Origin of the sequence: Streptomyces sp. NBC_01571, from assembly GCF_026339875.1 — a bacterium.
Lineage (GTDB): Bacteria > Actinomycetota > Actinomycetes > Streptomycetales > Streptomycetaceae > Streptomyces.
In genome coordinates, this window is the sequence record NZ_JAPEPZ010000001.1 from 3370930 (window position 1) to 3485050 (window position 114121).

The following is a 114121-nucleotide window of genomic DNA, read 5'->3' on the forward strand; positions in this document are numbered from 1 at the left end:
GCCGACGCGCTGGCCCTGCGGCCGGGACTGGCCGGGGACTGGACGTCGGCGCTGGCCGCGTTCGAATCCGATGCGTACGTCAACCGGCTCGGGCTCGCCGTCCGCGCCGACCGGCTGGCCACGCTGACGTCGACGCTGGCGGGGATCGGGGCGCCGTTGCACGCCTGGTACGGCGTGCGGGTGTTCACGGACGGCGCGCCGGACGGGGCACCCGTCCCCGAGGACGTGGAGAGTCTGCTGGCCGCGGAGGAGCGGGCCGGGCGGACCGATCCCTACCGTCAGGTGGCGGCGCTGCTGCACCTGTGCGGGGTACGGGGCTGAGGGCACGGGCGGGTCGCCGGAGCCGTTTCCGGTGGCCCCGGCGACCTCTACCGGCCTACTCGGGCTCGGCGTGCAGGCTCATCGGCCCGTAGATCTGCGTGCTGTCCTCGAAGAGGAACACCTGGTCGGCGCCGCCCGCCAGGAGGTCCTTCCACACCTCGCCGATCCAGGACTCCGCGTCCCCCTGCGTGGTGAACTCCTCGGGCTCCACCGCGGGTTGGACCTCTGTCCCGTCGGACTTCTCGAACCGCCACGTCCATGCCGCCATGTACGCCTCCCAGGTATGAGCACACTGCACAGCGGGAGCCCGACAAGATCCGGCTCCCGTCCGAAGCCTAGCCGGGCGCGCAAGACCTGCGGGGACACGGAAAAATCATCCCCGTGGAACTGACTCTGCTCGGCACCGGCGCCCCTGAGGGCCTGCCCCGCCCCGACTGCCCCTGCTCCTCCTGCGCGACCGCGCTCGGCGAGGACGCGCGGGCGGCCACCGCCCTGCTCGTGGACGGCACGCTGCTGCTCGACCTGACGCCCGGCGCGGCGTTCGCGGCCGCGCGCGCCGGGCACACGCTCGGCGGGGTACGGCAGGTGCTGCTCTCGCATCCGCACGACGGGCCCGCCGTCGAGGTGCCCGCGGGACTGCCGCAGCCCGTGCGGGTTCCGGACGGCAGCGAGTTGACCCTGCTGACCGGGCACCGGGTACGGGCGGTGCCGATGGACGCGCCGGGCACGGGATACGCGGTGACCGGCCCGGACGGACAGCGGCTGCTCTATCTGCCGCCGGGCGCGGCCCCCGCCGGACTCGACGACGACGGCGGCTCGTACGCGATGGTGGCGGCGGACGTGGTGGGACGGCCGGACGCGCTGGCGAAGCTGCGGGCGGTGGGCGCCGTCGGACCCACCACGGACGTGATCGCGGTGCACCTCGACCACGATGTGCCCCCGGGGCCCGAACTGCGGCGACGGCTCGCGGCGGCGGGTGCCCGCGCGGTGCCGGACGGGACGACGCTGGACGTGGGCGTGTACGAGGACGTACCGGACGTGCCGCGGCGCACCCTGGTGCTCGGCGGTGCGCGCTCCGGAAAGTCCGTCGAGGCCGAACGGCGGCTGGAGTCCTTCCCGAACGTGCTGTACGTGGCGACGGGCGGCACCCGGGGCGGGGACAACGAGTGGGCTTCCCGGGTGAGCGCGCACCGCGAGCGGCGCCCCGCCTCCTGGCGGACCACCGAGACCTGCGACCTGGTGCCGCTGCTGGCGGAGGAGGGCCCGCCGCTCCTCGTCGACTGTCTCTCGCTGTGGCTGACGGACGCGATGGACTCCGTGAACGCCTGGGACGACGCGGAGTGGGCCGGCGGCGGCGAACGCGCGCTGCGCGCCCGGGTCGAGGAGCTCACCGCCGCTGTCCGCGGCACCCGCCGCACCCTGGTGGCCGTCTCCAACGAGGTCGGCTCCGGCATCGTCCCGGCCACCGCCTCCGGCCGCCGCTACCGCGACGAACTCGGGCGTCTGAACGCGGGGTTCGGCGCGGAGTGCGAGCACCTGCTGCTGGTGGTGGCGGGGCAGGCGCTGGTCCTGCGGGGCTGATCCCCGTCCCGGTCCCGGCTCAGGCCGCTCTGCGGGCGATGATCCGGTACGCGTTCGAGAAGCGGGTGCGCCGGAGGAGGGGGGCGAAGGCGTGGTCCAGGGCGGAGGCCGAGGCGAGCAGCGGGGCCGACGCCCCGGTCAGGACGGTGTGCAGACGGCGCTGCAGCGAGGTCGGCGGCGCCGGGCGCCAGGGGGCGTCGAGGTCGGGCAGGACCCGCCCGAGGGCGAGCGCGAGGGCGCCCGCGAGGTCGTACGGGATGTGCGGTTCGCGGCGGTCCGTCGTGACGATCTCGCAGCCCAGGGACTCCAGTTCGCCCAGCAGGTTGGGCAGCGGCATGAGGTGGAGGTGGCGGGGCTGGCCGTAGGACACCCACCACTTGCCCAGCAGCGCGCCGAACGCGCAGTCGGGGTGGGGGACTTCGACGAGGAGGTGGCCGCCGGGCCGCAGGGCCACCAGGGCGGCGCGCAGTTCCTCGCGCGGGTCGGGGGTGTGCTCCAGATGGTGGAACATGCTGACGACGTCGTAGCGGGCGCGCAGCCGGGCGGTGATCCGGGGGTCGCCGAGCCGGCCGCGATGGGCCTCCTCGACCCGTCCGGCCGCCCTCGCCTTCTCGACGCGGCGGGTGGGGTCGAGTCCGTCGAAGGAGGTGTACGGGTGTACCTCCTTGGCGGCGGCCGGGAAGTACCCGTGCCCGGTGCCGACGTCGAGCCAGCTCTCCGGTTCGGCGTACGGCAGCAGCGCGCGGGCGGCGGCGCGGTGCCGGCCGCTGCTGCCGCGGGCGCCGAGGAGCCGGTCGGTGAGGCTGTCGAGCGTCTCGTGGAAGTCCCGCTGGTAGAAGGCCAGGCCCTCCGCGGTGAGCCGGGGGTTCTGGAAGGCGTGGGCGCAGTCCCCGCACTCGTCGACGACGAATGTGCCGGGCTTGCGCTGGACGAGGTCCGGCGTGCGCAGCCGGTTCGAACCGCACCAGGGGCAGTCATCCCGGCGCGGCTCGTGGAACCGGTCGGTGCCCCGGGCGAGTTCGGCCGCGTAGGCGGCGCGGTGGTCGGCGGTCGGGGGCGGTGTGGGGGGCATGGGCGCTCCTGGGAGGGGCGGCGGGGCGACTGGCCGGACATACGACAATTCGACACAAACGGTACGTATCGGATGGCGTTCCGGGGCGCAACGACGTGGCGCGGACGTGTTCGATCGCTGCCGGTACTGTTCGGCGAATGAGCTCGCTTAATCTCGACGACTTCACCGATCTGATCGAGCGCCCCGACGGAGGGGTGCGCCGCGACGCCGAGGCGCGCCGGGAGCGCCAGATCGTGCCGCCCGGGGCACTGGGCCGCCTCGACGACCTGGGTGAGTGGCTGGCGGCGGCGCAGGGCTCGGTGCCCGTGCGGCCGATCGAGCGTCCACGCGTGGTGCTGTTCGCGGGCGACCACGGGATCGCCGGACTCGGTGTGTCCGCGCGGCCCGCGGGCACCGCCGACCAGCTGGTGCGGGCGGTGCTGGAGGGCGCGAGCCCGGCCGCGGTACTGGCGCGCCGGCTCGGTGTCCCCGTACGCGTGGTCGACATGGCGCTGGACTGCGACCCCGCGGAGCTGCCCGCCGAGGTCGTACGGCACCGGGTGCGGCGTGGTTCGGGGCGCATCGACGTCGAGGACGCGCTGAGCGCGGAGGAGGCCGAGGCCGCGTTCCGGGCGGGGGTCGCCGTCGCGGACGAGGAGGCGGACTCGGGTACGGACCTGGTGGTGCTCGGGGATGTGAGCGTCGGCGGGACCACCGCGGCGGCCGTGCTGGTCGCGGCGCTGTGCGGGACCGACGCGTCCGTCGTCACCGGGCGGGGCGGGCGGGCCATCGACGACCTCGCGTGGATGCGCAAGTGCGCAGCCGTGCGGGACGCGTTGCGGCGGGCGCGGCCGGTGCTAGGGGATCAGCTGCAGCTGCTGGCGGTGGTCGGCGGGGCGGATCTCGCCGCGATGACCGGGTTCTTGCTGCAGAGCGCGGTGCGGAAGATGCCGGTCGTGCTCGACGGGGTGGTCTCGGCGGCGTGCGCCCTCGTCGGGCAGCGGGTCGCCTTCCGGGCGCCGGACTGGTGGCTGGCCGGGCAGATGAGCGGGGAGCCGGCCCAGGCGAAGGCGCTGGACCGGATGGCGCTCGAACCGCTGCTGGACCACGGGGTCACGGTTGGCGAGGGCGCGGGAGCGCTGCTGGCCCTCCCCCTCGTCCAGTCCGCGGCCGCGCTCGCCGCGGAGCTTCCCGTGACGCCCGAACCCACCCCCGACCCGGAGACCGGGCCCGAGTCCTCTGACGAGCAGTAACCACCGAGGGCCCGCACACCGGCAGGAGCGCCCCCGCAGGGGCGCGGGGAACTCCACCCGACCGCGGACCGGACGACTCCGCCCACCGAACGCGCCTCTTCAGGAGCGCGGGGAACTGCGCGACCGGCCCCCACCGACCGCCGGCCGGACAACTCCGCCCACCCGCGCCCCTCCAGGGGCGCGGGGAATTGCGCGGTCGACCCCACCGACCGCCGGCCGAGCGCCCTCCGGCAGCAGACGCCACCTTCCAGGGGCGCGGGGAACTGCGCGACCGGCCCCCACCCATCCGCAGCAACGCCCCGCCCCGCACCACCCACACCGCCCTTCCCCCGCGCGGAGCACACCGCCCCATATCATCGCGCATTATGGGAGATGCCCGAATTGCCGCCGAGCAGGAGCGGCCCCCGGCCCGTCAGGGCGAAGGGGACCGCAGGTCCACCGGGGCCTCACGCAGAGCCGCCGGTTTCACCGTCTGGTACCTGCGAGCGGTCACGTTCATCAACTTCCTGAGCGCCGCTTGGCTGACGCTCGGCCAGGACGTGCGGCGCCACAACACCGAGAACCTCTTCACCCCGTACCTGCTGACGGCAGGATTCGCCTCGGGCGTGTTCACGATGTTCCTCGCCATCACCATGCGCCGGCGCAAGCGGGCCGCGTGGATCCTGAACTTCGTCCTCGGCGGGCTCTTCCTGCTGCTGTTCGCCGTCGCGATGGCGTTCCCGGAGATCCGCCGGTACGCCCAGAACTGGATCTCGCTCGCGCTGACGGCGGTGTTCGTCGCGTCCCTCGTCGTGGGCCGCCGCGAGTTCTACGCGAAGGGCGACCGCTCGAACCCGAAGCTCGCCGCGGCCGTCGCCACCGGCGGTCTGCTCGTCTGCTCGCTGCTCGCCGCACTGCTGGTGACGGTCACCAACAGCGCGCACGACGCGTCCCGTTCCACCTTCTCGGAACGCTGGCGCTACGGCGCCCTGCGGCTGGTCTCGGTCGCCGCCAACGACTCCCGCTTCCACGGCCTGGAGATCGCCAACTGGGTCAACGTCGCCATCAACGTGCTCAGCACCCTCCTGGTCCTCTCGGTCTTCTACGCGGCCTTCCGGTCCCGCCGCGCCGTCGACCCGCTCACCGAGGACGACGAGAAGCGGCTGCGGGTCCTGCTCGAGAAGAACGGCGACCGGGACTCGCTCGGTTACTTCGCGCTGCGCCGGGAGAAGAGCGTGGTCTGGTCGCCGACCGGGAAGGCCGCGGTGGCGTACCGGGTCGTCGGCGGGGTCTCGCTGGCCTCCGGCGACCCCCTGGGCGATCCGGAGGCGTGGCCCGGCGCCATCGATCCGTGGCTCGCCGAGGCCCGCGCGCACGGCTGGATCCCGGCGGTCATGGGCGCGAGCGAGGAGGCCGGGACCATCTACTCCCGGCACGGCCTCGACGCCCTGGAGCTGGGCGACGAAGCCATCGTGGAGACCGCCGAGTTCACGCTCGAGGGACGGGCCATGCGTACCGTCCGGCAGGCCTACAACCGTGTGAAGCGGGCCGGGTACCGGGTGCGCATCCGACGCCACGACGACATCCCGGCCGACGAGATGGCGTACCTGCTGGAGCGCGCCGACGACTGGCGCGACGGGGCCACCGAACGCGGGTTCAGCATGGCCCTGGGACGGCTCGGCGACCCCGACGACGGACAGTGCGTCATGCTCGAATGCACCGACGGGGAGGGCGAGTTGAGGGCGCTGCTGTCCTTCGTTCCGTGGGGCCCGCGAGGGCTCTCGCTCGACCTCATGCGGCGTGACCGCGACTCCGAGAACGGGCTGATGGAGTTCATGGTGATCGAACTGCTGCGCCGCGCACGGGACATCGGGATCACCCAGGTCTCGCTCAATTTCGCCATGTTCCGTTCCGTCTTCGAGCGTGGCGCGCGACTGGGCGCGGGACCGGTGCTGCGACTGTGGCGCTCCCTGCTCAGTTTCTTCTCGCGCTGGTGGCAGATCGAGTCGCTCTACCGTGCCAACGCCAAGTACCGGCCGATCTGGGAGCCCCGGTTCCTGCTCTTCGAGAAGAGCGCGGACCTGCTGCGCATCGGTGTCGCGTCCGCCCGCGCGGAAGGGTTCCTGGAGGCTCCGGGACTGCCGAAGTGGCTGCACCGCAAGCACCTCGAGTCGCATAGATGAACACGCTCGCCCGCCTGGCCCGCGCGGAATGGGGACTGCTGTTCGTCACCGTGCGCAGGGACCTGGAGGCAAGGCGCCTGCGAGCGATCCCCGTGACCCTCGCGGCCGTCCTCCTGACGGCTGTCCTGCAGTTCGCGCAGAACCAGTCCTGGGGCTACCGATTCGTCCAGGACATCGGCTCCGTACGGGCCGACGAACCGCTCGGGCTCGCTCTGCTGCGCACTCCGCTCTCCCTCTTCGTACCGGCCCTGGACCTGCCGGTGTGGGGGGCGCTGATCCAGATCCTCGTGGTGTTCGGGATCGCCGAGATCTGCCTGGGCTGGTGGCGGATGCTCGTCATCGCGTACGCCGCCACCCTGGCCGGCACGCTCTACGCGCGTATCGCGGTCATGCTCGGCCCGGACCACCCGCTGGGGCTGCCCGCGACGGACGCGCGGATCGTGGACACCGGACCCTCCGCAGCTGTGGTCGGTCTCGCCGTCTTCGTGGCCTGGCGCTACCGCGCGTACGCGACGGCGGCGGTGGTGATCGCGTCGATGGCCGTCGAGGTGACGGTCAAGGGGAACCTCGCGGGCCGGGAGCACATCGCGGCGCTCGCCGCGGCCCTCGTGCTCTGCGGGATCTCCGCGCTGCGCCGCCGACGCCGCCGGCGTCACCGGCGCCCGGGCGGCAGCCGGGCGGGCAACGGATCCGGTTTCCCGCCGATCAGGTCCTGAAGTCTGCGACGCGGGCCCGCCCAGCGACGGTCGTGGTGGTAGGCGCGCAGCATCGACCTCGCCCGGGCGCGCGGCCGTCCGCGGTAGAAGCGCCTGGCCCACGGTGAGGAGGGCCGGGCCAGCCGGAGCGCTCCGATCAGGGCGACGAACGGGACGATCACGCCGAAGATCGCCATCCGGGCCTTGCCCTTGCCGAGGGCGAGCAGGGCGAAGAGGAAGTTCACGGCGACGCTGAGGATGACGCCACCGCGGTCCTGCACTTCCTGCTGGCTCAGGTCGTTGACGCCGAACGGCAGGAACCCGCCGAGCACGAGCCCGACCAGGGCCGCCGTGATCAGCACGACCTCGACGCTCTTGCGGCCCTCGTCCGTCCAGTACACGTCGTCCAGGTGCAGGATCAGCGCGAACTCGTCCAGCACGAGCCCCGCGCCCATCCCGAACACCACGGCGAACGCGGAGGCGCCGAAACCCGGCCGGGCGCTGGCCACCGCGCCGAAGCCGCCGACCACGGTCAGGACGACACCGGGGACCACGTGATGGATGTGCAGTCCGCCCGCCTTCACGTTGCCGAACGGCCCCTTGCCCGCGCGGATGAGCCGGACGATGACACGGGTGATCACAAAGGTCAGCACGAAGGAGCCGAGCGCCAGCAACAGCGGCAGTTTTCCCGGCTCGATGATGTTCCGGTGCAACCAATGACCCATATCGGGCACTTTATCCATGCCTTTTGTCCCCGGCCGCCGCACCCGCCCGCCGCCCTCCCGGGTAACCTGCGCCGATGTCCCCGACCCCTGCCTCCCACGGCCTGCGCTTCGCCTTCGGCACCCTGACCGTGCTCCCCGTCGAGGTGACCCGCTGGGACCGCGAGACGGCGCGCGCCGGAATGCTGTGCGCCCCCGTGGCCGGACTGGTCGTCGGGGCGGGCGCGGCCCTGGCGGGCGTGGCCCTGCTCGCGATGGGGGCGGGCCCGCTGCTCGCCGCCGTCGCCACCGCCGCCGTACCGGCGGCGCTCACCCGCGGTCTCCACCTCGACGGGCTCGCCGACACGGCGGACGGCCTCGGCAGCGGCAAGCCCGCGCAGGACGCGCTGCGCGTCATGAAGCAGTCCGACATCGGCCCGTTCGGCGTGATCACGCTGCTCTTCGTGCTGCTCGCCCAGGTGGCCGCACTCTTCCAGGCCTACGCGTCCTCGTGGGACCGGGGCGCGCTCGCGGCCGTCGTCTCGGCGACCGCGGCCCGGCTCGCCCTCACCCTGGCCGCGCGCACCGGGGTGCACCCGGCCCGCCCCGAGGGGCTGGGCGCGGCGGTCGCGGGGACGGTGCCGGTGCGCGCCGCCCTGCTGGTGGCGCTCGCGGTCGTCGCCGCGGCGGCCGGCGCGGGCGCGCTGCTGGGGACGTACGACCTGGTCCGCGCCGCGGTCGCGGTGGCGGGCGCCTGCGCGGCAGCCGAACTGCTGCTGCGCCACTGCACGCGCCGCTTCGGCGGCATCACGGGCGACGTCTTCGGCGGCCTCGCCGAGACGGCGGCGACCACGGCCCTGGTCGTGTTTGCCCTCGGCTGACCGGCGGTCACGGGGCCGCTCCCGGCCCGTCTTCGACGGCCACTGAGCCGAAGTCCCGGTCCGGCCGGGGGATTTGACCGGGTTCGCCAGGTGCCGCTCGCGGGGGGCGCCTGAAGGCCGGGGGCGCTTTCGCCGGGCGGGTTCCAGGGCGCGTGGCGAGGTGCCCGCGGACGATCCCCCACCGCTGTCGGCGCCGCCCGGCGCGGGCGGCCGTCGCCGGCTCGCGGGGCCCCTTTGCCCCGGGCGTGTCCGTCGGCATCAGGTGGACGACCGGTGAAGTTAGTGTGGAGCCGCACGCGACGCATGGGCCAAAAGCCTCCACCTGCACACCGGATCACCGGGGCGGAGGAGCGGCGGGCGGCCACCGCGCCACGGAAGGGTGAACACCCCACGACGCAGGGGCGGTCTCCCCCGCGTAGGCTCTTGTCGATTGCCCTCCCGGCCCTACCGCAGGCACCTCTCCGCTGCCAGATCAAGGATCGATGCCGGGCCCGGTCGACCCACCCAGATCGGCCACTGAACTCAATGGAAGCGAGAATTCACCACCGTGACTGCTCTGACTCTCAGCACCGCCGCAGCGTCCGGCCTGCGGGCCGACGCGATCGTCGTCGGTGTAGCCAAGGGCGCCAAGGGCCCGGTCCTCGCACCGGGCGCCGAGGCCGTGGACAAGGGGTATGACGGCACGCTCGCCGCCATCCTGGAGACCCTCGGCGCGTCCGGCGGCGAGGGCGAGGTGACGAAGCTGCCCGCGCCGTCCGGCTTCAAGGCACCCGTCGTGGTGGCCGTCGGCCTGGGAGCGGTCCCGGACAAGGACGAGGCGTTCGGCGCCGAGGCGCTCCGCCGTGCCGCCGGTGTCGCCGCCCGCGCGCTCGCCGGTGCCAAGAAGGCCGTCCTCGCCCTGCCGATCACGGACGCCGCCGACGTGGGCGCCCTCGCGGAGGGCGCGGTGCTCGGCGCGTACGCCTTCGACGCGTACAAGGAGACCGGCAGGTCCGGCAGCGCCGCCAAGAACGGCAAGGCCCCGCTCGTCGAGGTCGCGCTGCTCGGCGGCAAGCCCCGTGACGCGGCGCACAAGGCGGCGCTCGCGCGCGCCACCGCCGTGACCGAGGAGCTGAACCGCGCCCGCGACCTCGTCAACACCCCGCCGAACGACCTCACCCCCGAGGCCTTCGCCGCCGTCGCCACCGCCGCCGGCAAGGAGCACGGCATCAAGGTGCAGGTGCTCGACGAGAAGGCCCTCGAAAAGGGCGGCTACGGCGGCATCCTGGGCGTCGGCGCGGGCTCGGCCGCCGCTCCCCGCCTGGTGAAGCTCTCGTACACCAGCCCCAAGGCGGCCAAGCACCTCGCCTTCGTCGGCAAGGGCATCACCTACGACTCGGGCGGCATCTCCCTCAAGCCCGCCGGGCACAACGAGACGATGAAGTGCGACATGAGCGGTGCGGCGGCGGTCTTCGCCGCCGTGGTCGCCGCCGCGCGTCTCGGCCTGCAGGTCAACGTCACCGGCTGGCTGGCGCTCGCCGAGAACATGCCGTCCGGCTCCGCCACCCGCCCCGGTGACGTGCTGCGCATGTACAGCGGCAAGACCGTCGAGGTCCTCAACACGGACGCCGAGGGCCGCCTCGTCCTCGCCGACGCGCTGTGGAAGGCGTCCGAGGAGAAGCCGGACGCGATCATCGACGTGGCGACGCTGACCGGCGCGATGGTGCTGGCCCTCGGCAACCGCACGTTCGGTGTCATGGCCAACGACGACGCGTTCCGCGCCTCGGTCGTGGAGGCCGCAGAGGAGGTCGGCGAGGAGTCCTGGCCGATGCCGCTGCCGGAGCACCTGCGCAAGGGCATGGACTCCCCCACCGCCGACATCGCGAACATGGGCGAGCGGATGGGCGGCGGCCTGGTCGCCGGCCTGTTCCTGAAGGAGTTCGTCGGCGAGGGCATCACCTGGGCGCACCTGGACATCGCCGGGCCCGCGTTCAACGAGTCGGGGCCGTTCGGCTACACGCCGAAGGGCGGTACGGGGTCGGCGGTGCGGACGCTGGTGCGTCTCGCCGAGCTGACCGCGGCGGGCGACCTCGGTTAAATCCGCTCCGCGGCCACGGGTGATCCGCGGCCACCCGGCAGGGCCCCGCGCCCCTGCCGGGTGCTCCACGGCCCCGGGCGACGTGTCGCCCGGGGCCGTTTTGTCCGCAGGAAACAGGACAGTGGGACGTCTCACACACCGGCCCGGCGTCTCGAACGCCCCCGACAAGTGCGAAGATGGGTTCTCGGCAGGACAGGGCCCGAACCACAGGGCCGAAGAAGAGCGGCCGGACACCAGCCGCCGACCGGTCACTGGAGACCGGCGTGGCGCACATGCATGGAGGACGTGACGTGGCGAACGACGCCAGCACCGTTTTCGACCTAGTGATCCTCGGCGGTGGTAGCGGCGGTTACGCCGCGGCCCTGCGCGGAGCGCAGCTGGGCCTGGACGTCGCCCTGATCGAGAAGGACAAGGTCGGCGGTACCTGCCTGCACCGGGGGTGCATCCCCACCAAGGCCCTGCTGCACGCGGGCGAGATCGCCGACCAGGCCCGCGAGAGCGAGCAGTTCGGTGTGAAGGCCACCTTCGAGGGCATCGACGTCCCGGCCGTCCACAAGTACAAGGACGAGGTCATCACCGGCCTGTACAAGGGCCTGCAGGGACTCATCGCCTCCCGCAAGGTGACGTACATCGAGGGAGAGGGCCGCCTGTCCTCCCCCACCTCCGTCGACGTCAACGGCCAGCGTGTCCAGGGCCGTCACGTCCTGTTGGCGACCGGCTCCGTGCCGAAGTCGCTGCCGGGCCTGGAGATCGACGGCAACCGCATCATCTCGTCCGACCACGCGCTGGTCCTGGACCGTGTCCCGCAGTCCGCGATCGTGCTCGGCGGCGGCGTCATCGGCGTCGAGTTCGCCTCCGCGTGGAAGTCCTTCGGTACGGACATCACGATCATCGAGGGACTGAAGCACCTCGCCCCTCTCGAGGACGAGAACTCCTCCAAGCTTCTTGAGCGCGCGTTCCGCAAGCGCGGCATCAAGTTCAACCTGGGCACCTTCTTCTCGAAGGCCGAGTACACCCAGAACGGTGTCAAGGTCACCCTCGCCGACGGCAAGGAGTTCGAGGCCGAGGTCCTGCTCGTCGCCGTCGGCCGCGGCCCGGTCTCGGCCGGTCTCGGCTACGAGGAGCAGGGCGTCGCCATGGACCGCGGCTACGTCCTGGTCGACGAGTACATGCGCACGAACGTGCCCACCATCTCCGCCGTCGGCGACCTGGTCCCGACGCTCCAGCTGGCCCACGTCGGCTTCGCCGAGGGCATCCTGGTCGCGGAGCGGCTGGCGGGTCTCAAGACCGTCCCGATCGACTACGACGGTGTGCCGCGCGTGACGTACTGCCACCCCGAGGTCGCCTCCGTGGGCATCACCGAGGCCAAGGCCAAGGAGATCTACGGCGCGGACAAGGTCGTCGCCCTGAAGTACAACCTCGCGGGCAACGGCAAGAGCAAGATCCTCAAGACCGCGGGCGAGATCAAGCTCGTCCAGGTCAAGGACGGTGCGGTGGTCGGCGTCCACATGGTCGGCGACCGCATGGGCGAGCAGGTCGGCGAGGCCCAGCTGATCTACAACTGGGAAGCGCTGCCCGCCGAGGTCGCCCAGCTCATCCACGCCCACCCGACGCAGAACGAGGCGCTCGGCGAGGCCCACCTGGCCCTCGCGGGCAAGCCGCTGCACTCGCACGACTGACAACGCCCCGGCTGTTCTCAGTCACCGCGTCGCCCCTGGGCGCGACGACCACAGACTTCCGCACCTTCCCCGAGCTCTCGACTCCGCTCGAGCAGGGGAGATCCCATCGTAAGGAGCAACAGAAACCATGCCGGTTTCCGTAACCCTTCCGGCGCTCGGCGAGAGCGTCACCGAGGGCACTGTCACCCGCTGGCTGAAGGCCGAGGGCGAGCGCGTCGAAGCCGACGAACCGCTGCTCGAGGTGTCGACCGACAAGGTCGACACCGAGATCCCCTCCCCCGCCGCCGGTGTGCTCGCCTCCATCAAGGTCGCCGAGGACGAGACGGTCGAGGTCGGCGCCGAGCTGGCCGTCATCGACGACGGCACGGGCGCGCCCGCCGCCGCTCCCGCCCCCGCCGCCGAGCCCGAGGCCGCCCCGGCCCCGGCCGCTCCGGCCCCCGCCGCCGAGGCCCCCGCGGCTCCGGCGCCCGAAGCCCCTGCCGCCCCTGCCGCCCCGGCCGGTGGCGCCTCCGGTACCGACGTCGTGCTGCCCGCGCTGGGCGAGTCGGTCACCGAGGGCACCGTCACCCGCTGGCTGAAGCAGGTCGGCGAGGAGGTCGCGGAGGACGAGCCGCTGCTCGAGGTCTCCACGGACAAGGTCGACACCGAGATCCCCGCGCCGGTCGCCGGCGTCCTGCTGGAGATCGTGGTCGGCGAGGACGAGACCGCCGAGGTCGGTGCCAAGCTCGCCGTCATCGGCGCCCCGGGCGCGGCTCCGGCCGCCGCTCCGGCTCCCGCGGCTCCGGCACCCGCCGCTGCCGCCCCGGCTCCGGCCGCCCCCGCGGCTCCGGCGCCCGCCCCGGCCCCCGCCCCGGCCCCCGCAGCTCCGGCTCCCGCGCCGGCTCCGGCTCCGGCTCCGGCCCAGGCCGCCGCTCCGGCCGCGCCCGCTCCGGCTCCCGCGCCGACCGCGCCCGCCCCCGTCACCCCGGCCCCGGCGCCCGCCGCGACCTCCGGTGACGACGGCGCGTACGTGACCCCGCTGGTGCGCAAGCTCGCCGCCGAGAACGGTGTCGACCTGGCCGCCGTCAAGGGCACCGGCGTCGGTGGCCGCATCCGCAAGCAGGACGTCATCGCCGCCGCGGAGGCCGCGAAGGCCGCCGCCGCGGCTCCGGCGCCCGCCGCTGCCGCCGCTCCCGCCGCCAAGAAGGCCCCGGTCCTCGAGGCCTCCCCGCTGCGTGGCCAGACCGTCAAGATGCCGCGCATCCGCAAGGTCATCGGCGACAACATGGTGAAGGCCCTGCACGAGCAGGCCCAGCTGTCCTCGGTCGTCGAGGTCGACATCACCCGCCTGATGAAGCTCCGCGCGCAGGCGAAGGACTCCTTCGCGGCCCGCGAGGGCGTCAAGCTCTCCCCGATGCCGTTCTTCGTGAAGGCGGCGGCCCAGGCGCTGAAGGCCCACCCGGCCGTCAACGCCCGGATCAACGTGGACGAGGGCACGATCACCTACTTCGACTCCGAGAACATCGGTATCGCGGTGGACTCCGAGAAGGGCCTGATGACCCCGGTCATCAAGCACGCGGGCGACCTCAACATCGCCGGTATCGCCAAGGCGACCGCCGACCTGGCGGGCAAGGTCCGCGCCAACAAGATCACCCCGGACGAGCTGTCCGGCGCGACCTTCACCATCTCCAACACCGGCTCGCGCGGCGCGCTCTTCGACACGATCATCGTGCCGCCGAACCAGGTCGCGATCCTCGGCATCGGCGCGACGGTCAAGCGTCCGGCCGTCATCGAGACGGAGGAGGGCACGGTCATCGGCGTCCGTGACATGACGTACCTGACGCTCTCCTACGACCACCGTCTGGTCGACGGCGCCGACGCGGCTCGTTACCTGACCGCGGTCAAGGCGATCCTGGAGGCGGGCGAGTTCGAGGTCGAGCTCGGCCTCTAGTCCCACCCCAGCGCACCCGACGCCCCCGCCCGGAACCTTCCGGGCGGGGGCGTCGCGTGTGCGCCCGCCGCGAGCGGCCGGATACGGGCGCGTCCGTGCTGACAGCGTGTAAGTCTCGTCTCACCTGCGCGAAAGCGCCCCCGTGCGCCTCTCCCCGGCAGCGGTGCGGCCTTATTGTCTAAAGGTCAAACGCCCTTGGGTCCCGCTCGTCGCCCGGTCACCACCCCTCAACGAGGCCCTTCGGGCCGCAGTATTGGATCCAGAGCCCCCGCCGAAGGAGCCCTCATGACCGCGCCCGTCGTCCACTCGCTGCGCGAACAGATCCGCGAGCACATCGTGGAGGGGATCGTGAGCGGGCGCTGGAAGCCGGGCGAGCGGATCGTGGAGCGGCGGATCGCGACCGAGCTGGAGGTCAGCCAGACCCCGGTCCGGGAGGCGCTGCGGGAGCTGGAGTCCCTGCGGCTGATCGAGTCGGCGCCCAACAAGGGCGTGCGGGTACGCAACCTGACGGCCGCCGACCTGGAGGAGAGCTACCCCGTACGGGCCGGTCTGGAGGCCATCGCGGCCGAGCTGGCGGCGGAACGGCTCGCCCAGGACTGCTCGGCGCTTGAGCCGCACGTCACCGCCCTGTACGAGGCCGACCGGCTGTCGGACGGAACCGGCCAGGTCCGCCACACCGTCGCCTTCCACCGCGAACTGGTGCGTGCCGCCGGCAACTCCGTCCTCCTGCACACCTGGGAGGGCCTGGGCATCGAGGTCTTCACGGCGCTGTCGATCCGCTGGCTGGGGACCGTCCAGCAGTCGTACGCGGAGGAGCACGAGGCCCTCGTGGCCGCTTTCCGGCGCCGGGACCCGCTGATCGCGGAGCTCGTGAAGGCGCACGTCCTCGGCTGCGCGCCGCGGCCCTGACACAGCGGAGCGCGGCCATGCTCACCTGCGGGAATCCCCCGAATCCAAGGCACCCGGTGCCTGTCACCGAGGCACCCCGTGCCGACTTTCGCCCGACGACGAGGTTTTCGGCCGGATTCCTTTGATCGATCATCGATCAGGGAGTTACAGTCATCGCGGGCTCACACCAGAGCCCTTGAGCCCTGTCCTGCCAAAGACCAAGGGCTACCCCGAACCCTTACCGATGAGGGAACCCCCTTCGACTCCGGAAGGCGGCGCAATGACCGACCCCACCGCAATCCAGCCGAGCGAGCTCGACCAGCTCCCGGACCGCGACCCCGAGGAGACCGCCGAATGGCAGGCCTCACTGGACGCCGTCACCAAGGCGGCCGGGCCGCACCGTGCCGCGTACCTGATGCGCCGCACGCTGGAGCGCGCCGAGGGCCACGGCCTCGCGCTGCCCAAGCTGCTTGAGACCGACTACGTCAACACCATCCCCACCTCCGCCGAGCCCGTCGTGGACGGCGACGAGGCGCTGGAGCGCCGGATCACCGCCTGGAACCGCTGGAACGCGGCCGCCATGGTGACCCGGGGCGCGAAGCACGGCGTGGGCGGTCACATCGCCACCTTCGCCTCCGCGGCCTGGCTCTACGAGACGGGCTTCAACCACTTCTTCAAGGGCAAGGAGGGGGACGGGTCCGGCGACCAGCTCTACATCCAGGGCCACGCCTCCCCCGGCATCTACGCCCGCGCCTTCCTCGACGGCCGCCTCACCGAGACGCAGCTCGACAACTTCCGCCAGGAGGCGGGTGGCAACGGTCTGCCGTCCTACCCGCACCCGCGCCGGCTGCCCTGGCTCTGGGAGTTCCCGACGGTCTCGATGGGCCTCGGCCCGCTGTCGGCGATCTACCAGGCGCGCTTCAACCGCTACCTCACCAGCCGCGGCATCAAGGACGTCTCGCAGTCCCACGTGTGGGCGTTCCTCGGCGACGGCGAGATGGACGAGCCGGAGTCGACGGCCGCGCTCGCCCTGGCCGCTCGTGAGGGCCTGGACAACCTGACCTTCGTCATCAACTGCAACCTGCAGCGCCTCGACGGCCCGGTCCGCGCCAACTTCAAGATCGTGCAGGAGCTGGAGGCCCAGTTCCGCGGCGCCGGCTGGAACGTCGTGAAGTCCCTGTGGGGCAACGCCTGGGACGAGCTGTTCCGCCTCGACACCACCGGCGCGCTCGTACGCCGGCTGCGCGAGGTACCCGACGCCCAGGTGCAGACGTACCAGACCCGCGACGCCGCCTACATCCGCCAGGACTTCTTCGGCGCCGACCCGGCGCTCGTCGAGATGGCGAAGCTGCTCAGCGACGACAAGATCACCGAGTGCTTCCACCTCTCCCGCGGTGGCCACGAGTCGCGCAAGGTGTACGCCGCCTACCGCGCCGCCCTGGCCCACAAGGGCGGACCGACCGTGATCCTGGCCCAGACGGTCAAGGGCTTCACGCTCGGCACGGGCTTCGCGTCCAAGAACGCCAACCACCAGATGAAGAAGCTGTCCACGGACGAGTTCAAGCAGATGCGTGACCTGCTCGAACTTCCCATCTCCGACAGCCAGTTCGTCGACGGTGTGGTCCCCTACGGCCACCCGGGCGCCGACGCCCCCGAGGTCCGTTACCTCCAGGAGCGCCGCGCGGCCCTCGGCGGCCCCGCCCCCGCCCGTCGGACGCACCCCCTCGCCCCGCTGCCCGCCCCCGCCGACAAGGCGTTCGCGTCCTTCGACAAGGGCTCCGGCACGCAGAACGTGGCGACGACGATGGCCTTCGTCCGGCTGGTCAAGGACCTCGTCCGCGACAAGCAGAGCGGGAAGCGCTGGGTGCCGATCGTCCCCGACGAGGCGCGCACCTTCGGCATGGAGAGCCTCTTCCCCTCCCTCGGCATCTACTCGCCCAAGGGCCAGACGTACGAGCCGGTCGACCGCGACCAGCTGATGTACTACAAGGAGGCCAAGGACGGCCAGATCCTCAACGAGGGGATCACCGAGGCCGGCTCCATGGCGGACTTCATCGCCGCGTCCACCGCGTACGCCACGCACGGCGAGGCGATGATCCCCTTCTACATCTTCTACTCGATGTTCGGCTGGCAGCGCACGGCCGACCAGATGTGGCAGCTCGGCGACCAGCTCGGCCGCGGCTTCCTGGTCGGCGCCACGGCCGGCCGTACGACGCTGACGGGCGAGGGCCTCCAGCACGCCGACGGCCACTCCCCCGTCATCGCGGCGACCAACCCCGCGGCGCTCAGCTACGACCCGGCGTTCGCGTACGAGGTGGCGGCGATCGTCAAGGACGGTCTGCGCCGCATGTACGGCGAGACCGCACCGGGCGAGGACCCGAACGTCTTCTACTACCTGACGGTCTACAACGAGCCGATCCCGCAGCCCGCGAAGCCGGCCGGGCTCGGCATCGACGAGGGCATCGTCAAGGGCCTCTACCGCTTCAACACGGCCGAGTCGGCGGGCCTGTCCCCGGCCGCCAACGCCGCGCGCGTCCAGCTGCTGGGCTCCGGCACGGCGATCCACTGGACCCTGGAGGCGCAGAAGCTGCTCGCCGAGGAGTGGGGCGTCGCCGCGGACGTGTGGTCCGCGACGTCCTGGACCGAGCTGCGGCGCGACGCGCTGGAGGCCGACGCGGCGCTGCTGCGCGGCGAGGAGCGGGTGCCGTTCGTCCGCCAGGCGCTGCACGGCGCCGAAGGCCCGGTACTCGCGGTCTCCGACTACATGCGCCAGGTCCCGGACCAGATCGCGCAGTGGGTCGAGCAGGACTACTCCTCTCTCGGTGCCGACGGCTTCGGCCTCTCGGACACCCGTGAGGCGGCCCGCCGTCACTTCGGCGTCGACGCGCAGTCGATCGTCGTCGCGGCGCTGGCGCAGCTCGCCCGCCGCGGTGAGGTCAAGACGTCCGCGGTGAAGGAAGCCCGGGAGCGCTACGGCCTGTAGGACCTGTGGTTCACCCCGGCGAGGGGGTACGGCGGCCGCCGTACCCCCTCGCCGTCTTCATGCCCCGGCTGCCTGTCGGTGGCGCCCGGCATGATGAACGCATGCGTGCTGCCCGCCTGATCAAGATGGTGCTGCTGCTCCAGTCGCGGGCGTCGATGACCGCCGCCGAGCTGGCGCGGGAGCTGGAGGTGTCCGAGCGGACCGTCGCGAGGGACGCGCAGGCGCTCTCGGAGGCGGGGGTCCCGGTGTACGCGGACCGGGGGCGGGCGGGGGGCTACCGGCTGATCGGCGGCTACCGCACCCGGCTCACCGGCCTGGCGCGGGGCGAGGCGGAGGCGCTCTTCCTGAGCGGGGTACCCGGGGCGCTGCGCGAGATGGGTCTGGAGGACACCGCGTCCGCGGCCCGGCTGAAGGTCTCCGCGGCCCTGCTGCCCTCGCTGCGGGACGCCTCGCGGACGGCGGCGCAGCGCTTCCATCTGGACGCGCCCGCCTGGTTCAGCGAGCCCAGGGCGCCCGAGCTGCTGCCGCCGGTCGCGGACGCGGTGTGGGACGACCGCCCGGTCGTCGCGCGTTACGGACGGGACGGGGCGGAGGTGGAGCGGACACTGGAGCCGTACGGACTCGTGCTGAAGGCGGGGGTCTGGTACCTGTGCGCGCGGGTGCCGGAGGCGGGGACCTTCCGGGTGTACCGGATCGACCGGTTCACCGCGGTCGGTCTCGGCGAGGAGCGGTTCCGGCGGGACGAGGATTTCGACCTGCCCGGGTTCTGGGAGGAGCGGGCCGAGCAGTTCGCGCGGTCCATCCTGCGGGCCGAGGCCGTCGTACGGCTCTCCCCGGACGGCGTACGGCGTCTGCCGCACGTCGTCGATCCCACGGCGGCGAGGGCGGCCCTGGACGCGTGCGGTGCCCCCGACGACCGGGGGTGGGTGACCGTCACGCTCCCCGTCGAGTCCGCGGAGGTCGCCCATACGCAGCTCACGGGGCTCGGGCCCGAGGTGGAGGTGGTCTCCCCCGCGGCCCTGCGCGAGCGCTTCGCCGCGGACGCGGCGCGACTGGCGGCGCTCTACGCGTGACGGGTCGCGCGAAAGCGCCCCGTACCTGTCGGTTCTACCGTCGGCATGTGCGCGCATAACAATCTGCGGCACTCCGCGTGCGTCACTCCCGTTCAGGCCCGATGCTGGACCCGTGATGGACGAGACGGAGTTCTGGGAGCTGGTGGACACGACCCGCGAGGCCGTCGAGGGCGACCCCGAGGACCACGCCGACCTGCTCGTCGAACGGCTCGTCCAGCGGGACCCGGACGTCGTGCTCGACTTCGCCCGTCACTTCGAGGCCCGCTACAACCGCGCCTACCGCTGGGACCTGTGGGGCGCGGCGTGGGTGCTGCTCGACGGGGCGAGCGACGACGCCTTCGACTTCTTCCGGTGCTGGCTGATCGGCCAGGGGCGTGAGGTCTTCGAGGGGGCGATGCACGACCCGGACGCCCTCGCCGAGCTCCTGGACGACTTCGACGAGGATCTGGACGGGGACGGCGAGGAGCTGGGGTACGCGGCGGACGAGGCGTACGAGCAGCTCACCGGGGTCGTCGCGCCCGACCTCGGGATTCCTCCGGCGTCGACGGAGCCGGAGGGCACGCCGCTCGACTTCGAGAACGAAGGGGTGCTCTCCGAGCGTTATCCGAAGTTGTGGGAGCGCTTCCGGGGCTGAGGGGTTCGGTTTCTCGCCCTCGCCGTACCTGGGGGCTGCCGCCCCCGGACCCCCGCTTCGGCCTGAACGGCCTCGTCCTCAAACGCCGGACGGGCTGGAGATGCGGGCCTGCGCTGAAGATGCGGGCTTGTGCTGGGGGTGTCGGCGCGTGCTGCATGGTTCCGGCCGGGGTCATGTATTGCAGCCCGTCCGGCGTTTGAGGACGAGCCCTTCGGGCGAAGCGGGGGTCCAGGGGGCGCAGCGCCCCTGACCCGTCCCTGGGGGCTCCGCCCCCAGGGACGGGTCGGGTAGGGGCGGCGGGGGCGAGGAAACCCCGGCCGGGTCAGCGGCGGCCCTGCAGAAACGCGGCCCGGGTACGGATCGCCGGAAGGCGAGCCGTCAGCGCGGCACCGGGGCACGTGGTCATGAACCCGGCGTTGTGACCGGCCAACGTCGGCAGCACCACAGCGGTCCCCATGGCATACCGACTGAGACTGTTGCTGGACACGAGCCGCACGGTGCCCCGCGGATCCACGTCCGCCAGCCCCAGCTTCCACGCGGCGAGCGCCGCGATCGCCTCGGTCATCGCCCGCGGCACCACCGCCCCCTCCGTGAACGTACCGATGGCCGCGATCCCCGCGGTCCGGTGGTTGAAGCCCTGGGTGTGGGCCCCGGTGACGGCCCGGTCGACCCCGCCCGCGCGCCCCTCGTAGATCGTCCCGCACCGGTCGACGAGGAAGTTGTAGCCGATGTCGTCCCAGTTCCGGGCGCCGGTCTGCCCGGCGTAGAGGTACCGGATGATGCGGGGCACGTCGGCGCAGTCGTACACGTTCGGCGAGTCGGTGTGGTGGACGAAGACCGCGACGACCCGGTCGTCGTACCGCGGCGGCGGCTGGCCGTGCGCGGTACGGGCGTCCAGCCAGCGCGACCGCGGCACGATGGTCGGCCGCACAGCCGTGTGAACGACGGGCCGCACGGCGGCCGGAGGCGCGGCGGTGCGGGAGCGCCCCACCACGCGCTCCACTCCGCGGGCGCACAGGACGAGCGCGACCACGGCGAGCAGCCCTGAGACACACCCGAGCACGATCAGCGTGGGACGCGTCGCCCACCGGCCCTGAGCCGGTCGCCACGCCACCCACCGACCCACCACCGGCCGCCACCTCGCCCACCAACCCGGCACAGGTCGCCACGCCACCCACCGGCTCACCAGCAGGCGCCACCTGGCCCACCAACCCGGCTCCGGTCGCCACGCCACCCACCGACCCACCACCAGCCGCCACCTCGCCGACCAACCCCGCTCCGGTCGCCACGCCACCCACCGACCCACCAGCAGGCGCCACGTCAGCCACCAGCCCCGCACCGATCGCCACGCCACCCGCCGCCACCTCGCCCACCAACCCGGCACAGGTCGCCACACCACCCACCGGCTCACCAGCAGGCGCCACGTCAGCCACCAGCCCCGCACCGATCGCCACGCCACCCGCCGCCACCTCGCCCACCAACCCGGCACAGGTCGCCACACCACCCACCGGCTCACCAGCAGGCGCCACGTCAGCCACCAGCCCCGCACCGATCGCCACGCCACCAGCCGCCACCTCGCCCACCAACCCGGCACAGGTCGCCACACCACCCACCGGCTCACCAGCAGGCGCCACGTCAGCCACCAGCCCCGCACCGATCGCCACGCCACCAGCCGCCACCTCGCCCACCAACCCGGCACAGGTCGCCACACCACCCACCGGCTCACCAGCAGGCGCCACGTCAGCCACCAGCCCCACGTCGGCCGCCGCGGCAGCCACCATCGCAGCCACAGCCGCAGCCACCCCAGCGCATGGCGAAGTCGCTCCCCGCCTTGTTCCCGCGATGCCCCTCGCGTCATCCGGAAGACACGCATGTCCTCACCCTCGCCCGGATCATCGCGCCGCGCGATGTGCGCTGTGCCACCTGGTGGAACCATCCCCCTGGTCCGGAACGTTTTCACAGTTCCACGCACGCGTGGCCCCCTCGCGGGACCACGCGCGCGTGCTGATCACTGAGCCCGCCCCACGCGTACTAAGGGGCCCGAGAGAAAGGCGGCTCCGTGGACCTGCTCGACATCCTGCTGATGCTGGTGATCCTGGCCTACGCGGCGTCCGGCTACCGGCGTGGCCTGGTCGCCGGCTGCGTCTCGCTGGCCGGGTTCGTGGGCGGCGCGGTCATCGGCGTATGGGTGCTGCCCTGGATGATGGACCTGGTGACGGCGGGGACGTCGGCGACGGTGACGGCGGTGCTGACGGTGCTGGTGCCGGCCGTGGTGGGCCACGAGCTGGCGGGCCGGCTGGCGCTGAAGCTGCGCCGCGAGCTGGACCGGGGGCCGCTGCGGGTGGCCGACGGGATCGGCGGGGCCGCGGCGAACACGCTGGCCGTACTGCTGGTGGCCTGGGTGGCGGCGAGCGTCCTGGGCGCCTCCTCGTCCACCCTGATCACGCAGTCGATCCGCGGTTCGGCCCTGCTGGGCGCGGTGCAGCACGCGATGCCGGACACCACGCCCACCTGGTTCTCACGGGCGACCTCGGCGCTCACGGAGGCGGGCTTCCCACAGGTCTTCAACCCGTTCGAGAACGAGCCGACGGCGGGCGTCGCCAAGCCCTCCGGGGACAGTGTGACCGAGTCCGCGACGACCGCCGCCAAGCTGAGCACGGTGAAGATCGAGGGCGCCGCGGGCAACCAGGGCCGGGAGGGCAGCGGGTTCGCGTTCGCGGCGCAGCACGTGATGACCAACGCCCATGTGGTGGCGGGCATCGACAACCCGACGGTGCGGGTGGGCGGCGTGGGGCGGGTGTACTCGGCGCGCGTGGTGCTCTTCGACCCGCAGAAGGACGTAGCGGTCCTGTACGTCCCCGGTCTCCGGGCGCCGGTCCTCCGCTTCGACACCGGCGCCGCGCGGGGCGACTCGGCGGTCGTCGCGGGCTACCCGCAGGACGGCGGTCTCGACCTCCAGGCGGCGACGGTCGCGAACCAGATCAACGCGCGGGGCCAGAACATCTACAACACGGACACCGTCACCCGGGAGATCTACTCGGTCCGCTCCACCGTCCGCCCCGGCAACTCCGGCGGGCCGCTCCTCACCACCGAGGGCAGGGTGTACGGGGTCGTCTTCGCCCGCTCGACCTCGGACGACGAGACGGGTTACGTCCTGACGGCGGACGAGGTCAGCGGGGACGCGCAGCGGGCGGCGCGGGCGACGGCGCCGGTGGACACGGGTGACCTGGTCACCTCGTGAGGCGGGCCTAGCCCGGTCGAAGGCTGCGGAGCCGGGTCAGAGGCTGCGGCCCATGAACACGTCGTCGACGTACTCGCCGTCGAGCAGGAACTCCTCGGGCAGGACGCCCTCCACCACGAACCCCTCGGACTCGTACAGCTTCCGCGCCGGGGTGTTGTGCCCGAGGACCCGCAGCGAGATGCGCCGGGCGCCCTGCCGCCGGGCCTCGTCCTGCACGGCCCGAAGCAGCGCCCGCCCGACGCCGGCGCCGCGGGCCTCGCCGGACACGGCGAGTCCCTGGATCTGCCGGACGTGGGAGTTGCAGGCGAGAGACGTCGGGTGGCCGAGCCGGACGTAGCCGACCAGGACGCCGTCGAGTTCGGCGACCAGATGGTCGCGCGGCCCGAACCGTTCGTTGTAGAAGGGCTCGTACGGCGGCCGGGGGCGGGGCATGACCGCGTGCAGCGTGGACCAGGTGGCGCGGTCGAGACGACCGAGGGCGTCCTCGTCGTCCGGCGTGGCGAAGCGTATGTGCGGTACCGGCATGAGGATCACTGTACGGCGGCGTCACGCGGCTCCCGCCCTTCTTTTCGCGGGCCGCGGGGCAGGATGGGCGCATGAACGACTCACCGCTTGCTCCTGGTTCCCGCGTGGTGATCGCCGGTGCGTCCGGCCTGATCGGTTCGGCGCTGACGCGCTCCCTGACCGCGGACGGCTACGAGGTGCTCCGCCTGGTGCGGCGCGCCCCCCGCACCCGCGGCGAGGTGCGGTGGGATCCCGAGGGGCGCGGGGTCGACGCGGGGGCGCTCGCCGGGTGCGCGGCGGTGGTGAACCTCGCGGGGGCCGGGATCGCCTCGCGACGGTGGACGGAGTCGTACAAGCGGACGATCCGGGAGAGCAGGGTGCGGGGGACCGAGGTGCTCGCCGGGGCGGTGGCGTCCCTCGACGAGCGGCCGGCGGTGTTCGTCAACGGGAGCGCGATCGGGTTCTACGGCGACACGGGCGAGCGCGCGGTGGACGAGTCGGCGCCAGCCGGGGAGGGGTTCCTGCCCTCCGTGTGCGTGGCGTGGGAGGGGGCTGCCGACGCGGCCCGTCAGGCGGGGGTCCGCACCGTGCTCGCCCGTACGGGGCTGGTGGTGGCGCGGGAGGGCGGGGCGTGGGGGAGGCTGTTCCCTCTCTTCAAGGCGGGGCTCGGCGGGCGTCTGGGGGACGGCGGTCAGTACTGGAGTTTCATCTCCGTGCACGACGAGGTGGCCGCGATCAGGCACCTCATCGACACGCCGTCGCTGTCCGGGCCGGTCAATCTGACCGCGCCTCAGCCGCTGACCAACCGTGAGATCACGGAGGCGATGGGGCGGGTGATGCGGCGGCCCACGGTGCTGGCCACGCCCGCCGGGATGCTGCGGCTGGCTCTCGGTGACATGTCCGACGACATCCTGGGCAGTCAGCGGGTCCTGCCCGCCCGCCTCCTGGAGTCCGGCTTCACCTTCACGTTCCCGTCGATCGAGGAGGCGCTCCGAGCGGCTCTCCGCTGACGAACGCCGGGCGGACCGTTGATGCGGCCCGGGCTCCGGATTCTCGGCCCGTCCGACGTTTGAGGACGAGTCCTTCGGGCGGAGCGGGGGTTCAGGGGGTGCAGCGCCCCTGGCGGCGTCCGGGTCGGAGCCTCGGGTGACGGGACGAGTAGGGGCGGCGGGGCGAGAACAGCCGCCCGTACACGGCACCGTATGCACCCCCATGCGACCGTGCACACCCGACGCGCGACTCCCCCACGCCGCCCGCACCCCTACTCTCGACCCGAACTCGGGTATTCCCAGGGCATGTTGGGGGCATGACGTCCCCATCGGCCGCACAACCTCGAGGAGGGGCATGTGCTAGAGCCCGTATGTCAAGCGGACGTGGACGTCGTCATCGTCGGGGCCGGAGCCGCGGGGCTCGCGGCCGCCCAGCACCTGACCAGGGCGGGGCTCACCACCGTGGTCCTGGAGGCCGCCCCCACCGTGGGCGGCCGCATGTCGACGGAGAAAGTGGACGGATTCCGGCTCGACCGCATCGGCCGGCTGCTGTCCACGTCGTACCCGGAACTGCGCCGCACCCCAGGCCTGGAGGACCTGACCCTGCGCCCGTTCTCCCCGGGCGTCCTGCTGCACAGCGACGGCCGCCACCACCGCGCCGGCGTCCTCACCCCCCGGAGCGCAAGGGGCGCACTCACCGCAGCACGCGCCCTCGCAAGCGCCCCCCGGCTCCCCCGGTCCGCCACCCGGAGCGCCTCCCGTCCTTCCCGGAGCCAGGGCGGCGTCCCCCGGCCCGGTCCGCTGGGCGGCCCCCTCGACCAGACCCGCCTCACCGCCGCCCTCGCCCGCCTCGCGGCCACACCGCCGGAGCGTCTCCTGGCCCGCCCGGAACTCCCCGCCGCGCGGGCACTGGCCGCCCGGGGGCTGCCTCCGCGTACGGTCGACGGCTTCCTGCGCCCCCTGCTCGCCGCGCTGTTGTGCGATCCGGACCTCACCGCCTCCAGCCGGGCGGCCGACCTGGCCCTGCACTCGTTCGCGTCGGGCCGGCTCTGTCTGCCGGAGGGCGGCGCGGACACCCTGCCGGAGCTCCTCGCGGCCTCCCTCCCCCCGGGCACCGTCCGCACCGGCGTCCAGGTCACCGCGGTCTCCACGACCACCGTGACCACGCGCGACCACGGCCGCCTCACCTGCCGCGCCATCCTGTTGGCCACCGGTGCCCGCGACGCCGCCCGGCTGCTGCCCGGACTGCGCGTCCCGGCCTTCCACCCGGTGACGGTCCTGCACCACACCACGGACGAGCCGCCGCTCGCCGAGCCCGCCCTGCTCCTGGACGCCGATCGCGGCGGCCCGGTGGCGCACACGGCGGTGGTGAGCCAGGTCGACCCGAGCCGCGCCCCGGCCGGGCGCGTCCTGATCTCCTCGACGGTGCTGGGCGTCCCGCCGTCCGCCGCCCCTCTGGACGCGGCTGTCCGCGCCCAGCTGGCCCGCCTGTACGGGACGCCGACGGGCCGCTGGGAACTCCTCGCGGTCCACCACACCCCCGACGCCGTCCCCGCGATGCCCCCGCCGCACGACCTGCGCCGCCCGGTACGCCTCCTGGCGGGCCTGTACGTCTGCGGGGACCACCGCGACACCGGAACGCTCCAGGGCGCCCTCCATTCGGGCCGCAGGGCCGCCCGGGCCCTGCTCGCGGATCTGGGCGCCCAGCCGGCCGCGGCCGAGGAACCGCTGGAGGCGGCCGCCTGACCTCCGGGTCACCCGAGCGCGGCCACCCGGTCCCGGTAGCCGCGCACGGGTGCGGCGTCCCGGTACGGTTCGAGCCGGCGCTCGAAGTCCCGTACGTACTCGACAGCCCGTACCGACCGCATCTCCGCCGCCTGCCCCGCGGCCTCCGCGCCCAACTGGCAGGCCTGGTCGAGCTCTCCGAGCCCGAGCCGCGCGGTGGCGAGCACCACCCGGCAGAAGAGCCGGCTGCGCGCGTACCCGGGCGCCCGCAACTGCAGCGAGCGCTCGGCGTGCTGCGCCGCGGCCCGGTACTGCTGCAGATCCCGGTGGCAGTGCCCGAACTCGTCGGCGAGCTGTCCCTCGTCGAAGAACCGCGCCCAGTGCGGCGCGTCGTCCCCGGGCCGGGCGGTCTCCAGCGCCCGCTCGGCGCGCACCAGCGACGCCGTGCAGGCACGCACCTCGCCGAGCACCCCGTGCCCGCGCGCCTCGACGGAGTGCAGCAGGGCCTGCACGACGGGCGGCGCGGACGAGCCGACGCCCTGCTGGGCCACCCTCGCGAGCTGCACGGCCTCGCGCCCGTGGCCGAGGTAGACCGCCTGCCGGCTCATGGTCACCAGCACGTAGGAGCCGTACGCCCGGTCCCCGGCCGCCTGCGACAGCCGCAGCGCCTGCACGAAGTAGCGCTGCGCGAGCCCGTGCGCGGCGATGTCGTAGGAGGTCCAGCCGGCCAGGCGGGTGAGGTCGGCCGCGGCGGCGAACAGGCGCCGTCCGGTCTGCTCGCCGTAGACGCCGCGCAGCATCGGCTCGGCCTCGTGCTCCAGATAGCGGACCAGCGCCTGCCGGGCGTGGCCGCCGCCGTAGGCGTGGTCGAGGGCGCGGAACAGCTCGCCGACCGAGCGCAGTGCGGCGATGTCGCCGCCGGTGACCCGCTGGCCGGGGCCGCGCTCGGTCTGGTTGCGCCGGCGGGCCGGGGGCTCGCCCGGTTCGAGCGGGGCCGGGAACCGGGCGGAGGCGGGGCGCGCCTGCGCCGGGATGCGCGCTCCGGCCTGGTCGCCGCGGCCGACCCGGTCGTCGGCCCGGCCGATCAGCCAGTCCCGGCTGGGGACGACGAGTCCCGCCGGGGTGAAGGCGATCTTGCGCAGCTCGGCGTGGCTGCCGGAGTCCTTGCGCCACAGGCCGCTGACGATGTCGACGGCCTCCTCGGGGGTCGCGGCGAACTCCAGGCCCGCGTAGACGGGCGCGCAGGCGTCGAGCCCGAGGTCCTGTGCGGTGAGCCGTCGTCCGAGGCGGCGGGTGAACACCTCGGCGATGAGCGCGGGGGTCGTGCCCCTGGGCTGCTGCCCGCGCAACCACCGGGTCACCGATGTCTTGTCATATCTCAGATCGAGTCCGTGTTCGAGGCCGAGCTGGTCCACGCGGCGGGCGAGACCGGCGTTGGAGAACCCCGCTTCTGCGATGAGCGCGGCGAGCTGGCGGTTGGGAGTGCGCTGCGCGGGTCGTTCCGTCATCTGCGGTGCGGTCTCCTGCCTTTCGGGCACCACTGTGTGCCCGCGTGTGAGCAGCCCTTATGGCCTCGTGAACGGCGCGAATGTAGCTGAGCGTGAGCACCCGATCGCACCTTTCGGCATACATTCATCCGATCGTGTGAGGATTGCCCTTTGGGCTGACGCGCAGGGCCCGGACGTACAGTGGCGTGGGCGCGTCACGTACCTGACGAAAGGTTCTTTCGCGTACCGGACAACGGTTCCGCGGATGCCGGACCGCGGTCGTGGACTTCGAGGGAGGCGCTTGCCGTGAGTGAGCTGCGGTTCGTCCGCATGGGATTCGGTGCCGATGCCGTGGACTACCAGGAGGCGTGGGACGAGCAGCGCCGGGTGCACGCCGCCCGGTTCCTGGACGAGATCCCCGACACCTGTCTGCTCCTGGAGCACCCGCCGGTCTACACGGCGGGCCGGCGTACGGCGGACAACGAGCGCCCGCTCGACGGCACGCCCGTCGTCGACGTGGACCGCGGCGGCAAGATCACCTGGCACGGCCCGGGACAGCTCGTGGGCTACCCCATCCAGAAGCTTCCGCGCCCCGTGGACGTGGTGGCGCACCTGCGGCGTCTGGAGGAGGCCATGATCCGCGTCTGCGCGGAGTTCGGCGTCGAGACCAGCCGGGTGGAGGGCCGGGCGGGCGTCTGGGTCCTCGGCGACCCGGTCGAGCAGCGCCCCTCCGACGGGCTCTCCCTCGACTTCGACCCGCGGCTCGCCGACGAGGAGTTCGACCCGCGGCTGAACGGACCGCAGTACGCGCCCTCCAACGCCGGCCAGCGGCGCGAGGACCGCAAGATCTGCGCGATGGGCATCCGGGTCGCCAAGGGCGTCACCATGCACGGCTTCGCCCTGAACGTGAACCCGGACACCTCGTCCTTCGACAAGATCATCCCGTGCGGCATCCGGGACGCGGGCGTGACGTCCCTTGCGCACGAACTGGGCCGCGAGCTCACCATCGACGAGGTGCTGCCCGTCGTGGAGAAGCACCTGGGGGACGTACTGGGGAACGCGGACCTCAGGCCGCGCGAGGTGGAGCGGGCGTCCGCCTGACGTCCCCCTCCGGGGAGCCTCCGGGGAACGCACCGGCTCGGGTAACCACTCCGGGCGCGGGAACCCTCCGGAGCGCGGATCCGCGCGACCGCCCCCGGGAATGCACCCCCGCTCCCCAAGGTTGCCCACCCCGGGGAGCAAGCACCGCACGGGCGTACCCTGGTGTACGCCGAAGAATCGAAGCTACAGGGAGCCGATGTGTCCGCAGTCGCACCCGACGGACGCAAGATGCTGCGCCTGGAGGTCCGGAACGCCCAGACCCCCATCGAGCGCAAGCCCGAGTGGATCAAGACCCGGGCGAAAATGGGCCCCGAGTACACGAAGATGCAGAGCCTCGTGAAGAGCGAGGGGCTGCACACGGTCTGCCAGGAGGCGGGCTGCCCCAACATCTACGAATGCTGGGAGGACCGGGAGGCCACGTTCCTGATCGGTGGGGACCAGTGCACCCGGCGCTGCGACTTCTGCCAGATCGACACGGGCAAGCCGGAGGCCCTCGACCGTGACGAGCCCCGTCGCGTGGGCGAGTCCGTGGTCACCATGGACCTGAACTACGCCACCATCACCGGCGTCGCCCGCGACGACCTGGAGGACGGCGGCGCCTGGCTGTACGCGGAGACGGTCCGCCAGATCCACGCCCAGACCGCCGAGCGCGCGGAGGGCCGCACCAAGGTCGAGCTGCTCGCCCCCGACTTCAACGCCGAGCCCGCCCAGCTCGCCGAGGTCTTCTCCTCGCGGCCGGAGGTCTTCGCGCACAACGTGGAGACGGTCCCCCGCATCTTCAAGCGCATCCGCCCGGGCTTCCGCTACGAGCGCTCGCTGAAGGTCATCACGGAGGCCCGGGACTACGGTCTGGTCACGAAGTCGAACCTGATCCTCGGCATGGGCGAGACCCGTGAGGAGGTCGGCGAGGCCCTTCGGCAGCTGCACGAGGCGGGCTGCGAGCTGGTGACCATCACCCAGTACCTGCGCCCGTCGGTGCGCCACCACCCCGTGGAGCGCTGGGTCAAGCCGCACGAGTTCGTGGAGCTCAAGGAGGAGGCCGAGCAGATCGGCTTCTCCGGCGTCATGTCGGGCCCCCTGGTCCGCTCCTCGTACCGCGCCGGCCGGCTGTACCGGATGGCCGTCGAGAAGCGCGGCGCCTACGTCGCCTCGCAGGCCGTCTGACCGACACGCGGCACCCCCGGACGGAGCAGTCGGGGGAAACCGGTTCGACCCGAGCGGTGGCACTGAGTGCCACCGCTCGCGTGTGAGTCGGCGCACAAGCAACTACCGCCGGGTAGTGGCCAATTCGGCACCATCGCGTCCGTCCCCGCAGTTGGGGACCCCCGTCAGGACGGCGTCAGGCTCGAGACCTGCTGCATCAAGGCTTCATTGGTGTTTGACCGGTCGGTCACGCCCTGGTAACACCAATCAGTGACCCTGGTATTACACGAAGTACCGCCCCGTCCCAAGAGCCGCCATCCCGAGGGGGGACCTCCCATCATGCAGGCCGCGCCCGTACGCGCCACCGCGATCCCGTCGTTCACCGATGCACTCCGTGCCGTCGAGTCGCTGCTCATGAGCAGTGGCCAGCGCACTGCCCGCCGCAACGCCTGGACCTCCGTCCTGGAGGACCGCCGTCGCGCCAAGGACCGGGTCGAGGCGCAGCGCGTGCTGGAGTCCGTGGCGACGCGTCCGTAGCCGCCGCGCGCCTCGCCGCGCACCCCGGTCGCGGGCGCTGCCGCCGTCCGCCCGGACACTGCCGTCGTCGGGCCTTGCCGGGCCACGTAGACTTCGTGGCATGGCGAGGAAGGAACCTGCAGCGGACGCTGCGAACCCCGGGCGACTCAAGCAGATCGTCCTGACCTACAAGATGACTCGCAAGGCCGACTCCAAGATCGGTCTTGTACTCGCGGCAGTCGGAATCGTCACCCTCGGTGTCTTCCTCGCGATCGGCTTCCTGATCGGCCACCCGGTCTATCTGGGCATTCTCGGCCTCCTGCTCGCCTTCCTCGCGTCGGCGATCGTCTTCGGGCGCAGGGCCGAGCGGGCCGCCTTCGGGCAGATGGAGGGCCAGCCGGGCGCCGCCGCGGCCGTGCTGGACAACATCGGCCGGGGCTGGACCACCACTCCCGCGGTGGCGATGAACCGCAGCCAGGACGTGGTGCACCGCGCGGTCGGCAAGGCCGGCATCGTGCTGGTGGCCGAGGGCAACCCGAACCGGGTGAAGAGCCTGCTGGCGGCCGAGAAGAAGAAGATGGCGCGAATCGTCGCGGACGTACCGGTGCACGACGTACTGGTGGGCACCGGCGAGGGACAGGTGGGACTCAAGAAGCTCCGCACCACGATGCTGAAGTTCCCCCGCGTCCTGACCGGCGCCCAGGTGACCGCCACCAACGACCGGCTGCGGGCGATGGGCGACCTGATGAGCAACATGCCGCTGCCGAAGGGCCCGATGCCCAAGGGCATGCGGATGCCGCGCGGCGGCCCGAAGACCCGCTGACACCCCTCCTACGTACGACGAAGGGGGCGACCGGATCTCTCCGGTCGCCCCCTTCGTCGTATCGGGAGGCCGCATCAGGGCGTCGTGCCCGGGCGCGGCACCTCGCCCGCATCAGGACGTCGTACCCGGACGCCGTACCCTCGCATCAGGGTCGCGCCTCGGGAAGTGCCGCTCCCCGGAGCGGAGGCTAGACGCGGACCTCGACGGTCCGTGCGAGGCGGTCGTGCAGGCCCCGGCCGTCGCGGTCCCAGATCAGGGCGGGCACGGCGACGCACAGCAGGGCGGTGCGCAGCAGGGCGCGCAGCGGGTTGAGCCGCCCGCCGCCCTCGGGCACGATCCGCAGGCCGAACAGCCGCTTGCCCGGGGTGAAGCCGAGGGTGCCGACCGTCAGGGCGCCGAGTGCGAAGAAGACGAGCAGCGCCCAGTTCCCGGTCGCCTGGCCGTAGCCGTCGGTGAGCAGCCCGTATGCGATCAACATGCACAGGGCCCAGTCGACGGCGAGAGCTCCGAGGCGGCGCCCCGGACGGGCGATGGAACCGGGCCCGTGCTCCGGCAGACCGAGCTGCTCGCCCCGGTATCCCAGTTCCGCGCCGGAGTCCTCCATGGCCGCCCGGGGTCCGGAGAGCCATGATCCGATTGCTTGCCTGTTGTCCACCCGTCCACGGTACTGCGCCCGTTTTGGCATACGGACACGAGGGGCCCGGGGAGCCCCGGTCGGTTAACTTGGGCGAAACAAATGGGTCACGCTGGAGAAATCCCCCGTCCCTATGGTCGGCCCCAGCGTGTGCCACCGCACTGGCCGCACGAACGAACTACCACCCCGGTCCACAGTGGGCGGGAGTAGGAGGAGCTGGATGTTCCAGAACGCCGACGAGGCCAAGAAGTTCATCGCGGACGAGGACGTCAAGTTCGTCGACGTACGGTTCTGCGACCTGCCGGGTGTGATGCAGCACTTCACGATCCCGGCCGAGGCCTTCGACCCGGCCGAGGAGCTCGCGTTCGACGGCTCCTCGATCCGCGGCTTCCAGGCCATCCACGAGTCCGACATGGCGCTCCGCGCCGACCTGTCCACCGCGCGCGTCGACCCCTTCCGCCGCGACAAGACGGTCAACATCAACTTCTTCATCCACGACCCGATCACGGGCGAGCAGTACTCCCGTGACCCGCGCAACGTGGCGAAGAAGGCCGAGGCCTACCTCACCTCGACCGGCATCGCCGACACCGCGTTCTTCGGCCCCGAGGCCGAGTTCTACGTCTTCGACAGCGTCCGCTTCGACACCAAGTCGAACGAGGCCTTCTACCACATCGACTCCGAGGCGGGCGCCTGGAACACCGGTGCGCTGGAGGACAACCGCGGTTACAAGGTCCGCTACAAGGGCGGTTACTTCCCGACCCCGCCGGTCGACCACTTCGCCGACCTGCGTGCCGAGATCTCCCTGGAGCTGGCCAAGTCCGGCCTCCAGGTCGAGCGCCAGCACCACGAGGTGGGCACCGCCGGCCAGGCAGAGATCAACTACAAGTTCAACACGCTGCTTGCCGCCGCCGACGACCTCCAGCTCTTCAAGTACATCGTGAAGAACGTCGCCTGGCGCAACGGCAAGACCGCGACCTTCATGCCGAAGCCGATCTTCGGTGACAACGGCTCGGGCATGCACGTGCACCAGTCGCTGTGGGCCAACGGCGACCCGCTGTTCTACGACGAGGCGGGCTACGCGGGCCTCTCGGACACCGCCCGCTACTACATCGGCGGCATCCTCAAGCACGCCCCCTCGCTGCTCGCCTTCACCAACCCGACGGTGAACTCCTACCACCGCCTGGTCCCCGGCTTCGAGGCCCCGGTCAACCTGGTCTACTCGCAGCGCAACCGCTCGGCGGCCATGCGTATCCCGATCACGGGCTCGAACCCGAAGGCCAAGCGCGTCGAGTTCCGCGCGCCCGACTCCTCCGGCAACCCGTACCTCGCCTTCTCGGCGCTGCTGCTCGCGGGACTCGACGGCATCAAGAACAAGGTCGAGCCGGCCGAGCCGATCGACAAGGACCTGTACGAGCTCGCCCCCGAGGAGCACGCGGGTGTCGCGCAGGTCCCGACCTCGCTCCCGGCGGTCCTCGACCGCCTCGAGGCCGACCACGAGTTCCTGCTCGCGGGCGACGTCTTCACGTCCGACCTGATCGAGACGTGGATCGACTACAAGCGCACGAACGAGATCGCGCCGCTGCAGCTGCGTCCGCACCCGCACGAGTTCGAGCTGTACTACGACGTGTGATATCGCCCCAGGTCAGAGTGGGTTTCCGCTCCCCTGGGCCGTCTGTGGGCCGTCGGCCGTGTTCTTCCCGCTCCGGGAGGGGCACGGCCGGCGGCCTTTTGCGCTCAGGGTCCGGGAGGCACTCCCTTGCCGAACGCTGAGTCGATGGCCCGGCGCGCCCGGTCCCTGCTGTTCGGCATGAGGTGTGTGTACGTCCGCAGCGTGAACCCTGGGTCGGAGTGACCGAGGTACTCGGCCAGGGCCTTGATGTTCTCTCCCGAGTCCAGCAGGACCGACGCGTAGTAGTGCCGCAAGGCGTGCATGCCGTGCTCACGCGACGGTTTGAACCGCTCCCCCGGCGCCCGCCCCGGGATGACGCCGCCAGCGATCAGGGCGGGCTTCCACAGGTACATGTTGAAGTAGTTCCTGTTCAGTGCCTTACGCTCCCGCGAGTAGAACAGCAATTTCGCTGTGACCGGCGGGCCGTCCGGGGTCTTCCACGGCAGAGTGACGTCGATAGGGGGCCGGCGGGTGACGTGCGCGGCGAGAGCATCCGACACCACGTCGGGCAGCGGCACGTCGCGCAGCTTGCCGCCCTTGGGCGGGGCGAACACCATCTGCGGACCGACCAGCTTGACCTGGCGCGCGATGTGCAGCGCTCCCCCGTCGAAGTCGACTTCATCGACGGCCAGCCCGAAGATCTCGCCCTGTCGCAGGCCGCACCCGGCACCGAGGTCCACTGTTGTTGCATACTGCTCCGGGAGCCCGCCGCGAACAGCCACCACTCGATCACGCGTCCACGGCTTGATCTTCCGAGGATCGAGCTTGGGCGCACGAACGGAACCCGCGCGGCAGGGATTACGGGAGATGATGCCGTCGTCCACAGCCGCGCCGAACACAGCAGAGACGTTTGCAAACACGGTCCGCTGGTACGACGCTGCCATTCCGGAGTCCATGAGGGCTCGTGCCCACGTGCGGATATGGGTGGGCTGGAATGCGGTCATGGAGCGCGAACCGATGTACGGAAATGCGTGCAGCCGGAACCGCAACTCCATGTTCACGATGGTGGAAGGGTCCGTGGTCTGAGACGCCAGCCACGCCGTGGCGAAGTCTTTGAACGTCACCTTGCCGGCCGACGGGTCGACGTATTGTCCGCGCGTCATGTCCGTCTCGATGGCGCTCAGCCACTTCTCGGCAAGTCGCTTCTTGCCGTCGGGGAAGCTCTTGGACTTCTCGGTGCCGTCAGGGCCGACGTACCGGGCGCGGTACCGCAGGCCAGTGCCGTAGCGGTCGGATTTGACCTTGACGGCCCCACCAGTGGGCGTGGTTTCGGTCTTGAACCAGCGGTCTTGAATGTGGCCTGCCATACGGCGGCGTTCCCTTCTGGGCATGGAGAAGGGAGGGCCACGTTGTGGCCCTCCCTGGTGAAGCGGCGTGACGTCAGGCGGCGGCCTGGTCGGCGCTCTTGCGTTGGGCGACGTAGGCGCGGACGTCGGTGGGGTCGTATCGGAGGTGCTTGCCGATGCGGAAGCCGGGCGGGCCGGTGCGCTTCTTGCGCCACTGGTAGACGGTTTCCAGGGGCACGCCGAAGATCTCGGCGACGTCGTCAGGTGTGAGGTATCGGTCCGGGAGGCCGCTCCGGAGGGCGGCGCGGGGGTCGGCGCGGACGGTGGCGGTCGTGCTCACTGAGTCCTCCGCATGTTGGAAATACATTGCTCTGAGTCGCGACTCATCGGCACTCAGCGGCACTCAGAGGGGCCTTGAGAGGCGATGAGTCGCGACTCAGGCAAATGTGGTTCGCACTGGGCGAGGGTGATCCCGTTGTAGGTGACGACCTGCCGGCCGTACTCGTCTCGGGGCCGTGTCCGGTTGAGCTGGGGGACGACGGAGAGCAGGTTGCGGCCGAATACCTGCTTCGTGCCGGGGCGGACGCCGTTGTCTTCTGCCCAGTCGCGCCAGACGTTCCACAGGGTATCGACGGGCACGCTGTAAGCGGGGCCGGTGGTGCAGCGCTCGCGGATGAACGCACTGGTGGGTGAAGCGGTGTCCTGCATGGTGGTGATTGCGTCACGGCTGGACGGCGGTTGCGTGATGCGTCCGTTGCGCTGGAGGCGGGCGAGTCCCTCCAGCGCCCAGTTGAGGATGCCGGGCATTTCCGCGGTGAGGCGGTCGGTGAGGGTGGGATCTTCCTTGCCGAGCCAGGACACGCGCATGCTGAGCAGGATGAACCGGTTGGCGATGACGCCTGATGAGTCGCCGAAGTGCGGCAGCTCGTTGGACAGGATCATCAGGCGCGAGGGCAGCTTGCCCGTCCACGGTTCCCGGTACTTGCGGTCGATGTCGATCGTGTCGTCACCCGAGATCGTCAGCAGCCGCTCCACGACCTGACTGTTGTCGTTCCCGGACAGACGGGCGTCCGAGATGATCGCGAGGGACTTGCCGACCAGCGTGGACAGACCGAAGTTCGTCCCGAGCCCGGCCAGGGTCGGGCCGGCCAGATTCTCCTTGCCGACCAGCGCTTTCAGTACCCGGGCGATGGTGCCCTTGCCGGAGCGGGAGGGGCCGACGATGAGCAGGATCTTCTGCTGGTCGGTACGGCCGGACAGGACGTAGCCGAACCACTCCTGAAGCGCGGCGATAGTGTCCGGGTCGTCGGGCCAGAGCTGCGCGAGGAACGCATGCCACGTGGGCGCGCCTGCGTCGGGGTCGTAGGCGAACGGCACGGACACGAGGTTGAAGAACTCCGGTCCGTGCGGCAGAAGCGCCCGGTCGTGAATGCGTAGGAGTCCGTTCTCACAAGCCACGATGGGCCCCTCATCCTGCCCCGTGGCGCCCTGGTCATCGATCCATGCCGGGACGTCGGTGTCCGTGGGCAGCAGGGTGATTGCCCCGAGTGCATCGAGGAGGTTGCCGATTTTCTGCTTGGTGGGTGCCCAGTCGCGTTCCTCGGTCTGCCCGTCCTTGCCCGGTGCCTGGTAGGTGGCGTATTCGAGGCGGGTGTACATGCCGGCGCGAATCTGTGCTTCGTCCATCTCGCGCCAGCAGGAGCCGTTCCAGCGCATCCACGATGCCCGCCAGCGCCGGCACACGAGCCGTCCGTCCTCGGTCTGCCAGTCCGGCAGCAGTCGGCGGGCGACGGCCAGGGGGTTGGTGGGCGGGGGCAGTTCCTCGGTTTCGGTGTCATTGGCGGGGCGGTTCATCATGTGGCCGTCCTCCTTTCGGTGAACGGGGCGGGTGTTCCGGTGCAGGCGTCCTTGTGGGCGCCGTAGTCGGCGGCCAGCGCGGTCACCGCCTGCGCTCCGGTGGCAGTGCGGATCTGTCCGCAGGGGCAGGCGTAGGCGGCGGTGGGGGTGTCGCCGTGTTGTTTCCACCAGCGGGCCCGGTCGTCGTGCGAGCGGTAGAGCGGCGGGGCGTAGATCCGGATACCGGGCTGCTCCGGAGTGGGGTTCCCGCTGTGGTGTCCGCGGGTGTCGGGGAATCGCTTCGAGCGAGGAAGATCAGTGGGGACGCCTTCGGCGACGCCCTTTCGGACGCCCACGGCCGGCCGCGCCGGGGCCGGCTGGGCGGCGTGCGGGCCGGTGGGGGCTGTCCGTTGGCCTTCCAAGGGGAGAGGGGGTGGGGTGTTCATGCCGCGTCCCGAGGGCGGGCTTTGCGCAGGGAGCTGTCCAGAGCACTGCGGATCGTGGCGCGGCACTCGGCAGCGGTGAGTCCGCGCGTCTCCCCCGCCGCTTGGAAGGCTTCCTCCACCACGTTCCGGGCGATGTCGCCCCACGCGACGAACCGCCCCACCTTGAACGCGCACCGGTTGAGCTTGATGTTCCCCGCGCCCTCCGGCGCCCCGACAACCGTCCGGCACTCCCGCTCCAGGGCCGCGGTGGCGGCGCGGCTGCCGCTGATCGTGGGCCACACGAACGGCGCGACCACCCGGACCGGCGGCGACTCCAGCCGGCGAAGCAGCCACGCGGGCAGTGCCGCGGGGGTGGTGTCGGCGGTGACCGTGTAGTCGCCGGCGGGGGTGGTGCTGCCGGCGGCGACGACGTACCCGCCCCACGCTCGAGTGTCGACCAGCGGTGCGAGGCTGCCCGCCGTGTTGGCCAGCCGGACACTCGCCGGGGCGGTGAAGTACAGGTGCTCCCCGCCGCTCGCGGTCCGCGTCCGGTAGGTAGTGGGGACGGTGTGTCCGGTGCGCTCGCAGAGCGCTCCAAAGGTCGCCGCGCCGGCAGGCGCGTCCGCATTGCCGTTGTCCTTCGGCACGTCTAGGTCGACCACCAGCAGCCCGGAGGGGCCGGTGGCGATACCGACGTTGAACGGGCCCCGGGACCAGGTGGCGCGGATGCGGTCCGGGTCGGTGGTGGCGCGCTGCTCCCACTTCCGGTGGCCTGCCTCGCAGACTCCTGTGCGGGTGCAGGCGGCCTCTCCGTGCAGCGCCGGCCGCTTCGTGCCGGGACGGAGGGGGAAGACGTGCCAGCCGCGGGCAGCGGCCGTCAGGGCCCCGTTCAGCAGGTGATGGTTCATGCGGCGCTCCGGTCGGTGAGGAGCATTTGGTGGTGGGTGGGGATAGCCCGGATGACGCGCTCGCGCCAGAGCAGGGCGTAGTCGATGCAGTTCGCGCAGTTCTTGTGGGTGTGGCCGGCCAGGGGCGGGCGGCGCCGCGCGTGGGAGCTCCAGGCAGCGGAGTCCGCAGAAGCAAGGAGGTGCCCGACGCGTTCCAGGCCGAGGATCTTGAAGCCGAAGCCGTGAAGCTTGAAGCCGTGCGCGGCCATCGCGGTGACGATCGCGGCGCCCTCGCGGGTCGATTGCAGTCGGCAGACCGAGCCGAGCCCGACGACTGGTTCCGCCCGCAGGTCCACGCCCGCCTTCTCGTACAGCTCCGCGCATCGTTCGTAGGCGGACACGGTGTCGCCCTGGATGACCGGGGCGATGCGCAGGTCGGGGGCCAGCGAGCGCAGTTCGAGGAAGTTGTTCACGGTGCGGCGCTGGTGCTCAGCGACGGACAGGTGAGTGCCGACGAAGTACTGTCCGCCGAACCAGCCGCCGTGGATGATGGCGCGCTCGCACATCCAGTCCTGCGGGGCAGCCCAGTCGTAGGGACCGACGTGCTCCCAGATACGGCGCAGGTCGGTGACGTACTGCCGAGGGGAACGGGTCCAGATCCCCCTTCCCTTGAGCTCCGAGAAGCCGCCGGAATCGATGGCGTACGGACCTTGGGCTACGTCCCACTTGCGGGCGCGGTCGAAGTGCTCAGACTTCAAGAACAGCGGCACGTCGGTCAGGCGCAGCCAGTGCCGTTTGTGGGTGGTCAGGTAGAACCGCATACCGGCCGCGGCGGGATCTCCCGCGGGTAAGGCTCGCGGCAGGCTGGTGGGTTGCGTCATGCTGGGAGGTCTCCAGTTCCTTTGCTGGTTGGCAAGGGCGGCCCCGCGACTTTGGCGAGACGAAGGGGCCGCCCTTGGCGTAGCTAGGTGCTCTTGGAGCGGGCCAGCTTCAACGTGATGCCGCCGGCCCCGATCGGGCCCGCGGCGCCGCCGATGACGGTCGCGGTGTGCGCGGCGACGTCCATCAGCCAGCACAGGGCAGCGACCACTCCCCAGGTGCCGAGCGCGGCGGCGCCGGCGATCGCGAACGGGATGAGCAGCCGCTGCCAGGGAAAGGCGGGCGGGGCGTTGTTGACGACGAACACGACGGGCTGGCCGGTCGCTTGAGCGCGTTGGAAGACGTCGGCGGGGATGTGCGGGGCCATCTGGCCGGGCGGGGTGGGCTGGCTCATTACGGGCCCTCTCGGGGTAGGCCGCAGGCCCGCGCCAAAGGTGGCGCGGGCCTGCGGCGGGGTGGGTGTGCTTGTCGCGTGGCTTGTCGTCTCTCTTGTCGTGCGGCTTGTCTTGTCGCTTGTCTTGTCGCTTGTCGCCTCCCAGGTCACAACCCGTTTCCGAGCCTCTGGGACCCGGTAGGCGGCTTGTGGAGGAGCGGGGGCGACAAGCGACAAGCGGTCAGTCGTCGGACGCGTGAGAGCGGTGGATGTAGCGGGCCTTGGTGCCCTCACCGACACGGACCGCCGTACCGTCCTGCACCCACGCTTTCAGCCACCCGACGACCGTCTGACGGGTCGTCCCGTAGGCGTCCGCGAGGGCGCGGGCGATCGCGGACGCTCCCGTCCCGTTCGGGCCGGCGGCGAGCAGCGCAGCGAGCGCGGCCCGCTGCGCGGGACTGTCCTGCTCCTGCTCGCCCCGAAGGGCGGACAGGTTCAGCCCTGCCGGCCGGTCCGAACCGTCGCCCTGCTCGGGGCCACGGGGCTCGCGTGCGGTGGCGAACTGCGCGTCGATCTCCTCACGGAACCGGCGCAACATCTCATCCTCCGCCGGGGCCGGCCCCGTTTGCGGACCGCTCAACGCGGACAGGTTCAGCCCCGCCCCTGCCGCGGCAGACGGTGCGATGTCAGCGCCGGTGTCGGAAGCCCGGTCGCGCATCCATGCGGTGCGGTCGGCATCCCAGCGCCGCGCGTAGGCGGGCCCGGCAGCCTTCGCGGACACCGCGTCAAGCGTCGGATGTCGGTCGGAGGTGGCGGCGATGATGTCCCGGATCTGGTTCGGGAGGATCCGCCACGCTTTGAACAACGCGGCAGGCGACTCCGGAGTGCCCATGAACCCCGCGCCCTTGTGCGGGGCCTGGTCCACACGCAGACCGCGGGTGCCGGGGAACATCTTCGACAGGTCCATGCCCTCGGTCTCACCACCCGTGAGAGCAACCCGCACCTTCGCCTCACGACGGATCATGAGGTTGCTGAGGACACTGCCGGTCGCCCCGAGCGCGGTCAGGACAGTGCGCACGCCCATGGCGCGGGCGATCCGGATGACTTCGAGGATCTTCTCTCCAAGCTTGCGGATCTGCCGGTCGGGGCTGGCCAGGATCTCAGCGCCCTCATCGATGACCAGCATGATCTGAGGAATCTTCGCGCTGACCGGCAGGAGATCCGTGTTCGCCTTGGCCAGCAGGTCCTGGTAGCCCATCTTGCGGTGCTTGGCCACGCGCACGGCCGCATCGAGCATGGTCATGGCTTCCTCGAACGTCCCGGCGAGCCAGTCGATACCCGGCCGCACGGGCTTGCCGTCCTCACGCGTGATCTGGCCGTTGAGCGCGGGCAGGACCCACGGCAGGCCGGCCGATCCGGCGTTCAGGTCGATCACCCACGTCAGGACGTCCTCCGCGCGGGCGAACCCGGCGAGGATCGCGTGGACCATGTTCGTCTTGCCCGAACCGGTCGGACCCACGATCAAGGCGCACTGCTCGCGCAGGTAGGCGAGGATCTCCTGCGCGTTCGTGCGATACCCCCACGGGATACCCGTGTGCACGGACAGCGGCCCGTAATCATCCGGGTAGGTGCGCTCCTGCTCCAGCACGTTGACCGTGGTCACATCGATGATGACGCGGCCCTGGTGGATGCCAGGGGACGCGGTGGCGGTGCAGCCGTGCGGCAGCCGGGCGTCCGCGGACAGCCGCGGCGACTCCCCGGCAATCTTGCTCCAAGTCGCGCCGCCCGGAGGGAGTTCGGCGTCGATGGAGAACCCGGTACCGGTCTCCCACATCTCGACACCGACCACGCGCACGGTGATCGAGCACACGCGCTGGATGCGGTCGACCCATTCCGCGGCGACCGCCCGGCGCTCCGCGGACAACTCCGCGGCAATCTGCCGCTGTTCGACCGCGAGCGCTTCGTCCTCGCGTGCCTCTTCGTAGAGGGCCGCGGAGCGGGCGGCGGCGCCGATCCCCACTCCGATCGTGGCGAGGGAGCCGAGCGCGGCCCACGTCAGCGGGCCGGTGGTCATGGCCCATGTGGTCCAGCCGGCTCCGACGAGCCAGGACGCGGCGCGGGTGGCCAGGGTGCGGCCGGCGTTGCGGACCCGCAGGCCCACGACGGTGTGACCGAGGGCGCCGGCCGCGCCGACCGCGAGTGCCCAGCCGGGGGGCATGGCGGTGGCGGCGCCGGTGGCGGCGAGGGCGAAGGCTCCGGTGGTGGCGGACAGGGCGCCGGTCACGGGTCCGTGACCGGCACTCCAGTCCAGCACCGGACCACTGCCCTGCTGCTTCTGCTTCTTGTTGGCGGTGGCGGTGGCGGTGGCGCTCATGTCAGACGTTCCAACCCTTCTCTGCCTCAGGGCCGTTGCGGGGGTCCTCGTGGCGGGCGATGTCCTGCGCGTGGACCTGCCGGAACAGCGGGCCCATGTCCTCCGCGACCGCAACCGCGCTCATCAGGGCGCCGAAGATGTCGCTGAATCCGTCCGCGACTTCCTTCTCCAGCGGAAACTCACTGTCGGAGCGCTCCGCGAGGATCTTCATCACGTTCGCCACGCTGGTCAGCGCGGCGGGCAGTCCCTCGACCATGGCGAGGATCTCCATGGCGTCCTCGGGGTCGTAGGACTGGGCGGCCTGCTCCATCTCGGAAGCGGCCTCCTCGAACTGGAAACCGGACACGTTCTCTCCTCCACTGACAGGGATGTTCGTGCTGGTGGGGACCTGGTGCGCGGGCCGCTGCACGCCGGCGGCGATGCCCTCAGTGCCGTCCTTGGCTGCCTCCGCGTCCGCGGCGGCTTCCTGCTCACGCTGGGTCTGGCGCGCGGTCTCATCCCGCTCCGCACGCTGCTCGCGGGCTGCGGCGACGATCCGCTGGTACAGGCGCCGGCCGGGGTGGATCAGGGCGGGGATGCCGAGCTTGCGGCCGAGCCACGTGGACACCACGCCCAAAAGTCCGACCTGCAGCGCCAGCAGCGCGGCGAGCAGCCGGCGGCCCTGGAAGCGGACCGCCGACCTGCGCAAAGCCTGCCGGGCTGCCTTCCGTGCAGGCGCCTTGCGGACGTTCCCGCGGTTCGCGCGGACCGTTGCGCCGGTCTTGGCATCCCGCTTGGTGCGCTGCTTGGCGATCGCCGCATCTCGTGCGGCGCGTGCCTTACGGACCGCACCGCCCATCAGGCGCCCGGCCAGGCCAGGGCGCTTGCCCGGCCGGTTCTTGCCGAGGTTGGTTTTGGCGTTGCGGCGAGCGTCGGCAACCGCGCGGCGGGCGTTGGTGGTCTGTGCCCGCTGCCCGGCGCGCGAGCCGGCCGCGTCCTTCTGCGCGGCTCGCAGCGCCTTGACCTGCCCAACCCGACCCGCCGCGTGCTTGCCCGCGCCGTGACCGGTCAGGCCGTTGCCGGTCTTGCTGAGGGACTTGTCGCCGGCCTTGGTGCGGCGGTGCTGGCCGGGCGCCTTGCCCAACCGGCCCCCGGAGCTGCCGGACCGCGAGCCAGTCGAACGGCTTCCGAAGCTCCCGCGGGTGCCGGTGCCGCCGCTTCGCAGTGCTGCGGTGCGTGCTGCCGAGCGGTGGCCGGCGGTGCGGGCCGCGGACCGGCGGGCCTCGCGGCGCGGGTTCTGCTTGCGGGATCGGGTGGCGGCGACGGTGCCGAGGACGACCATGCCGGTTGCGGCGACGGCCGCGGCGATCGGTCCGCCGGCGAGGGACGCGGCGGCGACCGCGCCGACCGTGCTGTTCGCCCCGGACAGGGCCAGCGGCACGATCGGCCACCCGCCCGGAGTGTGGTCAACCTCCCTCACATCCTTGCCCGTAGCGGGCTTGGTGTCGGGGGGCAGGGGCGGGGGCGGTGCTGTGGGGGGAGCCGGGGCTACTACCGGCTCGGTGCTGAGTTCCGTCATGCTGAGAGCACTCCTTGAGGGGAGTAGGGCCCGGCCGGGACCGTAGGAAGTTGTTGGCCGGGCCTGCCAACAGGGCTTATGCAACGCGCTGTTCTTTGGCGGTGATGCACAGACCGCAGATGCCGTACCGGGTCGACAGGCAGTAGCTGTAGGTGATCTGGCAGCGGGGGCAGGTGCGGCGGGCGAGCATCGCCAGCGCGAGGGCGCCCCACTTCCGCGAGGTCATCGGGCGGACGGGCTTGGCGAGGTCCTCGCGGTAGAGGTAGGCGATTCGCGGCGTGTTCGCCCGGCGGTTGGTGACCATGACTTGCGCCGCGATTGACTGCCCGCCCGGCCGTAGTCCGCGAGCGCGGAGCTGCCGGCGGGTGGCGTACCCGTCCGGGGCCATGCGCCACGGGTAGGTGGGTATGCCGTAGCGGGCGCCGGTCGGGTCGAAACAGCGGCTGTATGCGGTCGGCATCAGGCCACCGCCTCAGCCGGCTCCGTCTCCTCGGTGGCCTGCTGCTCGCGGGCTTCCTGCACCCGGGCGGCGATCCAGCCGACCGACCAGCCGGTGTCGTCGGCGAGTTGCCGCACCGACTTTTCGCCCTCTCGGAAGGACCGGATGTAGGAGCGGGCTTCCGTCTCGGGCATCTTCGTGAACGGGGTCGGGTGCGTGTTCACCGCGGTGTTCACGGTGCCCTCGGAGGTGTTCACGGCCTCCCGCGCGGCAGTCTCGCCGGCGACCTGTGCAGCCTGCATGGTGGCCTGCTGCTCGCGCCGTGAACGCTCCTGCTGCTCGTGCTGTTCACGCCGCAACGCGTCCGCGCTCTCCCGCTCCTCACGGCGCACGCGGTCCTCGTATTCGCGCTGCTCACGCCGGGCCTTGTCCTCGCGGTCGAGGCGTTCACGGTCCATCCGCGCGGTGTGGTCACGCTCCGCGGCCCGCTCGTTCGCCTCGCGCTCAGCGCGCTCGCGGTCCAGCCGTTCGGCATGGTCGCGGGCGGACTGTTCACGGTGTTCACGCTCCCGCTGTTCGCGTTCACGCTCCGCGCGCTGCCGCTGTTCACGCTCCGCGGCTTCCGCGGCCCGTGAACGCTCGATGCGCTCCAACGCGGCGTTGATCGCCCGGCGGTAGGCCAAGCCCGCTTCCGCGGTGACGATCAACAGCAGCGGAGCGACCGAGTGAACCGCGACCCCGACGAGATCACTCTTGAGGGCGCTGTCTCCCACGTTCAGGAGCAGCGTCATCAAGCCCGTCATCCAACGCAGGACCGCCGGCCACTTCCCGGCATGGCCCCCGAGCCGCGCCACGACGGCATCGAGACGGACCACGATGACCACCGCGGCATCGACCACCAGCGGCAGGATCGGAGCCGTCCACCCCCAATCGGCGGGAGTGACCTTCTCCACCAGCGGCGTGACCGTGAGGACCGAGAACAGGACCGCACCCGCGGTGATCGTCCACGTGCCCGCGGCCAACGTCCGTTCCGCAGACTGAATCTGCTTCGGGCTGAGGGTCTCAAGCATCACGGCCCCCGCCCTGCCCGCGCTCGCGGCGGGCCCGCTCCGCGGCCAGCAGATGCACGGCGCCGGCAAACACGGCCAGGTTCCACAGACCGCGCCCCCACCACGGGAGCGGCACCAGCCACGACATCACACACGCCGCAATCAGCACCGCACCACCCCGGCGTAACCACCAGGCCAGAAGACGCGCCCTCATGCCGCCACCGCGGCCCGCGCCGTGTCCTGCTGGACCTGCCGCCGCGTCCGCGAACGACGCGCCGGCCGCGCCGCCGGGGATCCGAGCGGGCTCGTACGCAGCAGGTACGCGGCGTAAGCCGCGGGCTCCGGGTCGGACACTCGGAGCTCCGCGAGAACCTCGCGGGCCACGTCCAACCGAGCCGACCTCTCCAGCTGCGATTCCCGGCCGGGGCCGGTGAACAACTCCAGGTCGATACCGAAGGCCAACTCCGCGAACTCAGCGGGCGTAACAGCCTCATGACCAGCAACGATGTTCTTCATGGGTCGTGGTTCCTTAGCTCTGGAACGGCCCAAAACAGCGCCCCCGGAGTTGCACCTCCGGGGGCGCGCGCCGTTAGGGATAGGGGAAGGTCAGCGCTTCTTCTTCGGGGTGACGCCGTGCGTGCTGTCCAGCTCCGTCTTGGCGTCCTTGCACGTGCCGGCCGCGATGCGGTCGTAGACCTTCTGGCTCTTCTCGACGTTCTCGGGCGTGGTCAGGTCGGGCGACTGCTGCGACTTCTTGCCGAACATGCGAGCTCCTGACGAGTCGTAGGGATGGGCCCGGCCGGATGCTTCCGGCCCCGGCTCCCTGCCACCCCGCCCGTACACACCCTGTGGAAGACAGGCTGTGTACGGGCGGGGGAGGCAGCCGGCCGCAACGCGAGAGCACTGCGACGGCGAGATCGGCTTCACCAGACCCGCCTTTGCATGGCAGGCCGGTCCCGAGCCGGTGAATCGGGTGCGTCATCGTCACTGCTCTGACGCCAGCAGGCGGCCTGCACGAAGCGGTGCAGGGTGGCGTGCCGCCGACGACATCACCCGGTCGTCACGGGGGCGGTCTCACTCTTGCCGCCACGTGCGTTGGGGCCCCGCTGCACTTCCCCCACACCCAAAAGCCCAGGTGGCGCCTGCCAGGCGCGTAGGGGGGAGACGACGTCCACCACGGCGGTTTGCCCCCGGACTCTCGCCCTAGGCACCTACCGCGACCGCCGCCTCCGCGTCAGCCCCGCACGATCACTGTTCAGTTCTCAACCAATTGCGCTCACTTCGTACTCACCCCTGCGGGGCTTTCCTCCGGGCGTATTCATAGACTGGACAGGTGGACCGGTCCAGTCAAGCGCCGAAAGTGGAGTTGAACGAAGGCGAGGAGAGTTTTAGCAGCTCAAGTGGCGTGACGGGATGTCAAAAAAGCTGGACCGGCGGACCGGTCCAGCTCAGTTCGGGGTCGCCTACATGGCGTAGGTGTCAACCTGCTCGAAGAGCGAGGACGGGGTTACGCCTTCCTCGCAAACCAATGGGCGCCCGTCCTCGTCGTATGCCGTGTGCAGGAGCACGGCGACCGCAGTGCCGGGCGGTACCTGCAAGCGCTCCGCCTCCACGTCTGTGGCCAGCCGCACGGTAGTGACGTCCACGCCCTCGACCGGAAACCGACCCGTTTGACGACGGACGTAGCGTGTCGTGCCCTCGGCGATAGGGGCGGTGTCCGCGAGGCGAGGTGCTGCCTCCGCGATGTCTGGAGGGAACCACGCCTCCACGCAGCTATTCGGCGCTCCGTCCGGGAGCTGGAGAACGCGGATGCGCCGGAGCGCCAGAACTCCGGGGGAGATCCCGAGCGCATTGGCGATCCGGGTGGGAGGTTCTGCCCAGTCGGGCGCGCCGATCCGTTGGAACGGCATGCCGCCCATGATGCGCGCTGACCCGGCTCGCCGGGCGCCAGCCGGGCGAGCCACGGGCGTCTCTGTGACGACAAAACCGGTGCCCTGTTTGGCCACCACCACGCCGTCATTGCGCAGCACGTCCACGGCCTTAATGGCGGTCGCGCGTGAGACGTTCCATTGCTCGGCTAGGTCGCGCCCGGACGGGATGGTGGCGCCAGGGGCGAACTCACCAGCGGCGATGCGGGCGCGCAGAGACTCGGCGATCTCTTCGTACTTCAGAATGGCCATAGCCTGCCCTACTCCGCTCGCTGGACTGGTCCACCGGTACACACCATACTGCGACCATGTCGAATCTCGAATTGGCTCCCTCCGTGATGCGGTTCTACGGCGAGACAGTGAACGAGGACAGTCGCCTGCGTAGCTCGGCAGACGGACGTATGGAACTGGTCAGGACTCAAGAGCTTCTCCGACGCTTCTTGCCCCCCGCGCCGGCGCGCGTGCTCGACGTGGGAGGAGGGACCGGGATTCACGCTGAGTGGCTCGTGAAGGACGGCTACGAGGTCACGCTTGTGGACCCCGTGCCCCGTCATGTTGAGAGGGCGGCGGCTGTGTGCTCGGCGACTGTGGGAGACGCCCGCGATCTGCGCGAGCCAGACGACAGTTTCGACGTCGTACAGCTCCTTGGGCCGCTATATCACCTGCCCGACCCTGGTGATCGGCGCAAGGCGCTTGCGGAAGCACAGCGTGTGGTGAAGCCGGGCGGATTGATTGCGGCGGCAGCAATCAACCGTTACGCGTCGCTATTTGAGCACGTCACCTACGCCCACCTGCACACCGAACGGATTCGTGACTCCGTCTCCAAGATTCTTGAGACGGCGGTCTATGACGGTGTACGAGGGTTCACCTTGTCCTACTTCCACCGAGCCGAGGAGCTTGTGGAAGAGCTGGTGACTTCCGGGTTGTCGGACGTGCGGGTCTTCGGGATCGAGGGGCCCGCATGGTCGCTCGTGAAGGCGGCTGAGCAGCAGCCGGGCGAGGGGCCAACAGACGAACTGATCGCCTCAGCCATGGAGGCGGCACGCATGGCAGAGCCCTACCCGGAATTGCTTGCCGCCAGTTCTCATCTACTAGCCGTAGGTAGGGCTCCCGCTGACCGCAACGCCTGACATCAACATACGGGCCACGCGGCGGCTTCTCACTTACTGCTACTGCCAGAGGGAGAGCATTTACCTGCGGAAGGCTATTGCGGCCTAGCCCTTCAGTTGTAGTTCGGCGATCAGGTTCGCAGGGTAACTCCCTGTTATGGACGACTGGTCCGGTGATGTGGCACAAGTAGCCGAGTGGGATGCTGAGTTGGAGACGTTGCTGCGGCAGGTCGGCGACGTCTTCCCCCGGGCGGATCTGCGGCGGCGGGCGAACGCGTGTGTGCGCGGGCTGTTGGGCCCGGTCTCCCGCAAGAATGGCTGGCAGTTGGCCGAGTACGCCGGCTGGCGGCGCCCCGACGGGCAGCAGCACTTGCTGGACCGGGCGAAGTGGGACGTCGATGAGCTGCGCGACCGGGTCCGCCGGTATGCGCTGGACGGGCTGGCCAACGGCGTGGGCGGGGTGCTGGTCATCGATGAGACCGGGTTCGCCAAGAAGGGCAAGACTTCCGTCGGCGTGGCCCGGCAGTTCACCGGCTCACTCGGCGGCGTCTTTCCTTGCCAGATCGGGGTGTTCGCCGCCTGGGCCACCACCCGCGGGGCAACCCTGGTCGACCGGGAGATCTACCTGCCGCAAGTCTGGACAGGCGATCGCGAGCGGTGCGCGGCTGCGCAGGTGCCCGAGGTGGTCGGCTTCGCCACCAAACCCCGCCTCGCCGAGAAGATGATCGACCGGATTCTCCCCGAGCTTCCGGAGAACACCTGGCTGGCCGCCGACGAGGTCTACGGCCGTGACGGCGGCTTCCGCTCCTTCGCCGAGAGCCGCCAACTGCCGTACGTGGTCAACGTCTCCAGCGCCCAAACAGTGCTGCCCCGACCGGGCTGGCGGCGTATCGACAAGCTGGCCGCCGCCGCAGACGACAGCGAGTGGCAGCTGATCGAAGCCGGCCCGAGCCAGACCGGCTCCCGCTGGTGGCAGTGGTGGGTCCGCCGGATCGCCGACCCGCAGGAGCCCGTGGGCAGCGCGGTGCGGGGGCAGCCCTGGCCGAGCCGATGGATGATCGCCCGACGCCGCCCCGAAACGCCCGACGACCTCGACTACTACCTGGCTTGGGGCCCGTCCGGCACCCCGCCGGAACACCTGGCCCACGTCGCCGGCGCGCGCTGGCGGGTGGAAGACGCGATCAAACTCGGCAAGCATCAGTGCGGGCTGGCCGACTACGAGGTGCGCCACTGGCACAGCTGGTACCGGCACATCACCCTGTCGATGCTGGCCGCCGCATTCCTGGCGGTACAGGCCGCCACAGGCGACGCTGACGCTCCCGCACCGCTCCGGGAAGCCCTCAGCGGTGACCAGTCTGATGAGGAGCCCAAAGGGGGGAGCGCGAGGACATCATCAGCCCCGAACAGCTCATCCCCTACACCGCGGCCGAGATCCGCAAGCTCCTTACGCTCATCCACCCGCCACCCCCACCCGAGCACGGTCGGACCGCCCACGGACTGTGTTGGTCACGCTGGCGACGACGTCACCAGGCCGACGCTAACGGGCATCATCGCAGACGCCGGGTTCGCGAACTCGCCCTGAATTACAACTGAAGGGCTAGCCCTTCAGTTGTAGTTCGGCGATCAGGTTCGCAGGGTAACTCCCTGTTATGGACGACTGGTCCGGTGATGTGGCACAAGTAGCCGAGTGGGATGCTGAGTTGGAGACGTTGCTGCGGCAGGTCGGCGACGTCTTCCCCCGGGCGGATCTGCGGCGGCGGGCGAACGCGTGTGTGCGCGGGCTGTTGGGCCCGGTCTCCCGCAAGAATGGCTGGCAGTTGGCCGAGTACGCCGGCTGGCGGCGCCCCGACGGGCAGCAGCACTTGCTGGACCGGGCGAAGTGGGACGTCGATGAGCTGCGCGACCGGGTCCGCCGGTATGCGCTGGACGGGCTGGCCAACGGCGTGGGCGGGGTGCTGGTCATCGATGAGACCGGGTTCGCCAAGAAGGGCAAGACTTCCGTCGGCGTGGCCCGGCAGTTCACCGGCTCACTCGGCGGCGTCTTTCCTTGCCAGATCGGGGTGTTCGCCGCCTGGGCCACCACCCGCGGGGCAACCCTGGTCGACCGGGAGATCTACCTGCCGCAAGTCTGGACAGGCGATCGCGAGCGGTGCGCGGCTGCGCAGGTGCCCGAGGTGGTCGGCTTCGCCACCAAACCCCGCCTCGCCGAGAAGATGATCGACCGGATTCTCCCCGAGCTTCCGGAGAACACCTGGCTGGCCGCCGACGAGGTCTACGGCCGTGACGGCGGCTTCCGCTCCTTCGCCGAGAGCCGCCAACTGCCGTACGTGGTCAACGTCTCCAGCGCCCAAACAGTGCTGCCCCGACCGGGCTGGCGGCGTATCGACAAGCTGGCCGCCGCCGCAGACGACAGCGAGTGGCAGCTGATCGAAGCCGGCCCGAGCCAGACCGGCTCCCGCTGGTGGCAGTGGTGGGTCCGCCGGATCGCCGACCCGCAGGAGCCCGTGGGCAGCGCGGTGCGGGGGCAGCCCTGGCCGAGCCGATGGATGATCGCCCGACGCCGCCCCGAAACGCCCGACGACCTCGACTACTACCTGGCTTGGGGCCCGTCCGGCACCCCGCCGGAACACCTGGCCCACGTCGCCGGCGCGCGCTGGCGGGTGGAAGACGCGATCAAACTCGGCAAGCATCAGTGCGGGCTGGCCGACTACGAGGTGCGCCACTGGCACAGCTGGTACCGGCACATCACCCTGTCGATGCTGGCCGCCGCATTCCTGGCGGTACAGGCCGCCACAGGCGACGCTGACGCTCCCGCACCGCTCCGGGAAGCCCTCAGCGGTGACCAGTCTGATGAGGAGCCCAAAGGGGGGAGCGCGAGGACATCATCAGCCCCGAACAGCTCATCCCCTACACCGCGGCCGAGATCCGCAAGCTCCTTACGCTCATCCACCCGCCACCCCCACCCGAGCACGGTCGGACCGCCCACGGACTGTGTTGGTCACGCTGGCGACGACGTCACCAGGCCGACGCTAACGGGCATCATCGCAGACGCCGGGTTCGCGAACTCGCCCTGAATTACAACTGAAGGGCTAGTACTCCAGCTGTAGATCGTGATCTTCATGTTTGGGATCCGGCTTGTCGCCGGTAGTGGCTGGTGCGTGATCGCTGCTGGTGGCGGCGTCGCCAGTCGGACCAGTTCAGTCGGTGGGCTATGCCGTGGAGAGGCTGGACGACGACCGTGATGAACAGGTGCTGGATCTCGTTGCAGGACAGCGGGACCAGGTCGTCCGGGCGGGGATAGCGGGTGTGTTCGTCGGCACGGACCACGGCGAGGAAGGCGTGGGCGAGCATGGCCAGGGTGACCCAGCGGGTCCAGGAGGAGAAGCGGCGGACCTGGTGCTCATCGAGTCCCGCCAGCCCCTTCTCGGCCTGGAAGGTTTCTTCCACACGCCACCTGGAGCCGGCGACCCGCACCAGCTCGGTCAGTGGCACCGGCTTGGGTGAGAAGCAGCGGTAGTAGGCGAGTTCGCTGGTGATGCGGTTGCGGCGGATCAGGAGCTGGTGCCTGCCCGGCGCTGGGTCGGCGAGGTCAATGACGGCCCACTCGTAGAATCGCTGCCCCTTGGCACCGCGTCCGGCCGAGAGCTTCTGCCATGCCCGCTTCGGCACCTTCTTCGCCAGGGCATCGGCGCGGAAGGTGCCTGCAGCGGTGGTCACTTCGGCTGAGCAGGCCACCGCGAGGCCATAGCCGGTGCCGCGTTCTTCCAGGGCCGCCCGCAGTTTCGGGTTGCCTCCGTAGACCTCGTCCCCGGTGACCCAGCCCACGTGGTGTCCGGCGTCCAGGAACCGTTCGATCATCGTGCGGGCCAGTTCCGGCTTGGTCGCGAAGACGGTGTCCTCGCCGAGGCCGGCTGCCCGGCAGCGGTCGGGGTCGCACGTCCAGGACCGCGGGATGTACAGCTCCCGGTCCACCGCCGCGTGCCCCCGCTCGCCCGCGTAGACGAGGTAGACGGCGACTTGGGAGTTCTCGATCCGCCCGGCCGTGCCGGTGTACTGGCGCTGGACCCCGACGGTGTGGACGCCCTTCTTCACATCGCCGGTCTCATCCACGACCAGAACCGCTTCCTCGTCGTGCAGGTGCTCGACGACGTACTCGCGGACATCGTCACGGACGGCGTCGGCATCCCAAGAGGCCCGGCACAGCAGATGCTGCATGCCATGCGGACTCGCTTCCCCAGCCCACTCCGCGATCGTCCAGCAGTTCTTGCGCGGCAGATCCGACAGCAGGCCCAGCATCAACCGCCCGGCCCGTCGCCGTGGTTCGACCCGGGCGAACCGTCCCGCGATACGGGCCATGGCCACCTCGAACGCCTCCCGCCAACGAACGGGATCTATGCTGTGACCCGCGGCCACCGTCTCATCGTTACTCCACACAAGTCACGATGATCAACGGTGGCCGTACCCGCACCCGAACCACCGCCCATCAGTAGGCCCAACCAACCGAGTTGGCGAGTCCGGGCCCGTACTTCGTGTTCCGCTCGGGCGAACGTCACGGCTGTGCAGTCCGACGGTGCATGGGTGGCCGATCGAGTATCTCGATGTACATGATCCGGCCGTCCACGACGTCCAGGATCAGCATGCCTTTCGAGGGCAAGAGAGGCACGCACCGATGGCCCGGGCCGTACGGCTGCCCCTGCGGATGATCTGCCGTCCGGATGCTCTGGCAAAAGTCATCGCCGCAGCCGCACTCGTCAACCAGACGCAGATCCCACGCGCAGAGAGCCAGCTCACGTTCTCCTTCGTCCTCCAGGAGGGCAGTCAGCTCGGCGATGAGATCTGGGAATACGTCGCGAATGAGGGGGTGGTCCTGCTCCATGGGCGGAGGGTAGCCGGGCGGCTGGCTGAGCGCGATGACGGGGGTGCTCAGCCACAGCAAGCAAGATCACGATCTACAGCTGGCTTACTAGGGTGGTCCGGGCCGTCTTTGGGCCGTCCGGGGACGGCCAACGACTACCAACAACGACAGACAACGACAGCGTTCCTGCTGGTCAGAGCGACTCCGCGAACAGGGCTCCAAGGTAGCGGGGGCGCAACATCACTTCTACGACGTGTGAGCCGACCCGGCTTCCGAACGGAGCCCCGTCACCGCCCTCGGGTGGTGACGGGGCTCCGTCGTCGTGCGCGGCGCTCGGGTCGTCGTGCGCGGCGCTCGGGCGGGTCGTCGTGCGCGGCGCATGTCGGTGTGTGCGGCGCATAAGGAAGTGACCGCCGTCAGGGCTGTTCTTTGCCTCCCGTGGGGCCGTTCGGCACCGGTTCTTGGGCGGGCGCGGGCGCACAATGGAAGCGGGACGAGTGCCGGAGTGCGTGAGTGCCTGAGTGCCTGAGTTCGGGGTGATGCAGAATGCAGAGCCGGTTCCGGAGCGATCGGCGGCTGACCGTGCGGATGACGGTCACGCTGTTCCTGCTCGGATTGCTGTACGTGGCCTTCGTCGCCGCGTTGATCGTGTTGCTGAAGTCCTGGGTACTGGTCGTGGTCGTCGCCGCCGCGCTGCTCGGCGCCCAGTACTGGTTCTCGGACCGCATCGCCCTGTACGCGATGCACGGGCGGATCGTGGAGCGGGAGGAGCATCCGCGGCTCCACGGGGTCGTGGACCGGCTGTGTGCCGTCGCCGACATGCCGAAGCCGCTCGTCGCCGTCTCCGACCTGGACATGCCGAACGCGTTCGCGACCGGACGGAACGCCGACCACGCGGTGCTGTGCGTGACGACCGGGCTGCTGCGCCGGCTGGAGCCCGACGAGCTGGAGGGCGTCCTCGCGCACGAGCTGTCGCACGTGGCCCACAAGGACGTCGCCGTGATCACCGTGGCCTCGTTCCTCGGGGTGATCGCCGGGCTGATCGTCCGGTTCGCCTTCTACTCGCAGCTCTTCGGCGGGCGCGGACGCAAGGACCAGAACACCCTGGCGATCTTCATGGCCGTGATGGCCGTCTCCGCGGCCGTGTACGCGATCAGCTTCCTGCTCATCCGGGCGCTGTCCCGGTACCGCGAGCTGGCCGCGGACCGCTCCGCGGCACTGCTCACCGGCCGGCCCTCCGCACTCGCGTCCGCGCTGACGAAGGTCTCCGGGGACATCGCGCGGATTCCGATGAAGGACCTGCGGACGGCACAGGCCTTCAACGCCTTCTACTTCACACCCGCCCTCGGCGCCGGGCCCGGTATCGCCAAGCTCTTCTCCACCCACCCGAGCCTGGAACAGCGGCTCGAACAACTGGGCCGTATCTCGGCCGAGTTGGGCGAGGCGGCGACCCCCGACAACGCCACCTGACCCGTCCTTCGAAAGGCAGCCACCTGCATGGGGTTCCTGGACATCCTGCTCGGGCGCACCAAGGCCGTCGCACCCGATCTCGACCAGCTCTTCGGGCTGCCGTCGGCCGCCGTGACCCTCCAGGCCGCCGCCGGGTTCACCCCGACCGGGACGGGCGCGGTGTGCTTCGCGTCCGTCGAGGGCGCGGCGTTCGCCGAGGCCCACCGGGAGGTGCGGGAACTGCTGGAGGCGGACACGGGCCGAGCGGAGTCCTCCCCGTCCGGGCGGCCCGGCGCGGGGCCACCGGTGGAGGTGACGCGCGACGAGTACGGGTACTCGTGGCTGGTCTCGCGGCGCGCGCCGGACGACCTGCCCGCGCTGGTGAGTGATCTGCACGCGGTCAACAGCACGCTGGAGGGCAGCGGTTTCGGGCCTCAGCTGCTGTGCTCGGTGGTGGCCTTCGAGGAGACCGACGACCCCGAGCAGGCCGGGCAGCGGCTCGGGCTCGTCTATCTCTACAAGCGCGGCACCTTCTACCCCTTCGCGCCGTCGCCGGATGCCGGCGGCAGCCGCGACAACGCGCTCGAACTGCGGATCAAGGCCACGCTCGCCGACGACCTGCGCATCGAGCAGGACCTCGGCCGGTGGTTCCCCGTCTGGGGCGCCCCGGGTCTGTGACCCCCTCCCGGGGGCGTCCGTGATCTCGGACGCCGCGTGCCGCCGTGACGGCCTCAGACCCCGCGTGCCGCCGTGACCACTCCGGCCGCCACCGCCGAGTCCAGAGCCGCGTGGTCCCTCACGTTCTGGTCCGCGTAGCGCAGGGCGAAGTCGGCGACGGCGTGCTCGAAGGTCTCGGCGCCGCCCAGGTACGCGGCGATGGCGACCCGGTCGCCGGAGCGCGCGTGCGCGCGGGCCAGCGCGGTGCCGCACAGCCGGGCGTAGGCCACCAGCTCGTCCGGGGTCATGCCCGCCACGTTCGCGGAGCCCTTCATGTCACGCAGCTGCCGCAAGTAGAAGGCGCGGCCCTGCGGCCCGGTCATCCAGCCGAGGAAGATGTCGCTCGCCGACTGCAGCAGCCGCTGGCCTGCGACTATCCGGTGGCCGGGATGGACGTACGGCCCGCCGGGCAGATGCTCCTCCAGTACGGATCTGGTGGCTTCCTTGATCTGCAGGAACAGCGGGTCGTCCGTGTCCCGTCCGGTGAGCAGCACGATGAAGCAGCGGGTGCCGACACTGCCGACGCCGACGACCTTGCGCGCGGCGTCCACGAAGCGGTAGCGGTCCAGCAGGAGGCGGCGTTCCTCCGCGAGGGTGGAGCGGTAGTCGCTGAAGATCTTGCGCAGGGCCGCCATGTCGGAGGCGCCGGCCGGTTCGAGGAGCGGCGGGTCGCGCACGATGCGCCGCCGTCCGTCGACGGTCTCGGTGAGTTTGCCCAGGGCGTGCAGGCTGGTGCGGCGGCGGGCGCGGGTGAGGCTCGAGTCGACGCGTCTCCGCCGGCCGGCGGAGCGGACGAGCGGGAGCAGGCGGTCGGCGTCGATGCGCTCGTACCAGACGGCCAGTTCACCCCGGTCCGCGAGCCGCCGTATGCGTTTGCGGTACTCGGCGGCGGCGGCCTCGGCGGCGCGGCGCACGCGTGTCTCGGCGTACCCGTTCTCACGGGCGGCCACCGCGACGCTGGCCGCGAGCCGTTTGACGTCCCACTCGAAGGGGCCCGGATGGGTCTCGTCGAAGTCGTTCAGGTCGAAGTGCAGGGCGCGTTCCGGTGAGGCGAACAGGCCGAAGTTGAGGAGGTGGGCGTCACCGCACAGCTGGACCGTGAGGCCGGTATGGGGCTGGGAGGCGAGGTCGGCGGCCATCACGGCGGCGGCTCCGCGCAGGAACGCGAACGGCGAGGCGGTCATCCGCCCGTACCGGATCGGCAGCAGTTCCTGCAGTCGGTCCCTGCCCTGCCGTTCCAGGACGGCGACGGGGTCGGGGCGGTCGACGCCGGGGATCCAGACGGCGTGCGAGGAACGGGGGGCGTGCTTGCGGGCCGCCCTGCCGCGGGCCGCGCGGGCGGCGGGGGTGGCCGTCGCGCCGGTCGGGGCCACGGCCGTCAGGTCCGCACGGCGCGGGCGACGTCGCTGCCGACGGCTCCGGAGAGGGTACGGCTGCTGCGGGCCGTGGCGTCCTTGGAGCCGTCCGCCGGAACGTCGTTCACCTTGACGACGACCGTGTCGAGGAGGTTGCCGCCCTTGTCGCGGAAGTCGACCTGGACGACGTACGTCCGGGACGTGGAGGTGGGGTTGGTGGCGGTGACCTCGACGGTGGAACGGCCGTCGGAGTCGGTGCGCACCTGGTTGCCGACCGTCACCTCGCTCTTGGCGTTCAGGCCGCTCTTGAACTCGTCGAACCGCCGGCCCGCCTCGGCGGTGGCGGAGGCGAGGGAGTTGCCGGCCCCGGTGGTCGCGGAGGCCAGGGCGCTGCTCGCCGCCGAGGCGAGGGATGCGGCCGCGGAGGCGGCCTGGGAGGCGGTGCCGACGGGATTGCCGTCGCCCGAACAGCCGGTGAGGGAGAGGGAGCCCAGCAGCACGACGCCGACCGACCCCAGCACCGTCCCGCGCGCACCGAGCCCTCGTACGGCCGCTCCTCGGCCGGCGGTTCCGCGTCCCCGTGGCTCCGGAGCTCCCCGCTCCCCCCGCACCCGAAGCCCCCGTATCCCGTTCCTCGCCATCTCGCCTCCCGGCGTTCTGCTGCGGATTCCCTGCCTCGCGTTCACCACAGTCAAGGCCCTGAGCAGGGCATACGCATGCCGGAGACGGCAATCGGGTGAGGTGCGGGAGGATGCGGAGAACGGGGGCTACGAGGCGGAGGCGGCGTGGGCGAACAGCGGCGGCACATCGGGGTGACGGAGCGGCGGGCCCGGCTCGCGCTGCGGCACCGGCTCACGGAACCGCGGCGCGCGGCGGCCCCCGAGGAGGTCGCCGGGTCGCTGGTCGCGCTGCACGGGACCGATCCGGCGACGGTGTACCTGGCGGTGGGCGCGCGTCTCGCGGACGCCGGGCGGACGGTGGCGGAGCTCGACCGGGCGCTGTACGGGGACCGGTCCCTGGTGCGGATGCACGGCATGCGGCACACCGTGTTCGTGTTCCCCACCGAACTGGCCGCCGTGGTGCACACCTCGACCGGCCTGGCGATCGCGGCGAAGGCGCGGGCCGGACTGATCAAAGACATGACCACCGGCAGTGACGGGCGGCTGACCGAGGAGTGGCTCGCGGAGGTCGAGGCGTCCGCGCTCGCCGCGCTGGCCCGGCGCGGGCAGGCCACCGTGAACGAACTCACCGGCGACGAACCGCGGTTGAGGGAGCAGTTCACCTACGGCGCGGGCCGGGGGTACGAGAGCGCGCACACCGTGTCCTCGCGTCTGATGCGGGTGCTGGGCGTCGAGGGACGGGTCGTGCGGGGGCGTCCGCTCGGCTCCTGGACCTCGACGCAGTTCCGCTGGTCCGTCGCCCCGCCGTACCCCGAGCTCCCGGCCGGCGAGGCCCAGCGCGAGCTGCTCCGCCGCTGGCTCACGGTGTGCGGGCCCGCCACGGAGGCGGACCTCAAGTGGTGGACGGGGTGGAAGGTGACGGAAGTGCGGCGGGCCCTGGGGGCGATCGGGGCGGAGGCCGTGTCGCTCGACGGCGGGGTGACCGGGTACGTCGTCGCCGGCGACGCCGGTCCGGGCGGCGAGCCCGGCGCGCCGTGGGCCGCGCTGTTGCCCGGGCTCGACCCTACGGCCATGGGGTGGCAGGAGCGGGACTGGTATCTCGCGCCCTCGCTGCGGCCCGCGTTGTTCGACGGCAGCGGGAATGTCGGGCCGACGGTGTGGTGGGACGGGCGGGTGGTCGGGGGGTGGGCTCAGCGGGGTGATGGTGAGGTGGTGTGGCGGGTGCTGGAGCCGGAGGGAGTGGGGCGGGAGGGGATTGCGGCGATCGAGGCGGAGGTCGGGCGGCTACGGGGCTGGCTGGGGCCGGTGCGTGTCACCCCGCGCTTCCGCACCCCGCTGGAACGCGAACTGACCACTCCGTGAGGTCACCGGCCCGGGTTCTCGCCCCCGGCGCCCCTGGGGGCTCCGCCCCCAGACCCCCGTTCGGCCTGAACGGCCTCGTCCTCAAGCGCCGGACGGGCTGATGGTGCCGGCCTGGGGCTGGAGATTTTCAGCCCGTCCGGCGTTTGAGGACGAGCCCTTCGGGCGAGCGGGGGTCCAGGAGGCGGCAGCCCCTTGGCGGGGGCGAGAGACGTCGGTGCCGGGCGTAGGACACCCGGCACCGAAACAACATCCCCCGCTCAGCGCGCGTACCGCATCAACGCCCGCACCATGTGACACGTGGTGTCCGACGGCGGGTGCACCCCGATCATCACGGCGGTGCTGCGTATCGTCTCGTTGCGGGCCTGATTCGGCACGTACACACCGGAGTCGAGCAGAGCGATCGCGAGACGCATCGCCTTGAGCCGACGGTTGTGCGTGACGTACCACTCGCGGGGACGCCCGGGCGGCAGCGGACGCTTCGCCACGGGCTCGTACGGCAGGTCCATCAGGACCGCCCTCTTCGACGTGGACTGGGTGGGCAGCGGCTTCAGTGCGGCAGCGGGCACAGGCATCCTCCTGTCGCGGTCGGGGCGCCGCCGGCCCTCCCGGCGACCCCCTCGAACACTGCCCCCAGTTTACCGCCCGCCACTGACATCCGGGGAGCGCGTACACCCGCCAAATGCCCAGGTGAGCAATGGAATTGAGGTGGCGTCACACCAGATTCCCAAGGTGCGCATGTGACGACAGAAATTCGAACAAAATCCTCGATGTACCGTGTCCGGCATGGAGATCTGGATCAACCCGGCCTGTTCGAAATGCCGCGGCGCCATCACCCTGCTCGACGCGGAGGGCGCGGACTACACCGTCCGCCGCTACCTGGAGGAGGTACCGACGCGGGACGAGATCCGGGCCGTACTGGAGCGGCTCGGCCTCGAGCCGTGGGACATCACCAGGACGCAGGAGGCCGTCGCCAAGGAGCTCGGGGTGAAGTCGTGGGCGCGCGACGGCGGTTCGCGGGAACGGTGGATCGCCGCGCTGTCCGAACACCCGAAGCTCATCCAGCGGCCGATCATCACCGCGGACGACGGTACGGCCGTCGTGGCGCGCACCGACGAGGCGGTGCGCGAGGCCCTGTCCCGCTAGCGGCCCCTCGCCCCGGCCTGGCCGCCCCGACCGCTCCGGCCGCTCCGCGCGCCCAACTCACCCGTGACACAGGTCACTTCGGCCACTTGCGTCGACTGTTGAGCAGCCCCGTTCGGTATCTCGTACCTAGCGGCATACGGATCGCATCCGGCCGCCCATGGCGGCGGCCGGGGACAGGAGGCGCGCATGTCGCGTAGGAGAACTCTCAGTCCCAGGAAGAAGCTGGCGCTGCTGGTCGGTGCCGCGGCCGTGGCGGGAGGCGGCGCCTTCGTCATGGCGACCACCTCCAACGCGGCCCCGGTGCAGAACGCGTCCAACTCGACGGTCTGCCAGGGACTGGCCACCGCGCTGGGCAACAACCAGACGTTCATCGACGGGCAGCGGGCCAAGCCCGACGCCCAGTCGCAGGCCCGGATCGCCAACCGCGAGGCGGTGATCGCCCAGATCAAGGTCCAGCAGGCGGCGTCGAACTGCAAGGTCGGGGAGTCGGCTCAGGGCCCCCAGGCCGCGCAGCCCGCGCAGCCGGCGCCGAGCGCGCCGGCGCAGCAGCAGGCGACCTCTCCCGCACAGCAGACCACCCCACCCGCGCAGGGGGCGGGTGGCGGTGCGGCCACCGGCCGGCAGGTCTGTGTCGGCTCGACCGTCACTCTCTCCGGCGAGGGAGGCGCACCCGCCGCCTCCAGCAACCAGTTCCCCGCCGGGACGAAGCTCAAGGTCACGAACCTGGACAACAACAAGTCCACCACCGTGCAGGTCACGTCGGTGTCCGGCAGTTGCGCACTGCTGAACAACGCCGCGTTCGAACAGGTCCGCGAGCCGGGCAAGTTCCTGATCCGCCGGGCCCTGATCGAGAAGGTGGGGTGAGGCGCGACGCCTAACGACCGAGGAACTCCGCGAGCCGGAAGGTGAGTTCGGGCGACGCGGTGTGCGGCAGCGCGTGGTGCGAGACGTCCGGGAGGACGACCGTCCGTACGTGCGGCAGCACCGCGGCGGCCCGTGCCGCCACCCGGCGCGAGTCATGAGTCCTGCTGTTCGCGGCCACGAGCAGCAGGACCGGCACCTCCAGGACACGCAGCGCCGCGGCGTCCGGACGCGGGCCCGTGACCGGCCTGACGGTGGGAAATCCGGCCGCGGCCTCCTGGAGACGGAGCCAGTCGGGGTCCAGTGGTACGCCGCCCGTCTCCCACTCGAGAAAGGCGCGGGTGCGACGTGCCGCCGGGCGCAGCAGCATCGGGAGCGCGCGCAGGAGGTACACGGCCCGGTAGCCCGCGAAGCAGCCCGTCGGGTCGAGGAGCGCGAGACGCCGTACCCGATGGGGTGCGTGCAGCGCGTACCGCAGGGCGATCCAGCCGCCGTAGGAATGACCGGCCACGGCGGCCGAGCCGACACCGAGGCCGTCGAGCAGCGCGTCCAGCCATGCGGTCACGTCACCGGCGGTCCGGATCGGGCGGCCGGGGTCCGGCACGCTGAGACCGGGGTCGCCGATCAGGTCGACGGCGTGGACGCGGTGGGTGCGGGCGAGGTCGGCGGCGCCGGCGTACCAGGAGGCCGAGGTCGCGCCGCCGCCCGGCAGCAGAAGCAGCGGGGACCCGTCCCCCGGGCCGCAGCTGTGGACCTGGGTGACGCCGAACGGGGTGGGCACCGCGCACGACACGGTGTCCGCGGGCCACTTGGCCATGACCCGGTCGTACGCCGTCCGGAACTCCTTCGTCGGAACGTCCATTCCGCCACTCCCCCGCCCGGTGTCCTGGGGCCGCTATGATCGCCGATTATCTCGATGGGCGAGATAATAGCCCAGCGAGGCAATTGGCGGAGGCGGACATGAAGGACCGGGAACCGGCACGCGCGCCGGATCGCGAACCGGCGACGGAGCCGGGACGAGCAGCGGGGCGGGAGATGGAGATCGTCCATCTCCTGCGGGCCACTGTCGTCGAACTCGGCCTGCACAGTGCCCGCTTCGCGAACCAGAACGGCATGCACCCGACGGATGTGCGCGCGCTGATCTCCCTCATGGACGCCTCCCGCTCCGGTACGGGTCTGACGGCGGGCCGCCTGGGCGGTCTGCTCGGGCTCAACTCGGCCGGGACCACCGCCCTGGTGGACCGGCTGGAACGGCTCGGGCATGTCCGGCGGGTGCGCTCCGAGCGCGACCGGCGGCAGGTGCTCGTCGAACTGGACGAGCGCACGGTCGAGTGGGGGCAGGCCCACTTCGGTCCGCTGATCGGGCGGGCCGTGGAGCTGCTGCGGGGGTACGACGAGCGGGAACTGGCCGCGGTGCGCGGCTTCCTCACGGGGGTACGGGACGTGGCGGCCGACGCCGGATAGCCTCCGGCACACCGACCGCGCGCCCGCAAACCCATCGCATACGAGCCGCCGCGGCCGCCCCGGGCGGATCGCGGTGGGCGGCGCGCCGCCCTCACGGCCTTCGCGAACGGACCCCTGATAACGGTCGCGAATCGCTCTCCGCGAGTGAGGCGCAGCACAGGGTCGCCAGGTAACACGGGGTTCACGCTCGGGCAATGATCGGGAAATCGCCTGTTGACAGGCTGCCGGGCATGACGCGGCGCCCCGGTGCCGCAGCGCCGCAGCACCCGCGGCGCGCCTGGAGACCCACCCCGAAGGATGTGGCCCGTGACCTTCAAGGCTGAGTACATCTGGATCGACGGCACCGAGCCGACGGCCAAGCTCCGTTCGAAGACGAAGATTCTGGCGGACGACGCCAAGGGTGCCGAGCTGCCGATCTGGGGCTTCGACGGGTCCTCCACGAACCAGGCCGAGGGCCACGCCTCGGACCGCGTACTCAAGCCGGTCGCCAGCTATCCGGACCCGATCCGCGGCGGGGACCACGTCCTCGTCATGTGCGAGGTCCTGAACATCGACATGACGCCGCACGAGTCCAACACCCGTGCCGCGCTGGCCGAGGTCGCGGAGAGGTTCGCCGCGCAGGAACCGGTCTTCGGCATCGAGCAGGAGTACACCTTCTTCGACGGGGAGCGCCCGCTCGGCTTCCCCGCCGGCGGCTTCCCCGCCCCGCAGGGCGGCTACTACTGCGGTGTCGGCGCCGACGAGATCTTCGGCCGTGACATCGTCGAGGCGCACCTGGAGAACTGCCTGAAGGCGGGCCTCGGCATCTCCGGCATCAACGCCGAGGTCATGCCCGGCCAGTGGGAGTTCCAGGTCGGCCCGCTCGCCCCACTGGAGGTCTCCGACCAGCTGTGGGTGGCCCGCTGGCTGCTGTACCGCACCGCCGAGGACTTCGCCGTCTCCGCCACCCTCGACCCCAAGCCGGTCAAGGGCGACTGGAACGGCGCGGGCGCGCACACCAACTTCTCCACCAGGGCGATGCGCGAAGGGCCTGAGGGCTATGCCGCGATCATCACCGCGTGCGAGTCGCTCGGCGAGGGCTCGAAGCCGCTCGACCACGTCAAGAACTACGGCGCCGGCATCGACGACCGCCTGACCGGTCTGCACGAGACCGCTCCGTGGAACGAGTACTCGTACGGCGTCTCCGACCGCGGCGCCTCCGTCCGTATCCCGTGGCAGGTCGAGAAGGACGGCAAGGGGTACATCGAGGACCGCCGTCCGAACGCCAACGTCGACCCGTACGTGGTGACGCGTCTGCTCGTCGACACCTGCTGCACCGCCCTGGACAAGGCCGGTCAGGTCTGATCCACCCCGTACCCGCGAAGGGGCGCCCACCAGGCCGGTGGGCGCCCCTTCAGCGTGGCGAGCCCTCTTCCGCATCAAGGGCGTGTCCGACCTTTGAACCGGGACTCCTGCCCGGCCCCGGCTTCTGCTTCAATGGAGGCATGGCCAGCCACCAGAAGTGCACCGCGACGGGTCGCCACGACCTGGAGCCCTTCTGGCCTTCCCGTCAGCATCACGACTTCGACCGGGTGTGTTGCCGCGCGACGAACGCGCCGGCCCTCTAAAGCCGTACACCCCCGGCCTTCGGCCAGCGCGCACGACGTACGTCCTCGACGGCCCCGACCACGAACTCGCGGTCGTCGACCCTCCCGACGAACTCCTCGCGCGAAAGAGCTGACCTCTCATGGCGAACACACGTTCCTTCACCTCCGTCGCGACCTCCCCTTCCCCGGCCTCGCCCGCGACCGGTGCCGGACGGCACCGGCTGCGAGCCGTCGACCGGGACGAGGTGGTGAACGTGGCGGACTTCCTGCCGCCGGGCGCCACCTGGCTGCCCGCGCCCCAGCACACGCTGCCGGTACTGCCCGGCCGGCCGCCGATGATCGGCTACCTGGTCCTCGTACCGGCCGACCAGCAGCCCCTGCTGCCGGTCGCCGTCGCCCCGGACCCGGCGGGGACGGCCGCCCCGGCCGGGGACGACCCGCTCGTCCGTATCGACTCCGTGCAGCGCACCGCCGAGGTCGAAGGGCGGACGCTCGACCTCACCTACCTGGAGTTCGAGCTGCTCGCGCATCTCGTCGCGCACCCGCACCGGGTGCACACCCGGGACCAGTTGGTCACCACCGTGTGGGGCTACGGGCACGTGGGCGACGGACGGACCGTCGACGTGCATGTCGCACGGCTGCGGCGCAAGCTCGGGGCACAGCACCGGCAGACGATCCAGACGGTACGTCGGGTCGGCTACAAGTACGCGCCCCCGACCGGCCGCTGATCAGCCCGCCCCGCGTTCGCGACACCCCCGGGCGGATCTTCTGTCAGCAGATTCCCGTTCCGTCCGGTGGGCCGTCCGTGCAGAGTCGTCCCCATGAGACTTCTGGTGCTGGGTGGTACGGAGTTCGCGGGGCGGGCCGTCGCGGACGCGGCGGTGGGACGTGGCTGGGAGGTGACCGTCTTCCACCGGGGACGGCACGAACCTCCCTCCGGAGTACGGTCGTTGCTCGGTGACCGCACCGCTCCCGACGGGCTCGCGGCGCTGGCCGGCGCCGCGGCCGAAGGTGACTGGGACGTCGTCGTCGACACCTGGTCGGCGGCACCGCGGGCCGTCCTCGACGCGGCGCGGCTGCTGGCGGACCGGGCCGCGCGCCATGTCTACGTGTCGAGCTGCTCGGTCTACGCCTGGGCTCCGCCCGCCGGGTACACCGAGGACGCGCCGCTCGTGACCGGGGCGTCGAAGGACGCCGGGCAGACCGACTACGCGCAGGACAAGCTGGGCGGCGAGCTCGCCGCCGTCTCGGCGTTCGGCGCGGAGCGTTCGCTGCTCGTACGGTCCGGGCTGATCCTCGGGCCGCACGAGAACGTCGGCCGCCTGCCCTGGTGGCTGAACCGGATCGCGCGGGGCGGGCCCGTGCCGGCGCCCGGGCCCCGGGAGCTTCCCCTCCAGTACGTCGATGTCCGTGACCTCGCCGAGTGGATCCTCGGGGCGGTGGAGCGGGGAGCGAGCGGGCCGCACAACCTGACGAGTCCGGGGGGTCACACGACGATGGGGGAGCTCCTCGACGCGTGCGTGCGGGTGACTCGGAGCGGGGCGGAGCTGCGGTGGATCGAGCCGGAGGCGGTGCTGGGCGCCGGGGTCGAGCCGTGGATGCAGTTGCCGGTGTGGGTCCCGCCGGGGAGTGACATGCACGACGCGCTGTACGGAGCGGATGTCTCCCGGGCGGTGGGGGTCGGGCTTCGGTGCCGGGATGTGTCGGAGACGGTCGCCGACACGTGGGCGTGGCTCCGGGCGGTGGGCGGTACCGCGCCGGGGCGCCCGGACCGGCCGCCGGTCGGGTTGCCCCCGGAGGCGGAGGCGCGACTGCTCCGCCGGTGACCCGCCGTGGGGGCTCCGCCCCCAGACCCCGTTCGGCCTGAACGGCCTCGTCCTCAATCGCCGGACGGGCTGGGGGTGCGCGCCGCGCCGGCAGGCCGGCGCCCGGGTCATGTATCTCAGCACACGGACGAGGAACTGCAGTGCGCGCTCCAGGCCCGCCGGGAGCGGCCCGGACTGCCGGTGCTCGTGCTGTCGCGGCACGTGGAGCAGTTGTACGAGCGGGAGTTGCTCGCCGACGGTACGGGCGGGGTCGGCTATCTGCTCAAGGACCGGGTGTTCGACACGGATCAGTTCGTCGACGCGGTGCGGCGGGTCGCGGCGGGCGGTACCGCCATGGACCGCATGTCATCCAGGAGTTGCCGGCGCGGCGCGCCGTTGCCGACCGGCCGCTGGGCCGGATCACCCCACGCGGGCGGGAGGTGCTCGAACTGATGCCGCAGGGGCGCTCGAACGCGGCGATCGGGGCCCAACTCGTCGTCACGGAGCGGGCGATCGCCAAGCACACGTCCAACTCCTCCGCCAAGCCGGGGCCGGAGGTCTCGGACGACGACAAACGGCGGGTGCTCGCCGTGCCGGCATATCCGGATCACGGCGGTGGTCGCTGAAGAATCCGCCCCCGAACATGCTGAATATTGTTCAAACCTGATTTCGGAGATCGACTTCCCGAAAATCGTGCGCTTCTGAGCCCATTGTGCCGGAAATGGCCTCACGAACTTCTAAGATTTTCAGAGGTTTCTGAACGCCTCACGCGTCACCTCCGTATGGATGGGAGCCGCTTCACTCCTGTCGGGCGCCTCGCTGCCCCGCAAGGAAGTCAGAGGAGTTCCATGGGACGCAACACACGAAAACGACGTTCGCCGCTGGCTGTTCGCGCGGTGGCCGCATCGGCGGCTCTCGCGATCGGTGGGGGCGGATTGATCTGGGCGAATTTCTACGCCTCGGCACACGAGACCAACTCGAGCCCGAACACCACGAAGGCCGCCGCCACCCAGGTCGCCACGATCACCTGTCCTGACGTCGGTCAGAAGCTGACCAACGTGCCGAACGCCGCGCGTTCTGCCGTCGCCACCGAGCTGGCGACACTCGACAAGCAGATCACCGAGGCGTACGCCCGGCTGGCCTCGACCCGCCAGGCCCAGGCCAAGGACGCGAACTTCGTCCAGAACGCGATCCTCGGACCGCTCAAGGAGAAGCGCGGCGCCGTCATCGGCCGGATCAAGATCGACTTCAAGCGGGTGGGCGCCACCGCCCCCGGCATGCTGGACGGTCTCGCCACCTGCACCGCGACCACCGCGGACCAGGCCCAGACCACGGCCGGCGGCCAAAACAACGGGTGGGGTCAGAACAACAGCGGCCAGGGCCAGAACAACAACGGTGGTCAGGCCACGGCGGCCCCGAGCGCCTCGGCATCGGCCTCGGCCCCCGCGGGCAACGGCGGTCAGGCCGGCAACGGACCCGTCGCCGCCGACTTCGTCGACATCACGAAGGTCCGGCCGAACGTGGCCGCGAAGGCACGGACCCGGGCCGGCGGCTCGGCCGGTACCTTCACCACCGTCTGCGGTGTGAACGCGAACAAGAAGTTCAACACCGACAACGTCATCGTGGCTCCCGGTGTCACCAACGGCGCGCACCACCTGCACGACTACGTCGGCAACCAGTCGAACGACGCGTTCGCGACGAACGACACGTTCGCCGCCGCGCAGACCAGCTGCCAGAACCAGGGCGACAAGTCGTCGTACTACTGGCCGGTCGTGCGTATCCAGAATGGTACGCAGGACTTCGACCAGAACAACGACGGTGGCGGCAAGGAAGGCAACGTCGGCCAGATCCTGCAGGCCAAGCAGGCGCAGATCAAGTTCGTCGGCAACGCGAAGAGCAAGGTCGTCGCGATGCCGCAGTTCCTGCGGATCATCACCGGTGACGCGAAGACCACGACCAACGGTCTCGCGAACGCCAACGCCCACTGGAGCTGCACCGGCTTCGAGAACAAGGTGCAGCTGACCCAGCAGTACCCGATCTGCCCCCGGGGCAGCCAGGTGGTGCGCACCTTCGCGTTCCAGAGCTGCTGGGACGGCGTGAACATCGACAGCGCGAACCACCGTACGCACGTGGCCTTCGCCGATGCCCAGGGCAACTGCGCGAACGGCTTCAAGGCGATCCCGCAGCTGACGATGCGCCTGGTGTACTCGATTCCGGCACCGACCCTCCGCAACGGGCAGATCAAGAACGCCTACGCGGTGGACGGCTTCCCGGAGCAGCTGCACAAGCCGGCGACCGACCACGACGACTTCATCAACGTGTTCAGCACGGACGCGATGAACAAGATGGTCAACTGCATCAACACCGGCAAGAGCTGCAGGTGACCGCCTTCCCTGAGGTGAGGGGTCGCTAGCACGGCAGCAGGAAGGCCGGCGGTGGGAGTTCCCGCCGCCGGCCTTCGCCCTGCCCCAAGAACCTGCGCGGTCAGCCGCCGTGACCGGAGTGCGAGACCTCGGTTCCCCCACCACCACTGCCCCCCGAGTGGTGCGAGGTCCCCTCCTCCAGGGTCCCGCCGAGCCGGCCGCGCAGCGCCGTGACCACCTTCTGGTCGGCGACGGCGACCCACTTGGCGCCCACGAGGTAGAACCCGCCGTAGTCCTTCGCTCCGTTGATCCACTCGCGCTGGCCGCGGTCGGTGGCGAAGGTCGCGAGCACGAACTTGCCGTCGGTGTTCTTGCAGATGGCCTGCCGGATCTCGTCGGCGTCCGTCTGCATGCTCGGCTTGCACTTCACCTCGGCCGCCAGATCCTCCAGGCTGCCGGTCGCCGTGGCCGGCACCCCGTCCGCCGTGCCGCCCTTGGTCCCGCCGTCGTCCGAGCCGCCGCAGCCGGTCAGAGCCAACAGCGCCACGGCGGCTCCCGCGGCGAGTTTTTCGCGTGTCAACCTCATACGTTCCTCCGGTACCGTCGGCGCCCGCGCCATGGAGAGCCCCGGCGAGGGCCCTGGCCTTCGATACGGCTCCGAGGCGCTCAGCGCTCAATCGGCCCCCCGCGGGGTGCGGGAAAGCCGATGCCGTCGCCAGCACACGTATGCGAAAGTGTGCCCCGTGAACGAAGACTGGGAAAAGCGTACGGCGGCGGCCTGGGCCGCTTTCGACGACTACGAGGAAGCGGACGCGGCTGATTTCCGGGCGGTGATCGACGCGCTGGTCGCCGAGCTGCCGGCGGACAGTCCGCTCGGCCTGTTCGAGCGGGCCTGCGCCTGGGACTCGACGGGCCACTCGGACCGGGCCGTGCCGCTGTACCGGGAGGCGCTGTCGCGGGGGCTCGACGGCTACCGCGGGCGCCGCGCCAGGATCCAACTCGCGAGCTCGTTGCGGAACATCGGGCAGGCCGAGGAGGGCGTCAAGCTTCTCACCCCCGAACTCGTCGCCCCGTCGGACGAGTTGGACGACGCCGTACGCGCCTGCCTCGCGCTGTGCCTCGCCGACCTGGGTCGTGAACGCGAGGGCCTGGCGCTGGTGATCGGCGCCCTCGCGCCCCATCTGCCCCGCTACCAGCGGTCGATGGCCAACTACGCGCGGCTGCTCGTCGAGCCCGAGGGCTGAGTCCGCCGGGCGGAGGTGACCATCCACCGATTCGCTCGTTCTGCTGAACGTGCAGTCACAGGATGTAGCCCCGCGCCCCACAGCCTCCTCAGGACCGGTCGTCGACGTCGCCCAGGCCGAGGCCGCGCTCGTCGAGCACTACCCGCGGCTCGTCCGGCTCGCCTATCTGGTGCTGCCGCCGAGCCTCGGCCGCAACCGGCGGGTGCTGACCGCGCACGCCCTCACCCAGCGAGCGCTGCCCCGGCGCCGCACGCCGTCGTCCGTGATCCCGGCCCAGGCCACCGGCCGCGACGGCGACCCGGCCTACGCCTTCGTACGCCTCACGGTCGTGCGTACGGCACTGGAGGCCGGCCTGCCGCTGCGGCGCACCGCGTGGCCCAAGCGGTCCCAGCTGCCGCCGCTGCTGCCCCACGTGTGGGGCCTGAGGCTGTTCCCCCGCTCGGGCGGTGCCGACGAACTCGCCCTGGACCAGCGGCTGTCCGCGCTGTCCGGCGCGGCCCGCGCCGCGTATGTGCTGCGCGGGCTGGAGAAACTGGCCGACGCCGACGTGCGCAGCGTGCTCGCGGCGGCGGGAGTCGGCGATCCGCGTGCGGCGCTCGCGGAGGCCGACCGGGTCGAGGCCCGCGACCCGCTGCTCCACTCACCCGAGTTCGACCCCTGCGCGCTGCACGCCCGGCCCACCGACCTGATGCGGCGCAGGCAGCACATGAGGGCCGCGCTCGCCGCCGGTGCGGCGGTCGCCGTCTGCGGTGCGCTGCTCGCCCTGCCCGGCGACGGCTGGGGCCCCGAGGGCGCCGCGGCCCCCTCGTACGCGCAGAACCCGGCCGCCGTGGCCGCGCTGGATCCCGGAAAAGTGACCCGGGTCTCCCCGGCGGCCTGGCGGACGTCCGCGCGCACGGACCTCTCCGTGTGGCCCGCGCGCGGAAACCTCGCCGCAGACAGTGCGCTGCTGCGCCGCGCCCTCGCCGTCTGGGCCCGCCCGGGCGAGTCCGTGCAGGTCTCGGCGACCCCGGGCACCCCGGCGGGTGCCCCGCCGGGACCGCCCCAGCTGCTGTACGCCGGTGACGTGGACCAGGCCCGCGTGGTGCTGTTCTACGACGGACTGCGCATCGCCCGCTACGCCGAGCCGCGCGACGGCACCGGCGGGGCGGCCCTCGACTTCGCGCGGGTCGACGGCGCGCGGGGGGCCGAGGCGAGCGCGGTCGTCCTGGACCGTGCCGACGGCAACGTCCGCTATCTGACCGCTCCCTGGGTGACCGGGGCCGCCGAGCGCGACCTGATGAAACCGGCCGCGGACCCGACGGCCCTCACCCTGTCGGCCGACGGTGCCACCTCCCCGCTGGCGGGTCCCGCCCGGACGGGCACGTGCACGTCGTGGAACGCGCTGCAGCTGACCGACGCCGCCGGCACCCGGTTGACGACCGACCTGGGCGAGCTGACGCCGGCCCATCTCACCTCCGGTTCGCCCTCGGCGCCCCACGAGGCCACCGGTGCGGCGGCGCTGCGGAACTGGGCCCCGTTCGCCTGCTCGCTGTCCGCCGTGCGCTCCGAGGGCGTGCGGTCCGTGAACGCGTGGCAGTTCGCGCGCCAGCCGCTGCCGGACGCGAGCGGGGAGGCCGCGTGGGTGTGCACGCGGGCCGACACCTGGCGGGGTGACGGCACCCGCGTCCTGGCCCAGTTCCACACCCCGGGCGGTACGTACGGGGCGGTCGCGGCGAAGGCCGAGAACTCCCCCGCGTGCGGCGCGCGCGACCCCCATGTGCTGGCGGGTGTGCTGTGGAAGTCGGGAGCGGGCGCCTGGTATCTGCTCGCGGCCGGCAGCAAGGGCACCACGTCGGTCACCGCGACCGGTGGGGTGACCGGATCCGCGCGGGGTCCCCTGCTCGCCGTGCGGACCGAGCAGGGGGCCCAGGCGGAACTGCGGGGGAACCTGACGGACGGCAGGTCGGTCACCGGGCTGCGCTAGGGCCGCGGTCCGGTCCCAGGGCCGCGAAGCTAGTTGACGTTCGTGTCAACAAGTGGGCGCACAGGGGTTCTCCCCCCGCCCTACTCGTCAGTACATTGACGCCATGTCTCACACGCACGCCCGACCGCCCCGGCCGGTCGCATCGGAGCGGACAACGCTCAAGGCGCGGAAGGTGTCGTTCTCCTGGGAGGACACACCCCTGCACTGGGTGCCGGGAGACCCGTTCGCCACCCACACGATCAACGTGCTGCACCTGCTGCTGCCCGCCGGTGAACGGTGGTTCGTCCACGTCTACCGGCAGGTGCTGCCCCACATCAGGGACGAGCGGCTGCGCGAGGACGTGATCGGGTTCATCGGGCAGGAGGCGATGCACTCGCAGGCCCACGACGAGGTCCTCCCCCACCTCAGGGAGCTCGGGCTCGACCCCACGCCCTACACCGCGCAGGTCGACTGGCTCTTCGAGAAGCTGCTCGGCGACCGCACCCTTCCCCCGGGCCGGGCCCGCAGCTGGTGGCTGATGGAGCGGGTCGCGATCATCGCCGCCATCGAGCACTACACCGCCTTCCTCGGCGACTGGGTCCTGAACGCCGAGGAGTTGGACCGGCGCGGCGCCGATCCGCCCATGCTGGACCTGCTGCGCTGGCACGGCGCGGAGGAGGTCGAGCACCGCTCGGTCGCCTTCGACCTGTTCATGCACGTCGACGGGGGCTACCGGCGGCGCGCGCGGACCTGTGCCACCGCCTTCACCGCGCTCGTCTTCCTGTGGCAGCGCGGGGCGCGCTTCTTCATGGAGAACGACCCGACCCTGACGGCGGCCCGGGCGAGCTTCAAGGGCTTCTACCTGAGCGGACAGCAGGGCGTGCTGCCGTCGACCGGGGACATGCTCAAGTCCATCCCGCGCTACCTCAGCCACTCCTACCACCCCTCCCAGGAGGGGTCCACCGCGCAGGCCGTCGCCTATCTGGCCACCTCCCCCGCCGCGCGAGCCGCGGCCACGGCCGAGGAGCGCGCGTGACACCCCGGCTGCGGACCCTCGCGGCCGTCGCGGGTACGGCCCTGCTCGTCCGGCGCGCACTGCGCCGCCGGATCGGGGCCTCGCCGCTGTGGCCGCTGCCCGCCCTGGAGGAACCGGTCTCCGGCCGCCCGCGCTCCCGGGCCCTGCGGCTGACGGTCACCGGACACGAGCGGATCGCCGACGGTGTCGTACGACTGCGCCTGGAGGGGCCCGGTCTGCCGCGCTGGGAACCCGGCGCCCACCTCGACCTGGTGCTGCCGTCCGGACTCGTACGGCAGTACTCGCTGTGCGGCGACCCCGCGGACACCTCGTCGTACACCGTCGCGGCACGGCTGGTCGAGGACGGGCGGGGCGGCTCGCGCGAGGTCCACGAACGGCTGCGGGAGGGCATGACGGTCGAGGTGCGCGGACCGCGCAACCGTTTCCCGCTGGCCCAGGCGCCCGGGTACGTCTTCGTCGCGGGCGGCATCGGGATCACGCCCCTCCTGCCGATGCTGCGGGCGGTCCAGGGCCGCGCGGACTGGCGGCTGCTGTACGGCGGGCGCACCCGGGCGTCGATGCCGTTCCTGGAGGAGATCGAGAAGCTGGACCCGGCGCGGGTCACCGTCGTGGCCGAGGACATGGACGGGCGGCCGGACCTCGACACGCTGTTGGCCGGCCTGCCCGAGGGGACGGCCGTCCACTGCTGCGGGCCGGAGGGTCTGATGGCGGCCGTCGGGGAGCGGCTGCCGCAGGGGGCCGCACTGCACCTGGAGCGCTTCACTCCGCGCGCCGCGGCCGCGGGTGACGGCGACACCGCCTTCGAGGTCGAACTGCGCCGCAGCGCACGGACCGTGACCGTGCCGGCCGACTCCACACTGCTCGCCGCCGTACGGGCCGAACTGCCCGGCACCCTCTACTCCTGTGAGCAGGGATTCTGCGGAACCTGCCAACAACGCGTCCTGGAGGGCGAGATCGACCACCGGGACGAACTTCTCACGGACACGGAGCGTGGCGACTCGATGCTGATCTGTGTGTCGCGGGCACGCGGCGACCGCCTGGTGCTGGACATGTGAACGCCCCTGGTCGGTCCAGCCCGTTCCCGGCCGGATCCGATCGGTAAGGTGTTCGCATGACAACCGGGGTACGCCGCAGGATGGGTGTCGAGGAGCGGCGGCAGCAGCTGATCGGCGTCGCCCTCGAACTGTTCAGCCGACGCTCGCCCGACGAGGTCTCCATCGACGAGATAGCCTCGGCGGCGGGCATCTCACGACCGTTGGTCTATCACTACTTCCCCGGCAAACTCAGCCTGTACGAAGCCGCGTTGCAGCGCGCCGCGGACGATCTCGCGAGTCGGTTCGTGGAGCCGCCGGAGGGGCCGCTGGGCGCGCGGCTGCTGCGGGTCATGCGCCGGTTCTTCGACTTCGTGGACGATCACGGGCCCGGTTTCTCGGCGTTGATGCGCGGCGGCCCCGCGGTCGGCTCCTCGAAGACCAACGCGCTCGTCGACGCGGTGCGGCAGGCCGCGTATGTCCAGATCCTGTCGCACCTGAAGGTCGAGAACCCGCCCGTCCGGCTGGAGCTGGTGATCCGCTCGTGGATCTCGCTGGTCGAGTCGACGGCACTGCTCTGGCTGGACGGCCGGCGGATTCCGCGCGGCGAGCTGGAGGTGCAGCTCGTGCACGACTTCGCGGCGCTGGCCGCGGTGAGCGCCGCCCGGGACGAGGAGCTGGGCGCGGTGCTGCGCGGTGCGCTCCAGGGCGAGCCGGGCGACGGGCCGTTCACCGACCTCGCCGTCCGGCTCATCGCGCTGGCCACGCCCCCGAAGGCGTAGGCACCCCGGTCAGTTCCCGCTCCGCTCCTCGGACTTGCGGTACGAGGGGTCGAGATCGCGGACCTCGGCGGAGACGTGCAGGACGAGGCCGTCGGCGGGCTCGACGTACTTGCGCAGCAACTCCAGCACCGACTCGGTGAGCCGGACCTTGGTCTCCTCGCTGCGGCCGGCGAGCAGGGCGAGCGTGACGTGCACGACGGCGTGCCCGTCCGCCTCCGCACCCACCACGTTGTCCCCGGTCGGCCGGAACCGTGTCTTGCACGCCTCGATCCGTGCGGCCGCCGTCTCGACCACGACCGGGTGCAGCGCGAGCGCGAATCCGCGCCGGTCGAAGGACTCGTCGAGCGCGCCGGAGTAGTCGACGGTGATCTGCGGCATGGGCACTCCTGTTCTAGGTCAACGAACTCACCTTAGGGCCTGGCCTGGCCCGGCCTGAGCTGGAGTGCCAGCATCGCGACGTCGTCCTCCCGGTCCTGACCGAAGCGGTCCAGGAGCATGTCGCACAGCGGGCGCACCCCCGGCGGGGCGTCGGCGACGGCCACGCGCAGGCGTTCCATGGAGAGCGCGAGGTCGGTGCCGCGGGTCTCGATCAGGCCGTCGGTGACCACGAGAAGCCGGTCCGTGGGCTCCAGGAACAGTTCGGTGGGCGTCGGCCGGTTCACCGCGAGACCGAGGCCGAGCAGCGGCCCGTGGGCCTTGGCGTAGTCGGCATCGCCCGAACCACGCACGATCAGCGGCGGGATGTGACCCGCGTTGGCGATGCGTACCCGCCCGGTGTCCGGCTCGACCAGGACCAGACAGACGGTCGCGGTGATCTCGGGGTGGTAGCGCTGGAGCATCCGGTCGAGGCGCTCGGCGAGGACGGCCGGGTCGCTGTCCTCGACGCAGTAGGCGCGCAGCGCGTGCCGGATCTCGACCATCACGGTGGCCGCGTCCAGCGAGTGACCGACGACGTCGCCGACCGCGGCGAGGACACCGTCGCCGACGCGCAGCGCCGCGTAGAAGTCGCCGCCGATCTCGGCCTGCTGGGACGCGGGTTCGTAGCGCACCGCGATGTCGACGCCGGGCAGGTCGGGCAGCTTGTCCGGCTGGGGCAGGAAGCTGCGCTGCAGGGTGAGGGCGACATGGCGCTCGACCTGGTACATCAGCAGCGGCTCGGCGGCGAGCGCGGTGGCCTGGGCGAGCCGTGCCACCCCGGCCTCGTCGGCGGGGCTCTGGGGGCGCGAGTCGCGTACCGGCGTCGCCAGGCACACCGGCGCCTTGCCGCCCTGGGCCAGCACCAGCCGGGCGTCGTCCTGGACGCCGGGCCGGAAGAACCCGGCGGGCCACAGCGGCGAGTGGACGACGGTGCGGTGCACGACGGCCCTGCCCGCTCCGAGCCTGCCGATCACCCGGGCCACTGCGTCGTGCGCCTCGCGGTCGGGCAGCGCGAGGGCGATCCGCTTCGGGGACATGCCCCGGTACAGCTCGCCCTCCGGGCCGAGGACGAACACGACGGCCGGCAGGCCGGTGAGCCGGGCGGTGCCCTCGGCGGCAGCCTCGACGAGCTCGTCGAGGCTGCGTGCGGCCTGGACGGTGACGATCGTCTCGGACAGCAGGGTCAGCCGCCGTATCAGCGCCTGGTCGTCCGCCCGCAGCCGGGCCGCGCGCACCACGGTCCGTACGACCGTCCGGATCTCCTCCGGCTCGGCCGGCACCGTCAGACAGGCCTCGGCGCCCGAGTCCAGGCTGCGGCGGCGGTCGTCCGGGGCCGCGCCGGCTGCCGAGAGGTGTACGACGGGCACCGCGGCCAGAGTCTGATGCGCCTTGAGCCGGCGGCAGAGTTCGAAGCCGGTCATGTCCCGCAGCCGCACGTCGACGAGAAGCACGTCCGGCAGGGTGCCCTCGCGCAGCCGGGTGTCGAGTTCGCGCAGTGCCTCCGCGGCGGTGGCGACGGGAACGACCTCGTGACCTGCGCGGCGCAGCAGCGCGCTGACGGCGAGCCGGTCGTCCGGCACGCCGCCGACGACCAGCACGGTGGTCGTCCCGTTCCTTCTGCTGTTGCCGTCCAACTGAGCGCCTCGGGCATGCCGGTGGGGCGGACCGGGTTCCCGGTCCGCCCCACCAAGGTAATGCCCTTGTCAGGGGGTCCGGGAGAAGACGGCAACAGTCCGTGCCGGAACAGTGAAGGTTCCCGTCTCCTTCGTGTACGCGGCGGACTTGACGACGGGGTCGGCGCCCGCCCGTTGCACCGGGTGCAGCGCGTAGCGCGTCCCGGACAGCGAGCCGATCCGCTGTTCCTGGGGTCGGGGCGTCGCGTTGAGGACGACGACGAGGTCGCCGAGCTTCATCGTGATCACGCCGGGTGTCTCGTCCTTGCCGGACAGCGGGAAGGAGAGCTTCGACTGCACCTGGCCGGCCGTGGCGAGCGAGAAGACGCCCTCGGTGGCACGGATCCTCAGCAGGTCCTGGTACGCGGCCGAGCTGCCCTCGATCTGTCCGCACCCGACCTTGACCGTGCTCAACAGGGATTTGGCGTAAGGCCACTTGGACTGGTTGTCGGCCGCCATCGGCAGCCCGCGCCCGAATCCGTTGCCGTCCCGGCAGTCCCAGTGGACGGCGTTGAACCAGTCGCCGCTGTCGAAGGAGTTGCGGTCGAGGGACTTGGAGCGCAGCAGGTCGGAGCCGGCCTGGGAGAGGGACGGGCCCTGCGAGAGGGTGGCCGTCGCCATGGCGAGCACCTGCATACGCGCCCGGTCGTCCGCGCTCGTGGTGGCCGGCAGCTTGTAGGTGAGGGCGTCGTACAGGGACTCGTTGTCGTGCGCGTCGGCGTAGGCCAGCGCGTCGCCCGGCGCCTCGGCGTACCCGGCCGGCTGGCCGTTGTAGTCGACCCCGGAGCCCGTGACCTCCTTGCCCGCGGAGTCGGTGAAGCGGTACGCGGCCAGGTTGCCGGTCAGGCCGACCTTGATGAGGTCCTGGTAGTGCAGCAGGCGGGCCTTCTGCTCGGCCGGGGTGCCGTTGGCGGAGGAGGAGTTGGGGTCGGTGAACAGACCCGACGCGAAGCCCTGGACGCCGGGGTCCTCGTCGAAGGGGCTGCCGCCGCGGACGGCGTCGCGGGCCCGGTCGGAGAAGGTCGCGATGCCGGTTCCGGCCATGTTCTTCTGGGTGGCCTGCACGAACCGGGCGTCGTCGGCGACCTCACCGAAGTTCCAGCCCTCCCCGTACAGGATGATCTTCTTGCCGTCGACGCCGTCCTTCGCGACCGTGAGCGCGTCGAGGGCCTTCCTGACCGCCAGGATGTTGGCCTTGGGGTGGTGTCCCATGAGGTCGAAGCGGAAGCCGTCGACCTTGTACTCCTTGGCCCAGGTGACGATCGAGTCGACGACGAGCTTGCCCATCATGGCGTTCTCGGGGGCCGTGCCCGCGCAGCAGGTGGAGGTGGCCACGCTGCCGTCGGCCATGAGCCGCTGGTAGTAGCCGGGCACGATCCGGTCGAGGACGCTGGTGTCGGCCTGGCCGCTCGCGGCGGTGTGGTTGTAGACGACGTCCATGACGACCCTGAGGCCGTCCTCGTTCAGCGACTTGACCATCTTCCGGAACTCGACCGTGCGCCCGGTGCCGTCCGGGTCGGTGGCGTACGAGCCTTCCGGCACCGTGTAGTGGTACGGGTCGTAGCCCCAGTTGTACGCGTCCTTCGCGGCGGTCTTCGCGACGCACTCCTGCTGCTTCTCGGAGTCGGCCGGGTAGGAGGCGAGGCCGCAGTCCGTGCTCTCCTGGTCCGCCTTCTTCTCGGGAACGGTCGCGAGGTCGAAGGCGGGCAGCAGGTGCACGTACGAGGTGCCGGACGCGGCCAGCTTCCGCAGGTGCTTCGAGCCGTCGCTGTTCTTGTCGGTGAAGGCGAGGTAGGTGCCCTTGTCCTTCGCGGGGACGGTCTTGTCCTCCACCGAGAAGTCACGGACGTGCAGTTCCTGGATCTGCGCGTCCCGCAGCGGCACGGCCTTCGGCTTCTTCAGCGAGGACCAGCCGGACGGGGCGAGGGACCTGGCGTCCAGGTCGACGACCAGGCTGCGCTCGGAGTCGGTGGTCAGGGCGACCGAGTACGGGTCGGTGACCTTGTTGGTGACGAGCTTGCCGACGGTCGGCGCCCACACCTTCACGACGTAGCGGTAGGGCTTGCCCGTCCAGGACCGCCTGCCCGTGACGGACCAGACGCCGGTGGTGTCGTTCCGCCGCATCGCGACGGTGGTGCCGTCGAGGTCGAGGCTCACCGACTGGGCGGTCGGGGCCCATACGGAAAGGGTGGGGACTCCGTCGTGGAAGACCGGTCCGAGCCGCGCCTTCCGCGCGTCGTACAGGTCGTCCAGGACGCCGGCGGTCTGCACGCCGGTCGCCGCCAGCACGGCGCCGTTCGCCGCGCGTTGCGAGGCGACGAGCTGGCCGCCGAGCGACGCGCGGACCCGGTCGCGGTCGCGCGGGTCGACCGACCAGGCGGTGTACGTCTTCAGGTGCGGGAACGCGGCCTTCTGGGCGTCGGTCAGAGTGGTCTTCTCCAGCCGCAGCCAGCGCTCGTCGTCACTGGTCAGCGTCCCGTCCTTGACGGCGATCGAGCCGTCGCGGGAGGACAGGAGCTGGGTGGACACGGCGGCGTCGGAACCGTTCCAGGCGACGGTGTCCCGGTCGATCCAGACCGCCTTGGCGGTGGTCAGGTCGAGTGCGGCCGCGCTGCCCGCGGGCTGCGGGAGCAGGTACTTCTCCTGGCCGTTCAGCAGCCACACCTCGTGGCCGTTCGCGGTCAGGTCGAGGGACTGGTCGGTGGGCAGGTCCTTCTCGTCGCCCTTGTGGAGGATGTAGCTGAGGCTGGTCGCGCCTTCGGCGAGCGGCACCTCGTAGACGGCTCCGTAGGCGTCGGTGCGTACCGGCTCCAGGGGCTTCGTCCAGTCCGTGGGCGTCGCGGCCCCGGTCCAGGCGTGCAGGCCCCAGCCGGCGTAGTCGCCGTCGGCGCGGTGGTAGTGCAGGACCGCCTTGGTCTTGTCCTCGGCCGGGTGGTCGGGCCGCTCGGTGAGGACCGGCTCCTTGCCCTGTTCGAGCCAGACCTCTCCTGTCCTGGTGACGTCGATGGTGCGGTCCGTGGCGACGTCCTTGTTGCCGTCCTTGTCGATGACGAGGAACCCGACGCTGGAGGCGCCCGGCTTCAACTTGACGTAGGCGAACGCCCCGTAGGCGTCCCGGCCGATGAAGTCGTGGCCCGCGGGCCAGGTCGTCGCCTCGCCGTCGGCGAGGTCGCCCCAGGCGTAGAGCCGCCAGTCGGTGTAGTCGCCGTCGGTGCGCTTGTAGTGGACGACCGCGTAGTCGCGCGAGGAGGCGGTGGGGACTTCGGGGGCGGGCGGGGTCCCGGTGGTGGACGTCGCCGTCGCGCTCGCGGTACGCCCGGCCGAGTCGACGACCACCGCCTTGTAGCGCAGGGCGGTTCCGGCCGGCACGTCCTCGCCGATGACCTGGGTGACCTTGTACGGGGCGTGGTCGGCGGAGCCGAGGGTCCGCCACTTTCCGTCTCCGACCTGGGCGGCGAAGACGACGCGGTCGAGCTGACCGCCGGTGACGTCGGCGCCGAGCTCGACGGTGCCGGTCGCGCCCGCGTCCGGCGCCTTCAGGGTGAGCGAGGGCTTCGCGGCGGGGGCGCCGAGCGGACGGCCCGCCTTGAGGACGACGGCGGAACCGGCGGGGACGGTGACGGTGACGTTCCTGTCGGCGTCGCTGGTCAGCCGGGACGAGGTCCCGTAGATCCCCTGGAAGGTCATGCCGGCGGAGCCGGTCGCGAAGGTCGCCGTCTTCGCCTCGCCCGCGTTGTTGAGGGCGACGAGGTACTCGGTCCTGTCGCCGCCCGTCCGGGAGAAGGCGTAGACGCCCGCACCGTCGGCCGCGTACCGCTCGGTCTGCACTCCGTCCGCGAGGGCCGGGTTGTCCTTGCGGAGCTTCGAGAGAGCGGCGATCTCCTTGTAGAGCGGTGCGCTCGTGTCGTAGGCGTCGCTCGCGTGCGTGCGATCGGTGCCGAGCTCGTCGTCGTCGAGGTAGTCGGCGACCTGGGAGGCGAACATCGTCTGACGGGCGTCCTTGTCGCCGCCGGCGCCGGTGAAGCCCTGTTCGTCGCCGTAGTAGACGACGGGGTTGCCGCGGCTGAGGAACATCAGCTCGTTGGCGAGCCGGTCCTTCTTCACCAGCTCCGCGTCCGTGCCCTTCGGGTCGTCCTGCCTCAGGAAGGATCCGATGCGGCCCATGTCGTGGTTGCCGAGGAAGGTGACCTGCTCGTACGCGTTGGCCTTGTCGGTCGTGTACTTGTAGTCGTCCCCGAACACGGACGCCAGCTTCTTCGCGCTGCCGCCCTGGGAGGCGTAGGAGCGCGCCGCGTCCTGGAAGGGGAAGTCGAGGGTGGCGTCGAGCCGGCCCTGGGTGACGTACGGCGAGGTGACCGAGGTGTCGGCGGAGTAGACCTCGCCGAACATGAAGAAGTTCTTCCGGCCGCGCTCGGCGGCGTAGCGGTCCAGGGCGGTGGCCCACTGCGTCCAGAACGGCATGTCCACGTGCTTCACGGTGTCGATCCGGAAGCCGTCGACGCCGAAGTCCCTGACCCACCGCTCATAGATCTTCTCCATGCCGCTGACGACCTCGGGACGCTCGGTCCACAGGTCGTCCAGGCCGGAGAAGTCGCCGTACGTGGTGGACTCGCCCGCGTAGGTGGAGTCGCCCCGGTTGCTGTACATGGCCGGGTCGTTGAGCCAGGACGGGACCTTGGCGTTCTTCTTCGCGGCGGGCACGGTCGGCGTGCGCGGGAAGGAGTCGGTGTCCACGGACGGGAAGCCGTGGGTGCCGTCCGCGTAGTCCGCGTCGTCGAAGGGCCGGCCCTCCTCGGTCAGATAGGGGAAGGCGCCCTTGGAGAGGTAGTCGTAGGACTTCTCCTGGTAGTCCACGACGTCGGCCGTGTGGTTGGTGATGACGTCGAAGAAGACCTTCATGCCCTTGGCGTGGGCCGTGGAGATGAGGGTCTCCAGGTCCTTGTTGGTGCCGAAGTGCGGGTCGACGCGGGTGAAGTCGGTGATCCAGTAACCGTGGTAGCCGGCGGAGGCGTCCGTGCCGGTGCCCTGCACGGGCTGGTTCTTGAAGATGGGCGCCATCCAGATGGCGGTGGTGCCGAGCCCCTTGATGTAGTCGAGCTTCCGGGTCAGGCCCTTGAGGTCGCCGCCCTGGTAGAAGCCCTTGTCCGTGGGGTCGTAGCCGGTGGAGAGGCGGGAGCCGGTCAGGCCGCCGCGGTCGTTGGCCGTGTCGCCGTTGGCGAAGCGGTCCGGCATCACGAAGTAGAACTGCTCGCGGGTGTCGTCGTGCCGCGCGGGCTCGGCCGCGAGCTTCGCGTCGGACGGGGGTGCGGGCGGGGTCTCGGCCCGCGCCGCGAGGGGTTGCGCGAGCGATACGGCGAGCGCGGCGGCGAGGACCGCCGCGCGCAGCCTGGAACGGCCGGGGCGACGCGCCGGCCCTCTCGGTATCAGGTCCACCGGTGTGAACTCCTAGCGATTACGGCGCATATGGGTCCGACCCCGCGCTGCGTTCCGGCTCCGGTGCCGAACGCCCGCGTGACCGTATCGCTCACGCAAGGTTTACAGCAAGAGTCTTGCAAGGTGCGGAAAGACTTTTCAGCAGCTGGACTTGCCCGCGTACAGGGCGAGTGCCGTGTTGGCGCCCAGCGTCGCCGTGAACTGTCCCGAACCGTTCACCGTGACCTGCGTGTTGTTCTGCACGTTGCAGTAGGTGCCTGCCGCGAGGGACGTCGTGTACGTCCGACTCAGCGAGGAGGTCTCGTGGTTGATGGCGACGAAGCCCTTGCTGCCGCGGCCGAAGGCGATGGCGTCGTTGCCGTCGTCCCACCAGTCGGTCAGGGACTGTCCGCGGGTGGCGTTGCGGAAGGCCACCATCGACTTGATCTCGGGCCAGGCGTGCTGGCACTTCCAGCCGTCCTGCCAGCAGGCGTTGACAGTGCCGCCGTTGGGCGGACCGGCGTCCGCGTCGGACCACTCGTAGCCGGAGTTGATGTCCGGGGCGCCGTACGGGTAGGCCAGCATGAAGACGTTGGCGAGCGTGTAGTTCGCCCCGTCCTTGTAGTTCAGGGTCGAGCCGTTGCGCTCGGTGTCGTGGTTGTCGACGAAGACGGCCGCGACGGAGCTGCCCATATAGCCCCAGCCCTCGCCGTAGTTCTTCAGATACGCGAGGTTCTCGTTGTTGAAGACCCGCTTGAGGTCGTACGCGTACCGGAACTCCTGGACGTCCCCGTTGCCGGTGTACTCGGTGGGCTGGACCGCCTCGCCGGAACCGTAGATGACCTCCTGCTTCCAGTACACGGACGGATTGCTCAGCCGGGACTTGATGTTGGCGAGGTCGGCCGCCGGTATGTGCTTGGCGGCGTCGATGCGGAAGCCGTCGACGCCGTACCCGAGCAGGGTGTTCATGTACCCGGCGATGGTGGACCGGACGTACTCCTCGCCGGTGTCCAGGTCGGCGAGACCGACGAGTTCGCAGTTCTGGACGTTGGCGCGGTTGGTGTAGTCGCTGATCGTCGCCGTGCAGTCGTCCATGTCGTACGAGGAGTACAGGCCCGGGTAGTTGTACTTCGTGTACGAGGACCCGCCGGTTCCGGTGCCGGATCCGGCCGCCATGTGGTTGATCACCGTGTCCGTCACGACCTTCACCCCGGCCGCGTGGCAGGTGCTGACCATGTTCCTGAAGGCGGTGGCGTCACCGAGCCGTCCGGCGATCTTGTAGCTCACGGGCTGGTAGGAGGTCCACCACTGCGAGCCCTGTATGTGCTCGGCGGGCGGGGACACCTGGACGTAGCCGTAGCCGGCCGGGCCCAGCGTGTTGGTGCACTCCTTGGCGACGGAGTCGAACTTCCACTCGAACAGGACGGCGGTGACGTCCTTGGTGCCGGGCGGGGAGGCCTGGGCGGTACCGGTGGGCAGGACCACCGAGGCCGCCATGCCCGCGGCGAGCGCGAGCGCGGTGGCAAGAGTTCTCTTGGCCATGTCATCTCCTGCACGTCGTTGTGCGGTGGGGGTGTACGGGTGCGGGTGACCGGGGCTCCGGGGTGCAAGTGGGGGGCCCTGGAAGGAAGTTGCCCAGTAAATCAGTCGGGCGTGAGCCGGAACGTATCCCTTGCCGCCAAGTTTCAGCAAGATGTCGTAAGGAATTTCAGCGCGTAAAAAAGTGGTGCCCCGGTCCAGGAGGACCGGGGCACCACTCAGCCGTCGTGGCGGGAGGGTCAGGCTGCCCACCACACGGTCGTGTCGGCCGGCAGCTTCGCCTCGCCGTCCCGCGACAGGGTCACCTCGCCGCTCGCGACGAGCACCCTGCCGTACGCCGGAACGGTCACGGACTCGCTCCCGGTGTTCGCGGTGCAGACGAACGCGCCCCGGCGGAAGGCGAGGACACCGTCCGGCGCATCCAGCCAGCTGACGGTGTCGCCCGCCCCGAGGTCGGACCGCTCGCGCCGCACGGCGAGCGCGTCGCGGTACAGCTCCAGCGTGGAGCCGGCCACACCGGTCTGTGCCTCGATGCTCAGCTCCGCCCACTCGGCGGGCTGCGGCAGCCAGCTGCCGCCGCTGCCGAAACCGTACGAGGAACCCGTCCGGGTCCACGGGATCGGCACCCGGCAGCCGTCGCGGAAGCCGTCCTGGCCGGCGCCCCGGAAGTAGGCGGGGTCCTGGCGCACCTCGTCGGGCAGGTCGACGACGTCGGGCAGGCCGAGCTCCTCGCCCTGGTAGAGGTAGGCGGAGCCCGGCAGCGCCAGCATCAGCAGGGTCGCCGCGCGGGCCCGGCGCAGCCCGAGCTCCCGGTCGCCCGCGGTGCGGATCTGGGTGCCGAGGCCCGCCTCGTTGGCGAACCGGGTGGCGTGCCGGGTCACGTCGTGGTTGGACAGCACCCAGGTGGAGGGGGCGCCGACCGGGCGCATCGCGTCGAGGGTGCGGTCGATGACGGAACGCAGCTCGGCCGCGTCCCAGTGGGTGCCCAGGTACTGGAAGTTGAAGGCCTGGTGCAGCTCGTCGGGACGCACGTAGTTCGCGGTGCGCTCGATCGTCGGGGTCCACGCCTCCGCGACGAAGATGCGCTCGCCCGAGTACTCGTCGAGGATCGTGCGCCACTGCCGGTACACGTCGTGCACGCCGTCCTGGTCGAAGAACGGCATGACATCGTTGCCCAGCAGCTTCAGCTGGTCGTGGTCGCCGAGGTCCGGCAGTCCCTCCGCCTTCACCAGTCCGTGCGCGACGTCGATACGGAAGCCGTCGACGCCCATGTCGAGCCAGAACCGCAGGATCGAGCGGAACTCGTCGCCCACGGCCGGGTGTTCCCAGTTGAAGTCCGGCTGCTCGGGCGCGAAGAGGTGCAGGTACCACTCGCCGGGGGTGCCGTCCGGCTCGGTGACCCGGGTCCAGGCGGGGCCGCCGAAGATGGACTCCCAGTCGTTGGGCGGCAGTTCGCCGTCCGCGCCCTTGCCGGGACGGAAGTGGTAGCGGTCGCGCAGGTCGGAGCCGGGGCCCTCGCGCAGGGCGCGCTTGAACCACTCGTGCTGGTCGGAGGAGTGGTTGGGAACGAGGTCGACGATGATCCGCAGGCCGAGGTCGTGGGCGTCACGGATGAGGCCGTCGGCGTCCAGGAGACTGCCGAACATGGGGTCGACGGCCCGGTAGTCCGCCACGTCGTATCCGGCGTCGGCCTGCGGCGAGGCGTAGAAGGGACTGAGCCACACGGCGTCCACACCGAGGTCGCGCAGGTATGGCAGTCGGGTACGTACGCCCTCCAGGTCGCCCATGCCGTCGCCGTTGCTGTCGGCGAAGCTGCGCGGATAGACCTGGTAGATCACCGCGTCGCGCCACCAGTCGCGACGGGCGGCGACGGTGGCGAGGGCGGAGTTCGGGGCCTGGTCGGCGGAGTGCTGGCTCATGGCGTCCTTGATGCGGTGGGGGTCCCCCCGCTCGGGCGAAGCCGAGAGGGGGGAGGAGTTCGAGGTGGGATCTCCCCCTCCGCCCCGGGCGGGGCCCGGGGCTCGGCGAGGGAGGTGCGTCGTCGGGGTGGCGGAACGAGGCGGCCGCGGTGCCGGCGGGGTCGGATGGACACCGCGGCCGCCACCCGCGCGCGACGAGCGCGCGGGAGCCTGGGGGCTTCCCGGGCGGGTCAGCCCTTCGTGCCGCCGGCGGTGAGTCCGGTGACGAGGTTCTTCTGCACGAGGTAGAAGAACGCCGAGACGGGTATCGCGATGAGCACCGCCGTGGCGGCCATCAGGTTGCGCTGCGCGTCGTGCTCGCTGACGAAGCTCTGCAGGCCGACCGCGAAGGTGTACTTCGAGTCGTCGAGCATGAACGTGGAGGCGAACGCGACCTCACCGAAGGCGGTGATGAAGTTGTAGAAGGCGGCGACCGCGAGGCCCGGCTTGGCGAGCGGCAGGATCAGCCGGAAGAAGGTGCCGAAGGGGCTCAGCCCGTCGACGCGTCCGGCCTCGTCGATCTCGAACGGGATGGTGTCGAAGTAGCCCTTGAGCAGCCAGGCGCTGTAGGGCACCGCCGTCGAGCAGTAGACGAGGATCAGGCCGAAGTAGGAGTCGATGAGCTGCAGGTCCGAGAGGATCTGGTACATCGGCACGATCAGCACGGCGATCGGGAACATCTGCGTGACCAGCAGGACCCACATGAACTTCTTGTAGCCGGGGAAACGCATGCGCGAGACCGCGTACCCGGTGGTGGCCGCGACCATCACACCGATGACCGTGGTGCCGAGCGAGACGACGAGCGAGCTCTTCATCCACTCGAAGAAGTTCGTGTGCTGGAGCACGAAGGAGTAGTTGTCGAACGTCATCTTGTCCCAGATGCGTCCGGGATGCAGGTAGTCGTCCTTGTCCGGGCCGAGGGACAGGAAGATCAGCCAGGCGATCGGGAAGAGCGCGATCAGGCTCGCGACGATCAGGATGCCGTGGGAGGTGAGCGAGCCGACGAGCCCGCGCTCCCCGCGTCGGCGGCCCCGGACGGACGGTTCTCCGTGCGCGGGGACCTGCTCGGCCGGAGACGTCCGAAGGGTGGTGGTACTCATGGAGACTCCCGCCTCAGATCGCGAGCTGCTGGTCATTGCGGTTCAGCCAGCGGCGGTAGAAGGAGGTGAAGACGACGAGGATGGCCAGCAGCAGCATGCCGTAGGCGGCCGACTGCGCGAAGTCACGCGGCTGCTGTCCGAAGCCGAGGTAGTAGGCCCAGGTGACCAGGATCTGCGCGTCCGGCGCGGTGTTGCCGAACAGCAGGAAGATCACGGCGAACTGGTTGAACGTCCAGATGATGCCGAGCAGGACGACGGTGGAACTGACCGACCGCAGGCCCGGCAGGGTGACGTAGCGGAACTGCTGCCAGGCGTTCGCGCCGTCCATCTCCGCGGCCTCGTACAGCGTGCCGTCGATGGACTGCAGGCCGCCGAGGAGCGAGACCATCATGAAGGGCACACCGCACCAGGTGTTGACCATGATCGCCGCGAACCGCTGCCAGAAGGTGTCCTCCAGCCACAGCGGCGACGGCAGGTGCACCGCGTCGAGCATGGAGTTGATGATGCCGCCGTCCGCCAGCATGAAGCGCCAGCCGAAGACGGTGACGAACGTCGGCACGGCCCAGGGCAGCACCAGGAGCAGCCGGTAGAAGGTGCGGCCGCGCAGCTTCTGGTTGAGCAGCAGGGCGAGACCGAGCCCGATGCAGTAGTGGAGGGCCACACAGAGCACCGTCCACACGATGGTCCAGATGAAGTGCGACCAGAAGCGGTCGTACGACGTCGGGCCCCACAGGATGTCCTTGTAGTTGTCGAGGCCGATGAACTTGTAGGTGGCGTCGATGTGGTTGACGCCGATCGTGCGGGCGGAGTTGAGGCTGTTGGCGTCCGTGAGCGTCAGGTAGAGGCCCCGCACCAGCGGATACAGCACCAGTCCGCCGAGCACGACGACCACCGGGGCGATCATCGCGTACGCGTACCAGTACTTCTGGTACCCGCGCTTGAGACGCTGGAGCCGACCGGGGCGTGACCCGCGGTCACCGACACGCTTTCCGGTCGCTCGGTCGATGGCGACTGTCATGGTTCGACACCTTCTGGAAGATCAGGGTTGGGGCCGTGCGCACGCCGGTGGCCGTCGGATCCCCTCCCGTTCCCCGGGGTCCGGGAGGGGATCCGACGGCCACACGGACTCACTTGCTGAAGTCCGGGACCAGCTTGGCGATCGCCAGTTCGACGTTGCTCAGGCCCTTGTCCAGGGACTCCTTGCCACCCGCGATCTTCGGCAGCTCGGTGTCGAGCGGGCCCCACAGCGAGCTGTACTCGGGCAGCGCCGGCCGCGGCTGGGCGGCGGCGAGCACCGTCTGGTAGCCGGCGATGCCCGGGTCGGCCTTGACGGCGCTGGTGTAGGCGTCGTCACGGGTGGGCAGCGTGGAGTTCTTGAGCGCGATCTTGGCCTGCGAAGCGGCCGAGGTCATGAACTTCACGAACTTCAGCGACGCCGCCTGGTGGGCCTTGTCGGACCCGGCGTAGACCGAGAGGTTGTGGCCGCCGGTCGGGGCGCCCGCCTTGCCGGTGGAGCCGGCCGGGACGGTGGCGATACCGAGGTTGGTCTTGTCCGTGAAGGCCGAGCCCTTGTAGAAGTTGGTGATCTCCCAGGGTCCCTGGACGATCGAGGCGACCTTGCCGTTGACGAACGCGTCCTGGATGTGGGCGTAGGCGTCGGCGGTGGTGTCGGCCTTGTGCAGTCCCTTGCCGGAGAACAGGCCCTGCCAGGTGCCGTACGCCTTCTGCGCCGCGGCCGAGTTCACGGTGATCTTCTTGGCGGAGGCGTCGACGGTGTCGGTGCCCTCGCCGTAGAGGAACGACTGCGCGTAGTACGCCTGCGTCGAGCCCCAGTAGCCGTCGACGCCCGTCTTCTGCTTGATCGTGGCGGCGGCCTTCTTCAGGTCGTCCCAGGTCTTGGGGGCCTCGGTGATGCCGGCCTTCTTGTACAGCGCCTTGTTGTAGACGAGCGCGAGGGTGTCGGTCACCAGCGGGACACCGTACGTCTTGCCGTCGTACTTGGCCTGCTCGATCAGGCTGGGCTGGAACTTGGCCTGGTCCGCGAGGGCCTCGGTGCCGTCCAGCGGCAGGAAGAAGCCCTTCTTCGCGAACGCGGGGGTCCAGCCGACCTCCGAGCGCAGGATGTCCGGGGCGCCCTTGGAGCCGGCGGCCGTGTCGAACTTGTTCTGCGCCTGGTCGAAGGGGACGTTGACGTACTTGACCTTGATGTCCGGGTTGGCCTTCTCGAACTGCTGGGCCAGTGCCTTGTACGTCGGCGCCTCATTGGTGGCGTTGGAGGTGTCCCACCAGGTGATGGTGGTGGGGCCGTCCGACTTGTCGCTGCCGCTGTCACTGCCGCCGCAGGCCGTCGCCGCGAGGGCGAGGGACGCCACCAGCGCGGTGGCCGCTATGCCACGCCGCATGAGATCTCCTTGAGGGTGAAAGCCCGAGTGGGTGGGGAAGCGGTCCCGCCCGCTCCCCTTGCCGACTTGCCGACTGCGCCGTTGCGTCCGCCGGGCGACGTGAACGTAACAGCGTTGTAAGCGGCGCGAAAGACCTTGCAGCAAAAAAGTGCAAGGACTGCCGAGAGTTACCCGCCCGTGACCGGGCGGCGATGGTACGGAAACCCTTGTCCGACGCCGCTCAGCGGGCGGCGGAGCCCCTGTGCAAGACTCTGCAAGCTCTTGCCATACCCGCCCCGTACGGGGATCATCGGCCCGTCAGCGCCTTGCAGGAGCCACCCCTTCCCGCGGCGCACGTCCGGGACGCCGAGCCGACCAGAACACGAGGGAGCGCGATGACGCAGCAGCCCGGAGCGGGCCGATCAACCGCCCGCACACGGCGTCTGGTTGGTGGGCAGGGCGAGAACCGGCAGGTACAGTCCCATCCCGTGACCACACGGCTTGCCGACATCGCAGCCCAGGCGGGGGTCAGTGAGGCGACTGTCAGCCGCGTCCTGAACGGGAAGCCCGGTGTCGCCGCGACCACCCGCCAGTCCGTCCTGGCCGCCCTCGACGTGCTGGGCTACGAGCGCCCGGTCCGGCTGCGGCAGCGCAGCGAGGGCCTGGTGGGCCTGATCACCCCCGAGCTGGAGAACCCGATATTCCCCGCGCTGGCGCAGGTCATCGGGCAGGCGCTGACCCGCCAGGGGTACACCCCGGTCCTCGCGACCCAGACGCCGGGCGGCTCGACCGAGGACGAGCTGACGGAGATGCTGGTGGACCGGGGCGTCGCCGGCATCATCTTCGTCTCCGGGCTGCACGCGGACACCTCGGCGGACATGCAGCGCTACGAGCAGCTGCGCGCCCAGGGGGTCCCCTTCGTCCTGGTCGACGGGTTCTCGCCGAAGGTGCAGGCGCCGTTCATCTCGCCCGACGACCGCGCGGCGATGGACCTGGCGGTCACGCACCTCGTCTCGCTCGGGCACACCCACATCGGGCTCGCCCTGGGTCCGAAGCGGTTCGTGCCCGTGCAGCGCAAGATCGAGGGCTTCGTGCGCACGATGCAGGAGCAGCTGGGGCTCGCTCCCGCCGATGTCGAGGAGCGACTGGTCCAGCACTCGCTGTACACCCTGGAGGGCGGACAGGCCGCGGCCGCCGCGCTCATGGAACGGGACTGCACGGCGATCGTCTGCGCCAGCGACATGATGGCTCTCGGGGCGATACGGGCGGCGCGCGGGCGCGGCCTGGACGTACCGAAGGACATATCCGTCGTGGGCTTCGACGACTCGCCGCTGATCGCCTTCACCGACCCGCCCCTGACGACGATCCGCAAGCCGGTGCCGGCCATGGGGCAGGCTGCGGTGCGAACGCTGCTGGAGGAGATCGGGGGGACTCCGGCTCCGCACAGTGAATTCGTGTTCATGCCGGAACTGGTGGTGCGCGGTTCAACCGCTTCGGCCCCTGGGGACCGGAATCGTCCCTAGGGAGGATCCCCTACGCCTCTCGTAGCGGTCCGCTCGGTGTAGAACGTGCGGCCAGGACCCGACCAGGGGATGATCGGTCGCGGAACGCTTTTCTGGCAGACTTTGCGCCTATGGGTGAGACGACCGTGACGACACTGGAAGGCCAGGACCGGGCCGCTCCACGCCCCGTCGCGGAGGACCGTGCGGGAAGGACCTTCCTGCGCCGTCTGCGGACTCCGCGTCGCCCCCGCTTCTGGTTCGAGATCCTGCTCATCGCGGCGAGTTACTGGACGTACTCGCTGATCCGCAACGCCGTGCCGGAGCAGAGGGGCAAGGCCCTGCGCAACGCCGACTGGATCTGGCGCGTGGAGCACCATCTCGGGATCGCGGTCGAGCAGTCGGTCAACCATGCAGTCAACTCGGCGACATGGTTGATCATCGGGATGAACTACTACTACGCGACGCTGCACTTCGTGGTGACGCTGGCCGTCCTGGTCTGGCTCTACCACAGCCATCCAGGCCGCTACGCGGCGGCGCGCCTGGCCCTGTTCGCCACGACGGCGGTGGCCCTGGTCGGCTACTACTTCTTCCCGCTCGCCCCGCCCCGCCTGATGAACGGCGGCCACTTCGTGGACACGGTCGTCGTCCACCACACCTGGGGCTCGATGGCCTCCGGCGACCTCAAGCACATGTCGAACCAGTACGCCGCGATGCCGTCGATGCACATCGGCTGGTCGCTCTGGTGCGGCCTGACGATCTTCGCCCTCGCCTCGGCGCCGTGGGCCCGCATCCTGGGCCTCCTCTACCCGGCGGCCACCCTGCTGGTCATCGTCTCCACCGCCAACCACTTCTGGCTCGACGCGGTGGGCGGCATGCTCTGCCTGGCCTTCGGCTTCACGGTGGCCCGCCTCTGGTACGGCACCCTCCCGTACGCGCTGCCCCGCTGGGTACCCGGGACGCGGGGGACACCCATGCTCCCCCTCAAGACCTGACAACGCCCCGGAACCCCTCCAGAGCCCCTCTGCCCCCCAGCGCAGCTACCCCCACGCACCCGCCCCCGCACCCGACGACGCACACGAGGGGCCGTGCCGGTACGTCGCAGCCCGTCGCTTACGCCCGGATCGAGCAGCGGCTCCCGTACCCGGCCCACGCCTGATCCAACGGCGACGGGCTCGACGTACCGGCACGGCCCCGCCCCACCACCGCCGACACACACCCCCGCACCCGTACCCGCACCCGACGACGCACGCGAGGGGCCGTGCCGGTACGTCGCAGCCCGTCGCTTACGCCCGGATCGAGCAGCGGCTCCCCTGCCCGGCCCACGCCTGATCCAACGGCGACGGGCTCGACGTACCGGCACGGCCCCGCCCCACCACCGCCGACACACACCCCCGCACCCGCCCCGACGCTTCACGCCCCGTAGAACAACTCGTCCACCACGGCCCGAGCCCGCCGTGTGGTCCGCCGATAGTCGTCGAGCATGTCGCCCACGTGACCGGGCCCGTACCCCAGGTACCGCCCCACGGCGGCCAGTTCCCGCCCGTCGGACGGAAACGTGTCCCCGGCCCGCCCCCGCACCAGCATCACGGCATTGCGCACCCGCGTGGCCAGCACCCACGCCTCGTCGAGGATCGCCGCGTCCTCCCCCGACACCAGCTCCGCCGCGCACGCGGCCGCCAGCGCCTCCCGCGTCCGCGTGGTCCGCAGCCCCGGTTCGTCCCACCCGTGCCGCAACTGGAACAGCTGCACCGTCCACTCCACGTCGGACAGCCCACCCCGCCCCAGTTTGGTGTGCAGCGTCGGATCGGCCCCGCGAGGCATCCGTTCCGACTCCATCCGGGCCTTCAGCCGCCGTATCTCCCGTACGGCGTCTTCGCCCAGCCCCTCCGCGGGGTACCGCAGCGGATCGACGAGCTCGATGAACCGGCGCCCCAGATCCTCGTCCCCGGCCACGAACTCGGCCCGCAGCAGCGCCTGCGACTCCCACACCAGCGACCACCGCCGGTAGTACGCCTCGTACGACTTCAGCGAGCGCACGAGCGGCCCGGACTTCCCCTCGGGCCGCAGATCCGCGTCGATCAGCAACGGCGGATCCGCGCTGGAGACCTGGAGCAGCCGCCGCATCTCGGACACCACGGCGTTGGCGGCCCGGGACGCCTCGTGCTCGTCCACGCCCTCCCGGGGCTCGTGCACGAACAGTACGTCCGCGTCGGACCCGTAGCCGAGCTCGTGCCCCCCGAACCGCCCCATCGCGATCACCGCGAACCGGGTGGGCAGGGTGTCCCCCCACCCGTCCCGCACCACGGCCCGCAGGGTCCCCGCGAGCGTCGCCGCGGTCAGGTCGGACACCGCACCGCCGACCTGGTCCACGAGGGCGCCCTGGTCGGCGACGACGGGCGTCTCCTCGGTGCCGTAGGAGGCGACGATGTCGGCCGCGGCGGTGCGGAAGAGCTCCCGCCGCCGCACCCCGCGCGCGGCGGTGACCGCCTGTTCACCCCCGGCGGCCCGCCCCACCGCCGCGAGCACCTCCTGCTCCAGATGCGCCCGGGCGCGCGGCTCCAGCCCGCCGCCGTCCCCGTCGCCGAGCAGCGCGACCGCCTCCGGGGCACGCATCAGCAGGTCGGGGGCGAGCCGCCCCGCGGACAGCACGCGCGCCAGGTTCTCGGCCGCGGCGCCTTCGTCTCTCAACAGCCGCAGGTACCAGGGGGTCTTGCCCAGCGCGTCGGAGACCTTGCGGAAGTTGAGCAGACCGGCGTCGGGTTCGGCGGAGTCCGCGAACCATCCCAACAGCACGGGCAGCAGGGTCCGTTGGATGGCCGCCTTGCGCGAGACGCCGGAGGCCAGCGCCTCCAGGTGCCGCAGCGCGGCAGCCGGGTCCGCGTATCCGAGCGCGACCAGCCGCTCCCGGGCCGCGTCCGCGCTCAGCCGGGCCTCACCGGTGGCGAGTTGGGCGACCGCGTCGAGCAGCGGCCGGTAGAAGAGCTTCTCGTGCAGCCGCCGCACCACGGCCCGGTGCCGCTTCCACTCGCGTTTCAGCTCGACGACCGGATCGACACGCAGCCCCAACGACCGTCCGATGCGTCGCAGATCGGCGCTGTCCTCCGGCACCAGATGGGTCCGCCGCAGCCGGTAGAGCTGTATGCGGTGCTCCATCAGTCTCAGGAACCGGTAGGAGTCGTCGAGCTGGACGGCGTCGGCACGCCCCACGTACCCGCCCGCGGCGAGTGCTTTCAAGGCGTCGAGCGTGGTGCCGCTGCGCAGCGAGGAGTCGGCGCGGCCGTGCACCAACTGCAGGAGCTGCACGGCGAATTCGACGTCCCTCAGCCCTCCCGGCCCGAGTTTCAGCTCCCGGTCGACCTCGGCCACGGGGATGTTCTCGACCACCCGGCGCCGCATCTTCTGCACGTCGGCGACGAAGTTCTCGCGCTCGGCGGCATGCCAGACGAGCGGCGCGAGCGTGGCCACGTACTCCGCGCCGAGCTCGATGTCCCCGGCGACCGGCCGCGCCTTGAGCAGCGCCTGGAACTCCCAGGTCTTGGCCCAGCGCTGGTAGTAGGCGAGATGGCTGCTGAGCGTGCGGACCAGCGGTCCGTTGCGCCCCTCGGGCCGCAGGTTGGCGTCGACGGGCCAGATGCTGCCCTCGACGGTCGTCTCGGAGCAGATCCGCATCATGTGGGCGGCGAGCCGGGTGGCGGCCTGGATCGCCTTGCCCTCGTCGGCCCCGTCGACCGCCTCCCCCACGAAGATCACGTCGACGTCGGACACGTAGTTGAGTTCGTGTCCGCCGCACTTGCCCATCGCGACGACGGCGAGCCGGCACAGCGCGGCGTCGCCGGGCGCGGCGTCGCAGGCGATGGCGAGCGCGGCGCGCAGGGTGGCGGTGGCGAGGTCGGCGAGCTCGGCGGCGGTCTGGGCGAGGTCGGTGGTGCCGCACACGTCGCGGGCGGCGATGGACAGCAGACAGCGCCGGTAGGCGACGCGTAGCGAGACGGGGTCTTTCGCCTCCGCGAGGCCGTCCTCGAACTCCGCCACTCCGGGATGCAGGTCCTGCGGCTCGTAGGTGACGAGTTCCTGCCAGTCGCCCGGATGGCGGGCGAGGTGGTCGGCGAGGGCGGCGGAGGCGCCGAGCACGCCGAGCAGCCGGTCGCGCAGCGGTTTGGCGGCGACCAGCGTGTCGAGGAGTTCGCGTTCGGCCGTGTGGCCGCCCTGCGCTTCGACCAGCCGGACAAGCCCGAGCAGTGCGAGATCCGGGTCGGCGGTCGTCCCGAGTGCTTCGAGGAGCACCGGATCGGCCCTTATGGGCGCGAGCTGGTCGCTCTCCAGGAGCCGCTCGGCCGCCGAGGGATCGGTGAAACCGTGCCGCAGCAGCCGTGTGAAGGTACTGCTTCTGCGCCCCGGCGCCGTCATCCTCGGCCTCCCTCGGATCGAAGTCGCACCACCGGTCCGGTCAGCGTCGCGCGGCCGGTCCGATCAAGGTCGTACGAGCCCGAGCCTAACCGGAGAGGCGTGCGGAAGCGCCGGGGCGTGCGGGGACTCCTCCCGGGCGGGACCATGGCCGTCGCAGGAGAAGAGCTCATGGCCGTCGCAGGAGGAGAGCCCATGACGGACACATCACCGAGGACCGATGTCGATGCCCGCTACAGCAGCCCGGGCGCCGCCGCGACCCCCTGGCCCGAGGCGGTGGAGCGGCTGGCCGCGGCCGAGCTGTACTGGCTGTCGACGGTGCGGCCGGACGGCCGCCCGCACGTGACCCCGCTGCTGGGCGTCTGGCGGGACGGGGCGCTGCACTTCGCCACGGGGGCCGGCGAGCGCAAGGCCCTGAACCTGGCGGAGAACCCGTACGTCGTCCTCACCACCGGCGTGAACACCTGGGCCGAGGGCTGCGACCTCGTCGTCGAGGGCGAGGCGGTGCGCGTGACCGACGTCGCCCGGCTGCGGGAACTCGCCGGGGCATGGGAGGGGAAGTACGGCGCCGCGTGGCGTTTCGAGGTGCGCGAGGACGGCGCGTTCCAGGACAAGTACGGTCCCGCGTTCGTCTTCGCCGTGGCGCCGCGCACCGCGTTCGGATTCGGCAAGGGGGAGCCGTTCAGCCAGACGCGCTGGCGTTTCGCCTGACGTGCGGCGGGGCGGGGAGGGGGTCCGGCGGCACGGGTGCGCCGAAGGGACGACGAAGCGGGCAGTTCACCAGGTCTTCACCCCCCGGGTCGAGTGCCGTGAGGCGGTCGAATGCTGGCGTGTACATGCTCTGTTCGCACTGTCATCCTCAACTGTCACCTCATCCCCCACCGGAGGTCTCAAGTGTCCGACAGAACCGTGTACCGCCGCCGCCGTGCCGTCGTGGCGTCCGCCCTCGCCTTCACCGCGGCCGCGGTGGGGCTGTGGACCGGGCTCGGCGGCTCCACCACCGCACACGCCGCGGCCGGGGTCCCGACCCCGGACCACGTGGTCGTCGTGGTCTTCGAGAACCACGCGTACAGCCAGGTGATCGGCTCCTCCAGCGCCCCGTACATCAACTCGCTCAAGGCAGGGGGCGCCAACCTCTCCCAGTCCTACGCCGAGACGCACCCGAGCCAGCCCAACTACTACGCCCTGTTCTCCGGCTCCACCCAGGGCGTCACGGACGACAGCTGCGTCCGGCCCGGCTTCTCCTCCGCGCCGAACCTCGCCTCCGAGCTGATCGCCGCGGGCAGGACCTGGGCGAGCTACAACGAGACGCTGCCCAGCCAGGGCTCCACGACGTGCAGCAGCGGCAAGTACGCGCAGAAGCACAACCCGTGGTTCGGCTTCAGCAACGTGCCGACGTCGAGCGCGAAGACCTTCGCGCAGTTCCCGACCGACTACACGACGCTGCCGCAGGTCTCCTTCGTCGTCCCGAACCTGTGCAGCGACATGCACGACTGCTCGGTGTCCTCCGGCGACACCTGGCTGAAGAGCAACCTGGGCGCCTACGCCACCTGGGCCAAGACCCACAACAGCCTGCTCGTCGTCACCTTCGACGAGGACAACCGGCTCAGCGGCAACAAGATCCCCACGGTGCTCTACGGCCAGCAGGTGACGGCGGGATCCTCGTCCACCACCACCTACAACCACTACGACCTGCTGCGCACCCTGGAGGACATGCACGGCCTGCCGCACGCCGGCAACGCCGCCTCCGGCAAGGACATCACCGGCATCTGGACGTCCTGAGATGTACGTGGCGGACAGCCGCGCCGGTGCGCGTACGGCGTCCGCGGAAGGCGTCGCCCGGCCCCGTGCCGGGCGGCGCCGCGCCGCGGTCGCGCCCACGGTGCTGGCGCTCGGCACGGTCAGTCTGATCACCGACGTCTCGTCCGAGATGGTCACCGCGGTGCTCCCGCTGTACCTGGTGGCGGGCCTCGGCCTGTCCCCGCTGGGTTTCGGCCTGCTGGACGGCATCTACAACGGCTTCTCGGCGCTCGTCCGGCTGGTCGGGGGCCACCTGGCCGACCGCGGCGGCGGCCGCCACAAGTGGGTGGCGGGCTTCGGCTACGGGCTCTCGGCGGCCTGCAAACCCCTGCTCCTGCTGGCGCACTCGCTGACCCCGATCGGCCTCGTCCTGGCCGCCGACCGCACCGGCAAGGGCCTGCGCACCGCACCGCGCGACGCACTGATCTCCCTGTCGAGCACCCCCGCGACGCGTGGCCGCGCCTTCGGCGTGCACCGGGCCATGGACACGGCGGGCGCGCTGCTGGGCCCGCTGGTCGCCTTCCTGATCCTGCGGGCGACGGTGGACGGGTACGACGCGGTGTTCACGGTGAGCTTCTGCGTGGCGGTGGTGGGCGTACTGGTGCTGGTGCTGTTCGTGCCGGGAGACACCCGCACGAAGGCCGGGGCGCGGCCCCCGCGGTCCACGGAAGCGACGCGGCCCGCGGGGTCGGCGGAGGCGACGCAGTCCGCGCATTCCAGGGAGACGACCGAGTTCGAGCCGCCGCCCACCGGGGAGAACCCCGCCGGTACGACCGCACCTCCCACCCTCCGCGCGGCCCTGTCCCTGCTCGCCACCCCGGCCGTACGCCGCATCAGCCTCTGCTCCCTGCTGCTGGGTCTCGCGACGGTCAGCGACGCCTTCGTCTTCCTGCTCCTCCAGCGGCGCCTGGGCGTACCGGACCGCTGGTTCGCGCTGCTCCCCCTCGGAACGGCGGCCGCGTTCCTCCTCCTGGCCGTCCCGCTGGGCCGCCTCGCCGACCGGATCGGCAGCCGGCGGCTGTTCCTGGCCGGGCACGGCGCCCTGCTGCTCGTGTACGCCCTGCTGCTCTCGGCCTGGCACGGGACGGCGCTGCCGTACGTGGTCCTGCTCCTGCACGGCGGCTTCTACGCGGCCACCGACGGCGTGCTGATGGCCGCGGCCTCGGAGAGCGTGCCGGAGGAACTGCGCTCGTCCGGGCTGGCCCTCGTCCAGACCGGCCAGGCGCTGGCCCGCTTCGTCTGCTCGCTCGGCTTCGGCGCCGCCTGGACGGCCTGGGGCGACCGTACGGCGCTCACCGGGTCGGCCGTGCTGCTCGCGCTCGGGGTCCTGGTCTCGCTCGCCCTGCGCCCCACCCCTTCGGAAGGCCCCGCATGACCCTCCGTACGCGTCTCCTGGTGCTGGTCTCGGCTCTCGTCGTCCTGGCGGGTGTCGGCACGGCGTCCGTCCTGCACGCCTCGGCCCGCGCCGACCGCCGCGACCACGCCGTAGCCGGTGGCCCGAAGATCACCGCCGGTACGGTGGCGCTCACCACGCGAGGCCGCATGATCTTCCGGAACATGGCGTGGGGCCCGCACCGCGACGAACTGACGTCCGTCCCGGCGTCGGACCCGTCGGGCCCGAGGACGGCCTCGAAGGTGAAGTGCCTGCGCTTCTACGCGGCCGGGGGTACGGGGGTCTGTCTGCAGTCGCTGCACGGCCCGGTCCAGGACACCTACCGGGCCGTCATCCTCGACTCACGGCTCCGGGTGACGGCGCGCTACGACGTCCCCGGCATCCCGTCCCGCGCCCGTGTCTCCCCCAGCGGCCGCTACGCCGCCTGGACCGCGTTCGTGGGCGGCGACTCGTACGCGGGCACGAACTTCTCGACCCGCACGGCGGTCGTAGACACCCGGACGGGACGGCTGACCCCCTCCCTGGAGGCGTTCCGCGTCGTGAAGGACGGCAGGACCTACCACGCGGCGGACGTCAACTTCTGGGGTGTCACCTTCGCCGCCGACGACCGCACGTTCTACGCGACGCTCGCCACCGGCGGCAGGACGTACCTGGTCCGGGGCGACCTGCGCGCCCGCACCCTGACCACCCTCCACCCGAACGTCGAGTGCCCGTCGCTCTCCCCCGACGGCACCCGCGTCGCCTACAAGAAGCGGGTGAAGGGCCTCCCGAAGGACGCCCCCTGGCACCTGTACGTCCTGAACCTCCACACCCTGCGCGAAACCCCTCTCGCCGAGCCCCGCAGCGTCGACGACCAGGCCGTCTGGCGCGACGACCACACCCTCGTCTACGCCCTCCCCGGGGACTACGGAGCCGACCTGTACACCGTCCCGTCCGACGGCACGGGAAAGCCGCGGCGCATCAGCACCGCGGCGGTGTCTCCGGCGTACGTGAACCGGCCGTCGTCGGAATGAGCCGCACGAAACCGTCCGCCGCCCGGCGTCGGACGGTCCGCCAGGTGACGTGGCGGGCGGCCGGTCCCGTTCGGTTCGTGGACATGCCCTCGCTCTGACCCACGGGTCACCACGGCCCACGCACTTAGGCATGAAGCCCCCGAACCGCGATCAGGAAAGCGGTGCTTCCTCCCGTCTCACCGTGGATAGTGTTCCGAACCGTTGTCACTCCGGGGGGACATGACCTTGACCAAGCACCTGAGAGCCGCTCTCACCGCCGCGCTCGCCGCCACGCTGTCGGTCTCGGTCACCGCCTGCGGCGCGTCGTCCGCGCCGCACGTCGCGGCGGCCGGCACGACCGGCTCGAAGACCGTCGAGGCGCGCCGCTCCGCGGATCCCGAGCCGGTCGCCGCCGTCATGCCCGACGTCGTCGGCGGCAATGCGGGGCGTGCGCGGGAGCAGATGAGCTCCTCGATCGACATGATCTTCGAGGACGCGAGCGGACAGGGCCGGTCCGTGGACGACCCGGCCGCGTGGAAGATCTGCAGCTCCCGGCCCGGACCGAACCGGCAGATCACCGATCTCCCCGTGGTCTTCGGTGTGGTGAGAGTCTCCGAGAGCTGCGACACGGTGCCGAAGTGACGTCTGCTTTTATCACTGCGTGACGCGTACTGATGAGGTGGCCGACGGCGGAGCGGGACGAAGGGGACTGGCCGTGGTCTTCGGCGGAGCTTCCGTCGTGTGCTGGTTCTGCTGCCCCTTCTGGATGATCGTGTGGCCGCTCGCCCTGCCCATCGGTCTCACCGGCGTCGTCCGCGGACTCATCGAGTACCGGATCGCCTCCCGGCTGGGCGTCAGCCGCACCCAGCCCCTGACCGGGCTGGTCCTCGGGACGATGGGGACGGCGGCGGCGGCCGCGTACATGATCTTCGTGTTCACACATCAGGACCTGCCGGTTCAGGACTAGGGCGTGTTGCGAAAGTCCCGTCGTCCGCCCGGAGGGCGGGCCTCGCGGCGTCTGGTGCGTGCTCTCGGCGTGCCGGGCGGAAGCCCGCGTACTGGACGTACCCGGGTTTTCGCCCGGTGCGGCGAGAGGGCGTGCCAGGCGCCGCGAGGCAGGCGGGACTTTCGCAACACGACCTAGGGCCTGTCCTCCCCCTGGCCGGGTCGGTCCGTGCGCTGCCGGGGTTCGGACTGACCGGTGCCGCTCCCCAGGAGGGCCGTGCGCGCGGCCTCCAGCAGTTCTTCGGAGAGCGTGTCGCCCCGGGTGGCGCGGGCGAGGACCAGGGCACCGACCATCGTGCAGAGCTGCGCCATGCCGTCGTCGTCGCCGGTGGCCAGCCGCGCGGCGCGGTTGCGCACGCCGTTCCTGTAGATGTGGCGCACGTCGGCCGCCTGCTCGGGTTCACGCCCCAGGTCGGCGGCGAATCCGGAGACGGGACAGCCGTCCCCGCTGTGGTCGCGGTGCCAGACCGAGAGATAGTCCTCGATCAGCTTCCGGCGGCCTTCCTCGTGCTCCCCGGCCTGCCCCTCCGCGGGCTTCCCGGCCTGCCCCTCGGGCGTCACCCCCGAGTGTGGCGCCTGCTCCTCGAAGGCGTGCGTGATGGCCTCGCCGATCAGGTCCTCCTTGGAGGCGAACTGCTTGTGGAACCCGCCGTGGGTGAGCCCAGCGGACTTCATCAGGTCGGCGATGCTGACCGCGGTGCCCTTCTCACGGAACATCCGGGAGGCGGTGGCTACGACGCGCTGCCGGTTCTCCTCTGCCTGCGCCCGGGACACGCGACCCACGGAATCACTCTCCTCAGTAGATGTGGCTTGCCATCTATCCTACCCTCCGTTTAGATTACTAGCGACATCTATTTGCGCAGTGGGATCAACCGGCAGGCCGGCAGGACCACGCGCCGACTCCCAGCGTCCGGGCCGACGACCCGAGCCACGCGCCTCGCGCCCCGCCATCGCAGAGCCACCGAAAAGCACTGGAGACCCCCTGTGGCATCACCACCCACCCCCACCGAGTCCTCCACGCCCGCGGCGTCCACGCCACCCGCGCCGTCCGCCCGGCGACAGGGCGTTTCCGAGACGGTCCACCGGCGGCGCTGGGCCATCCTCACCGTGCTCTCGTTCAGCCTCCTGGTGGTGATGCTGGACAACTCGATCCTCAACGTGGCGATGAAGACCATCGCCCAGCCCGCTCCCGTCGGACTCGGCTCCAGCCAGAGCCAGTTGGAGTGGGCGGTCAACTCCTACACGCTGGTCTTCGCCGGACTGCTCTTCACCGCGGGCCTGCTGGGTGACCGGCTCGGCCGCAAGAAGGTGCTGCTCCTCGGCATGCTGGTGTTCGGCGCGGGATCCGTCCTGTCCGCGCTGTCGGACTCCTCCGGGCAGCTCATCGCCTTCCGCGCCGTGATGGGCTTCGGCGGCGCCTTCATCCTGCCCGCCACCCTCGCGATCATCATGAACGTCTTCGAGCGCGAGGAGCAGCCCAAGGCCATAGGCATCTGGACCGGTGTCGTCGGTTTCGCCATCGCCGCCGGCCCGATCACCGGCGGCATCCTGCTGGAGCACTTCTGGTGGGGCTCGGTCTTCCTGGTCAACGTGCCGATCGTGGTCGCCGCCATGGTCGCGATGGCCGCGATCGTCCCCGACTCCAAGGACCCCAGGCCCGGCAGGCTCGACCCGGTCGGCGTACTGCTGTCGATCGCCGGCCTGGCGCTGCTGGTCTACGGCATCATCAAGGGCGGTCAGCTGGGCGACTTCACCCGGCCCGAGGCCTGGGCGACGATCCTCGGCGGCCTCGCGGTCCTCGCCGGGTTCGTGGTGTACGAGGCCCGCAGCGACCATCCGGCCCTCGACGTCGGCTACTTCCGCAACCGACGCTTCTCCGCGTCCGTCGCCGCCATCGGCCTGGTCTTCTTCGCCCTGATGGGCGTCACGTTCTTCAGCGTCTTCTACAACCAGAGCGTGCGCGGCTACAACGTCCTGCAGTCCGGGCTGCTCGTGGTGCCGCTGGCCGTCTCCCAGATGTTCTTCGCCCCGCGGGCCCGGCTGGTCGTGGACCGCTTCGGTGCGCGAGCCGTGTGCTCCGGCGGCCTGGTCCTGACCGCCGTGGCCTTCGCCGGCTTCCTGCTGCTCGGCCAGGACACCCCCATCTGGGTCCTGGAGGTGCTGTTCTTCCTGATGGGCACGGGGATGGCACATGTGATGCCGCCCGCCACCGTCATGATCATGTCGTCGCTGCCACGGGAGAAGGCCGGCTCCGGATCCGCCGTCAACAACACCTTCCGGCAGGTCGGCGGGGCGATGGGGGTCGCCGTTCTGGGGTCACTGCTGTCCACCACCTACCGCAACGGCATCGACGGGCACCTGGGCGCACTGCCCGCCGCCGACCGGCACGCCGCGGGTGAATCCGTCCAGGCGACCCTGACCGTCGCCGAGAAGCTGGGACCGGCCGGCACGGCGCTGGTGCGGCCCGCGCACGACGCCTTCATCCATGCCATGCACGTCACCGCGATGGGGTCGGCTGCCGTCGCCCTGGCCGGCGCGGTCGTCGTACTGGTCTTCCTGCCGGGCAAGGACGCCCCCGCGGCCGCCGACGGTCATTCCCGGCGCCGGACCGCCTGAGCCCGACGGTGCTCACCAACCGTCCCCGCGGGACACCGGAGGCGAGCGCCTGCCGGGAAAGTCCCCGCGGTGCCGGCGCCGGCATCGACGCGGCGGCCGCCCTGCCGACAGCGGCGCCGACGCTCTGATCACACCTCGACACGAAGTCGTCAACTCACCCGACGCGCCTCCTCAGTTCAACGCGTCAACTCAACCCCACCCGACTCACCGCCCCAACGCACCACCTCAACGCACCACCTCACCTCAGATGTTGCATCACTCCGAAGGAGAACGACCGATGACTGCCGACAACCTTGTTCTCATACCCGGCGCCGGCGGCGTGGGCCGCGCGGTCTTCGAGCACTTGCGTGCTCAGGATGTGCCGGTGCGTTTCATGGTCCGCCACGACGACGAGCGTTCGGCTGAGCTGCGGGCGCTCGGCGCGGAGGTCGTCATCGGTGACCTCACCCGGCCCGAGACGGTAGCGGCCGCGCTGCGGGGCGTGGCGCGGATGTACTTCGCGATGCGCGTGTCGCCGGACCACCTGCTGGCCGCGACCGTGGTGGCCTCCGTCGCGAGGGAGTACGGAAGGCTGGACGCGCTGGTCGGTCTGTCGCAGATGACGGTGTCGCAGATGACCGCCACCAGCACGGAGGAGTCGCACCAGCAGCGGCTGCACTGGCTGGCGGAGCAGGTGCTGAACTGGTCCGGCCTGCCCGTGGTGCACATCCGGCCGACGGCGTTCCTGGACACCCCGCTGTTCACGACGATGGCGGCGCGGTCGATTCAGGCGAACGGCACGATCGCGCTGCCGTTCGGCACCGGACGCACCTCGCCGGTCGCGGTGGACGACGTCGCCCGGGTCGTCGCCACCGTGCTCCGCGACCCGGCTCCGCACATCGGGCGGGTCCACGAGCTGACCGGGCCGCGCTCGGTCGACATGCCGGAGCTGGCCGCGGAGTTCTCCCGGGCGCTGGGCCGTCCGGTGTCCTATGCGGACATGCCGCTGGACCGGTGGGAGGCCCAGCTCCCGAAGCTGGGGATGCCGCCGCACCTCCAGCAGCACGTCGCCACCATGGCCCGGTTGCACCGGGACAACCGCTACGACCGCACGACCGACGGTGTCGAGCGCGTCACGGGCGTCCCCGCCCGGTCGATCGAGGAGTTCGTCGCCGCCCGCAAGGACTTCTACCTGGGCTGAACGCCCCGGCGGGGGGCGGCCCCGTCGAGGCCCCGAGTACCTGCCTGCCACCGGGGAACCTCCTGCGGCACACGGGCCGGCCCCTCCGGGACAGCCACGGGGCCCTCGGTCATCGACCGGGGGCCCCGCGTACTGCATGCCAAGAAACGTCCCTGACCTGCGACTACAGCACCGGCAGGTTCTTCCGCAGCTCGAACGCCGTCACCTAGCTTCACCGCATCCTGCGGGCAGCACACCGCCAACTCACCCAGTCACCAGCCAGGTTGAAAATGGCTCCATGACTCTTCGGAGTCAACGGGCCCACGCATCCCTCCAGCTGATAACCCACCGACCCTGGCTGACGGGCGCCTACGGTTGCCGTTGCAAGCAGAATTGAGTGGCTGCGGCCGCCCCGCTGTCTTCCGTACCTGAGAGACCTTCAGATATGCATCGCGGGTAGAATCTGACCGGCGGAAGAGCGACCCATACCTAAGATTTGACACACCCGCCCCAAGGGGGAAGCTGGGTGGTGAGATGGCAGATGTCATTGGAGCGATTCGCGACAAGTGGACACAGTCGGTGCAGACGGCGGACTCCTCGGGCCAGCGCCAGACATTGAGCGGCCAACATTTGACGGTGTGGGGCAGCCCAGGAGTTCAATGGCGGATCCGTTTCCTGGCACCCCGAGATCGGCGCTTTCGCTGTGTGGGGGTTGATCCGGCAAAAATGGCTCAGCATCGGCAGGGAGCAATACGGCTACCCGCTGACTGACGAGTCACCTTGTCCCGACGGACATGGCCGCTTCCATCACTTCAGGGCGATGCAGCTGCAGGACAGGCCAGGAGCCTCGATCTACTGGACGCCGCAAATTGGCGCTGCAGCTGTGTACGGGGAATCCGCGCCTTCTGGGCTGAGCACAACTGGGAAAACAATCAGGTTGGTTTCCACTCGAGGATGAACACGATCGCATGGGCCGACCGGGGCGCGTGCAACGCTTCGAGCGAGAACTGATCGTTTGGACGCCACAAAGCGGAGCATCTTTCGGTGCCCTCTCCGACGGCAATGTCGTAGGACACCCTGCCCAGTGGCGTAGAAGACTTCATCAACGACACACTGAAGGAAGCAGCAACAGAGCCCGGAAAGGCGGCAGCAGCAGGCGTGGTGCGGTCACACTGCGCATGGATGGAGACCCGGCCACTGCATGAAATCGCCGGAGGATCGCATGACACAACCGACAGTTCCCTCAGGCGGCGCACCCGTGGACGTCGAAGGCGGGGCCCAGCTGCCGTTCTCCGAGCACGCGGCCATGGCCAGGGCGTATCCCGGCGGCAGGATGACCGTGGGCGCCATCACGCCCCTGGAGGGCTTCGACGGGCCCGTGCCGTCCCTCGCCGGGCACATCGAGCGGATCCAGCAGGCCGAGCGGGCCGGCTTCGCCTCGGTGTGGGTCCGTGACGTGCCGCTGCTGGACCCGAGCTTCGGGGACGCCGGGCAGGTCTTCGACCCATGGGTGTACCTGGGACAGCTCACCGCCCGCACCACCTCGATCACACTGGGGACCGCCAGCATCGTCATGCCGCTGCGGCATCCATTGCACACCGCCAAGGCGGCCGCCTCCGTGGACCAGCTGTCAGGCGGACGGCTCCTGCTCGGGGTGGCCACCGGGGACCGGCCCGTGGAGTTCCCGGCCTTCGGTCAGGACCTGGGCGGCCGGGCCGAGAGGTTCCGGCAGTCGCTGGAGTACTTCCGTCTCGTCCTCGAGCACCGTTTCCCGCACGTGGAGTCGCCGCTCGGCCAGATGCGCGGCACCGATCTGCTGCCCAAGCCGGTGTACCGGCGGATCCCCATACTGATGACGGGACACGGCAGGCAGGACGTCCGGTGGATCGCCGGCAACACGGACGGCTGGCTGTACTACACCCCGCCGCTCCAGCAGCAGGCCGAGAACATCGAGCGGTGGCGGGAGCTGACCCGCAGTGACGGCGATGGGTTCAAGCCCTACGCCCAGGCCACCTATCTGGACCTGGCCGAGGACCCGCTGGCCCTGCCCCGGCGCATCCACCAGGGCTTCTCGGTGGGCCGGGTGTCGTTCCTCGCGATGATGCGGGCCTGGCAGGACATCGGCATCGACCAGCTGATGATCAACTTCAAGCACAGCCGCCGCCCGGTCGCCGAAGTGATCGACGAACTGGCCGAGCACGTGCTGCCGCACTTCCCGCCCGGGCGCTCCGAGGCGCGCGGCGAGCCCCGGCGGTCCGCGGGGCGGACCGCGGGGGCTTGAGGGAGTGCGACCTCCGGCGCCCTGTGTGGCAGGGCCGGTTCACTCCAGGCCCGCCCCTGTGTGGCAGGGCCGGTTCACTCCAGGCCGGCCCCGGACGGCCGCTCCTGAGCGTAGTCACACGTGCCCTCCGCCCGGAACTGCAGGGCCGCCCGGGTCACCTCCGCGCCGAGGCCGCGCAATTGGTCCGCGACCGCCTGGTCGGTGAGGCGTCCGTCGCCATCGAAGACCCGGGAGGACCGCGGGACCGCGAACACCAGCGGCACCGCCCAGCCGCGCAGCGACCGGACGATGAACTCCATCGCATTGATCGCCTGCAGGCCCTGCACTCCACCGGCGGTCGCCAGCATCCCCACGGGTGTGTTGCTCAGGTAGGGCGGGTCGTGGTCGGCCAGGAGGGCGAGCCAGTCCACCGCGTTCTTGAACGCGCCGCTGACCGACCCGTGGTACGTCGGGCTGCTCCACAGCAGGGCGTCGGCGGCCTGCACGGTGTCCGCAAACCGGCGAGCGGACGGTGGGATCCCGTGCTCGGAGGTGTAGAACGGAAGATCCAGCCGCTTGAGGTCGATCACCTGGGTTTCGGCGCCCGCCTCGGCGGCTCCCTCGACCGCCACACACAGTGCGGTGAGGCTGGTCGACGGGGTGCGCAGCGAACCCCCCATTCCGACGACGAACGGGGGGCGCGCCATCCTGTCCACTCCTTCAGAGTATCTCCAGGGGAGTGGGCCCGCTGGGCGGCGGGAACGCCTCGTCGAGGGCGTCGAGCGCCTCGGCGGGAAGGTGGAGGTCCACCGCGCCGCGGATCTCCCGAACGTGGTCGGGTGATCCGGAACGAGGGATCGCGGCCGCCCCCTGTGCCAGCACCCAGGCGAGTGCCACCTGGACCGGCGTGGCTCCGAGGGCCCGGGCCACGGCACCCACAGCCTCGACCTTCAGCAGTCGCCCCTGCTCGATCGGGGAGCAGGCCATGACCGTCACCCCGGCCTCGCGGCACCAGGGGAGCAGATCCCACTCGACGCCGCGCCGGGAGAGGTTGTACAGCACCTGGTCGACGGCCACCGCGTCGCCGCCGGGAAGGGCGGTCAGCTCGGCCATGTCGGCGACGTCCAGATTGCTCACGCCCCAGTAACGGATCTTCTTCGTTTCTGGAAGAACCATCCACGGGCATCAAGCCGGTCGATCCGGGGTCAGCGCACCAGGCGAGGGTGGCTCTCACAGTACCTGTATCACCAGGGTCTCCTAGACGGCCAAAACGCCTGTCAACATGGACACGCACTGCGGCTTTATCCCCATCAGTTCAATTCAGCTGCCCCGAATGTGCGACCGTGTCGGCGCATTCCTCCACGACAGAAGGGACGGAGACCAATGGCGGACAACCAATTCACCACTCACACAGAACTTTTCGATCTGAGTGGGAAGTACGCCCTTGTCACTGGCGGCACCAGGGGCATTGGGATGATGATAGCGCGCGGCCTTCTCCAGGCGGGCGCCCGCGTCGTCATCAGCTCACGCAAGGCATACACGTGCGCGGAGGCACAGCATCTACTGTCCGAATTCGGCGACGTTCAAGCAATCCCCGCCGACCTGTCCAGGCACGACGAGTGTCAGCGCCTCGCTGATCTTGTTAAAGCCGACTCGGAACGCCTGGACATCCTGGTCAACAACGCGGGAGCGATGTGGCGCGAGCCGCTAGCGACGTTCCCGGACGAGGCCTGGGACGCAGTGATCGACCTCAACCTCAAGTCGCCGTTCTGGCTGGTGCAGGCGCTGCTCCCCGCACTTCGCAGGGCGGGCACCGCCGATGATCCCGCGCGGATCATTAACATCGGCAGTATCGGCGCCATCCACGTCGCCCAGTCGCCCAACTACTCGTACGTCAGCAGCAAAGCGGCACTCCATCAACTCACCAGAGTGCTTGCCAGAGAGCTGGGCCCACAGCACGTCACGGTGAACGCGGTGGCACCGGGAGTGTTCCCGTCGCAGATGATGGCGTCCACACTCGATGCCATCGGCGACACGATCGCGGCGGCGGCCCCTCTGCGCCGGCTCGGGCGCGACGACGACATGGCGGGTATCGCCGTGTTTCTCGCTAGCCGGGCCGGGTCCTACCTCACGGGCACCATCATCCCGGTAGACGGCGGCATCGCGACGACCGCATCGGGTACCCCTTAACTGCGGGACGGGCTTACGGTGAGGGGATGGCCACGATGGATCTACGCACCGAGATCCGGGGGTTTCTCAGCTCGCGTCGCGCCCGCATCGCACCCGAGCAGGCGGGCCTGCCCGCTTACGGCGGCAACCGTCGGGTCAAAGGTCTGCGCCGCTAGGAGGTAGCGCTCCTGGCGGGGGTATCGGTCGACTACTACGTGCGCATGGAGCGCGGCGGCCTCGCCGGTGCCTCCGATGGCGTGCTCGACGCGTTGGCCTCCGCCTTGCAACTCGACGAGGCCGAGCGCGACCACCTGTTGCACCTCGCGCGCCAGTCCAGGGCGCCCAGCGGCCCACGCCGGCGTAGGCCCGCCGTGACGGTGCGCTCGACCCTGCAGCAGGTGCTCGACGCGATCTCCGGTGCGCCGGCCTGGATCGGTAACGGCCGTTATGACGTGCTCGCCATGAATCAACTCGCTCGCGCGCTGTATTCACCGGTGCTGGCCGGCCCGCGACGTCCCGCGAACACAGCGCGGTTCGTCTATCTGAACCCCGAGGCGGCCAGCGATTTCTTTGTCGACTACGACCAAATTACCGGTGACGCGGCCGCGAAGCTACGCATGGAAGCCGGCCGCAATCCGCACGACGAGGAGCTGATCGCCCTAGTCGGCGAACTGTCAACGTGCAGTGAGCTATTTCGGCAGCGCTGGGCATCTCAGGACGTGCGGCTGCACCGGTCCGGCCGCAAGCGTGTGCGCCATCCGATCGTGGGCCGGCTCGACTTGGACGTCGAGTCGCTGGAACTGCCCGCCGAACCCGGCCTGCACCTCAACGTCTACACCGCACCCGCGGGCACACCGGCCGCTGACAATTTGGCGCTCCTGGCGTCGTGGGCGGCCACCCAACAGACGCTGGCGACCGAGCTCGAAGCACACAACGGATAGTCCAACCCCTTCAGCCGTACTTTAGAAGGCGCTTGGCGAGATCAACGGTGCACGCTCTCTGACCTCGCGTTCTTCGGCTGACGACTGCGGACGTGCGGCGGCTTCGACACGCATTCGGCAGAGAGGCGGGCAACGCGGGTCGGCTGAAGCCGTACGCCCGGGGTATCCGCCTGAACATGCTTGCTCTGATTGCCTACCGCTCGTACCACGGCGCAACGACCTTGTGGGCCTTCGTCGTTGCCATCCTCATCGTGCTGGTGGCCGGTTGGTACGTCCGACGCCGAAAGTAGGCGCGACACCCGTAGACCTGCTTCCCCGGGTCCGGCCCCGCAGACCGCTATGGACGGCTGATCGGGATCTCGCAGACGATCTCGCAGTGAGCGGCGGGCACCACGATGTCCGCAGTCCCCACGGGCCGCCCCTCTTGTCACACACATTCGGCGGACGTCCTACAGCGACGAGCCGGGGCCAGTGACGTGCGAGTCCGGAGAACCCTGCTGAGGCCCGGGCCCAGCCGCACACGAGTGGGCGGCCCGGTTGTTGCGGAGACAGGGGCTTCCGTTTCGACCGGCGGAGGCGCAGGTTCCGATTACCCCGCGGCGGCGCCTTTCGAGGCGTGGGCCCGCCAGTTCCGGGATGGCGGGCCGCGCGGGGGCCAACTGCCTTGTCGTGGCGCATCAGCTGCGTGGGCCGAGCTAACGGCGGGCTGCTGGCTGGGTCGCCTCAGCCCCGTTCATGGTCGTGCACGGCGGTCGAGATACAGGCGGCCGACCACTGCTCCCAGGTGGATGACTACGCCCACCGCCACCAGCCAGGACAAGATGATCATGACGATGCCGATGGGGCCGTACTTCTGCTGGTTGGCCACGATTGCCGAGGAGAAGTAGCGGGAGGAGAAGACTCCCAGGCCTGTCCAGCAGGCACCGGTGACCAGGGCTGCCGGAAAGAGGGCGGGCCATCGCACGGCTCCAGCCAGCAGTGTGCGCATGCTCCACCACCAGAACAACGTCGCGAAGGCGAAGCCGACCAGGCTCTGCAGTACTGGCCCGCCGAGTGTTCTGCCCACGGCCGCCTGCGCTGCACCGTATGTGAGCAGTGCCGCGAGCCAGTACAGCTGTGTACGGACGTCCCGCCAGCCTCGGGCCGGGACGTCGAAAACAGTCTGGTACCAGCCCTGAAGGACGCTGGCGACAGCCACAGCCCCGAGGACCAGCAGGAAGGCGCTCGGCACCGTGAGTGTGCCTTGCCCCTGACCGGGCGTAAACAGGGACGCCACGGCTTGCGCGGCTGGTCGGTCCAGCCCCAGCCAGCCGGCGACCACAGCGGCGGCGTCGCGGCCCACAGCCGCAGTGATGACGATGAGGAAGGGGAAGAAGCACAGGAATGCCAGGGCGGCCAGTTGGAACGAGTGACCGAAAAAGTCGATCGCGGTGAGCTGACTCCACAGCGTGCCCGCCACGCCTGTTCGTAGTCGCTGGGCTGCCGTCCAGCGGCTGCGGTCCATGCGCATCCGGTTCAAGAACCTGCGCCGGCGTTCCCCGGGTCGGCCGGGGGTCCTGTTGTGACCCGTCATGGAACGAAGCCCTCAGGCAGCCGGGGTTTTGCGGAGCCGGTCTGTCGGCAGGTGCCGGGTGGACGGGAAGCCGGCGAGCGCGATGCCGGCGGTGGCGAGGACGGCGGCTTTGAGGCTGCCGAGCTGCGCCTCGGCGTATTCGGCCACGAGGGCGTCGGCCTCGGGCTTGCCAAGGCCCGCACGCTCCGCCGCGGCTCGTACCTGGTCGGTGCCGACGAAGCTGACGCCCGCTTCGATGGTGATGCCGACCTGTTGACGTGCCGCGTTGGAGATCTCCGGGTTGTCCTCGATCCGTGTAGTGAACACGTGCACCAGTGCCCCGATGAGCAGCGAGCCGATGAGGGCGGTTCCGAGGGAGGACCCCAGGTTCTGAGCCGTGTACTGGAGACCGCCGACCTCGCTGCGTTCCGATTCGCCGACGCTCGATTGGACGACGTTGCCGAGCTGGGAGGCGAGCAGGCCCATACCCGTGCCGAGCAAGGCCATCGCCCATGCGAAGGAAAGATCGTCGAGGGATGGAGTGATGGTGGCCAGCAACCAGAGAATCGCCGCGACGAGAATCAGCAGAGCCGTACGGACCACCGTGCGGGGGGAGGCGATCCGGCCGAGCAGGGGGCCGCTCATGGAGACCACGAGCATGCTGATCGACACCGGTAGCAGCCGCAGCCCGGTCTCGAAGGCACTGAGGCCCTGCACGATCTGGAGGTACAGAGGGATGACGAAGAACAGGCCCAGCAGGATGAGGTTCTGACTGAGCAACGCGGCAAGGCCGGCCCGTAGAGCGGGCACGCCGAACAGCGAGAAACGTACGAGGGGTTCATGCCTACGCGCCTCCTGCCGTCGCTCCCACAACCGGAACAGCCACAGCACGAAGGCCCCGGCAGCGATGACGAAGACGGTGAGGGAGAAGCCGAAGACGGTCACGGGGGAGTTGCGGGGGCGCAGCCAGCCCCAGCTGCTGCTTTGCAGGACGCCCAGCACCACCAGGGCCAGGCCGACGGAGGACAGCGCGGCTCCGACCTTGTCGAGGTGCGGTCGGGAGCCGCGGTGGGGCTGCTCCTCGATCCAGCGCATGCCCAAGAGGATGGCCGCCACCAGCACAACCTCGGCGGCGAAGACCAGACGCCAGGTGAGGTAGGTGGTCACCCAGCCACCGACCAAGGGTCCGACTGCGATGCCGGCTCCGGCCAGTCCGCCGATGACCCCGTAGGCGACGGCCCGGTCCCGGCCCCGGTAGGTCCCGGCCACGAGAGCGGCAAGCGCCGGAAGGACCAGCGCCGCGCCGAGCCCTTCGATCACGGACCAGCCCAGGATGAGCACCCACAGGGTCGGAGCCACAGCGGTGAGGGCGGAGCCCGTGGCGTACACGATCAGTCCGATGCCGAACACCTTGCGGCGTCCGAGCATGTCCCCGAGTTTCCCACCTGTGATCATGAGGGCTGCCATGACCAGGGTGTAGAGGGTGATGACGGCCTGAATCGCGGTGACCTCGGTGTCGAAGTCCTCGACCAACTGGCTGATCGAGACGTTCATGACCGAGGTGTCGAGCACCATCAGGAACTGGGCGGTACCGAGGATGATCAGGGCCCGCCATCGCCTCACCGCTTGCACCTCCAGAGGTTCCGTGTGCGTCACGGCTTGTGCGCGCGACCCCTCGGGTCACCATAAAGCAGGCATATCCGCGCTCTCGGTACATCCGTTGCTGAAAATGCGCTGCATCGATGGGACCGCCCTTGAGCTGTGGAGTTTGCTCCTGCGCGGCCTGTGTCGGTCGGTGCAGGATCTTCTCCTTGGCGCGTTGGAATTCCTCGTCCGTGAGGTCGCCCTTGGCCTTGGTCTCCGAGAGCCTCGCAAATTCGTCGGTCGCGCTTGGCTTGGCGGTGCCGGCGGACTCGCGGATGCAGTTGTCGAAGGCTTGCTGCTCGGCCTTGGCCTGCTCCGCTTCGCGTAGACCCATGTTCTTGCCGCGGGCGATGAGGTGCACGAGGACGCCGAGGAAGGGCAGGACGAGCACGAAGATGGACCACCCTGGGAGTCCGTAGACGGGCAGCTCCGCCGCCATGCCATTCCCTACAGGGGATCGCGCCCCCTCGGCTCGTTCAAGCCGGAGCACATGCGCGACTGGCTCAGCGAACTGGAGCGCGCGGTACCCGCGTCCTCGTACCGCCGCGTCATCTACGCGAGCGTGTCCGCCGTATTCACCGCGGCAGTGGACGACGACCACCTGCACCGGAACCCCTGCAAGGCCAGCACCGTACGTGCTCCGGCGCCCAATCAGCGGCGGGTCACGCCGTGGACAGCGGACCGCACGTTCGCCGTGCGGGCCACCGGACGGACGGCCCACAGACGGCCCAGGGGCAGTGAGGACGGCCGCGGGGCCGGCGGTCGATAGCCGTCGGCCCCGCTTACCGCATCGCGAAAACCGCCGCTGCCCTGCGACTACAGCACCGGCAGGTTCTTCCGCAGCTCGAACGCCGTCACCTCGGAGCGGTACTCCTCCCACTCCGACTTCTTGTTGCGCAGGAAGAAGTCGAAGACGTGTTCGCCGAGGGTCTCGGCGACCAGTTCGCTGCGCTGCATGAGGGTGAGGGCCTCGCCGAGGTTCTGGGGCAGGGGCTCGATGCCCATCGCGCGGCGCTCGGCGTCGGAGAGGGCCCAGACGTCGTCGTCGGCGCCCGGCGGGAGCTCGTAGCCCTCCTCGATGCCCTTGAGGCCGGCGGCGAGCAGCAGGGCGTAGGCCAGGTACGGGTTCGCGCCCGAGTCGATGGAGCGGACCTCCACCCGGGCGGAGCCGGTCTTGCCGGGCTTGTACATCGGGACGCGGACGAGGGCGGAGCGGTTGTTGTGGCCCCAGCAGATGTACGAGGGGGCTTCGCCGCCGGCGCCCGCGGTGCGCTCCGAGCCGCCCCAGATGCGCTTGTAGGAGTTGACCCACTGGTTGGTGACGGCCGAGATCTCCGCGGCGTGCTTGAGCAGGCCCGCGATGAAGGAGCGGCCGACCTTGGAGAGCTGGTACTCCGAGCCGGACTCGTAGAAGGCGTTGCGGTCGCCCTCGAAGAGCGAGAGGTGGGTGTGCATGCCGGAGCCGGGGTGCTCGGAGAAGGGCTTGGGCATGAAGGTCGCCTGCACCCCCTGCTCCAGCGCCACCTGCTTCATGACCAGGCGGAAGGTCATGATGTTGTCCGCCGTGGAGAGGGCGTCGGCGTAGCGGAGGTCGATCTCCTGCTGGCCGGGCGCGCCCTCGTGGTGGGAGAACTCCACCGAGATGCCCATCGACTCCAGCATGGTGATCGCCTGGCGGCGGAAGTCCATGCCGACGTTCTGGGGGGTGTGGTCGAAGTAGCCCGAGTTGTCGGCGGGGGTGGGGCGGGAGCCGTCCAGCGGGCGGTCCTTCAGCAGGAAGAACTCGATCTCCGGGTGGGTGTAGAAGGTGAAGCCCAGGTCGGAGGTCTTCGCGAGGGCGCGTTTGAGGACGTAGCGCGGGTCGGCGAAGGACGGGGAGCCGTCCGGCATCAGGATGTCGCAGAACATGCGCGCCGTGCCGGGGGCCTCCGCGCGCCACGGCAGCACCTGGAACGTCGACGGGTCGGGCTTGGCGATCATGTCGGACTCGTAGACGCGGGCGAAGCCCTCGATCGCCGAGCCGTCGAAGCCGATGCCCTCGTCGAAGGCCTGCTCCAGCTCGGCCGGAGCAACGGCCACCGACTTGAGGAAGCCCAGCACGTCCGTGAACCACAGCCGTACGAACCGGATGTCCCGCTCCTCCAGTGTCCGGAGCACGAACTCCTGCTGCTTGTCCATCTTCCGCTTCCACCCATCCTTGCTGGTCAGGCCGCCTGCTCCCACGCCTCGAAGACGGTCGGGGCACCTGAGCATCCCACCACAACACCATTTCGTGCGCGTTGCCGACCATGATCGGCCCGCCGACCACGGAGTGAACGCCTCGCATACGGAAGGTGTCCCGCTCTGCTGCCCATACTGCCTGCTCACCCGCCTCCTTGTAATGCCCGGCCTCCACACTCCCTCCCCGCGCTCTTTAAGTTGCATCTCAGATGCAACTTTTACTACCGTGCCGTAGGACGAGGGAACCGCAACCGCAACCCTCCGCTTCCGTCGTGGCCTTGAGGAGTTCCGATGCTGTCCGAGCAGTCCACCGTCACCGTGCGCGCCACCCTCCCCGCGGTCCGCGCGGCCATCGGCGAGATCGCCGAGCGCTTCTACGAGGGGCTGTTCGCCGCCCACCCCGAGCTGCTGCGCGACCTCTTCAACCGCGGCAACCAGGCCTCGGGCACCCAGCGCCAGGCGCTGGCGGGATCCATCGCCGC

Annotated in this window: 99 protein-coding genes and 5 pseudogenes (2 of these 104 running past the window's edge); 59 read left to right on the plus strand and 45 right to left on the minus strand. The window is 70.9% G+C overall.

The window, feature by feature from the left end; all coding sequences use genetic code 11:
* Positions 1 to 321 carry the final stretch of a class I SAM-dependent methyltransferase gene (locus tag OHB41_RS15185; RefSeq protein ID WP_266698653.1) on the plus strand. Its footprint begins 381 nt before the window's first position, so only the last 321 of its 702 coding nucleotides appear in the window; its start codon lies off the left edge, out of view; its stop codon occupies positions 319 to 321.
* A 55-nt stretch (positions 322 to 376) separates the two neighbouring features.
* On the opposite strand, the gene OHB41_RS15190 is transcribed toward OHB41_RS15185, so the two are convergent.
* Positions 377 to 589 (minus strand): hypothetical protein, encoded by a 213-nt coding sequence (locus OHB41_RS15190; protein ID WP_148013643.1) that lies wholly within the window; start codon positions 587 to 589, stop codon positions 377 to 379.
* A 113-nt stretch (positions 590 to 702) separates the two neighbouring features.
* On the opposite strand from OHB41_RS15190, the gene OHB41_RS15195 reads away from it, so the two are divergent.
* Complete coding sequence (locus OHB41_RS15195; protein WP_266698654.1) at positions 703 to 1902, plus strand: bifunctional adenosylcobinamide kinase/adenosylcobinamide-phosphate guanylyltransferase; 1200 nt, start codon at positions 703 to 705, stop codon at positions 1900 to 1902.
* A 19-nt stretch (positions 1903 to 1921) separates the two neighbouring features.
* Here the strand turns inward: OHB41_RS15195 and OHB41_RS15200 are convergent, their stop codons facing one another.
* Entirely contained in the window at positions 1922 to 2974 is a 1053-nt protein-coding gene (locus tag OHB41_RS15200) for a class I SAM-dependent methyltransferase (protein ID WP_266698655.1), read from the minus strand.
* A gap of 137 nt (positions 2975 to 3111) precedes the next feature.
* Between OHB41_RS15200 and cobT the strand changes: the two genes are divergently transcribed.
* From cobT to OHB41_RS15215, 3 genes are all read left to right on the plus strand, one after another.
* A complete protein-coding gene (cobT, locus tag OHB41_RS15205; RefSeq protein ID WP_266698656.1) occupies positions 3112 to 4206 on the plus strand; it encodes a nicotinate-nucleotide--dimethylbenzimidazole phosphoribosyltransferase in 1095 nt (364 codons plus the stop codon).
* 365 nt (positions 4207 to 4571) lie between these two features.
* Entirely contained in the window at positions 4572 to 6368 is a 1797-nt protein-coding gene (locus OHB41_RS15210) for a phosphatidylglycerol lysyltransferase domain-containing protein (RefSeq protein WP_266698657.1), read from the plus strand.
* Positions 6365 to 7084, plus strand: coding sequence for a hypothetical protein (locus OHB41_RS15215; protein WP_266698658.1), 720 nt, complete (start codon positions 6365 to 6367; stop codon positions 7082 to 7084). The genes OHB41_RS15210 and OHB41_RS15215 overlap by 4 nt, the downstream gene beginning before the upstream one ends.
* Here the strand turns inward: OHB41_RS15215 and OHB41_RS15220 are convergent.
* The gene (locus OHB41_RS15220; RefSeq protein WP_266698659.1) at positions 7021 to 7788 is read right to left on the minus strand and encodes a hypothetical protein; all 768 of its coding nucleotides are present in this window, start codon (positions 7786 to 7788) and stop codon (positions 7021 to 7023) included. The genes OHB41_RS15215 and OHB41_RS15220 overlap by 64 nt on opposite strands.
* A gap of 74 nt (positions 7789 to 7862) precedes the next feature.
* Here OHB41_RS15220 and OHB41_RS15225 point away from each other — a divergent pair, with 74 nt between their 5' ends.
* The 8 genes from OHB41_RS15225 to OHB41_RS15260 all read left to right on the plus strand — a co-directional run bounded on the left by OHB41_RS15225 (position 7863) and on the right by OHB41_RS15260 (position 19909).
* A complete protein-coding gene (locus OHB41_RS15225; RefSeq protein WP_266698660.1) occupies positions 7863 to 8645 on the plus strand; it encodes an adenosylcobinamide-GDP ribazoletransferase in 783 nt (260 codons plus the stop codon).
* A gap of 547 nt (positions 8646 to 9192) precedes the next feature.
* Positions 9193 to 10722, plus strand: coding sequence for a leucyl aminopeptidase (locus OHB41_RS15230; RefSeq protein WP_266698661.1), 1530 nt, complete (start codon positions 9193 to 9195; stop codon positions 10720 to 10722).
* 290 nt (positions 10723 to 11012) lie between these two features.
* Positions 11013 to 12401, plus strand: a complete 1389-nt coding sequence (lpdA, locus tag OHB41_RS15235) for a dihydrolipoyl dehydrogenase (protein ID WP_168527772.1) — start codon at positions 11013 to 11015, stop codon at positions 12399 to 12401.
* A 127-nt stretch (positions 12402 to 12528) separates the two neighbouring features.
* Positions 12529 to 14331, plus strand: a complete 1803-nt coding sequence (gene sucB, locus OHB41_RS15240; RefSeq protein WP_266698662.1) for a 2-oxoglutarate dehydrogenase, E2 component, dihydrolipoamide succinyltransferase — start codon at positions 12529 to 12531, stop codon at positions 14329 to 14331.
* A 285-nt stretch (positions 14332 to 14616) separates the two neighbouring features.
* On the plus strand, positions 14617 to 15240 hold the full coding sequence (locus tag OHB41_RS15245) for a GntR family transcriptional regulator (protein ID WP_148013651.1): 624 nt from the start codon (positions 14617 to 14619) through the stop codon (positions 15238 to 15240).
* 259 nt (positions 15241 to 15499) lie between these two features.
* Positions 15500 to 18202 (plus strand): pyruvate dehydrogenase (acetyl-transferring), homodimeric type, encoded by a 2703-nt coding sequence (aceE, locus tag OHB41_RS15250; RefSeq protein WP_266698663.1) that lies wholly within the window; start codon positions 15500 to 15502, stop codon positions 18200 to 18202.
* 101 nt (positions 18203 to 18303) lie between these two features.
* Positions 18304 to 19275 carry a helix-turn-helix transcriptional regulator gene (locus OHB41_RS15255; RefSeq protein WP_266698664.1) on the plus strand — a complete coding sequence of 324 codons (972 nt, stop codon included), beginning with the start codon at positions 18304 to 18306 and terminating at the stop codon, positions 19273 to 19275.
* 115 nt (positions 19276 to 19390) lie between these two features.
* Positions 19391 to 19909, plus strand: a complete 519-nt coding sequence (locus tag OHB41_RS15260) for a DUF4240 domain-containing protein (protein ID WP_266705878.1) — start codon at positions 19391 to 19393, stop codon at positions 19907 to 19909.
* A gap of 322 nt (positions 19910 to 20231) precedes the next feature.
* Here OHB41_RS15260 and OHB41_RS15265 read toward each other — a convergent pair whose 3' ends face one another.
* Positions 20232 to 21023 (minus strand): peptidoglycan recognition protein family protein, encoded by a 792-nt coding sequence (locus tag OHB41_RS15265; protein ID WP_323138376.1) that lies wholly within the window; start codon positions 21021 to 21023, stop codon positions 20232 to 20234.
* 945 nt (positions 21024 to 21968) lie between these two features.
* Here OHB41_RS15265 and OHB41_RS15270 point away from each other — a divergent pair.
* The gene (locus tag OHB41_RS15270; RefSeq protein WP_266698665.1) at positions 21969 to 23150 is read left to right on the plus strand and encodes a MarP family serine protease; all 1182 of its coding nucleotides are present in this window, start codon (positions 21969 to 21971) and stop codon (positions 23148 to 23150) included.
* A gap of 36 nt (positions 23151 to 23186) precedes the next feature.
* On the opposite strand, the gene OHB41_RS15275 is transcribed toward OHB41_RS15270, so the two are convergent.
* Complete coding sequence (locus tag OHB41_RS15275; protein WP_266698666.1) at positions 23187 to 23675, minus strand: GNAT family N-acetyltransferase; 489 nt, start codon at positions 23673 to 23675, stop codon at positions 23187 to 23189.
* A gap of 71 nt (positions 23676 to 23746) precedes the next feature.
* On the opposite strand from OHB41_RS15275, the gene OHB41_RS15280 reads away from it, so the two are divergent.
* Positions 23747 to 24664: a TIGR01777 family oxidoreductase gene (locus OHB41_RS15280; protein ID WP_266698667.1), complete on the plus strand. Its 918-nt coding sequence runs from the start codon at positions 23747 to 23749 to the stop codon at positions 24662 to 24664.
* Positions 24665 to 25000: 336 nt separating this feature from the next.
* Positions 25001 to 26389: an NAD(P)/FAD-dependent oxidoreductase gene (locus OHB41_RS15285; protein ID WP_266698668.1), complete on the plus strand. Its 1389-nt coding sequence runs from the start codon at positions 25001 to 25003 to the stop codon at positions 26387 to 26389.
* An 8-nt stretch (positions 26390 to 26397) separates the two neighbouring features.
* Here OHB41_RS15285 and OHB41_RS15290 read toward each other — a convergent pair whose 3' ends face one another.
* Positions 26398 to 27876: an NsdA family TPR-like regulatory protein gene (locus OHB41_RS15290; RefSeq protein WP_266698669.1), complete on the minus strand. Its 1479-nt coding sequence runs from the start codon at positions 27874 to 27876 to the stop codon at positions 26398 to 26400.
* Positions 27877 to 28161: 285 nt separating this feature from the next.
* On the opposite strand from OHB41_RS15290, the gene lipB reads away from it, so the two are divergent.
* From lipB to OHB41_RS15310, 4 genes are all read left to right on the plus strand, one after another.
* A complete protein-coding gene (lipB, locus tag OHB41_RS15295; RefSeq protein WP_266698670.1) occupies positions 28162 to 28956 on the plus strand; it encodes a lipoyl(octanoyl) transferase LipB in 795 nt (264 codons plus the stop codon).
* Positions 28957 to 29154: 198 nt separating this feature from the next.
* On the plus strand, positions 29155 to 30120 hold the full coding sequence (lipA, locus tag OHB41_RS15300; protein ID WP_168527781.1) for a lipoyl synthase: 966 nt from the start codon (positions 29155 to 29157) through the stop codon (positions 30118 to 30120).
* 318 nt (positions 30121 to 30438) lie between these two features.
* Positions 30439 to 30636, plus strand: a complete 198-nt coding sequence (locus tag OHB41_RS15305; RefSeq protein ID WP_148013661.1) for an SCO2195 family GlnR-regulated protein — start codon at positions 30439 to 30441, stop codon at positions 30634 to 30636.
* A gap of 100 nt (positions 30637 to 30736) precedes the next feature.
* A complete protein-coding gene (locus OHB41_RS15310; protein ID WP_266698674.1) occupies positions 30737 to 31438 on the plus strand; it encodes a DUF4191 domain-containing protein in 702 nt (233 codons plus the stop codon).
* Between the two features lie 187 nt (positions 31439 to 31625).
* On the opposite strand, the gene OHB41_RS15315 is transcribed toward OHB41_RS15310, so the two are convergent.
* Positions 31626 to 32093, minus strand: coding sequence for an RDD family protein (locus tag OHB41_RS15315; RefSeq protein ID WP_266698675.1), 468 nt, complete (start codon positions 32091 to 32093; stop codon positions 31626 to 31628).
* 199 nt (positions 32094 to 32292) lie between these two features.
* On the opposite strand from OHB41_RS15315, the gene glnA reads away from it, so the two are divergent.
* A complete protein-coding gene (gene glnA / locus OHB41_RS15320; RefSeq protein WP_266698676.1) occupies positions 32293 to 33702 on the plus strand; it encodes a type I glutamate--ammonia ligase in 1410 nt (469 codons plus the stop codon).
* Between the two features lie 104 nt (positions 33703 to 33806).
* Here glnA and OHB41_RS15325 read toward each other — a convergent pair whose 3' ends face one another.
* From OHB41_RS15325 to OHB41_RS15395, 15 genes are all read right to left on the minus strand, one after another.
* The gene (locus OHB41_RS15325; protein WP_266698678.1) at positions 33807 to 35048 is read right to left on the minus strand and encodes a tyrosine-type recombinase/integrase; all 1242 of its coding nucleotides are present in this window, start codon (positions 35046 to 35048) and stop codon (positions 33807 to 33809) included.
* 73 nt (positions 35049 to 35121) lie between these two features.
* Complete coding sequence (locus OHB41_RS15330; protein ID WP_266698679.1) at positions 35122 to 35394, minus strand: helix-turn-helix domain-containing protein; 273 nt, start codon at positions 35392 to 35394, stop codon at positions 35122 to 35124.
* 26 nt (positions 35395 to 35420) lie between these two features.
* A complete protein-coding gene (locus OHB41_RS15335; RefSeq protein ID WP_266698681.1) occupies positions 35421 to 36884 on the minus strand; it encodes a DNA primase family protein in 1464 nt (487 codons plus the stop codon).
* Complete coding sequence (locus OHB41_RS15340) at positions 36881 to 37309, minus strand: hypothetical protein (protein WP_266698682.1); 429 nt, start codon at positions 37307 to 37309, stop codon at positions 36881 to 36883. The genes OHB41_RS15335 and OHB41_RS15340 overlap by 4 nt, the downstream gene beginning before the upstream one ends.
* Complete coding sequence (locus OHB41_RS15345; RefSeq protein ID WP_266698683.1) at positions 37306 to 38196, minus strand: bifunctional DNA primase/polymerase; 891 nt, start codon at positions 38194 to 38196, stop codon at positions 37306 to 37308. Before OHB41_RS15345 ends, OHB41_RS15340 begins: the two co-directional genes overlap by 4 nt.
* On the minus strand, positions 38193 to 39056 hold the full coding sequence (locus OHB41_RS15350; RefSeq protein ID WP_266698685.1) for a deazapurine DNA modification protein DpdA family protein: 864 nt from the start codon (positions 39054 to 39056) through the stop codon (positions 38193 to 38195). Before OHB41_RS15350 ends, OHB41_RS15345 begins: the two co-directional genes overlap by 4 nt.
* 83 nt (positions 39057 to 39139) lie before the next feature.
* Positions 39140 to 39448 (minus strand): hypothetical protein, encoded by a 309-nt coding sequence (locus tag OHB41_RS15355; RefSeq protein ID WP_266698686.1) that lies wholly within the window; start codon positions 39446 to 39448, stop codon positions 39140 to 39142.
* A gap of 220 nt (positions 39449 to 39668) precedes the next feature.
* A complete protein-coding gene (locus OHB41_RS15360; RefSeq protein WP_266698688.1) occupies positions 39669 to 41801 on the minus strand; it encodes a hypothetical protein in 2133 nt (710 codons plus the stop codon).
* A 1-nt stretch (position 41802) separates the two neighbouring features.
* A complete protein-coding gene (locus OHB41_RS15365) occupies positions 41803 to 43359 on the minus strand; it encodes a hypothetical protein (protein WP_266698689.1) in 1557 nt (518 codons plus the stop codon).
* A 76-nt stretch (positions 43360 to 43435) separates the two neighbouring features.
* Positions 43436 to 43819 carry an RRQRL motif-containing zinc-binding protein gene (locus OHB41_RS15370; RefSeq protein WP_266698692.1) on the minus strand — a complete coding sequence of 128 codons (384 nt, stop codon included), beginning with the start codon at positions 43817 to 43819 and terminating at the stop codon, positions 43436 to 43438.
* A complete protein-coding gene (locus tag OHB41_RS15375) occupies positions 43819 to 44868 on the minus strand; it encodes a DUF2637 domain-containing protein (RefSeq protein ID WP_266698694.1) in 1050 nt (349 codons plus the stop codon). Before OHB41_RS15375 ends, OHB41_RS15370 begins: the two co-directional genes overlap by 1 nt.
* The gene (locus OHB41_RS15380; protein WP_266698696.1) at positions 44861 to 45061 is read right to left on the minus strand and encodes a hypothetical protein; all 201 of its coding nucleotides are present in this window, start codon (positions 45059 to 45061) and stop codon (positions 44861 to 44863) included. The genes OHB41_RS15375 and OHB41_RS15380 overlap by 8 nt, the downstream gene beginning before the upstream one ends.
* A complete protein-coding gene (locus tag OHB41_RS15385; RefSeq protein ID WP_266698697.1) occupies positions 45058 to 45363 on the minus strand; it encodes a hypothetical protein in 306 nt (101 codons plus the stop codon). Before OHB41_RS15385 ends, OHB41_RS15380 begins: the two co-directional genes overlap by 4 nt.
* A gap of 90 nt (positions 45364 to 45453) precedes the next feature.
* Positions 45454 to 45612: a hypothetical protein gene (locus OHB41_RS15390; protein WP_266698699.1), complete on the minus strand. Its 159-nt coding sequence runs from the start codon at positions 45610 to 45612 to the stop codon at positions 45454 to 45456.
* A gap of 698 nt (positions 45613 to 46310) precedes the next feature.
* Positions 46311 to 47027, minus strand: a complete 717-nt coding sequence (locus tag OHB41_RS15395) for a GntR family transcriptional regulator (RefSeq protein WP_266698700.1) — start codon at positions 47025 to 47027, stop codon at positions 46311 to 46313.
* Positions 47028 to 47083: 56 nt separating this feature from the next.
* Here OHB41_RS15395 and OHB41_RS15400 point away from each other — a divergent pair, with 56 nt between their 5' ends.
* From OHB41_RS15400 to OHB41_RS15410, 3 genes are all read left to right on the plus strand, one after another.
* The gene (locus tag OHB41_RS15400) at positions 47084 to 47905 is read left to right on the plus strand and encodes a class I SAM-dependent methyltransferase (RefSeq protein WP_266698702.1); all 822 of its coding nucleotides are present in this window, start codon (positions 47084 to 47086) and stop codon (positions 47903 to 47905) included.
* A 136-nt stretch (positions 47906 to 48041) separates the two neighbouring features.
* Positions 48042 to 49466: an IS701 family transposase gene (locus OHB41_RS15405; protein WP_266698704.1), complete on the plus strand. Its 1425-nt coding sequence runs from the start codon at positions 48042 to 48044 to the stop codon at positions 49464 to 49466.
* Positions 49467 to 49533: 67 nt separating this feature from the next.
* Complete coding sequence (locus OHB41_RS15410; RefSeq protein ID WP_266698704.1) at positions 49534 to 50958, plus strand: IS701 family transposase; 1425 nt, start codon at positions 49534 to 49536, stop codon at positions 50956 to 50958.
* 43 nt (positions 50959 to 51001) lie between these two features.
* Here OHB41_RS15410 and OHB41_RS15415 read toward each other — a convergent pair whose 3' ends face one another.
* Both OHB41_RS15415 and OHB41_RS15420 read right to left on the minus strand, forming a co-directional pair.
* The gene (locus OHB41_RS15415; RefSeq protein ID WP_266698706.1) at positions 51002 to 52240 is read right to left on the minus strand and encodes an IS701 family transposase; all 1239 of its coding nucleotides are present in this window, start codon (positions 52238 to 52240) and stop codon (positions 51002 to 51004) included.
* Between the two features lie 193 nt (positions 52241 to 52433).
* Complete coding sequence (locus OHB41_RS15420; RefSeq protein ID WP_266698708.1) at positions 52434 to 52760, minus strand: hypothetical protein; 327 nt, start codon at positions 52758 to 52760, stop codon at positions 52434 to 52436.
* Between the two features lie 525 nt (positions 52761 to 53285).
* Between OHB41_RS15420 and htpX the strand changes: the two genes are divergently transcribed.
* Together htpX and pspAB are read left to right on the plus strand one after the other, a co-directional pair.
* Positions 53286 to 54209, plus strand: coding sequence for a zinc metalloprotease HtpX (gene htpX, locus OHB41_RS15425; RefSeq protein WP_266698709.1), 924 nt, complete (start codon positions 53286 to 53288; stop codon positions 54207 to 54209).
* Positions 54210 to 54236: 27 nt separating this feature from the next.
* Positions 54237 to 54866, plus strand: coding sequence for a PspA-associated protein PspAB (pspAB, locus tag OHB41_RS15430; RefSeq protein ID WP_266698710.1), 630 nt, complete (start codon positions 54237 to 54239; stop codon positions 54864 to 54866).
* 53 nt (positions 54867 to 54919) lie between these two features.
* Here the strand turns inward: pspAB and OHB41_RS15435 are convergent, their stop codons facing one another.
* Positions 54920 to 56278: a DUF2252 domain-containing protein gene (locus tag OHB41_RS15435; RefSeq protein WP_266698711.1), complete on the minus strand. Its 1359-nt coding sequence runs from the start codon at positions 56276 to 56278 to the stop codon at positions 54920 to 54922.
* Positions 56279 to 56283: 5 nt separating this feature from the next.
* Entirely contained in the window at positions 56284 to 56781 is a 498-nt protein-coding gene (locus OHB41_RS15440) for a hypothetical protein (protein ID WP_266698712.1), read from the minus strand.
* A gap of 264 nt (positions 56782 to 57045) precedes the next feature.
* On the opposite strand from OHB41_RS15440, the gene OHB41_RS15445 reads away from it, so the two are divergent.
* On the plus strand, positions 57046 to 58242 hold the full coding sequence (locus OHB41_RS15445) for a winged helix DNA-binding domain-containing protein (protein WP_266698714.1): 1197 nt from the start codon (positions 57046 to 57048) through the stop codon (positions 58240 to 58242).
* Between the two features lie 257 nt (positions 58243 to 58499).
* On the opposite strand, the gene OHB41_RS15450 is transcribed toward OHB41_RS15445, so the two are convergent.
* On the minus strand, positions 58500 to 58808 hold the full coding sequence (locus OHB41_RS15450) for a hypothetical protein (protein ID WP_266698715.1): 309 nt from the start codon (positions 58806 to 58808) through the stop codon (positions 58500 to 58502).
* A gap of 217 nt (positions 58809 to 59025) precedes the next feature.
* Here OHB41_RS15450 and OHB41_RS15455 point away from each other — a divergent pair, with 217 nt between their 5' ends.
* Positions 59026 to 59385 carry an arsenate reductase family protein gene (locus OHB41_RS15455; protein ID WP_266698717.1) on the plus strand — a complete coding sequence of 120 codons (360 nt, stop codon included), beginning with the start codon at positions 59026 to 59028 and terminating at the stop codon, positions 59383 to 59385.
* A gap of 186 nt (positions 59386 to 59571) precedes the next feature.
* Positions 59572 to 60249: an SCO2207 family protein gene (locus OHB41_RS15460; RefSeq protein ID WP_266698718.1), complete on the plus strand. Its 678-nt coding sequence runs from the start codon at positions 59572 to 59574 to the stop codon at positions 60247 to 60249.
* A gap of 10 nt (positions 60250 to 60259) precedes the next feature.
* Here OHB41_RS15460 and OHB41_RS15465 read toward each other — a convergent pair whose 3' ends face one another.
* Positions 60260 to 61108 carry an alpha/beta fold hydrolase gene (locus OHB41_RS15465; protein WP_266698720.1) on the minus strand — a complete coding sequence of 283 codons (849 nt, stop codon included), beginning with the start codon at positions 61106 to 61108 and terminating at the stop codon, positions 60260 to 60262.
* A gap of 173 nt (positions 61109 to 61281) precedes the next feature.
* Here OHB41_RS15465 and OHB41_RS15470 point away from each other — a divergent pair, with 173 nt between their 5' ends.
* From OHB41_RS15470 to OHB41_RS15495, 6 genes and pseudogenes are all read left to right on the plus strand, one after another.
* The gene (locus tag OHB41_RS15470; RefSeq protein WP_266705882.1) at positions 61282 to 61710 is read left to right on the plus strand and encodes a MarR family transcriptional regulator; all 429 of its coding nucleotides are present in this window, start codon (positions 61282 to 61284) and stop codon (positions 61708 to 61710) included.
* Between the two features lie 306 nt (positions 61711 to 62016).
* Positions 62017 to 63054: a glutamine synthetase gene (gene glnII, locus OHB41_RS15475; protein ID WP_266698722.1), complete on the plus strand. Its 1038-nt coding sequence runs from the start codon at positions 62017 to 62019 to the stop codon at positions 63052 to 63054.
* Positions 63055 to 63436: 382 nt separating this feature from the next.
* Entirely contained in the window at positions 63437 to 64024 is a 588-nt protein-coding gene (locus OHB41_RS15480) for a winged helix-turn-helix domain-containing protein (RefSeq protein WP_266698723.1), read from the plus strand.
* 93 nt (positions 64025 to 64117) lie between these two features.
* On the plus strand, positions 64118 to 65122 hold the full coding sequence (locus tag OHB41_RS15485; protein WP_266698724.1) for an NAD-dependent epimerase/dehydratase family protein: 1005 nt from the start codon (positions 64118 to 64120) through the stop codon (positions 65120 to 65122).
* A gap of 120 nt (positions 65123 to 65242) precedes the next feature.
* Positions 65243 to 65727 (plus strand): annotated as a pseudogene (locus OHB41_RS15490) (LuxR C-terminal-related transcriptional regulator); the annotation flags it as partial.
* Between the two features lie 222 nt (positions 65728 to 65949).
* On the plus strand, positions 65950 to 67485 hold the full coding sequence (locus OHB41_RS15495) for a DUF1996 domain-containing protein (RefSeq protein WP_266698726.1): 1536 nt from the start codon (positions 65950 to 65952) through the stop codon (positions 67483 to 67485).
* A gap of 100 nt (positions 67486 to 67585) precedes the next feature.
* Here the strand turns inward: OHB41_RS15495 and OHB41_RS15500 are convergent, their stop codons facing one another.
* Positions 67586 to 68050, minus strand: coding sequence for a hypothetical protein (locus OHB41_RS15500; protein ID WP_266698728.1), 465 nt, complete (start codon positions 68048 to 68050; stop codon positions 67586 to 67588).
* A gap of 148 nt (positions 68051 to 68198) precedes the next feature.
* Here OHB41_RS15500 and OHB41_RS15505 point away from each other — a divergent pair, with 148 nt between their 5' ends.
* From OHB41_RS15505 to OHB41_RS15525, 5 genes are all read left to right on the plus strand, one after another.
* Positions 68199 to 68708 carry a tetratricopeptide repeat protein gene (locus OHB41_RS15505; protein WP_266698729.1) on the plus strand — a complete coding sequence of 170 codons (510 nt, stop codon included), beginning with the start codon at positions 68199 to 68201 and terminating at the stop codon, positions 68706 to 68708.
* A 49-nt stretch (positions 68709 to 68757) separates the two neighbouring features.
* A complete protein-coding gene (locus OHB41_RS15510) occupies positions 68758 to 70674 on the plus strand; it encodes a hypothetical protein (protein WP_266698730.1) in 1917 nt (638 codons plus the stop codon).
* 103 nt (positions 70675 to 70777) lie between these two features.
* Complete coding sequence (locus OHB41_RS15515; protein ID WP_266698731.1) at positions 70778 to 71689, plus strand: metal-dependent hydrolase; 912 nt, start codon at positions 70778 to 70780, stop codon at positions 71687 to 71689.
* Positions 71686 to 72744, plus strand: a complete 1059-nt coding sequence (locus tag OHB41_RS15520) for a PDR/VanB family oxidoreductase (protein ID WP_266698732.1) — start codon at positions 71686 to 71688, stop codon at positions 72742 to 72744. The genes OHB41_RS15515 and OHB41_RS15520 overlap by 4 nt, the downstream gene beginning before the upstream one ends.
* A gap of 56 nt (positions 72745 to 72800) precedes the next feature.
* Entirely contained in the window at positions 72801 to 73502 is a 702-nt protein-coding gene (locus OHB41_RS15525) for a TetR/AcrR family transcriptional regulator (RefSeq protein ID WP_266698734.1), read from the plus strand.
* Positions 73503 to 73511: 9 nt separating this feature from the next.
* Here OHB41_RS15525 and OHB41_RS15530 read toward each other — a convergent pair whose 3' ends face one another.
* The 8 genes from OHB41_RS15530 to OHB41_RS15565 all read right to left on the minus strand — a co-directional run bounded on the left by OHB41_RS15530 (position 73512) and on the right by OHB41_RS15565 (position 88003).
* Entirely contained in the window at positions 73512 to 73880 is a 369-nt protein-coding gene (locus tag OHB41_RS15530; protein ID WP_266698735.1) for a 5-carboxymethyl-2-hydroxymuconate Delta-isomerase, read from the minus strand.
* Between the two features lie 32 nt (positions 73881 to 73912).
* Positions 73913 to 75553: a fused response regulator/phosphatase gene (locus tag OHB41_RS15535; RefSeq protein WP_266698736.1), complete on the minus strand. Its 1641-nt coding sequence runs from the start codon at positions 75551 to 75553 to the stop codon at positions 73913 to 73915.
* Positions 75554 to 75622: 69 nt separating this feature from the next.
* Positions 75623 to 81019, minus strand: coding sequence for a pullulanase-type alpha-1,6-glucosidase (gene pulA / locus OHB41_RS15540; RefSeq protein ID WP_526025043.1), 5397 nt, complete (start codon positions 81017 to 81019; stop codon positions 75623 to 75625).
* Positions 81020 to 81163: 144 nt separating this feature from the next.
* Positions 81164 to 82546: an alpha-amylase gene (locus tag OHB41_RS15545; RefSeq protein WP_266698738.1), complete on the minus strand. Its 1383-nt coding sequence runs from the start codon at positions 82544 to 82546 to the stop codon at positions 81164 to 81166.
* 236 nt (positions 82547 to 82782) lie between these two features.
* Positions 82783 to 84462, minus strand: coding sequence for a glycoside hydrolase family 13 protein (locus tag OHB41_RS15550; RefSeq protein WP_266698739.1), 1680 nt, complete (start codon positions 84460 to 84462; stop codon positions 82783 to 82785).
* Positions 84463 to 84692: 230 nt separating this feature from the next.
* Entirely contained in the window at positions 84693 to 85601 is a 909-nt protein-coding gene (locus OHB41_RS15555) for a sugar ABC transporter permease (protein ID WP_266698740.1), read from the minus strand.
* Between the two features lie 13 nt (positions 85602 to 85614).
* Positions 85615 to 86619 (minus strand): carbohydrate ABC transporter permease, encoded by a 1005-nt coding sequence (locus tag OHB41_RS15560; RefSeq protein ID WP_266698742.1) that lies wholly within the window; start codon positions 86617 to 86619, stop codon positions 85615 to 85617.
* A gap of 109 nt (positions 86620 to 86728) precedes the next feature.
* On the minus strand, positions 86729 to 88003 hold the full coding sequence (locus OHB41_RS15565) for an extracellular solute-binding protein (RefSeq protein WP_266698743.1): 1275 nt from the start codon (positions 88001 to 88003) through the stop codon (positions 86729 to 86731).
* A 467-nt stretch (positions 88004 to 88470) separates the two neighbouring features.
* Here OHB41_RS15565 and OHB41_RS15570 point away from each other — a divergent pair, with 467 nt between their 5' ends.
* Both OHB41_RS15570 and OHB41_RS15575 read left to right on the plus strand, forming a co-directional pair.
* Entirely contained in the window at positions 88471 to 89505 is a 1035-nt protein-coding gene (locus OHB41_RS15570) for a LacI family DNA-binding transcriptional regulator (protein WP_266698744.1), read from the plus strand.
* Between the two features lie 110 nt (positions 89506 to 89615).
* Positions 89616 to 90476, plus strand: coding sequence for a phosphatase PAP2 family protein (locus OHB41_RS15575; RefSeq protein WP_266698746.1), 861 nt, complete (start codon positions 89616 to 89618; stop codon positions 90474 to 90476).
* Positions 90477 to 90894: 418 nt separating this feature from the next.
* Here OHB41_RS15575 and OHB41_RS15580 read toward each other — a convergent pair whose 3' ends face one another.
* A complete protein-coding gene (locus OHB41_RS15580; protein WP_266698748.1) occupies positions 90895 to 93891 on the minus strand; it encodes a bifunctional [glutamine synthetase] adenylyltransferase/[glutamine synthetase]-adenylyl-L-tyrosine phosphorylase in 2997 nt (998 codons plus the stop codon).
* 192 nt (positions 93892 to 94083) lie between these two features.
* On the opposite strand from OHB41_RS15580, the gene OHB41_RS15585 reads away from it, so the two are divergent.
* From OHB41_RS15585 to OHB41_RS15610, 6 genes are all read left to right on the plus strand, one after another.
* Complete coding sequence (locus OHB41_RS15585) at positions 94084 to 94599, plus strand: pyridoxamine 5'-phosphate oxidase family protein (protein WP_266698750.1); 516 nt, start codon at positions 94084 to 94086, stop codon at positions 94597 to 94599.
* Between the two features lie 183 nt (positions 94600 to 94782).
* Positions 94783 to 95670, plus strand: a complete 888-nt coding sequence (locus OHB41_RS15590; protein WP_266698751.1) for an alkaline phosphatase family protein — start codon at positions 94783 to 94785, stop codon at positions 95668 to 95670.
* Position 95671: 1 nt separating this feature from the next.
* Positions 95672 to 97063 carry an MFS transporter gene (locus tag OHB41_RS15595; protein WP_266698753.1) on the plus strand — a complete coding sequence of 464 codons (1392 nt, stop codon included), beginning with the start codon at positions 95672 to 95674 and terminating at the stop codon, positions 97061 to 97063.
* Positions 97060 to 98094, plus strand: coding sequence for a TolB family protein (locus OHB41_RS15600; RefSeq protein WP_266698755.1), 1035 nt, complete (start codon positions 97060 to 97062; stop codon positions 98092 to 98094). The genes OHB41_RS15595 and OHB41_RS15600 overlap by 4 nt, the downstream gene beginning before the upstream one ends.
* A 225-nt stretch (positions 98095 to 98319) precedes the next feature.
* Positions 98320 to 98715 (plus strand): hypothetical protein, encoded by a 396-nt coding sequence (locus OHB41_RS15605; RefSeq protein ID WP_266698756.1) that lies wholly within the window; start codon positions 98320 to 98322, stop codon positions 98713 to 98715.
* Between the two features lie 19 nt (positions 98716 to 98734).
* The gene (locus tag OHB41_RS15610) at positions 98735 to 99040 is read left to right on the plus strand and encodes a hypothetical protein (RefSeq protein WP_266698758.1); all 306 of its coding nucleotides are present in this window, start codon (positions 98735 to 98737) and stop codon (positions 99038 to 99040) included.
* Between the two features lie 173 nt (positions 99041 to 99213).
* Here the strand turns inward: OHB41_RS15610 and OHB41_RS15615 are convergent, their stop codons facing one another.
* Positions 99214 to 99861 carry a TetR/AcrR family transcriptional regulator gene (locus OHB41_RS15615; RefSeq protein WP_266698760.1) on the minus strand — a complete coding sequence of 216 codons (648 nt, stop codon included), beginning with the start codon at positions 99859 to 99861 and terminating at the stop codon, positions 99214 to 99216.
* A 201-nt stretch (positions 99862 to 100062) separates the two neighbouring features.
* Here OHB41_RS15615 and OHB41_RS15620 point away from each other — a divergent pair, with 201 nt between their 5' ends.
* From OHB41_RS15620 to OHB41_RS15630, 6 genes and pseudogenes are all read left to right on the plus strand, one after another.
* Complete coding sequence (locus OHB41_RS15620) at positions 100063 to 101694, plus strand: MFS transporter (protein WP_526024915.1); 1632 nt, start codon at positions 100063 to 100065, stop codon at positions 101692 to 101694.
* A gap of 277 nt (positions 101695 to 101971) precedes the next feature.
* The gene (locus tag OHB41_RS15625; RefSeq protein WP_266698762.1) at positions 101972 to 102874 is read left to right on the plus strand and encodes an NAD(P)H-binding protein; all 903 of its coding nucleotides are present in this window, start codon (positions 101972 to 101974) and stop codon (positions 102872 to 102874) included.
* 631 nt (positions 102875 to 103505) lie between these two features.
* Positions 103506 to 103589 (plus strand): annotated as a pseudogene (locus tag OHB41_RS52315) (hypothetical protein); the annotation flags it as partial.
* On the plus strand, positions 103566 to 103811 hold the full coding sequence (locus OHB41_RS52320; protein ID WP_353962918.1) for a hypothetical protein: 246 nt from the start codon (positions 103566 to 103568) through the stop codon (positions 103809 to 103811). The pseudogene OHB41_RS52315 and the gene OHB41_RS52320, both read left to right, overlap by 24 nt.
* The gene (locus OHB41_RS52325) at positions 103774 to 104058 is read left to right on the plus strand and encodes a hypothetical protein (protein ID WP_353962919.1); all 285 of its coding nucleotides are present in this window, start codon (positions 103774 to 103776) and stop codon (positions 104056 to 104058) included. Before OHB41_RS52320 ends, OHB41_RS52325 begins: the two co-directional genes overlap by 38 nt.
* Before the next feature lie 17 nt (positions 104059 to 104075).
* Positions 104076 to 105134, plus strand: coding sequence for an LLM class oxidoreductase (locus OHB41_RS15630; RefSeq protein WP_266698763.1), 1059 nt, complete (start codon positions 104076 to 104078; stop codon positions 105132 to 105134).
* Positions 105135 to 105208: 74 nt separating this feature from the next.
* Here the strand turns inward: OHB41_RS15630 and OHB41_RS15635 are convergent, their stop codons facing one another.
* Both OHB41_RS15635 and OHB41_RS15640 read right to left on the minus strand, forming a co-directional pair.
* The gene (locus OHB41_RS15635) at positions 105209 to 105820 is read right to left on the minus strand and encodes an NADPH-dependent FMN reductase (RefSeq protein ID WP_266698765.1); all 612 of its coding nucleotides are present in this window, start codon (positions 105818 to 105820) and stop codon (positions 105209 to 105211) included.
* 13 nt (positions 105821 to 105833) lie between these two features.
* Positions 105834 to 106283, minus strand: a pseudogene (locus tag OHB41_RS15640) (aldo/keto reductase); the annotation flags it as partial.
* A 213-nt stretch (positions 106284 to 106496) separates the two neighbouring features.
* Between OHB41_RS15640 and OHB41_RS15645 the strand changes: the two are divergent.
* The 3 genes and pseudogenes from OHB41_RS15645 to OHB41_RS15655 all read left to right on the plus strand — a co-directional run bounded on the left by OHB41_RS15645 (position 106497) and on the right by OHB41_RS15655 (position 108513).
* Complete coding sequence (locus tag OHB41_RS15645) at positions 106497 to 107303, plus strand: SDR family oxidoreductase (protein WP_266698767.1); 807 nt, start codon at positions 106497 to 106499, stop codon at positions 107301 to 107303.
* A gap of 35 nt (positions 107304 to 107338) precedes the next feature.
* Positions 107339 to 108223, plus strand: a pseudogene (locus tag OHB41_RS15650) (helix-turn-helix domain-containing protein).
* A 176-nt stretch (positions 108224 to 108399) separates the two neighbouring features.
* The gene (locus OHB41_RS15655) at positions 108400 to 108513 is read left to right on the plus strand and encodes an LPXTG cell wall anchor domain-containing protein (RefSeq protein ID WP_266698769.1); all 114 of its coding nucleotides are present in this window, start codon (positions 108400 to 108402) and stop codon (positions 108511 to 108513) included.
* A gap of 47 nt (positions 108514 to 108560) precedes the next feature.
* On the opposite strand, the pseudogene OHB41_RS15660 reads toward OHB41_RS15655, so the two are convergent.
* The 3 genes and pseudogenes from OHB41_RS15660 to OHB41_RS15670 form a co-directional block, all read right to left on the minus strand.
* Positions 108561 to 108647 (minus strand): annotated as a pseudogene (locus OHB41_RS15660) (GntR family transcriptional regulator); the annotation flags it as partial.
* Positions 108648 to 108956: 309 nt separating this feature from the next.
* On the minus strand, positions 108957 to 109733 hold the full coding sequence (locus tag OHB41_RS15665; RefSeq protein WP_266698771.1) for a YhjD/YihY/BrkB family envelope integrity protein: 777 nt from the start codon (positions 109731 to 109733) through the stop codon (positions 108957 to 108959).
* Between the two features lie 75 nt (positions 109734 to 109808).
* On the minus strand, positions 109809 to 111398 hold the full coding sequence (locus OHB41_RS15670) for an MFS transporter (RefSeq protein ID WP_266698773.1): 1590 nt from the start codon (positions 111396 to 111398) through the stop codon (positions 109809 to 109811).
* Positions 111399 to 111909: 511 nt separating this feature from the next.
* Between OHB41_RS15670 and OHB41_RS15675 the strand changes: the two genes are divergently transcribed.
* Positions 111910 to 112188, plus strand: a complete 279-nt coding sequence (locus OHB41_RS15675) for a hypothetical protein (RefSeq protein WP_266698775.1) — start codon at positions 111910 to 111912, stop codon at positions 112186 to 112188.
* A gap of 47 nt (positions 112189 to 112235) precedes the next feature.
* On the opposite strand, the gene glnA2 is transcribed toward OHB41_RS15675, so the two are convergent.
* On the minus strand, positions 112236 to 113597 hold the full coding sequence (gene glnA2, locus OHB41_RS15680) for a gamma-glutamylpolyamine synthetase GlnA2 (protein ID WP_054230834.1): 1362 nt from the start codon (positions 113595 to 113597) through the stop codon (positions 112236 to 112238).
* A 333-nt stretch (positions 113598 to 113930) separates the two neighbouring features.
* On the opposite strand from glnA2, the gene OHB41_RS15685 reads away from it, so the two are divergent.
* Positions 113931 to 114121, plus strand: partial view of a globin domain-containing protein gene (locus OHB41_RS15685; protein ID WP_266698776.1) — the 5' portion only. Its footprint extends 1003 nt past the window's final position; only the first 191 of its 1194 coding nucleotides appear in the window; the start codon lies at positions 113931 to 113933; its stop codon lies beyond the right edge, outside the window.

What these genes read in the sequence shown, in the direction of transcription:
- OHB41_RS15190 (WP_148013643.1), bottom strand. Translation starts at nt 589, where the DNA reads ATGGCGGCATGGACGTGGCGGTTCGAGAAGTCCGACGGGACAGAGGTC.
- OHB41_RS15200 (WP_266698655.1), bottom strand. Translation starts at nt 2,974, where the DNA reads ATGCCCCCCACACCGCCCCCGACCGCCGACCACCGCGCCGCCTACGCG.
- cobT (WP_266698656.1), top strand. Translation starts at nt 3,112, where the DNA reads ATGAGCTCGCTTAATCTCGACGACTTCACCGATCTGATCGAGCGCCCC.
- OHB41_RS15210 (WP_266698657.1), top strand. Translation starts at nt 4,572, where the DNA reads ATGGGAGATGCCCGAATTGCCGCCGAGCAGGAGCGGCCCCCGGCCCGT.
- OHB41_RS15215 (WP_266698658.1), top strand. Translation starts at nt 6,365, where the DNA reads ATGAACACGCTCGCCCGCCTGGCCCGCGCGGAATGGGGACTGCTGTTC.
- OHB41_RS15220 (WP_266698659.1), bottom strand. Translation starts at nt 7,788, where the DNA reads ATGGGTCATTGGTTGCACCGGAACATCATCGAGCCGGGAAAACTGCCG.
- OHB41_RS15225 (WP_266698660.1), top strand. Translation starts at nt 7,863, where the DNA reads ATGTCCCCGACCCCTGCCTCCCACGGCCTGCGCTTCGCCTTCGGCACC.
- sucB (WP_266698662.1), top strand. Translation starts at nt 12,529, where the DNA reads ATGCCGGTTTCCGTAACCCTTCCGGCGCTCGGCGAGAGCGTCACCGAG.
- OHB41_RS15245 (WP_148013651.1), top strand. Translation starts at nt 14,617, where the DNA reads ATGACCGCGCCCGTCGTCCACTCGCTGCGCGAACAGATCCGCGAGCAC.
- aceE (WP_266698663.1), top strand. Translation starts at nt 15,500, where the DNA reads ATGACCGACCCCACCGCAATCCAGCCGAGCGAGCTCGACCAGCTCCCG.
- OHB41_RS15255 (WP_266698664.1), top strand. Translation starts at nt 18,304, where the DNA reads ATGCGTGCTGCCCGCCTGATCAAGATGGTGCTGCTGCTCCAGTCGCGG.
- OHB41_RS15260 (WP_266705878.1), top strand. Translation starts at nt 19,391, where the DNA reads ATGGACGAGACGGAGTTCTGGGAGCTGGTGGACACGACCCGCGAGGCC.
- OHB41_RS15275 (WP_266698666.1), bottom strand. Translation starts at nt 23,675, where the DNA reads ATGCCGGTACCGCACATACGCTTCGCCACGCCGGACGACGAGGACGCC.
- OHB41_RS15280 (WP_266698667.1), top strand. Translation starts at nt 23,747, where the DNA reads ATGAACGACTCACCGCTTGCTCCTGGTTCCCGCGTGGTGATCGCCGGT.
- OHB41_RS15290 (WP_266698669.1), bottom strand. Translation starts at nt 27,876, where the DNA reads ATGACGGAACGACCCGCGCAGCGCACTCCCAACCGCCAGCTCGCCGCG.
- OHB41_RS15305 (WP_148013661.1), top strand. Translation starts at nt 30,439, where the DNA reads ATGCAGGCCGCGCCCGTACGCGCCACCGCGATCCCGTCGTTCACCGAT.
- OHB41_RS15310 (WP_266698674.1), top strand. Translation starts at nt 30,737, where the DNA reads ATGGCGAGGAAGGAACCTGCAGCGGACGCTGCGAACCCCGGGCGACTC.
- glnA (WP_266698676.1), top strand. Translation starts at nt 32,293, where the DNA reads ATGTTCCAGAACGCCGACGAGGCCAAGAAGTTCATCGCGGACGAGGAC.
- OHB41_RS15325 (WP_266698678.1), bottom strand. Translation starts at nt 35,048, where the DNA reads ATGGCAGGCCACATTCAAGACCGCTGGTTCAAGACCGAAACCACGCCC.
- OHB41_RS15330 (WP_266698679.1), bottom strand. Translation starts at nt 35,394, where the DNA reads ATGTATTTCCAACATGCGGAGGACTCAGTGAGCACGACCGCCACCGTC.
- OHB41_RS15335 (WP_266698681.1), bottom strand. Translation starts at nt 36,884, where the DNA reads ATGATGAACCGCCCCGCCAATGACACCGAAACCGAGGAACTGCCCCCG.
- OHB41_RS15340 (WP_266698682.1), bottom strand. Translation starts at nt 37,309, where the DNA reads ATGAACACCCCACCCCCTCTCCCCTTGGAAGGCCAACGGACAGCCCCC.
- OHB41_RS15345 (WP_266698683.1), bottom strand. Translation starts at nt 38,196, where the DNA reads ATGAACCATCACCTGCTGAACGGGGCCCTGACGGCCGCTGCCCGCGGC.
- OHB41_RS15350 (WP_266698685.1), bottom strand. Translation starts at nt 39,056, where the DNA reads ATGACGCAACCCACCAGCCTGCCGCGAGCCTTACCCGCGGGAGATCCC.
- OHB41_RS15355 (WP_266698686.1), bottom strand. Translation starts at nt 39,448, where the DNA reads ATGAGCCAGCCCACCCCGCCCGGCCAGATGGCCCCGCACATCCCCGCC.
- OHB41_RS15360 (WP_266698688.1), bottom strand. Translation starts at nt 41,801, where the DNA reads ATGAGCGCCACCGCCACCGCCACCGCCAACAAGAAGCAGAAGCAGCAG.
- OHB41_RS15365 (WP_266698689.1), bottom strand. Translation starts at nt 43,359, where the DNA reads ATGACGGAACTCAGCACCGAGCCGGTAGTAGCCCCGGCTCCCCCCACA.
- OHB41_RS15370 (WP_266698692.1), bottom strand. Translation starts at nt 43,819, where the DNA reads ATGCCGACCGCATACAGCCGCTGTTTCGACCCGACCGGCGCCCGCTAC.
- OHB41_RS15375 (WP_266698694.1), bottom strand. Translation starts at nt 44,868, where the DNA reads ATGCTTGAGACCCTCAGCCCGAAGCAGATTCAGTCTGCGGAACGGACG.
- OHB41_RS15380 (WP_266698696.1), bottom strand. Translation starts at nt 45,061, where the DNA reads ATGAGGGCGCGTCTTCTGGCCTGGTGGTTACGCCGGGGTGGTGCGGTG.
- OHB41_RS15385 (WP_266698697.1), bottom strand. Translation starts at nt 45,363, where the DNA reads ATGAAGAACATCGTTGCTGGTCATGAGGCTGTTACGCCCGCTGAGTTC.
- OHB41_RS15390 (WP_266698699.1), bottom strand. Translation starts at nt 45,612, where the DNA reads ATGTTCGGCAAGAAGTCGCAGCAGTCGCCCGACCTGACCACGCCCGAG.
- OHB41_RS15395 (WP_266698700.1), bottom strand. Translation starts at nt 47,027, where the DNA reads ATGGCCATTCTGAAGTACGAAGAGATCGCCGAGTCTCTGCGCGCCCGC.
- OHB41_RS15400 (WP_266698702.1), top strand. Translation starts at nt 47,084, where the DNA reads ATGTCGAATCTCGAATTGGCTCCCTCCGTGATGCGGTTCTACGGCGAG.
- OHB41_RS15405 (WP_266698704.1), top strand. Translation starts at nt 48,042, where the DNA reads ATGGACGACTGGTCCGGTGATGTGGCACAAGTAGCCGAGTGGGATGCT.
- OHB41_RS15410 (WP_266698704.1), top strand. Translation starts at nt 49,534, where the DNA reads ATGGACGACTGGTCCGGTGATGTGGCACAAGTAGCCGAGTGGGATGCT.
- OHB41_RS15415 (WP_266698706.1), bottom strand. Translation starts at nt 52,240, where the DNA reads ATGGCCCGTATCGCGGGACGGTTCGCCCGGGTCGAACCACGGCGACGG.
- OHB41_RS15420 (WP_266698708.1), bottom strand. Translation starts at nt 52,760, where the DNA reads ATGGAGCAGGACCACCCCCTCATTCGCGACGTATTCCCAGATCTCATC.
- htpX (WP_266698709.1), top strand. Translation starts at nt 53,286, where the DNA reads ATGCAGAGCCGGTTCCGGAGCGATCGGCGGCTGACCGTGCGGATGACG.
- pspAB (WP_266698710.1), top strand. Translation starts at nt 54,237, where the DNA reads ATGGGGTTCCTGGACATCCTGCTCGGGCGCACCAAGGCCGTCGCACCC.
- OHB41_RS15455 (WP_266698717.1), top strand. Translation starts at nt 59,026, where the DNA reads ATGGAGATCTGGATCAACCCGGCCTGTTCGAAATGCCGCGGCGCCATC.
- OHB41_RS15460 (WP_266698718.1), top strand. Translation starts at nt 59,572, where the DNA reads ATGTCGCGTAGGAGAACTCTCAGTCCCAGGAAGAAGCTGGCGCTGCTG.
- OHB41_RS15465 (WP_266698720.1), bottom strand. Translation starts at nt 61,108, where the DNA reads ATGGACGTTCCGACGAAGGAGTTCCGGACGGCGTACGACCGGGTCATG.
- OHB41_RS15470 (WP_266705882.1), top strand. Translation starts at nt 61,282, where the DNA reads ATGGAGATCGTCCATCTCCTGCGGGCCACTGTCGTCGAACTCGGCCTG.
- OHB41_RS15480 (WP_266698723.1), top strand. Translation starts at nt 63,437, where the DNA reads ATGGCGAACACACGTTCCTTCACCTCCGTCGCGACCTCCCCTTCCCCG.
- OHB41_RS15485 (WP_266698724.1), top strand. Translation starts at nt 64,118, where the DNA reads ATGAGACTTCTGGTGCTGGGTGGTACGGAGTTCGCGGGGCGGGCCGTC.
- OHB41_RS15495 (WP_266698726.1), top strand. Translation starts at nt 65,950, where the DNA reads ATGGGACGCAACACACGAAAACGACGTTCGCCGCTGGCTGTTCGCGCG.
- OHB41_RS15500 (WP_266698728.1), bottom strand. Translation starts at nt 68,050, where the DNA reads ATGAGGTTGACACGCGAAAAACTCGCCGCGGGAGCCGCCGTGGCGCTG.
- OHB41_RS15515 (WP_266698731.1), top strand. Translation starts at nt 70,778, where the DNA reads ATGTCTCACACGCACGCCCGACCGCCCCGGCCGGTCGCATCGGAGCGG.
- OHB41_RS15525 (WP_266698734.1), top strand. Translation starts at nt 72,801, where the DNA reads ATGACAACCGGGGTACGCCGCAGGATGGGTGTCGAGGAGCGGCGGCAG.
- OHB41_RS15530 (WP_266698735.1), bottom strand. Translation starts at nt 73,880, where the DNA reads ATGCCGCAGATCACCGTCGACTACTCCGGCGCGCTCGACGAGTCCTTC.
- OHB41_RS15545 (WP_266698738.1), bottom strand. Translation starts at nt 82,546, where the DNA reads ATGGCCAAGAGAACTCTTGCCACCGCGCTCGCGCTCGCCGCGGGCATG.
- OHB41_RS15550 (WP_266698739.1), bottom strand. Translation starts at nt 84,462, where the DNA reads ATGAGCCAGCACTCCGCCGACCAGGCCCCGAACTCCGCCCTCGCCACC.
- OHB41_RS15555 (WP_266698740.1), bottom strand. Translation starts at nt 85,601, where the DNA reads ATGAGTACCACCACCCTTCGGACGTCTCCGGCCGAGCAGGTCCCCGCG.
- OHB41_RS15560 (WP_266698742.1), bottom strand. Translation starts at nt 86,619, where the DNA reads ATGACAGTCGCCATCGACCGAGCGACCGGAAAGCGTGTCGGTGACCGC.
- OHB41_RS15565 (WP_266698743.1), bottom strand. Translation starts at nt 88,003, where the DNA reads ATGCGGCGTGGCATAGCGGCCACCGCGCTGGTGGCGTCCCTCGCCCTC.
- OHB41_RS15575 (WP_266698746.1), top strand. Translation starts at nt 89,616, where the DNA reads ATGGGTGAGACGACCGTGACGACACTGGAAGGCCAGGACCGGGCCGCT.
- OHB41_RS15580 (WP_266698748.1), bottom strand. Translation starts at nt 93,891, where the DNA reads ATGACGGCGCCGGGGCGCAGAAGCAGTACCTTCACACGGCTGCTGCGG.
- OHB41_RS15585 (WP_266698750.1), top strand. Translation starts at nt 94,084, where the DNA reads ATGACGGACACATCACCGAGGACCGATGTCGATGCCCGCTACAGCAGC.
- OHB41_RS15595 (WP_266698753.1), top strand. Translation starts at nt 95,672, where the DNA reads ATGTACGTGGCGGACAGCCGCGCCGGTGCGCGTACGGCGTCCGCGGAA.
- OHB41_RS15600 (WP_266698755.1), top strand. Translation starts at nt 97,060, where the DNA reads ATGACCCTCCGTACGCGTCTCCTGGTGCTGGTCTCGGCTCTCGTCGTC.
- OHB41_RS15625 (WP_266698762.1), top strand. Translation starts at nt 101,972, where the DNA reads ATGACTGCCGACAACCTTGTTCTCATACCCGGCGCCGGCGGCGTGGGC.
- OHB41_RS15630 (WP_266698763.1), top strand. Translation starts at nt 104,076, where the DNA reads ATGACACAACCGACAGTTCCCTCAGGCGGCGCACCCGTGGACGTCGAA.
- OHB41_RS15635 (WP_266698765.1), bottom strand. Translation starts at nt 105,820, where the DNA reads ATGGCGCGCCCCCCGTTCGTCGTCGGAATGGGGGGTTCGCTGCGCACC.
- OHB41_RS15645 (WP_266698767.1), top strand. Translation starts at nt 106,497, where the DNA reads ATGGCGGACAACCAATTCACCACTCACACAGAACTTTTCGATCTGAGT.
- OHB41_RS15655 (WP_266698769.1), top strand. Translation starts at nt 108,400, where the DNA reads ATGCTTGCTCTGATTGCCTACCGCTCGTACCACGGCGCAACGACCTTG.
- OHB41_RS15665 (WP_266698771.1), bottom strand. Translation starts at nt 109,733, where the DNA reads ATGCGCATGGACCGCAGCCGCTGGACGGCAGCCCAGCGACTACGAACA.
- OHB41_RS15675 (WP_266698775.1), top strand. Translation starts at nt 111,910, where the DNA reads ATGCGCGACTGGCTCAGCGAACTGGAGCGCGCGGTACCCGCGTCCTCG.
- glnA2 (WP_054230834.1), bottom strand. Translation starts at nt 113,597, where the DNA reads ATGGACAAGCAGCAGGAGTTCGTGCTCCGGACACTGGAGGAGCGGGAC.